The sequence below is a fragment of the Flavobacterium erigeronis genome, from assembly GCF_054075165.1.
In genome coordinates, this window is the sequence record NZ_JBSKGP010000002.1 from 346027 (window position 1) to 461369 (window position 115343).

The 115343-nt window shown below is 33.9% G+C and carries 108 protein-coding genes (2 of these 108 only partly in view); 73 read left to right on the top strand and 35 right to left on the bottom strand.

The genetic code is table 11. The features are described 5' to 3' along the window. The 9 genes from rlmH to ACWA1F_RS05560 all read right to left on the bottom strand — a co-directional run. Positions 1-182 carry the 5' portion of a 23S rRNA (pseudouridine(1915)-N(3))-methyltransferase RlmH gene (gene rlmH, locus ACWA1F_RS05520; protein ID WP_026729408.1) on the bottom strand. 292 nt of this gene lie to the left of the window's left edge, so only the first 182 of its 474 coding nucleotides appear in the window; its start codon is at positions 180-182; the stop codon falls past the left edge of the window. A gap of 260 nt (positions 183-442) precedes the next feature. After that, entirely contained in the window at positions 443-745 is a 303-nt protein-coding gene (locus tag ACWA1F_RS05525; protein WP_456892277.1) for an antibiotic biosynthesis monooxygenase family protein, read from the bottom strand. A 157-nt stretch (positions 746-902) separates the two neighbouring features. After that, positions 903-2318 (bottom strand): adenosine deaminase, encoded by a 1416-nt coding sequence (locus ACWA1F_RS05530; protein ID WP_456892279.1) that lies wholly within the window; start codon positions 2316-2318, stop codon positions 903-905. A gap of 240 nt (positions 2319-2558) precedes the next feature. After that, positions 2559-2840, bottom strand: coding sequence for a GNAT family N-acetyltransferase (locus ACWA1F_RS05535; protein WP_456892281.1), 282 nt, complete (start codon positions 2838-2840; stop codon positions 2559-2561). Between the two features lie 4 nt (positions 2841-2844). Then, positions 2845-3240 carry an OsmC family protein gene (locus tag ACWA1F_RS05540; RefSeq protein WP_456892282.1) on the bottom strand — a complete coding sequence of 132 codons (396 nt, stop codon included), beginning with the start codon at positions 3238-3240 and terminating at the stop codon, positions 2845-2847. A 2-nt stretch (positions 3241-3242) separates the two neighbouring features. After that, positions 3243-4124, bottom strand: a complete 882-nt coding sequence (locus ACWA1F_RS05545) for a pirin family protein (RefSeq protein WP_456892284.1) — start codon at positions 4122-4124, stop codon at positions 3243-3245. A 166-nt stretch (positions 4125-4290) separates the two neighbouring features. Beyond that, positions 4291-4647 carry a hypothetical protein gene (locus ACWA1F_RS05550; protein ID WP_456892285.1) on the bottom strand — a complete coding sequence of 119 codons (357 nt, stop codon included), beginning with the start codon at positions 4645-4647 and terminating at the stop codon, positions 4291-4293. A 21-nt stretch (positions 4648-4668) separates the two neighbouring features. Then, positions 4669-4851: a hypothetical protein gene (locus ACWA1F_RS05555; RefSeq protein WP_456892287.1), complete on the bottom strand. Its 183-nt coding sequence runs from the start codon at positions 4849-4851 to the stop codon at positions 4669-4671. A gap of 35 nt (positions 4852-4886) precedes the next feature. Beyond that, positions 4887-5768, bottom strand: coding sequence for a DNA alkylation repair protein (locus tag ACWA1F_RS05560; protein WP_456892288.1), 882 nt, complete (start codon positions 5766-5768; stop codon positions 4887-4889). A 351-nt stretch (positions 5769-6119) separates the two neighbouring features. On the opposite strand from ACWA1F_RS05560, the gene nadC reads away from it, so the two are divergent. The 7 genes from nadC to priA all read left to right on the top strand — a co-directional run bounded on the left by nadC (position 6120) and on the right by priA (position 12274). Then, positions 6120-6977, top strand: coding sequence for a carboxylating nicotinate-nucleotide diphosphorylase (nadC, locus tag ACWA1F_RS05565; protein WP_456892290.1), 858 nt, complete (start codon positions 6120-6122; stop codon positions 6975-6977). A 96-nt stretch (positions 6978-7073) separates the two neighbouring features. Further along, positions 7074-7997: a YihY/virulence factor BrkB family protein gene (locus tag ACWA1F_RS05570; protein ID WP_456892292.1), complete on the top strand. Its 924-nt coding sequence runs from the start codon at positions 7074-7076 to the stop codon at positions 7995-7997. Position 7998: 1 nt separating this feature from the next. Further along, a complete protein-coding gene (locus ACWA1F_RS05575; protein ID WP_306157650.1) occupies positions 7999-8427 on the top strand; it encodes a DUF2147 domain-containing protein in 429 nt (142 codons plus the stop codon). 10 nt (positions 8428-8437) lie between these two features. Beyond that, positions 8438-9181, top strand: coding sequence for a subclass B1 metallo-beta-lactamase (gene bla-B1-FLAV, locus ACWA1F_RS05580; protein ID WP_456892294.1), 744 nt, complete (start codon positions 8438-8440; stop codon positions 9179-9181). A 42-nt stretch (positions 9182-9223) separates the two neighbouring features. Beyond that, on the top strand, positions 9224-9460 hold the full coding sequence (locus tag ACWA1F_RS05585; RefSeq protein ID WP_306157654.1) for a hypothetical protein: 237 nt from the start codon (positions 9224-9226) through the stop codon (positions 9458-9460). After that, the gene (locus ACWA1F_RS05590; RefSeq protein WP_456892296.1) at positions 9460-9768 is read left to right on the top strand and encodes a PIN domain-containing protein; all 309 of its coding nucleotides are present in this window, start codon (positions 9460-9462) and stop codon (positions 9766-9768) included. The genes ACWA1F_RS05585 and ACWA1F_RS05590 overlap by 1 nt, the downstream gene beginning before the upstream one ends. A 55-nt stretch (positions 9769-9823) precedes the next feature. Then, positions 9824-12274 (top strand): replication restart helicase PriA, encoded by a 2451-nt coding sequence (priA, locus tag ACWA1F_RS05595; protein ID WP_456892298.1) that lies wholly within the window; start codon positions 9824-9826, stop codon positions 12272-12274. Between the two features lie 9 nt (positions 12275-12283). Here priA and ACWA1F_RS05600 read toward each other — a convergent pair whose 3' ends face one another. Next, a complete protein-coding gene (locus ACWA1F_RS05600) occupies positions 12284-12982 on the bottom strand; it encodes a LytR/AlgR family response regulator transcription factor (RefSeq protein WP_008463025.1) in 699 nt (232 codons plus the stop codon). A 179-nt stretch (positions 12983-13161) separates the two neighbouring features. Between ACWA1F_RS05600 and rpsF the strand changes: the two genes are divergently transcribed. The 9 genes from rpsF (at position 13162) to ACWA1F_RS05645 (ending at position 31618) form a co-directional block, all read left to right on the top strand. Next, positions 13162-13503 carry a 30S ribosomal protein S6 gene (gene rpsF, locus ACWA1F_RS05605; protein ID WP_026729424.1) on the top strand — a complete coding sequence of 114 codons (342 nt, stop codon included), beginning with the start codon at positions 13162-13164 and terminating at the stop codon, positions 13501-13503. A gap of 5 nt (positions 13504-13508) precedes the next feature. Further along, a complete protein-coding gene (rpsR, locus tag ACWA1F_RS05610) occupies positions 13509-13805 on the top strand; it encodes a 30S ribosomal protein S18 (protein ID WP_002987043.1) in 297 nt (98 codons plus the stop codon). Positions 13806-13875: 70 nt separating this feature from the next. Next, positions 13876-14316 carry a 50S ribosomal protein L9 gene (gene rplI / locus ACWA1F_RS05615; protein ID WP_306157689.1) on the top strand — a complete coding sequence of 147 codons (441 nt, stop codon included), beginning with the start codon at positions 13876-13878 and terminating at the stop codon, positions 14314-14316. A gap of 119 nt (positions 14317-14435) precedes the next feature. Continuing rightward, positions 14436-14909, top strand: coding sequence for a DUF6495 family protein (locus tag ACWA1F_RS05620; RefSeq protein ID WP_456892305.1), 474 nt, complete (start codon positions 14436-14438; stop codon positions 14907-14909). A 1172-nt stretch (positions 14910-16081) separates the two neighbouring features. Further along, a complete protein-coding gene (locus ACWA1F_RS05625; protein WP_456892307.1) occupies positions 16082-25762 on the top strand; it encodes an Ig-like domain-containing protein in 9681 nt (3226 codons plus the stop codon). A gap of 44 nt (positions 25763-25806) precedes the next feature. Then, positions 25807-26739, top strand: a complete 933-nt coding sequence (locus tag ACWA1F_RS05630) for a PorP/SprF family type IX secretion system membrane protein (protein ID WP_306157695.1) — start codon at positions 25807-25809, stop codon at positions 26737-26739. Between the two features lie 11 nt (positions 26740-26750). Then, positions 26751-28688, top strand: a complete 1938-nt coding sequence (locus ACWA1F_RS05635) for an OmpA family protein (RefSeq protein ID WP_456892309.1) — start codon at positions 26751-26753, stop codon at positions 28686-28688. Between the two features lie 244 nt (positions 28689-28932). After that, on the top strand, positions 28933-30936 hold the full coding sequence (gene ligA / locus ACWA1F_RS05640) for an NAD-dependent DNA ligase LigA (RefSeq protein ID WP_456892311.1): 2004 nt from the start codon (positions 28933-28935) through the stop codon (positions 30934-30936). Beyond that, entirely contained in the window at positions 30926-31618 is a 693-nt protein-coding gene (locus ACWA1F_RS05645; RefSeq protein ID WP_306157701.1) for a hypothetical protein, read from the top strand. Before ligA ends, ACWA1F_RS05645 begins: the two co-directional genes overlap by 11 nt. Here the strand turns inward: ACWA1F_RS05645 and ACWA1F_RS05650 are convergent. Together ACWA1F_RS05650 and ACWA1F_RS05655 are read right to left on the bottom strand one after the other, a co-directional pair. Then, entirely contained in the window at positions 31605-32516 is a 912-nt protein-coding gene (locus tag ACWA1F_RS05650) for a bifunctional metallophosphatase/5'-nucleotidase (protein WP_456892313.1), read from the bottom strand. The genes ACWA1F_RS05645 and ACWA1F_RS05650 overlap by 14 nt on opposite strands. 36 nt (positions 32517-32552) lie before the next feature. Continuing rightward, positions 32553-33332 (bottom strand): 5'-nucleotidase C-terminal domain-containing protein, encoded by a 780-nt coding sequence (locus tag ACWA1F_RS05655; protein WP_456892315.1) that lies wholly within the window; start codon positions 33330-33332, stop codon positions 32553-32555. A 47-nt stretch (positions 33333-33379) separates the two neighbouring features. Between ACWA1F_RS05655 and ACWA1F_RS05660 the strand changes: the two genes are divergently transcribed. From ACWA1F_RS05660 to ACWA1F_RS05745, 18 genes are all read left to right on the top strand, one after another. Continuing rightward, a complete protein-coding gene (locus ACWA1F_RS05660) occupies positions 33380-33892 on the top strand; it encodes a DUF6913 domain-containing protein (RefSeq protein ID WP_456892317.1) in 513 nt (170 codons plus the stop codon). A gap of 16 nt (positions 33893-33908) precedes the next feature. Then, positions 33909-34790 carry a 4-hydroxy-tetrahydrodipicolinate synthase gene (gene dapA, locus ACWA1F_RS05665; RefSeq protein WP_306157709.1) on the top strand — a complete coding sequence of 294 codons (882 nt, stop codon included), beginning with the start codon at positions 33909-33911 and terminating at the stop codon, positions 34788-34790. 137 nt (positions 34791-34927) lie between these two features. Further along, positions 34928-35722 carry an outer membrane protein assembly factor BamD gene (locus ACWA1F_RS05670; protein WP_306157711.1) on the top strand — a complete coding sequence of 265 codons (795 nt, stop codon included), beginning with the start codon at positions 34928-34930 and terminating at the stop codon, positions 35720-35722. Between the two features lie 8 nt (positions 35723-35730). Further along, positions 35731-36048 (top strand): DNA-directed RNA polymerase subunit omega, encoded by a 318-nt coding sequence (locus ACWA1F_RS05675; protein WP_008463064.1) that lies wholly within the window; start codon positions 35731-35733, stop codon positions 36046-36048. A 7-nt stretch (positions 36049-36055) separates the two neighbouring features. Next, positions 36056-37270 carry a bifunctional phosphopantothenoylcysteine decarboxylase/phosphopantothenate--cysteine ligase CoaBC gene (gene coaBC, locus ACWA1F_RS05680; protein WP_456892321.1) on the top strand — a complete coding sequence of 405 codons (1215 nt, stop codon included), beginning with the start codon at positions 36056-36058 and terminating at the stop codon, positions 37268-37270. Between the two features lie 69 nt (positions 37271-37339). Then, positions 37340-38224, top strand: a complete 885-nt coding sequence (porD, locus tag ACWA1F_RS05685; protein WP_306157721.1) for a type IX secretion system protein PorD — start codon at positions 37340-37342, stop codon at positions 38222-38224. A 53-nt stretch (positions 38225-38277) separates the two neighbouring features. Beyond that, on the top strand, positions 38278-39930 hold the full coding sequence (recN, locus tag ACWA1F_RS05690; RefSeq protein WP_456892323.1) for a DNA repair protein RecN: 1653 nt from the start codon (positions 38278-38280) through the stop codon (positions 39928-39930). A gap of 9 nt (positions 39931-39939) precedes the next feature. Continuing rightward, complete coding sequence (locus ACWA1F_RS05695) at positions 39940-40461, top strand: tetratricopeptide repeat protein (RefSeq protein ID WP_456892325.1); 522 nt, start codon at positions 39940-39942, stop codon at positions 40459-40461. Positions 40462-40484: 23 nt separating this feature from the next. Further along, complete coding sequence (fabV, locus tag ACWA1F_RS05700) at positions 40485-41675, top strand: enoyl-ACP reductase FabV (protein ID WP_456892327.1); 1191 nt, start codon at positions 40485-40487, stop codon at positions 41673-41675. Between the two features lie 127 nt (positions 41676-41802). Further along, a complete protein-coding gene (locus ACWA1F_RS05705; RefSeq protein WP_306157728.1) occupies positions 41803-42801 on the top strand; it encodes a glycosyltransferase family 2 protein in 999 nt (332 codons plus the stop codon). Positions 42802-42803: 2 nt separating this feature from the next. Continuing rightward, positions 42804-43400 (top strand): dephospho-CoA kinase, encoded by a 597-nt coding sequence (gene coaE / locus ACWA1F_RS05710; RefSeq protein WP_456892330.1) that lies wholly within the window; start codon positions 42804-42806, stop codon positions 43398-43400. 59 nt (positions 43401-43459) lie between these two features. Then, the gene (locus ACWA1F_RS05715) at positions 43460-45046 is read left to right on the top strand and encodes a sensor histidine kinase (RefSeq protein ID WP_456892332.1); all 1587 of its coding nucleotides are present in this window, start codon (positions 43460-43462) and stop codon (positions 45044-45046) included. Positions 45047-45049: 3 nt separating this feature from the next. Next, on the top strand, positions 45050-45766 hold the full coding sequence (locus ACWA1F_RS05720; protein ID WP_125722891.1) for a response regulator transcription factor: 717 nt from the start codon (positions 45050-45052) through the stop codon (positions 45764-45766). Between the two features lie 519 nt (positions 45767-46285). Further along, positions 46286-47047, top strand: a complete 762-nt coding sequence (locus ACWA1F_RS05725; RefSeq protein WP_456892334.1) for a hypothetical protein — start codon at positions 46286-46288, stop codon at positions 47045-47047. Next, positions 47037-48428, top strand: a complete 1392-nt coding sequence (locus ACWA1F_RS05730; RefSeq protein ID WP_456892336.1) for an RtcB family protein — start codon at positions 47037-47039, stop codon at positions 48426-48428. The genes ACWA1F_RS05725 and ACWA1F_RS05730 overlap by 11 nt, the downstream gene beginning before the upstream one ends. 13 nt (positions 48429-48441) lie before the next feature. After that, the gene (locus tag ACWA1F_RS05735; RefSeq protein WP_456892338.1) at positions 48442-49053 is read left to right on the top strand and encodes a hypothetical protein; all 612 of its coding nucleotides are present in this window, start codon (positions 48442-48444) and stop codon (positions 49051-49053) included. Beyond that, entirely contained in the window at positions 49041-49730 is a 690-nt protein-coding gene (prfH, locus tag ACWA1F_RS05740; protein WP_456892340.1) for a peptide chain release factor H, read from the top strand. The genes ACWA1F_RS05735 and prfH overlap by 13 nt, the downstream gene beginning before the upstream one ends. Then, positions 49717-50250 (top strand): hypothetical protein, encoded by a 534-nt coding sequence (locus tag ACWA1F_RS05745; protein ID WP_456892342.1) that lies wholly within the window; start codon positions 49717-49719, stop codon positions 50248-50250. The genes prfH and ACWA1F_RS05745 overlap by 14 nt, the downstream gene beginning before the upstream one ends. A 160-nt stretch (positions 50251-50410) precedes the next feature. On the opposite strand, the gene ACWA1F_RS05750 is transcribed toward ACWA1F_RS05745, so the two are convergent. The 8 genes from ACWA1F_RS05750 to ACWA1F_RS05785 all read right to left on the bottom strand — a co-directional run bounded on the left by ACWA1F_RS05750 (position 50411) and on the right by ACWA1F_RS05785 (position 57926). Continuing rightward, positions 50411-51157 (bottom strand): acyl-[acyl-carrier-protein] thioesterase, encoded by a 747-nt coding sequence (locus ACWA1F_RS05750; protein ID WP_456892344.1) that lies wholly within the window; start codon positions 51155-51157, stop codon positions 50411-50413. Between the two features lie 235 nt (positions 51158-51392). Beyond that, positions 51393-52313 (bottom strand): tRNA (adenosine(37)-N6)-dimethylallyltransferase MiaA, encoded by a 921-nt coding sequence (miaA, locus tag ACWA1F_RS05755; RefSeq protein ID WP_456892346.1) that lies wholly within the window; start codon positions 52311-52313, stop codon positions 51393-51395. Positions 52314-52466: 153 nt separating this feature from the next. Beyond that, on the bottom strand, positions 52467-53306 hold the full coding sequence (locus ACWA1F_RS05760) for an ion transporter (RefSeq protein WP_456892348.1): 840 nt from the start codon (positions 53304-53306) through the stop codon (positions 52467-52469). A gap of 28 nt (positions 53307-53334) precedes the next feature. Continuing rightward, positions 53335-54696 carry an exonuclease domain-containing protein gene (locus ACWA1F_RS05765; protein ID WP_306157748.1) on the bottom strand — a complete coding sequence of 454 codons (1362 nt, stop codon included), beginning with the start codon at positions 54694-54696 and terminating at the stop codon, positions 53335-53337. 72 nt (positions 54697-54768) lie between these two features. Then, positions 54769-55422: a YggS family pyridoxal phosphate-dependent enzyme gene (locus tag ACWA1F_RS05770; RefSeq protein WP_456892350.1), complete on the bottom strand. Its 654-nt coding sequence runs from the start codon at positions 55420-55422 to the stop codon at positions 54769-54771. Then, positions 55416-55943, bottom strand: a complete 528-nt coding sequence (locus tag ACWA1F_RS05775; protein WP_456892352.1) for a hypothetical protein — start codon at positions 55941-55943, stop codon at positions 55416-55418. Before ACWA1F_RS05775 ends, ACWA1F_RS05770 begins: the two co-directional genes overlap by 7 nt. Positions 55944-55984: 41 nt before the next feature. Further along, positions 55985-56872 (bottom strand): 3-hydroxyacyl-CoA dehydrogenase family protein, encoded by an 888-nt coding sequence (locus ACWA1F_RS05780; RefSeq protein ID WP_456892354.1) that lies wholly within the window; start codon positions 56870-56872, stop codon positions 55985-55987. An 88-nt stretch (positions 56873-56960) separates the two neighbouring features. After that, the gene (locus tag ACWA1F_RS05785; protein WP_306157754.1) at positions 56961-57926 is read right to left on the bottom strand and encodes a Gfo/Idh/MocA family protein; all 966 of its coding nucleotides are present in this window, start codon (positions 57924-57926) and stop codon (positions 56961-56963) included. A 307-nt stretch (positions 57927-58233) separates the two neighbouring features. Between ACWA1F_RS05785 and ACWA1F_RS05790 the strand changes: the two genes are divergently transcribed. Beyond that, positions 58234-58875, top strand: a complete 642-nt coding sequence (locus ACWA1F_RS05790) for a protein-L-isoaspartate(D-aspartate) O-methyltransferase (protein WP_306157756.1) — start codon at positions 58234-58236, stop codon at positions 58873-58875. A 27-nt stretch (positions 58876-58902) separates the two neighbouring features. Here the strand turns inward: ACWA1F_RS05790 and ACWA1F_RS05795 are convergent, their stop codons facing one another. From ACWA1F_RS05795 to smpB, 3 genes are all read right to left on the bottom strand, one after another. Beyond that, positions 58903-59952 carry a Fic family protein gene (locus ACWA1F_RS05795; protein WP_456892357.1) on the bottom strand — a complete coding sequence of 350 codons (1050 nt, stop codon included), beginning with the start codon at positions 59950-59952 and terminating at the stop codon, positions 58903-58905. An 83-nt stretch (positions 59953-60035) separates the two neighbouring features. Further along, a complete protein-coding gene (locus ACWA1F_RS05800; RefSeq protein ID WP_456892359.1) occupies positions 60036-60674 on the bottom strand; it encodes a hypothetical protein in 639 nt (212 codons plus the stop codon). An 81-nt stretch (positions 60675-60755) separates the two neighbouring features. Continuing rightward, complete coding sequence (smpB, locus tag ACWA1F_RS05805) at positions 60756-61211, bottom strand: SsrA-binding protein SmpB (RefSeq protein WP_111290250.1); 456 nt, start codon at positions 61209-61211, stop codon at positions 60756-60758. Between the two features lie 142 nt (positions 61212-61353). Between smpB and ACWA1F_RS05810 the strand changes: the two genes are divergently transcribed. Together ACWA1F_RS05810 and ACWA1F_RS05815 are read left to right on the top strand one after the other, a co-directional pair. Then, positions 61354-62010 (top strand): hypothetical protein, encoded by a 657-nt coding sequence (locus ACWA1F_RS05810; RefSeq protein WP_456892361.1) that lies wholly within the window; start codon positions 61354-61356, stop codon positions 62008-62010. 105 nt (positions 62011-62115) lie between these two features. Next, positions 62116-62340: a VF530 family protein gene (locus ACWA1F_RS05815; RefSeq protein WP_456892363.1), complete on the top strand. Its 225-nt coding sequence runs from the start codon at positions 62116-62118 to the stop codon at positions 62338-62340. Positions 62341-62342: 2 nt separating this feature from the next. On the opposite strand, the gene ACWA1F_RS05820 is transcribed toward ACWA1F_RS05815, so the two are convergent. From ACWA1F_RS05820 to ACWA1F_RS05830, 3 genes are all read right to left on the bottom strand, one after another. Then, on the bottom strand, positions 62343-62897 hold the full coding sequence (locus ACWA1F_RS05820) for a DUF3575 domain-containing protein (RefSeq protein WP_456892365.1): 555 nt from the start codon (positions 62895-62897) through the stop codon (positions 62343-62345). Positions 62898-63005: 108 nt separating this feature from the next. Continuing rightward, positions 63006-63554, bottom strand: coding sequence for a GNAT family N-acetyltransferase (locus ACWA1F_RS05825; protein ID WP_456892367.1), 549 nt, complete (start codon positions 63552-63554; stop codon positions 63006-63008). An 8-nt stretch (positions 63555-63562) separates the two neighbouring features. Beyond that, positions 63563-64414, bottom strand: coding sequence for an aldose 1-epimerase family protein (locus ACWA1F_RS05830; protein ID WP_456892369.1), 852 nt, complete (start codon positions 64412-64414; stop codon positions 63563-63565). Positions 64415-64596: 182 nt separating this feature from the next. Here ACWA1F_RS05830 and ACWA1F_RS05835 point away from each other — a divergent pair, with 182 nt between their 5' ends. Further along, positions 64597-66861 (top strand): M1 family metallopeptidase, encoded by a 2265-nt coding sequence (locus tag ACWA1F_RS05835; protein WP_456892371.1) that lies wholly within the window; start codon positions 64597-64599, stop codon positions 66859-66861. Between the two features lie 35 nt (positions 66862-66896). Here the strand turns inward: ACWA1F_RS05835 and ACWA1F_RS05840 are convergent, their stop codons facing one another. Further along, the gene (locus tag ACWA1F_RS05840) at positions 66897-67130 is read right to left on the bottom strand and encodes a hypothetical protein (protein ID WP_306157777.1); all 234 of its coding nucleotides are present in this window, start codon (positions 67128-67130) and stop codon (positions 66897-66899) included. A gap of 202 nt (positions 67131-67332) precedes the next feature. Here ACWA1F_RS05840 and ACWA1F_RS05845 point away from each other — a divergent pair, with 202 nt between their 5' ends. The 10 genes from ACWA1F_RS05845 to argH all read left to right on the top strand — a co-directional run bounded on the left by ACWA1F_RS05845 (position 67333) and on the right by argH (position 78507). Next, positions 67333-67968, top strand: a complete 636-nt coding sequence (locus tag ACWA1F_RS05845) for a GNAT family N-acetyltransferase (protein ID WP_125722911.1) — start codon at positions 67333-67335, stop codon at positions 67966-67968. 62 nt (positions 67969-68030) lie between these two features. Further along, positions 68031-69224, top strand: a complete 1194-nt coding sequence (locus ACWA1F_RS05850; RefSeq protein WP_456892374.1) for an argininosuccinate synthase — start codon at positions 68031-68033, stop codon at positions 69222-69224. Beyond that, a complete protein-coding gene (argC, locus tag ACWA1F_RS05855) occupies positions 69217-70194 on the top strand; it encodes an N-acetyl-gamma-glutamyl-phosphate reductase (RefSeq protein ID WP_456892376.1) in 978 nt (325 codons plus the stop codon). The genes ACWA1F_RS05850 and argC overlap by 8 nt, the downstream gene beginning before the upstream one ends. A gap of 160 nt (positions 70195-70354) precedes the next feature. After that, entirely contained in the window at positions 70355-71494 is a 1140-nt protein-coding gene (locus tag ACWA1F_RS05860) for an aspartate aminotransferase family protein (protein WP_456892378.1), read from the top strand. 139 nt (positions 71495-71633) lie between these two features. Further along, positions 71634-72827: a glutamate-5-semialdehyde dehydrogenase gene (locus ACWA1F_RS05865; RefSeq protein ID WP_456892380.1), complete on the top strand. Its 1194-nt coding sequence runs from the start codon at positions 71634-71636 to the stop codon at positions 72825-72827. Between the two features lie 213 nt (positions 72828-73040). Then, positions 73041-73802: a glutamate 5-kinase gene (gene proB, locus ACWA1F_RS05870; protein ID WP_456892382.1), complete on the top strand. Its 762-nt coding sequence runs from the start codon at positions 73041-73043 to the stop codon at positions 73800-73802. A 138-nt stretch (positions 73803-73940) separates the two neighbouring features. Then, positions 73941-74894: an N-acetylornithine carbamoyltransferase gene (locus ACWA1F_RS05875; protein ID WP_456892384.1), complete on the top strand. Its 954-nt coding sequence runs from the start codon at positions 73941-73943 to the stop codon at positions 74892-74894. 98 nt (positions 74895-74992) lie between these two features. Continuing rightward, entirely contained in the window at positions 74993-75766 is a 774-nt protein-coding gene (gene argB, locus ACWA1F_RS05880; RefSeq protein ID WP_456892386.1) for an acetylglutamate kinase, read from the top strand. 246 nt (positions 75767-76012) lie between these two features. Next, positions 76013-77083: a M20 family metallo-hydrolase gene (locus ACWA1F_RS05885; protein ID WP_456892388.1), complete on the top strand. Its 1071-nt coding sequence runs from the start codon at positions 76013-76015 to the stop codon at positions 77081-77083. A 137-nt stretch (positions 77084-77220) separates the two neighbouring features. Then, on the top strand, positions 77221-78507 hold the full coding sequence (gene argH, locus ACWA1F_RS05890; protein ID WP_456892390.1) for an argininosuccinate lyase: 1287 nt from the start codon (positions 77221-77223) through the stop codon (positions 78505-78507). 64 nt (positions 78508-78571) lie between these two features. On the opposite strand, the gene ACWA1F_RS05895 is transcribed toward argH, so the two are convergent. Further along, entirely contained in the window at positions 78572-79888 is a 1317-nt protein-coding gene (locus ACWA1F_RS05895) for a pectate lyase family protein (RefSeq protein ID WP_456892392.1), read from the bottom strand. A gap of 264 nt (positions 79889-80152) precedes the next feature. Here ACWA1F_RS05895 and ACWA1F_RS05900 point away from each other — a divergent pair, with 264 nt between their 5' ends. The 3 genes from ACWA1F_RS05900 to ACWA1F_RS05910 all read left to right on the top strand — a co-directional run bounded on the left by ACWA1F_RS05900 (position 80153) and on the right by ACWA1F_RS05910 (position 82696). Then, positions 80153-81151: a DUF2157 domain-containing protein gene (locus ACWA1F_RS05900; protein WP_456892394.1), complete on the top strand. Its 999-nt coding sequence runs from the start codon at positions 80153-80155 to the stop codon at positions 81149-81151. Further along, complete coding sequence (locus ACWA1F_RS05905) at positions 81148-82314, top strand: hypothetical protein (protein ID WP_456892396.1); 1167 nt, start codon at positions 81148-81150, stop codon at positions 82312-82314. The genes ACWA1F_RS05900 and ACWA1F_RS05905 overlap by 4 nt, the downstream gene beginning before the upstream one ends. Positions 82315-82387: 73 nt before the next feature. After that, positions 82388-82696 (top strand): hypothetical protein, encoded by a 309-nt coding sequence (locus tag ACWA1F_RS05910; RefSeq protein ID WP_456892398.1) that lies wholly within the window; start codon positions 82388-82390, stop codon positions 82694-82696. 2 nt (positions 82697-82698) lie between these two features. Here the strand turns inward: ACWA1F_RS05910 and ACWA1F_RS05915 are convergent, their stop codons facing one another. Beyond that, positions 82699-82986, bottom strand: coding sequence for a type II toxin-antitoxin system RelE/ParE family toxin (locus tag ACWA1F_RS05915; RefSeq protein ID WP_456892400.1), 288 nt, complete (start codon positions 82984-82986; stop codon positions 82699-82701). A gap of 114 nt (positions 82987-83100) precedes the next feature. Then, positions 83101-83493 carry a bacillithiol system redox-active protein YtxJ gene (gene ytxJ, locus ACWA1F_RS05920; protein ID WP_456892402.1) on the bottom strand — a complete coding sequence of 131 codons (393 nt, stop codon included), beginning with the start codon at positions 83491-83493 and terminating at the stop codon, positions 83101-83103. A gap of 206 nt (positions 83494-83699) precedes the next feature. Between ytxJ and clpB the strand changes: the two genes are divergently transcribed. From clpB to ACWA1F_RS05955, 7 genes are all read left to right on the top strand, one after another. Next, complete coding sequence (gene clpB / locus ACWA1F_RS05925; RefSeq protein WP_456892404.1) at positions 83700-86297, top strand: ATP-dependent chaperone ClpB; 2598 nt, start codon at positions 83700-83702, stop codon at positions 86295-86297. Positions 86298-86445: 148 nt separating this feature from the next. Beyond that, positions 86446-86937 (top strand): T9SS type A sorting domain-containing protein, encoded by a 492-nt coding sequence (locus ACWA1F_RS05930; RefSeq protein WP_456892406.1) that lies wholly within the window; start codon positions 86446-86448, stop codon positions 86935-86937. Positions 86938-86960: 23 nt separating this feature from the next. Further along, complete coding sequence (locus ACWA1F_RS05935) at positions 86961-88001, top strand: hypothetical protein (RefSeq protein WP_456892408.1); 1041 nt, start codon at positions 86961-86963, stop codon at positions 87999-88001. Positions 88002-88409: 408 nt separating this feature from the next. Then, positions 88410-89294: a DUF808 domain-containing protein gene (locus ACWA1F_RS05940; RefSeq protein ID WP_456892410.1), complete on the top strand. Its 885-nt coding sequence runs from the start codon at positions 88410-88412 to the stop codon at positions 89292-89294. Positions 89295-89635: 341 nt separating this feature from the next. Then, positions 89636-90046: a hypothetical protein gene (locus tag ACWA1F_RS05945; RefSeq protein ID WP_456892412.1), complete on the top strand. Its 411-nt coding sequence runs from the start codon at positions 89636-89638 to the stop codon at positions 90044-90046. Between the two features lie 292 nt (positions 90047-90338). After that, the gene (locus ACWA1F_RS05950; protein ID WP_456892414.1) at positions 90339-90812 is read left to right on the top strand and encodes a DUF6169 family protein; all 474 of its coding nucleotides are present in this window, start codon (positions 90339-90341) and stop codon (positions 90810-90812) included. An 80-nt stretch (positions 90813-90892) separates the two neighbouring features. After that, a complete protein-coding gene (locus ACWA1F_RS05955; RefSeq protein WP_306157815.1) occupies positions 90893-91783 on the top strand; it encodes a carbon-nitrogen hydrolase in 891 nt (296 codons plus the stop codon). 309 nt (positions 91784-92092) lie between these two features. On the opposite strand, the gene ACWA1F_RS05960 is transcribed toward ACWA1F_RS05955, so the two are convergent. Beyond that, on the bottom strand, positions 92093-93352 hold the full coding sequence (locus ACWA1F_RS05960; RefSeq protein WP_306157817.1) for an OmpA family protein: 1260 nt from the start codon (positions 93350-93352) through the stop codon (positions 92093-92095). A 202-nt stretch (positions 93353-93554) separates the two neighbouring features. Continuing rightward, complete coding sequence (locus tag ACWA1F_RS05965) at positions 93555-95072, bottom strand: choice-of-anchor I family protein (protein WP_456892417.1); 1518 nt, start codon at positions 95070-95072, stop codon at positions 93555-93557. Positions 95073-95256: 184 nt separating this feature from the next. Between ACWA1F_RS05965 and ACWA1F_RS05970 the strand changes: the two genes are divergently transcribed. Both ACWA1F_RS05970 and ACWA1F_RS05975 read left to right on the top strand, forming a co-directional pair. Further along, a complete protein-coding gene (locus tag ACWA1F_RS05970) occupies positions 95257-96297 on the top strand; it encodes an agmatine deiminase family protein (RefSeq protein WP_456892419.1) in 1041 nt (346 codons plus the stop codon). 397 nt (positions 96298-96694) lie between these two features. Continuing rightward, positions 96695-97879, top strand: coding sequence for an endonuclease/exonuclease/phosphatase family protein (locus tag ACWA1F_RS05975; protein WP_456892421.1), 1185 nt, complete (start codon positions 96695-96697; stop codon positions 97877-97879). Between the two features lie 109 nt (positions 97880-97988). Here ACWA1F_RS05975 and fahA read toward each other — a convergent pair whose 3' ends face one another. Next, complete coding sequence (gene fahA, locus ACWA1F_RS05980) at positions 97989-99272, bottom strand: fumarylacetoacetase (protein ID WP_306157825.1); 1284 nt, start codon at positions 99270-99272, stop codon at positions 97989-97991. Between the two features lie 109 nt (positions 99273-99381). Here fahA and glyA point away from each other — a divergent pair, with 109 nt between their 5' ends. From glyA to ACWA1F_RS06005, 5 genes are all read left to right on the top strand, one after another. Next, on the top strand, positions 99382-100656 hold the full coding sequence (glyA, locus tag ACWA1F_RS05985; RefSeq protein WP_306157827.1) for a serine hydroxymethyltransferase: 1275 nt from the start codon (positions 99382-99384) through the stop codon (positions 100654-100656). 118 nt (positions 100657-100774) lie between these two features. Continuing rightward, a complete protein-coding gene (locus tag ACWA1F_RS05990; protein WP_132079980.1) occupies positions 100775-101368 on the top strand; it encodes a MiaE family protein in 594 nt (197 codons plus the stop codon). Positions 101369-101630: 262 nt separating this feature from the next. After that, entirely contained in the window at positions 101631-102671 is a 1041-nt protein-coding gene (locus ACWA1F_RS05995) for a GMP reductase (RefSeq protein ID WP_456892424.1), read from the top strand. A gap of 1 nt (position 102672) precedes the next feature. Then, positions 102673-103170 (top strand): GNAT family N-acetyltransferase, encoded by a 498-nt coding sequence (locus ACWA1F_RS06000; protein WP_456892426.1) that lies wholly within the window; start codon positions 102673-102675, stop codon positions 103168-103170. Between the two features lie 66 nt (positions 103171-103236). After that, positions 103237-103758, top strand: coding sequence for a hypothetical protein (locus tag ACWA1F_RS06005; RefSeq protein ID WP_456892427.1), 522 nt, complete (start codon positions 103237-103239; stop codon positions 103756-103758). A gap of 155 nt (positions 103759-103913) precedes the next feature. Here ACWA1F_RS06005 and ACWA1F_RS06010 read toward each other — a convergent pair whose 3' ends face one another. Then, on the bottom strand, positions 103914-104492 hold the full coding sequence (locus ACWA1F_RS06010; RefSeq protein WP_456892429.1) for a pentapeptide repeat-containing protein: 579 nt from the start codon (positions 104490-104492) through the stop codon (positions 103914-103916). Between the two features lie 156 nt (positions 104493-104648). Here ACWA1F_RS06010 and aspA point away from each other — a divergent pair, with 156 nt between their 5' ends. From aspA to ACWA1F_RS06040, 6 genes are all read left to right on the top strand, one after another. Continuing rightward, positions 104649-106058 (top strand): aspartate ammonia-lyase, encoded by a 1410-nt coding sequence (gene aspA / locus ACWA1F_RS06015; RefSeq protein ID WP_456892431.1) that lies wholly within the window; start codon positions 104649-104651, stop codon positions 106056-106058. Positions 106059-106202: 144 nt separating this feature from the next. Then, positions 106203-107486, top strand: coding sequence for a BamA/TamA family outer membrane protein (locus ACWA1F_RS06020; protein WP_456892433.1), 1284 nt, complete (start codon positions 106203-106205; stop codon positions 107484-107486). 199 nt (positions 107487-107685) lie between these two features. Beyond that, positions 107686-108360, top strand: a complete 675-nt coding sequence (locus ACWA1F_RS06025) for a response regulator transcription factor (protein ID WP_306157844.1) — start codon at positions 107686-107688, stop codon at positions 108358-108360. Between the two features lies 1 nt (position 108361). Then, entirely contained in the window at positions 108362-109744 is a 1383-nt protein-coding gene (locus ACWA1F_RS06030; RefSeq protein ID WP_456892435.1) for a HAMP domain-containing sensor histidine kinase, read from the top strand. Positions 109745-109827: 83 nt separating this feature from the next. Beyond that, complete coding sequence (locus ACWA1F_RS06035; protein ID WP_456892437.1) at positions 109828-110550, top strand: hypothetical protein; 723 nt, start codon at positions 109828-109830, stop codon at positions 110548-110550. 111 nt (positions 110551-110661) lie between these two features. After that, positions 110662-111609 carry a bestrophin family protein gene (locus ACWA1F_RS06040; RefSeq protein ID WP_456892439.1) on the top strand — a complete coding sequence of 316 codons (948 nt, stop codon included), beginning with the start codon at positions 110662-110664 and terminating at the stop codon, positions 111607-111609. Between the two features lie 158 nt (positions 111610-111767). On the opposite strand, the gene ACWA1F_RS06045 is transcribed toward ACWA1F_RS06040, so the two are convergent. Further along, positions 111768-113192 carry an aminotransferase-like domain-containing protein gene (locus ACWA1F_RS06045; RefSeq protein ID WP_456892441.1) on the bottom strand — a complete coding sequence of 475 codons (1425 nt, stop codon included), beginning with the start codon at positions 113190-113192 and terminating at the stop codon, positions 111768-111770. A 109-nt stretch (positions 113193-113301) separates the two neighbouring features. Here ACWA1F_RS06045 and ACWA1F_RS06050 point away from each other — a divergent pair, with 109 nt between their 5' ends. Next, positions 113302-114216, top strand: coding sequence for an EamA family transporter (locus ACWA1F_RS06050; RefSeq protein WP_456892443.1), 915 nt, complete (start codon positions 113302-113304; stop codon positions 114214-114216). A gap of 218 nt (positions 114217-114434) precedes the next feature. After that, a protein-coding gene (locus ACWA1F_RS06055; protein WP_456892445.1) for an acyl-CoA dehydrogenase family protein crosses the window boundary here: on the top strand, positions 114435-115343 show its 5' end (the start). The gene runs 1356 nt beyond the window's last position; only the first 909 of its 2265 coding nucleotides appear in the window; it begins with the start codon at positions 114435-114437; its stop codon lies off the right edge, out of view.

Here is a 115343-nt window from a genome sequence, read left to right on the forward strand (position 1 = left end):
AAAATCAATTCGCCCTCTTTTTCTTTCTGCTGACTTTCCGACAAGTTTTTTACGTTTTTGATGTCCGGAATAATTTCCAGATCAAATTTGATATAAAAAGACAAACGCTTGGTATAATCGTCAATCAAAGTTTGAAGCGATTTATTGTCTGTTTTGCCTATAGCTATGAGTTTGATATTCATTGTGTTTTTTTTTAGCCACGGATTCACATTTTTTTTAGCCACAAATTTCACAAATTAACACAAATTAAATCTGCCTAATCTGCAAAATCTGCGGGAGACTTTTTTAGCCACAGATTAAAAGGGATTTAAAAGGATTTTTTTTGTCACGAATTCCGCAAATTAATTTACTCAAAAAGTGGAATAAAAATTAGTGCAAATTTGTGAAATTCGTGGCAACTTTTAAAAATCCTTTAATCTGTATAATCTGTGGCAAAAGAAAACTATTTTGTATTCTCAAAAATCGTTTCAAAATGTTCTACAATTGGAAATGGATCGTAATAATGATGTAAAATTTTCTTCCATTCCAAATACGCTTCAGATGTTCTAAAACCAACCGTATGATCTTCCAGCGTATTCCAATCGACTAACAAAAGATATTTGTTTTCTACTTCCAAACATTTTTCCAAACGATGTCCTAAATATCCATTAATTGAAGAAATATATTGGCTTGCTTTTGCAAAATCAACTTCAAATTGAGAAGCTAATTCTGGTTTAACGAAAAGAAATGCGGCTTCTAAAATCATATTTGTTGGTTAAATTTATCTGCTAAATCCGCTAAATCTGCGGGAGAATTTTTAAGTTCTCGCAGATTTAGCAGATCGAGCAGATTTTGTTTTTGTTTAAAAAAATCAGCGATTATCAGCTTAAATCTGTATAATCTGCGTGAAACATTTTTGCCCTTTAATTTTTAGAAAATTTAGCTTCAAAAGTTTTAAAACGATTATCCAAATCTTTAAGTAATTGCTTTTTAACAGAATCATCTTGAATAAAGCTGAAATTAATGCTGTTGTAAACATATTTTTTAATCGTTTCGTAATTTACATCAGGATATCTTTTGGCTAGCAAAACATATTGTTCGGTCATATTCGTTCTTAAAATTCCCGCATCGTCTGTACTGATTACAATAGGAACGTTGAACTCTTTGTAAAGCGTAAATGGATGTCTGTTTTCTTTTACTTTTAAAATGAATTCGTTGCTCGCTAAATTGATTTCAATCGGAATATTATTTTTAGACATATATTTTAGCAAATCGTATGAGTTTGCTTCGTAAGCGATATCAACTCCATGTCCAATTCGGTTTGCGCCTGCTACATAAATTGCATCGTTAATGTGCCACGTTAATTCTTCTGGCTGAACCAAACCTAAAGTCAACTCGCCTGCGTGCAAAGTATATTTTACCTCAGGAAATTTAGAATGGCAGTATTTAAACATGACCATGTGAAGCCAATAATCTTTCATTGAATTTTCTCCGTGTTCTGGAGAAACAATGTTTACACCCGCAGTTAGTTTGCTTTCGCTTGACGAAATAAAAGCAATTGTCAGATTTTTAAACAAATCGACTGGTTCCATAAAACGCAATACAAAGTTTTGATAACGCATGGTGAATTTTTCGTCATCCATTTTCAAATCTTTATGCAGTTTTGCTAAAAAATTGTTGTTGAAATCTTCAGCGTATTTTTTAGCTTCTTTTTTCTGAAGTGCTTTATACAAATCATCTAAAAGTTTTAGAACCGTTTTTTCATCCTTTTGATTGGCTGCTTCACGTAATTTTGCATTGAAATCGGCTAAATCAGAAACATTCATATCGCACGGAATTGTAGATAATTGTGTTTCTATGTAACTTACATTTTCGGCAATTGCGCGCTTTTTAAGTTCTAACATTCCTTCTGCAAAATGAGCTTGAATGGTAGGTTCAAATTTCATGAAAGAATCAAAAAACAAATCATCAGAAGGTACAGAACCATTATAATCCTTAATAGACCAAGTTTGCATGATTTGCTGTTGATAATAGTCTAATTTACCTTGATTTTTTAGAGAAGAAAATTTTTCCCAAGTTCCATTTGAAGGTTTTGTTTTAGAAACTCCCAACGTTTCCAGATTTAAATAAAAGTCTTCTGCAATAGCTCTTTCTAAAAGTGGTTCTGCATAGACGGATCCTGAAAAATGGTGGTGTAAATCGCCTCCTTTTGGCATTTGCTGAAAGAAAGCAGTAAGGAGCGCTTCATTATTTCTGATTTTTTCTAAATAACCCCCAGCCGATTGAGAAAAGCCGATTTGAGCTATAAAAATGCAGAAAAGTGTAATTATTCTTGTCATACTCTAAGATTAAATTACGCGCAAATATACGAGTTTCTAAGGAGATTTGAAAATTCAATTTCTTTGTGTGGATTTTTTAACCGCAAAGGGCGCAAGGTTTTGTTATCAACTAGACTTATTATAAACGCAAAGTTCGCAAAGCTTTGTCTAAAAACTTTGCGAACCTTGCGTAATTCTTTGTGTGCTTTGCGGTTAAAAAAAACTTAGAATCTTAGCATCTCAAAACCTTAGTGACTTAGATCAAGAAAGTACATCACGAATTTCTTCAACCTTATCAAAAACACTTTTTGCAAATGGACAAAGTGGAATAATTTTTATGTCATTTGCTCTGGCATAATCTACCGCTGCCATAACTAGTTTTTTGCCGACACCTTTGCCGTTAAATTCTGGGCTAACTTCGGTATGATCGATGATGAATTTGTCGTTTCCCGCCCAAGTGTAAGTCATTTGTCCAGCTTGTTGGCCGTCTTCAAGAGCTTCAAAATAGCCTTTTTTTGTATCGTTTATCTGTTGAATTTCCATGATTTTAAAATAATGTAGTTTTAATTTCGATTGAATGCGTTAATGTTTTATGAATCGGGCAGCTGTTAGCAATCGTTTCTAGCCTTTGTCTCTGAGTTTCGTCAACTTCTCCAATTACTTCTATTTTTCTGGTGAAAACCGATACACTTCGTTCTGAATCTCGTTCAAAATCAATTTTCACATTTATTTCCTCAACGTTCCATTGTTTACGGTTAATGTACATTCGCAACGTAATTACGGTACAAGAAGCTAAAGAAGCAGCCAAAAGTTCAGTCGGATTTAAACCTAAGTTTTTACCGCCCAGTTCTTGTGGTTCATCAGAAATTAAAACATTGTCAGATGCTGATTTTATTTCGGTGCGATACAAACGCGTATCTATTTTTGCTGATACTGTATCCATAATTATTTGATTCTTGGTTCAGGTAACGGAACAAACTCAGTTTCGCCTGGTACTTTTGGGAAAGTCTGTGCAGTCCAGTCTCTTTTTGCTTTTTCGATTAATTCTTTATCAGAAGAAACAAAGTTCCAAAAAATGAAATGTTCTTCAGGAAATGGCTGGCCTCCAAAAATATAAACCGTAGAATTTGCCGTAATTTCGAATTCACAAAGTGTGCTGTCGTTTGTAATTAGAATTTGTTTCGGATCGTAAACATGCTCACCGCTTTTGATACTTCCTTCCAAAATGTACAATCCGCTTTCGCCAAATAAATCTTTTCCGATATTGATTTTCTGTGTTGTTGGACTTTTGATTTCAATAAAATACAGCGGACTATAAACGGGAACTGGAGATTTTCTGCCAAATGCTTCACCTGCAATCAATTTATATGAAACGCCGTCATCTTCCCAAGCTGGAATATCCTCTGCTTCAACATGCGTAAAATTCGGATCCATTTGTTCTAATTCCTTCGGAAGTGCTACCCAAATCTGTAATCCGTGAAGCATTTTATCTGAATGTCTTAAATATTCAGGCGTTCTTTCAGAATGAACGATTCCTTTTCCGGCTGTCATCCAGTTTACGGCGCCAGGTTTTATTTCGAGTTCAGTTCCTAAACTGTCTCGGTGCATAATGCTTCCTTCAAACAAAAAAGTAAGCGTTGAAAGTCCGATATGCGGGTGTGGCGGAACATCCATGTTTTCGTGGTCACTTAAATGCGCCGGTCCCATGTGGTCGATAAAAACAAATGGCCCAACGGCTCTTTTTTCGCGGAAAGGCAATAATCTGCCTACCATAAAATTGCCAATATTGGCAGCACGTTCTTCGATAATTAAACTGATATTTGACATGTGGTATTATTTGATTTGAAAACAAAATTACAGCACCGATACTTGTCTGTAACTTAATTTAGATTAAGAAAAGTTGTTTTTGATTTATAAAAATAACGAAAATCGCTGACTATGTTTTAATTTAGAAAGACAAGATTTTTAAAATTAGGTATTTAAGGTGATTGAGTTACTTGATTTCTTCGATTTTAGTATATAAGAATACTTTTCCGGGTTTTGGATTTCCTTTAGTAGAAAAGTTTCTTGGAATTCCAAGATCCTTTTTGAAATATCCTTTTAGACGTAATTTTAGAGGCAAAGTTTTTCCATCCCAAATTTTATCGGCATCCAATATTTTGTTATTTGCCCTTTCCAAATAAATGTTTTTTGTGTTTTTTTGATTTTCTATCTTCCATTGAGCACAAGGACAGTCTATGGCGGAGTAAGAAAGAATTAAAACTTCTTCTTTTTTAGTCTGAAAACTAAGAATAGATGTTAGAAAAACTAAACAAAAACTAATATTGATAATTGATTTCTTTATTTCCATAAACAGATTCATTAAGAGATATTATTTAATCAATTCAAACTCCAAAACTTCACTTTCTGTTCCATTAATAATAATCGACAATTGATGGATTCCCGTATGAAAAACACGAGTTGTAATTAATTTAAAAGACTGGTTTCTTTCAATTTTGGTTAATTGGTTCGGATGATAGATTTTCTCACTGATTTTAAATACTTTTTTCGCCAAATGCCCTTTTGCTTTTTTGTAATGAACAGCATATTCTAAACGAACCGTTTTGCTTCTTCATTTTTATTATTTAAGTAAAAATGAAACTGCAGATAATCTCCAATTTTTACTTTAGGCGTTTTAATTTCGAAAGAAGAAAGTTCAATATTCGTGCTTTCCAGACCATAATGGCTTAAAATCTCCGGATGACCTTGTTTCAGTAAAGTTCGGCAGCCATGTTTGATAATTCCGTCGGTTTCTTTGGTATGACCTTTCCATCTTTTTGCGATTTCCAAAACAATTTCAGGATTATCTTTTACAATATCATTTAAATTGTTGGCAACGCTTCTGCGAACATATTCTGACGGATCATTTTTTAGATTTTCTAAAATAGGAAGAATTGAAGAAGGATCTTTTTTCAGAAAAGGAATCGCCATCGCCCAGGGTAATCTTGGTCGAGAACCTTCGCTTGCTAATCTGCGTACATGATGATTTTCGTGCAGAGACCATTTTATCATTTCCTCGATCATTTTTTCTTTATATTTTAAAATGAAAGGACGAACCGCAAATTCACAGCTTATAAATTGCGTTATAGAAACAAAGGCTTTGGCTGAGGTTTCAAAATCGTCTAATCCATACATTTCGATATAATCGGCAAAGAAAATGAATGCCAGATTGCTATCTGCAAAATTGTTTTTTCTGAGATTTTCAATGATTTTATCGATTAAAGCTGTAGCTTCAAAAAAGTTTTGTGGCATAAACTGATGAAAAACAACAGTCGTGTGTTTCATTCTTTCTTTCCATTCTTTTTGAGCAAAATCACCTTCATAAATCGTTTCAATAAATTTTTGTTTATCGAATGAAGGATGGACTTCGGCGACAGCCTGACCAAATTTTTCGTAAAAAGAAACCGAGTAAATATCTTTAATTAATCCCATAAATTTTGCTTGATTGAACCTCAAAGATATTTAATGTTTTGAATTGTTTTGGCAGATTTTGCTTGAAAAATTTAAACACATAGAAACATAGATTTTTTAATTGCCATATTGAGGATTTTAGAAAAAATCTAGATTTTCACACATAGACAATGCGTTACGCTATGTGAATTGATGCAAGTGAAACGCCTTTTTTAAAGTTTCAATAACTATGTTTCTATGCGTTTAGAAAAATATACGTTTTACTCACGGTTAAAAATCAAAAAAATAAGTTAATAAGAAACTTTTCGCAGAAAGGAAACTTTTAAATCGATAAAATATGTCCTAATTTAGCATATTATTAAAAATAGAAAAATGATAAGCGAAGCCCAATTTCAAGCAGAATTACAACTTTTAATAAGCAATGCCATTAGAGAAGATGTTGGCCCAGGCGATTATAGTTCGCTTGCCTGCATTCCTGATACAGCACACGGTCAGGCAAAATTATTGGTGAAAGACCAAGGAATAATTGCCGGCGTTGAGCTTGCTAAAATGATATTTGAACATGTAGATCCAAAACTAAAAGTGAAAACTTTTATTGAAGATGGAACGCACGTAGAATATGGCGAAGTTGTTTTTGAAGTTTCGGGAAGTTCGCAATCTATTTTGAAAGCTGAAAGAGTGGTTTTGAATACCATGCAGAGAATGTCTGCTATTGCTACAAAAACAAGCCATTTGATGCAACTTTTAGAAGGTACAAATGCTAAAATTTTAGATACACGTAAAACTACTCCAAATTTTAGAGTGGCAGAAAAATGGGCTGTAAAAATTGGAGGAGGAGAAAATCATCGTTATGCTTTGTACGATATGATTATGTTGAAAGACAATCATATTGATTTTGCTGGAGGTATTACGCGTGCGATTTCTAAAACTAAGGAATATTTAAAAGAAAATAATCTTGATCTTAAAATTATCGTTGAAGCCCGCAGTTTGGACGAAATCAGAGAGATTTTACAAAGCGATGGCGTTCACAGGATTTTAATTGATAACTTTAATTACGAAGATACCAAAACAGCTGTTGCGTTAATTGGTACAAAATGTCAAACCGAATCATCAGGAAATATCAACGAAAAAACAATCCGAGAATATGCTTTGTGTGGCGTAAATTATATTTCGTCTGGCGCTTTGACTCATTCTGTTTATAATATGGATTTGAGTTTGAAAGCTTTTTAATGAGGTATGAATTTTGAATTATAAGTTATGAGTTAAATTGAACTTAAAGAATGGTTTAATCTAAAATCATAACTCTAAAATCTAAAATCAAAAAATATGTCGAAAGAGATAGAGGTTCGGATTGAAAAATTGCCCGTTGTGCGCTCTTTAGCCCGACTTTTAAAGAAAGTAAAACTTCCGTGGTTGGAAGGTTTTTCGCTGTATGATTTACTTGAAATGTATACTTTAGGAATTCTTGAAGGTGCTTTTTCGTATCATGCGAGTGCAGTTTCTTTTAGTTTTTTCATGGCATTGTTTCCTTTTGCGCTTTTTATCTTAAACTTAATTCCGTTTATTCCGATAGACAATTTTCAAGACGATTTTTTACTATTTGTACAGCAAAGCGTTCCGCCAAATACGTATGATGCCATTAGTAAAATTATCAGCGATATTTTAAATAATAGTCACTCGGGTTTATTATCTTCTGGATTTTTGCTTTCGATTTTTTTAATGGCAAATGGAATTAACGGAATCTTGAGTGGTTTCGAATCCTCTAAACACGTATTTGATAAACGCGGATTTTTCAGCCAATATCTTGTTGCGCTCGCTATTTCTCTAGTAATGACCGTTATTTTGTTTGTTACGGTGGCGACAATTGTAGTTTTTGAGGTTTTTATTCAGAAAACAATTATTCAGGATGTGCTGAGTGATCGAATTCCGCTGATTATTTTGGGTCGATATTTGTTTGTTATTTTAATGATTTTGATAACATCTTCAATATTATTGCGTTATGGTACAAAACAGTATAATAAAGTGCCTTTTATAAGCATTGGTTCTGTTTTTACAACGATCTTAATTGTTATATCTTCGTTCTTTTTTGGGATTTGGGTTATAAAATTTTCAAAATATAACGAACTTTATGGTTCGATTGGGACATTATTAATTCTAATGTTTTATATTTGGATAAACTGTATGATTCTGCTTTTAGGGTTCGAATTGAACGCTTCTATCAGAAAATTAAAACAAAAAAAAGAAAAATAATATGAAAAATTTGATGCTAACTATCGGAGTGTTCTTCTTTGCCTTAACCATGCAAAGCCAAAGTGTAATTGGAAAATGGAAAACAATTGACGATGCTACAGGTGAAGCGAAATCAATCGTAGAGATTTACGAGAAATCAGGAAAAGTTTACGGCAAGGTGGTGGATATTCTTCGTGACAGTCATAAAAAAGACGTTTGTGCAAAATGTGACGGAGCTGAAAAAAACAAACCAATTTTAGGAATGGTGATTATAAATGGACTTAAAAAAGACGGTTCTGAATATAATGGAGGAACAATTTTAGATCCTACAAGCGGAAAAAAATACAAATGTTACATCACTTTAGAGTCTGCTGATAAATTAAAACTTCGTGGTTATGTTGGAGTTTCCATAATGGGAAGAACACAATATTGGACGAGAGTAAAAAACTAATTAAAACCTAATGCGAAAATTAGCTTCGATAATTTTATTCTTAGTTATAGTTTCAAACAGCTTTGGACAATCTAAGAATTCGCCATTACAAATAAGTCATCTTACGGGTGACTTTTATGTTTATAAGACTTTTAATGATTACAAAGGCGTAAAGATTTCTGCCAATGCCATGTATGTAGTTACAGATAAAGGTGCCGTACTGTTTGATGCTCCGTGGGATAAAACGCAGTTTCAGCCTTTATTGGATAGTATTAAGAAAAAACACAATAAAAATGTTGTAATGGTTTTTGCAACTCATTCGCATGATGATCGCGCTGGCGGATTGGATTTTTATAGAAAAAAAGGAATTAAAACTTATTCGGGTAAATTAACAGACGAAATTCTTAAAAATAAGAAAGAGCCAAGAGCTGAGTTTGTAATTCCTAATGATACCGTTTTTACGGTTGGACAATATAAATTTGAGATGTATTATCCTGGTAAAGGCCATGCGCCAGATAATATTGTGGCTTGGTTCGGAAAAGAGAAAATTCTTTATGGCGGATGTTTTATAAAAAGTGCAGAAGCTAAAGATTTGGGTTATTTAGGTGACGCCGATGTTAAAGAATGGGAGAAATCTATTATAAAAGTTCAATCGAAATTTAAAAATCCGAAATATGTAATTCCGGGACATGATGGCGGAACTACCAACAAGTCGATAAGCCAAACATTGAGGCTGGTTCAGGATTATCTCAGTAAAATACAAAAAGAAAAATAGCTTATTTTTGCGTATATTTGGAACAATATAAAGAGAGATAAAATGACTGTAACGGATAAACATATACTTGAATCGTATTCAAATTTGTTTGAAGGGCTTAGTTTTTCGAATAAAATTGAACTTATAGAACGACTTACAAAATCAATAAAAAGTAATAAAGGCAAAGAGAACAATTTTTATAAATCTTTTGGTGCATTTGCTTCAGAAAAAAATGCTGAAGATATTGTGTCTGAAATTAAAGCGAACAGGAGTTTTAAAGATAAGGAGATTGATTTTTAATGGCATATTTATTAGATACTAGTACGTGTGTTTTCTTTCTTAGAGGAAAACTTAATCTTGATAAAAAAATTCAAGAAGTTGGATTAGAGAATTGCTATATTTCTGAAATTCCAATTTTTGGATCTATAAAAAGGTACGCAATAGAGAAGGTTAGGCTTAGAAAAATTGGTAAGCCAATGAATGATGAATTTGATCTTTTGATTGGTGTAACAGCGATCGAAAATCAATTGATTTTAGTTACTGATAATACTAAAGATTTTAAGCTTTTAAATGGAATTCAAATGGAGAATTGGTTTGAAAGAAATTAAAAACTAAAGAAAAAGCTGTTCACATTTATCCTTCACCTCTCTTATAATTTCCTCCATGCATTTCATCGAAGTCATTTTACCGCTTTCTCTAGCGAAGACATTTACATACCGAGTTTCTGAGGCTGAATTTTATTTCATTAAAAAAGGAATGCGCGTAGCTGTGCCCTTTGGTAAAAGTAAAATTTATACAGGCCTTGTTTTGGATGTTCATGAAAATGCTCCAACTTTATATGAAGCCAAAGAAATTCATCAGATTTTAGATGAACAGCCAATTGCGACCGAGATTCAGATTCAACACTGGCTTTGGATAGCCAGTTATTATATGTGCGGTATTGGAGATGTTTATCGAGGTGCATTTCCAAGTGGATTGTTGTTGGAAAGCGAAACCATTATTTCGCATAAACCTGATGTTGTAGTAAATGACAGCGAACTTTCTGATGATGAATTTTTAATTTACGAGGCTTTGCATCATCAGAGTTCTTTAAAGGTTCAGGAAATTGCTTCGATTTTAAATAGAAAAAATATACTTCCGATTCTGCAAAAGCTGATTGCAAAGGATATCATTTTTTTGGATGAAGAAATAAAAGAAACTTACAAACCAAAACTGGTTCGATATGTAAAATTACATTCCAAATACGAATCTGATAGTGGTTTGGAAGAATTACTGACGGTATTGAAAAATGCTACTAAACAAAAAGAAATTGTTTTGTCTTATTTTCAAATTAGCGCCACAGAAAAAAAAACAATTACCGTAAAAAAACTTATAGAAGTCTCAAATGCAGGATCGGCAGCGGTAAAATCTTTAATAGAAAAAGAAATATTTGAGGAGTATTATCTGCAGCACGATCGTGTTACTTTTAATGGCGAAAAATCAGAAAAAGAACTTCAGTTAAGTGAAGCGCAACACAATGCTTTTTCTGCAATTAAAAATAGCTTTTTAGAAAAAGAAGTCTGTCTTCTTCATGGTGTAACTTCGAGTGGAAAAACAGAAATTTATATTAAACTTATTGAGGAACATCTGCAAACAGGAAAGCAGGTTTTGTATTTGCTTCCAGAAATTGCACTTACCACTCAATTGGTTTCGAGACTGCGTCTTCATTTTGGTGATAAAGTAGCTGTTTTTCATTCCAAATATAGCAATAACGAAAGAGTTGAGGTTTGGAGGCAAACACTCGAAAATTCGCCCAAAGCGCAAATTGTAATAGGAGCGAGATCGGCTTTGTTTTTGCCTTTTAACGATTTAGGATTATTGATTGTTGACGAAGAGCACGAACAGACTTTTAAACAGACAGATCCAGCACCTAGATACCATGCAAGAGACGCGGCAATTGTTTTGGCTAATTTTCATAAAGCTAAAGTGTTGTTGGGTTCGGCAACGCCAAGTATTGAAACTTATTTTAATACCCAAAATGATAAATACGGACTGGTTACGCTTACGGAACGTTATAAAAATGTCCGTTTGCCTGAAGTGATTTTGGTTGATATAAAAGACAAGCATTTCAGAAAAAGAATGACAGGACATTTTAGCGATCTTTTAATTGAAGAAATTGCTGAATCGCTGTTGTTGGGTGAGCAGGTTATTTTGTTTCAAAACAGAAGAGGATATTCGCCTGTAATTGAATGTATGACTTGTGGGCATGTTCCGCATTGTCAGCAGTGCGATGTGAGTTTGACTTATCACAAACATAAAAATCAGCTTAGATGCCATTATTGCGGGTATTCGATTGCGAAACCTACCAATTGCCATAACTGTTCTAGTATTGATTTAACGACCAAAGGATTTGGAACCGAGCAGATAGAGCAGGAGTTGTCAACACTTTTTCCGAAAGCAAAAACGGCTAGAATGGATCAGGATACTACCCGCGGAAAATTTGGTTTTGAAAAAATAATTGATACGTTTAAGAATCGTGAAATAGATATTCTGGTTGGTACACAAATGCTTGCGAAAGGGCTAGATTTTGATAATGTTGGTCTGGTCGGAATTATGAATGCTGATAATATGCTTCATCATCCAGATTTTAGAGCCTTTGAACGCAGTTTTCAAATGATGACGCAAGTTGCTGGAAGAGCGGGAAGATCAGAAAAACAAGGAAAAGTGGTTATTCAGACTTATAATCCTAATCATAATACTATTCAGCAGGTTACAGACCATAATTATATAGGTATGTATAAAGAACAGTTGTATGACAGGCAGATTTATAGATATCCGCCTTATTTCAGGATTATAAAGCTTACGCTAAAGCACAAAGATTTTGATAAATTGAAAGAAGGAGCTATGTGGCTGTATCAGGTTTTGAGCCAAAATTTAGGAATGCCAGTTTTGGGTCCCGAAGAGCCCGCTATAAGCAGAATACGAAATGAGTACATCAGAACGATTTTAATTAAGATTCCGCACAATCTTCATTTGGGCAATACAAAAAAAACTATTCAGAAAATGCTGAATAGTTTTGAAGCTGTGGCTCAATACAGAGCTATAAAAGTTGTGATTAATGTAGATTTTTATTAAAACAGCAAATTAAGAAGAAGTAGAAAGTGCTTTTACAAGATCTTCTTTTTTGTTGCGGCTTAAAGGTATTTTGGTGATGCCAATTTCAGCAAATTTGCTGTTAAAGCGCTCAACCTTATCTATATTAATAATGTATGATTTATGAACGCGGATAAATTTGTCTTTCGATAAATCATTTTCAAAAGATTTCATTGTAGAAAGAACCAGATTGCTGTCGTCTTCTGTAACTACTCTAACGTAATCTCCAAAAGCTTCAATCCATTTTATTTTTGAAGTGAAGATTTTAAGTTTTTTAAGATTACTTTTGATGAATATATGTTCGCCTTCTTCTTCTTTGATATCTTTTTTTAGCAAATGCATGTCGATTGCTCTTTTTACAGAAGCATTAAAACGGTCAACTGCAATTGGTTTTTGAAGATAGTCGGTAGCGTCGTAGTCGAAAGCCTTTAAAGCATATTCGGCTTTAGAGGTGATAAATATAATTTGTGGTTTTGATTTTAATCCGTCAAGAAAATCAAAGCCATTAATAACAGGCATTTCTATATCAAGAAATATTAAGTCAATATTATTTAATGAGATACAACTTTTTGCTTCAATAGCATTAGAAAAATCCCCTATTAAATGCAAGCCTGGGTGATTATTTACCAATTTGGCAATAATTGTCCTTTGTATAGAACTATCATCTACAACAACACAGTTTAGTTTCATAACATTTAAATTTAGAATAAATTCAGGATAGCAGTAGTAAATGTATTATTTTTTTGCAAAAAAAACTAAGGTTGGGGTATATTTTTTTGTATTATGACGAATAAAAGGAAAAAAATGTTGTGGATGTAAATTAAATGCTTACTTTTGCACCCAATTTTAACAAATAAAATTTATTATTTATGAATCATTATGAAACTGTTTTCATTTTAAATCCCGTTTTATCTGAGGTTCAGGTGAAGGAAACAGTAACGAAATTTGAAGAATTTCTTACTAGTAGAGGAGCTGAAATGGTATCGAAAGAGGATTGGGGTCTTAAAAAAATGGCTTACGAAATCCAAAACAAAAAAAGTGGTTTTTACCATTTATTCGAATTCAAAGTAGCTGGAGAAGTTCTTGTAGCTTTTGAAACTGAATTCAGACGTGACGAAAGAGTTATGCGTTTCTTAACTGTAAGTTTAGACAAACATGCTATTTCATGGGCGGAAAGAAGAAGAGCTAAATTAAAATCTACTAAAGCGTAATTATTATGTCTACAATCGAGCAATCTGCAAAAGGAAAAAAAGACGGAGATATCAGATATTTAACGCCTTTAAACATTGAAACTAACAAAACTAAAAAGTATTGCCGTTTCAAAAAATCAGGAATCAAATACATCGATTATAAAGATGCTGATTTCTTATTGAAATTCGTTAACGAGCAAGGAAAAATTCTTCCTCGTCGTTTAACTGGAACTTCATTAAAATACCAAAGAAAAGTTTCTGTAGCTGTAAAAAGAGCTCGTCACTTAGCTTTAATGCCATACGTGGCCGATTTATTAAAATAGTATATTAAAAAAATAGTTGTTGGTTTCCGGTTAAATGGAACCTAACTTCTGAAATATAAAGGACAACAACATGGAAATTATTTTAAAACAAGACGTACAGAACTTAGGATTTAAAGATGATGTAGTATCTGTAAAACCTGGTTACGGTCGTAACTTTTTAATTCCTCAAGGTTTTGCTACTTTAGCAACTCCTTCTGCTAAAAAAGTTTTAGCTGAAAACCTAAAACAAAGAGCACACAAAGAAGCTAAAGTTGTTGCTGATGCTAAAGCATTAGCTGAAACTTTAAAAGCTCTTGAAATTAAACTTACTGCAAAAGCTGGTGGAGAGAAACTTTTTGGTTCTATCACTAACATCGATATCGCTGAAGCTTTAGAGAAATCTGGTAATGCTATCGATAGAAAATTCATCACTAGCGGTGTTGTAAAACGTACTGGTAAATACAATGCTACAATTCGTTTACACAGAGATGTAATCGTTGACTTGCCATACGAAATTGTTGCTGAAAAGTAATAGTTTTAAAAACAATATAAAAATCCCGATGCAAATCGGGATTTTTTTTTATAATAAAAATAATTAGTCTTTGGGTTAAAGCGTATGGCTTATAACTTAAAGCGTAAAGCATAAAAAAGATGAAATACGCAAGATTAACAAAAGAACAGTTTGACGAATTGCATGCTGAATTTGCAAGTTTTTTGGCTACACAAGCAATAGATAGAAAAGAGTGGGAAGAACTAAAGATTAATAAACCGGAAGTTGCAGAACAGGAATTGGATGTTTTTTCAGATTTAATTTGGGAAGGCGTATTAACTAGAGCAGAGTATCTGGAGCATTTTTCTAAAAATCATATATTTTTATTTCATTGTTTTGATACTTACATTCAGTCGATTGTTTTAAAATCGTTTTCTCCAGAAGTTGATTTTTTAACCAAAGAAGGGCTTCAGTGGCTTAGTGATAATATGTTCACAGAAAATATAGAAATGAAAGTAGGGAAGAAAGTATTTACTGATGAACGAAATTCTTCAATTTTTGAATTGATTAAACAGGGCGCTTTTTTAAGTGATGGACAATTATTTAGTCAAATTAATCAAATTTTAGAATCTTAGAATAAATTATAATGTTTTAATGAAAGCGGGCAATTAGTTAAATAATTGCCCGCTTTTTTTTGTTTTTAACTTTTGTTTAATCTTTATTGAAATTTTGAACACGTATTTCTACTTGTTTTTTAAAAATTCGTCAAACTTTTAAGATTTTAAATTTTATAGGAAAAAAATAAGTGCTTTTGGTCTATATTACGGATAATTTTGTAGACTATTTTATTTAAAATGTAAGATTATACTTTATTTCAATCGATTTAACATATTTTGTTTAATATTTTGTTTAATTTAAAATTAGCAGGATAATTATGTTAAAAGTACCGTTTTTTCTGATGTTTTAGTGTACTGTTAATTTGCTAAATGAAGTTTTAAGAATAAATTATAAGAATTTTAGGCTTGTTTTATGTTTTTGTATTTCTTAATTTTAGATAACAAAAGTTAAACAAAGTTTTTCTTTTGGTTTTCAAAAACATATTGGTTAAGAAATATTCGCCATGTTGTTAAGATTGAAAATTGAAAAATTATACAATAACTTAATAAGTCTGCGTATGGAATTGACAATTACTTTCTTTATCAAAATTACTTTAATTGTACATTTTATTTTAGCTCTATTTTTTAACCTATTAGACTTCTTTTATCTGAACGATAATTTTAATCGTTTTAAGATATCTAATTTTATTTCAAAAGGTCCGCATTTTAGTTTGCTGTCTTATAGTTACCCCATTTGGCGAGTCGATTATAAGGAGCAATAATTTTATTGAATATAAATAGATTCAGAATCAGCCTTATCAGCATGATTATTTTAGGAAGACTAATCAACTTTCTTTAAAAAATGAATCAACCTATATAAAAAGAATCCCCAGTTCTACTTTCAACTAAAAATTTTCATTTATGAAAATTAGACCTGCAGCAAATCACTCCTCTAGGAAAACTGATCACAATCGTTTTTCCTCAAAAAAAGCGGAACTCATTTTATCTCTAGGAGATAAGATTTGTTCTCCGGTATGTTTCGGTATACCGAATTCAACATAATTTTTTTAAGAAAACAGAGTTTGCCAGCTTATTTATAAGTTGCTAGCTTATGTTTTAACTGTTTGATTTTTAATTGATTGTTTAATTGCGTAGGTGCTTGCACTTACTGCGAGAGGTGTTTTATTGTCCATTTTCTAATCTTCCAAATTATGAAAAAAAAATTTACTTTTTGTAATCTCAACCCTCAATTGAGATTATTAGGACTTTTAACTTTATTCCTGATATGCACTAATGCATTCTCTCAAACTATTTGTAGACCTGTGTCTCAGACAAATAGTACGGGAGGAGGGCTTGTGTGTTTAGGAGTAGGTGTTACTAGTCCTGCCAATGCTTACGATAGTGCTGGCTTATCCACTTATGCAACCTTGACAAATGGTATTGCAATTGCTGGATGTTTTGCAGAAGAAACAATGACTTTAAATCAAACGGCTCGAGCCGGTGACCAAGTTGCAATATACTTTGGTACGGGCAACGGTTTACTTGATTTAACGTTATTGTCAAATGCTACGGTTCAAGCTAAAAATTCTGGGGTCAATGTAGGTTCCAGCGTGGCTTTAAACAATCCGCTTTTGAATTTAAATTTGTTAAGCGGTAATACTGTAGCTGTTGCAAAATTTCCTATTACGGGTGATACCAACCAAATTCAAATTCAGGTTGGTGGTGGTCTGCTAAGTCTTTTGGCGACAGTTAGAATTTATGACATTAGGTTGGAGTTTGCTCAACCAACGGTATCTGGCGGTTTATCTCAAACAGTTTGTGCTGGAGTTCCAACCACTCTTACAGCAACACCAGCTGCAGGGACTTCGCTTGCGTGGTATAGTTCTGAATTTTCTACCACAGCTTTGGCGACAGGAAATACGTATACAACTCCTGCCTTAACAGCAAATACAACCTATTATATAGGAATAACTAGAGCAGCAGGGTGCGAAGGAAATGTTCGTGTGCCTGTTGTTTTAAATGTTTCAAACCCTGTTGCACCTGCTTATAGTAATGTAGGGACTGTAGTTTGTTCTACTGGGCCAACGCAACAGACTACATTATCTTTAGTAAATCCTGTTCCTGGGACAACATATACTTGGTATAATGGCGCTAATACTGCGGTAGCAACAGGAACTTCCTACTCTCCGACAGTAGCTTTAGGAACAACTCCTTTTTCTGTAGAGGCTTCTATCGGAAGCTGTATTAGTCCTACTAGAGCTCAAATTAATGTTGTTTCTACAGCAGTTCCTGCTAATCCGACAGTTCTTACTCAAAGTGTAACAATTCAATCGGGTCAGAATGCAACTTTAAATGCAAGTTCTGAAGCTGGCACACAATTAAACTGGTTCGAAGTTGCGACTGGCGGAACGGCCGTTGCAACGAATACAGCAACTTTTACTACACCAATATTAACAGCTACGAAAACCTATTACGTTGAAGCGCAAAGTGCGAACGGGAATTGTGTTAGTGCATCAAGAGTGCCTGTTACGGTAACGGTTCAGCCAGCAGCTTTAGGCGGATGTCTAGAAGCTAGCAGTCAGGTTACTTCTCAAGTTGGTATTTGTTTGTTGTGTAGTGTTACAAATCCAAACAATTCTGTAGATGGTAATCCTGCTACAGCAGCAAGACTTACTACTCCTGTTAATGTATTAGGTTCGGTACAACAAACTTTGCAATTTACTAATCCAGGAAAAGCTGGAGATGTTGTTGAAGTCGATTTAGAATTGCCAGGAGGTTTGGCAGATGTACAATTATTAAGCGTAGTTAGTTTAGCTACCTATAATGGTACAACTTATAATAATGATAGAGTTGCGATTAATAATCCTCTTATAACTTTACAGTTATTAAGTGGAACTAGATATAGAGCAACTGTTACAGCTGGAGCGAATTTTGACCGTGTTGAAGTTCGTTTAGGCGGTGTGGCAGGTCTTTTAACTAATTTAGATATTTATCAGGCAACTTATAGATATAAAATTCCAGATGTTACAGGCAATAAAACTATTTGCAGTGGAGCAACAACAACATTAACCGCTGTTCTTGCTGTGGGTGAAACAGTTAATTGGTATAGTGCTGCTACAGGCGGTTCACCTTTAGTATCTACAGCTGCATTTACAACACCAGCTTTAACAGCACCAACTACTTATTATATAGAGGTGACGAGAAATGGATGTGTAAACAGTGTACGATATCCGGTTGATATTTTAATTGATAACCCTGTTTTACCAACTATTACAGCAGTTCCTACCAATATTTGTAGCGGACAGTCAACAACCTTAACAGTTGATGCTCCAGTTGCTGGTACTGATTATAATTGGTATGATGCGGCTACAGGAGGAAATTTAGTATTTACAGGTAATTCTTTCACAACTCCTACATTAACTGTTAATACAAGTTATTTTGTAGAATCAGCTATAGGAAGCTGTGTAACGCCAACACGTCAAGCAGTAAATCTGATTGTAAATCCGATACCAGCTACTCCGACATTTACATCCTCTAATGTAATTATTCAGTCTGGTCAAAATGCTACTTTAACGGTTGCAAATCCAGTTGCTGGTGTACGATACAATTGGTATAGTGCAGCAACAGCAGGTACGCTTTTAGCAACGAATGTTACCTCATACACAACTCCAATATTATCAAGCAATCAAACTTATTATGTAGAAGCTTCTAATATAGGTACTGATTGCGCTAATACCACAAGAGGAGCGGTTTCGGTTACTGTAATAGCTAGTGCGAGTACATGTTTACAAGCTAATTCTCAGATACCATCGAATGATGGTGTGCTATGTGTTTTATGTACACCTACTAATCCAAATAATGCGGTTGATGGTAATATCAATACTTTTTCTCAGCTTAGTGTTCCAGTTGGTGTTGGAGCCTACCTACAACAGCAATTGATTTTCGCAAATCCAGGTTTGGCAGGAGATATCATCGATGTTGATTTAGAAGTTCCAGGAGGACTTTTAGATCTAGGGGCATTATCTAATGTTACTCTTGCAACTTATAATGGAGCGACCTATAATAATGACAGAACAGCAATAAATGGTGGTTTGCTGAACATTCAGTTATTATCTGGAAATAAATTTAAAGCTAGTTTTACTGCGACAGCAGCGTTTGATCGTATAGAAGTACGATTAGGAGGCGTTGCTACTTTATTGAGCAATTTATATATTTATCAGGCAGCTTATAGATATCCAAATGCTACAATTACTGGAGCTGCAGCACCAATCTGTGCAGGGCAAACAGCAACTTTGTCAGCTTCTTCAACTGGAGGAGAAACTTTTGCATGGTACGATTCTCCAACTGGGGGAGCCATTGCTAGTGTAGCTCCTACAGCTGCTTTAACAGCTACTACCACATATTATTTAGAAGCAACTCGTGCAGGCTGTATTAACAGTTTACGTCAGGCAGTGACAGTAAATGTTTTACCAATTCCAACTGCTGGAGACATTGCAATTACAAGTCCAGTAGAAGCTACTTGTGCGGGAACCGCTGTTTTAACTCCATCTTCTGCTATAGCGGGTGTAACATTTAAATATTATGAAAATCCAAATAGAACAGGAGAAATTGTAGATGGAAGTGTGATTGGTGGCGTAACATTTGCAAAAGATGCTAATGGTGTACTTACTATTTCTGGCTTAACTACTGGAACTTATAATTATTATATATCTGCTTTGAATGGAGGTACTTGTGAAAATGCAGCCGGAGATTTAAAGCAAGTAACGGTTAATTTCCCTTCAGTAACTCCTTTAACGGTTATTGCAACTCCATTACAAGCGTGTGGAAGTGCTAATTTAGTAAATGCAATCACCAATTTTGATTCATCAGGAGATACTACTTATACATTTTATAATTCGTCAAATGCGGTAATTACAGCAGATCAGGCGGCTAATATAACAGTAAGTGGCGTTTATTCTATAGAAGCGCAAAGTACAACAAGTACTTGTCCGTCAGCTAGACAGTCTGTAACAGTGTCGATTAATGCATTGCCAACTTTAGATGTGATTAATCCACAGGAATCTGTAAATGTTGGAACTAATGTCGTGTTAGATGCTACGTCTACAGGAACTGTAACATGGTTTAATTCTCAAGGTGTTGCAATTGCAGGACCTCCATTTACGACTGGTCCGTTGAATATTCCAGGAGTTTATACTTATACAGCAGTTGCAACTATTGGAACTTGTACTACTACAGCAACTAAGATAATCAACGTGATAGATCTTACAAGCTGCCAGAATTTAACACAACGAGTTTATGCAACAGCTCAAACGGAAGGTTCTATAATTACTGGAGGTGTTTCAGACGACGCAAATGCAGTTGATGGAAATCCTCAGACATTCTCAACAATTAATACAGGTATCGGACTTTTAGGTGTTGGTACAACATGGCAGAATTTAACTTGGCCTACTGTTATCGCCAAAGGTACTCCTGTAACCGTTAAATTAGGTTCTGAATATAGTTTATTGGCTGTTGGTCAGAATTTATCAGTAATTGGAACAAGAAATGGAGCTCTTATTGGCTCAGCGCAGCCTGTGTCTGGTTCATTGTTGAACTTAATTTCAGGTGATAATTCTTATGAGTTTACTTTTGTTCCTTCAGATGCTTCTGGACCACAAGATTATGATGGTATTCGCGTTGTATCGTCTTCATTGGTAAGTGTAGCACAAAATGTAAAAGTATTTGATGCTCATTATAATCAAGCAGTTACAACAGTAAATTGTACGCCAGGAGATATTCAGGATATTTTTTATGGCGCAACAGATTTAGGCTTGCCAATTGGTGCTGTAACTGCAGCTGTAGGGGTGAGTGACGCTTGGAATGTTGCAGATAATGATGTGACTACTTTTGCAACGATGTATAGCGGAGTAAGTGCTTTAGCATCTGCAGATTTAACAGTACAATTTAAAACACCTTCTGTTCTTAGTGATACATTAAGAATTGTAGTTTCTAAACCAGCTACTCTTTTAACTGTTAATTTGCTTACAGGATTTTCTGTTCAACGTTATTTAGGAAATGTAGCAGTTGGTGCTCCAATTGAAAATACAAGCCAATTATTAAGTATAAAATTATTGCCAGGAAATTCTTTGGCAATGGTATTGGTATCTTCTCCAACAGAAATTTATGATAGAGTTAGGATTCGTTTAGGAGGAGTGGTTGGAGTATTAGATTTCTTAAGAGTCCATACGGTAGAAAGAACTGCCAACACAACAGTAATTGGAGCTGATCCTCAGAACAAAATTACGGTCTGTCCGGGTACCGATATTACACTCCAAATTCCTGAAATCGCTTGTTCAACTTATATTTGGTACGATGCAGAAACAGGAGGAAATGCAGTTGCCACTGGACCTACTTTTACAGTGCCAGATAATTTAGCAGCAGGTATTTACAAATATTATGTACAGCCAGTACGTTATGGATGTCAAAATTACGCAAGAGGAGAAGTTACTGTCGAAGTACGAGCTTCTGCTCCAGTAAATGCTTTAGCAGATATTACTTTAAACGGAGGAACTGCAACTTCAGTTTGTTCAGCTTCTGGATCTGTAACTTTAGCAACAGGTTTAACAGGAACACCAGTTTTAACAAATCCTGTTTATCATTGGTATAGTTTTGATGGAACAACAGCTCAGTTAATTCCAGGTGAAACAACAAGTCAATTAATTGTAAACGGATTAGCTCCGGGTACTTATACTTATTTTGTTGGAGTGAGCTCTGATGAGCTTTGTGAAACTGCAGCAGCAGACAGAAAGCAAATTACATTCACTCTTTTGCCTCCTTCAGCAGTAAATGATATTTTAGTAGATGATGTTACGGTTTGCGATGGTGTGCCAGCATCATTAACTCCAACGGCACCTACATTAACAACTCCAGTATTTACTTGGTATTTAGATGCTAATAAAACACAGCCAATAACAAACGGAGCTGTAATAGCAGGAGTTACTTATGCGATAGATGCAGCTGGTGTTTTAACTGCTACAGGTTTAACTAAAGCCGTAAGTCCGATAACGTATTATGTTGCTGTTTCAAGCACTAATACTTGTGAAAATTTAGCAGGAACATTACAAGATGCAGTAATTATTGTTAGCGATCCAAATACGCCAACTACTACAGATACGACTCAAGATTTCTGTTTATCTGCTGCACCAACAGTTGCAAACATTCAAGTAAACGAAAGCAATGTAGTTTGGTATGATGCTCCTACAGGAGGAAATATAATTGCTTCAACGACGCCATTGGCTAACGGAATTTACTATGGATCTGCAACCGATGCAGTTACTAGCTGTGGAAGCTCAGTAAGATTGGCAGTTACAGTTACAGTAAACGATCCAGGAACTCCAACATTAGTAACAGCAGGAACACAAAACTTCTGTTTGGTTAACGCACCGACTTTTGCTAGTATTCAGTTTAATGAAGCTAATATTGTATGGTATACAGCTTTAACAGGAGGAACAGCAATTCCATCTACTACAGCTTTAACAACAGGACAATACTTTGCAGCAATCTCAGATCCAACAACAGGTTGCGAAAGCAATACAAGATTAACAGTTGATGTTATTGTAAACGATCCAGGAACTCCAACATTAGTGACGGCAGGAACGCAAAACTTCTGTTTGGAAGATGCGCCAACATTTGCAAGCATTCAAACAAATGAAGCAAACATTGTTTGGTATACAGCTTTAACAGGCGGAACAGCGATTCCATCAACAACAGCTTTAACATCAGGACAATATTTTGCAGCAATTTCAGATACAGCAACAGGCTGTGAAAGCGCTACAAGATTAACAGTTGACGTAATTGTCAATGACCCTGGAACACCAACTTTAGTAACAGCAGGAACACAAAACTTCTGTACGGTTAATGCTCCGACATTTGCTAGCATTCAGACAAATGAAACTAACATTGTATGGTATACAGCTTTAACTGGAGGAACAGTAATTGCGCCAACAACAGTTTTAACAACTGGGACATATTATGCTGCTATAGCTGATGCTGTGACAGGATGCGAAAGTGCTTCAAGATTAACAGTTGATGTAATTGTAAGTGATCCGGGAACTCCAACTTTAGTTACAGCAGGAACACAAAACTTCTGTACAGTTAATGCACCAACATTTGCAAGCATTCAGACAAATGAAGCAAACATTGTTTGGTATACAGCTTTAACAGGCGGAACAGCAATTCCATCTACTACAGCACTTACAACAGGACAATATTTTGCAGCAATTTCAGATCCGACGACAGGATGTGAAAGCAATACAAGATTAACAGTTGATGTAATTGTAAATGATCCTGGAACTCCAACATTGGTAACAGCAGGAACACAAACTTTCTGTAAAGAAGATTTGCCAACATTTGCAAGCATCCAGACTACTCCATCAGCTAATATTGTATGGTATACAGCTGCAACTGGCGGAACAGCAATTGATCCAACAACAGATTTAACGTCAGGCCAATATTTTGCGGCAATTTCAGATACAGCTACTGGATGTGAAAGCGCTACAAGATTAACAGTTGATGTAATTGTAAATGATCCGGGAGCTCCAACATTAGTGACAGCGGGAACACAAACTTTCTGTACGGTTAATGCTCCAACATTTGCAAGCATTCAGACAAATGAATCTAACATTGTATGGTATACAGCTGCAACAGGAGGAACAGTAATTGCTTCAACAACAGCTTTAACATCAGGCCAATATTTTGCAGCGATCTCAGATCCGGTAACAGGCTGTGAAAGTGCTACAAGACTGCCAGTCGATGTGATTGTAAATGATCCAGGAACACCAACTTTAGTAACAGCAGGAACACAAAACTTCTGTACAGTTAATGCGCCTACATTTGCAAGTGTTCAGTTTAATGAAGCTAATATTGTTTGGTACACAGCTTTAACAGGCGGAACTGCAATTCCATCTACTACAGCTTTAACTAGCGGTACATATTATGCAGCTATCAGTGATCCAGCAACAGGATGTGAAAGCGCAAATAGAGCAGAGGTGGTAATAAGCGTTACAGATCCAACGACTCCAACAACAACTGCAACAGCACAGACTTTCTGTTCAGGAACAAACCCAACAGTTGCTAATATTCAAGTGAATGAAAGTAATGTCGTTTGGTATACCGCACAAACAGGTGGAACGGCTTTAGCTGCGACAGCTGCATTAACAACAGCAACTTATTATGGAGCAATTCAAGATCCAGCAACGGGCTGTGAAAGCAGTGTAAGATTACAAGTAGCGGTTACAGTTGGTAATACTATAAACCCAACTACAAATAATGCAGCTCAAAGTTTCTGCTCTGCAAACGCACCAACATTTGCTAATATTCAAGTAAATGAAGGAAACGTAACCTGGTATACTGCTGCTACAGGCGGTACAGCAATTGCATCAACAACAGCATTAACTTCTGGAGTATATTTCGGAAATATAATTGATGCTGCAACAGGCTGTGAAAGTTCAACTCGTTTGCAAGTAACAGTTACAGTAGCAGATCCAGCTGCGACACCAACTACAAATAATGCAACTCAGAATTTCTGTACATTAAATTCACCAACGATTGCCAATATTCAAGTAAACGAAGCAAATGTGGTTTGGTACACTACAGCTACAGGAGGAACAGCTATTCCTTCAACAACAGCTCTTACAACAGGCACTTATTATGGTGCAGTTTCTAGTGCAGTTGGATGTGAGAATCCAGTGAGATTGGCTGTAGTTGTAAATGTAAATTCACCAAGTGTTATTACAACGACAAGAACTAACCAGACATTCTGTTTATCAGCTTTACCAACATTGGCTAGCATTTTGGTGAACGAAGCAAATGTAGTTTGGTATGCGTCTGCAACTGGCGGAACACCATTGGCAAATAATACTCCGCTTACTGCAACTACTTATTATGCTGCTGCTTTAGCAAATACTACAAATGGATGTGATAACGGACCGAGATTAGGAATTACAATTTCATTCGAAAATGATGCTGCAGTTCAATTAGCAACTACAGATGATACTCCTTGTGTATTCAAAGGTGTAACCTATTCAATTGCAAATGGTAAATCTAATTATGTATGGACGATTAACGGAGGAACAATTGTTTCTGGCGGTGGAACAAGCGACGGTTCTGTAACAGTTTCTTGGTCAGACATTGGACCAGGAACAGTAACTGTAGCTTATGTTAATAATTGTGACGAAAGAACAATTAAAACTCTAAATGTTACAGTAGCAAGCTGTTCAGATTTAACGATCACTCATGAGGTTGATAATCCAACTCCGAATTTTGGAGATCAGGTAACATTTACCATTACAGTAAACAATGTTGGTGAAGGAGATTTCATAAACACTATTGTCAGCGAATTGCTTCCTAGCGGTTTACAGTACGTAAGTTCTTCTGCAAATTCAGGAACATACGATCCAGCAACACAGCTTTGGACAATACCATCACTTCCTGCAGGTCAGAGTGTAGTATTAACAATTGTTGCAGAGGTGTTATCAGGTGGTACTTATACAAGTGTCGCAACTGTTGAAACTTCAACGCCTTTAGATGTTGATGCATCAAACAATTCAGCTTCAGTAACATTAGAACCAATTTGTCTAACGGTTTACAATGAGTTTACTCCAAACAATGACGGTAAAAACGATTTGTTCAGAATTGACTGTATTGAGTCTTATCCAAACAATGAACTGAAAGTGTTTAACAGATATGGAGCATTAGTATATAGTAAAGCAAACTATGAAAATGATTGGAACGGTACTGCAAATGTATCCGGAGTTGTTAATAGAGGAGATATGCTGCCAACAGGTACTTATTTTTATGTGATAACCATTGGAGATGGAACGGTTAAAAAAGGCTGGTTGTCTATTATGAGATAATCCACTTCTATTAATCTAATTAATTAAACTAAATAAGTATCGTTATGAAACTATATATAAAATCATTAGAAACGTATTTTATTCTAATATGTTCTTTTATTACGGTTTGTGCTTCGGCACAACAAGATCCGGGATATACGCAGTATATGTATAACACTATGGCGGTAAATCCAGCGTATGCTGGATCTACCGGAACCATAGAGGCAGCACTTTTATATCGTTCTCAATGGGTCGGAATGCCCGGCGCACCAGAAACACAATCTTTCTCTGTTCATTCTCCTCTTCGAAATGAGACATTAGGAATAGGGCTAAGTGTCGTAAACGATAAAATCGGACCTTCCAACGAACTGTATCTTGATGGAAACTTCTCTTATTCAGTGCCTCTTGGCTATGAAAAAAGACTGGCATTTGGTATAAAAGCCGGTACGAGAATGTTAAACATCGATTGGTCTAAAGGAAGATATTATGATGATGACGATGTTTTGTTAAACCAAAACATTAATAATCAGATGAAACTAGCAGTAGGAGCAGGAATTTACTACTATACAGAAAAATGGTATGTAGGACTTTCAGTTCCGAGTTTTATTCAGAATGATTACTATGATGACGTTCAAGAATCTATTGATTATGATCGTATGCATTACTACTTAATGGGAGGTTATGTTTTTGATTTGAATCCAAATTTGAAATTTAAACCAGCATTTTTAGTAAAAGCAGTAAGCGGAGCACCAATTACGGCAGACATATCGGCAAATTTCATGATTCAGGAAAAGTTTGTTATAGGGGGAGCCTACCGAACAGATGATTCGGTAAGTATATTGGCAGGTTTTCAAATATCGCCAAGTTTCTATCTTGGATACGCTTTTGATTACACTGTAAGCCAATTGAACAAATACAACGATGGTACTCACGAATTCATCTTGCGTTATCAATTTGTGAAAAACCAAAGTAAAATTAAGTCTCCTCGATTCTTCTAAAAATAAAACTTATGAGAAAACTATATATCCTATGTTTAATTTTGAGCGTTACGTTTAGTTTCGCTCAAAAAACAAATTTAAAGAAAGCCGATGCTTTGTTTCGAAACTTTTCTTATTTGGATGCTTCCAAAGCTTACGAAGAAATTTTACAAAACATAAAAGATCCATCAGCGCAGACTTTGAAGAACGCGGCAGATTCCTATTATTTCATTTCAGATTCTAGAAATGCACTTAAATGGTACAGAAAATTGTATGAAGTACAAGGAAATAACTTGACTGATATTTACTATTTGCGTTACATCCAATCTATGAAAGCAGTTATGGATTATGATGAAGCAGATAAAATCACAAAAGAATATCTAGATAAAAAAGGAGATAAAACAGAAATTAACCGATACGTTGCCCAGAAAAAATATATGGACAGCGTCTCAAAAGCAAAGCCTCTTTATACTATCAAAAATTTAGATATCAATACCAGTAAATCAGACTTTGGAGCTACATTTTTTAAAGATAATGTAGTATTTACATCGGCTCGTGACACGACTAAGTTTAGCGAAAAACTGTATACTTGGAACAATCAGCCATTTCTTAACTTGTACATTGCAGAAAGAAATCCGGCAGATGGAAGTTTATTCAACGAAACTGTTTTTCTTCCAAATGTAATGACTAAGTATCACGAAGCAACAGCAAGTTTTGACAGTCAGGGAAAAACAATTTATTATTCAACCAATATTGTAAAGAAAAACAAATTGGTTATCGATGAAGAAAGAGTTAATAACTTTCAGATTGTGAAAGGATCTATCATCAATAATAAATTAGAAAATCCACAGAAAGTGTTTTTTGACAGCGATGATTATTCTGTTGGACATCCATCATTAAGCGAAGACGGACAGTTGCTTTTCTTTGCTTCAGATATGCCAGGAGGTTATGGAGAAACCGATTTGTACATGGTAAAAATTGCGGCAGACGGAACCATGAGTTCGCCTCAGAATTTAGGGCCAAGCATTAATACTATTGGTAATGAAGTGTTTCCATTTTTCCAAAACGGAGTTTTATACTTTTCTTCTGATGGACACTACGGTTGGGGAGATTTAGATGTTTACGAAAGTAAGCTTTTGGCTAATGGAACTTTTTCAGCACCAAAAAATCTTGGAGCACCAGTCAACAGCAACAAAGATGATTTCTCTTTTATAATTGACAAGACAGATGCATACGGCTATTTTTCTTCAAATAGAGCAGGAGGAAAAGGAGATGATGATATTTATTCTTTTGTAAAAGGAAAACCAGTCTGCAATCAAAGTATTTCAGGAATGGCTATTGATCGTAAAACGAAAAAACCGCTGACAGATGTGACCATAATGGCATATAACTCTTTTAGTGAAGTTTTGGGCGAAACCAAAACCAATTTTGACGGAAAATATGCTATTGAAGTTCCTTGTAACAAAGTGGTTAAAATGATTGCCGCAAAACCAAATTACAGCAGTGATGATAAAACAGTTGAAACAACTGGCCAAAACGGTGGCGAAATCACAGATGTAAACTTTGAATTGAGCAATTACGATGACTTGGTAGTTAAAAAACAAGGAGTAGAAAAAGTCGATGTAAACCCGATTTATTTCGATTATGATAAATATGATATTACGCCAAAAGCAATTGAAGAGTTGTCTAAAGTCGTTTTCATTATGCAGAAATTTCCAAACATCAGAATCAAAATCGAATCTCACACCGATTCTCGCGGAAAAGACGCTTACAACCTAAAACTTTCAGACAATAGAGCAAAATCTACACGAGATTATATCCTTTCGCAAGGCATAGATGCTTCTAGAATTGAAAGCGCTATTGGTTACGGAGAAAGCCGACTAATTAACAAATGTAAAAATGGCGTAAAATGTTCTGAAGAAGAGCATTTGCTAAATAGACGTTCAGACTTCATCATTATTCAAAAATAGTTTTATATTTGCATTGTAATTAGTTGATTATCAGTGTAAAATATAAAACGTCAAAACCATTTGGAAGTTGGTTTTTTTTAATTCTTTTTTAAGAATAATGGACAAGGAGAAAATCAGACTGCATGAATTTGCAGTCTGATTTTTGATTTTCTAAAACTTTTATTTTTTCTCCATTTGAACAAAAATAAATTCTAATTTTGATATTCAGTTTTTCATTATTATAATCTGCAATATTTTACTATTTATGAGCATTCAAGAGACCATTCAAGCATTACGAAATGAACTTAATCAGCACAACTATAATTATTATGTGTTAGACAATGCCACAATTTCAGATTATGATTTTGATATTAAGCTCAAAGAACTTCAGGATTTAGAAAATAAGCATCCAGAATTTTTTGATGAGAACTCGCCAACTCAACGAGTAGGAGGGGCTGTTACTAAAAATTTCAAAACAATTGCACACCAGTACAGAATGTATTCTTTGGATAATTCTTATTCTAAAGAAGACCTTTTAGATTGGGAAAACCGTATTCAGCGAGTTTTAGGAAACGTTGACTTGCAATATACTTGCGAATTAAAATATGACGGAGCTTCAATAAGCATTACTTACGAAAACGGAAAAATAGCTCAAGCCTTAACACGCGGAGATGGTTTTCAAGGTGATGAGGTAACAAATAACATTAAAACCATAAAATCAGTTCCGCTGCATTTAAAGGGAAATTACCCTGATAAATTTGATATTCGCGGAGAAATCATTCTTCCGTATGCCGGTTTTGAAAAAATGAACCAAGAATTGATCGAAATTGGAGAAACACCTTATTCAAATCCAAGAAATACAGCATCGGGAAGTTTAAAATTGCAAGACAGTGCTGAGGTTGCCAAACGTCCGCTAGAGTGTCTGCTATATTTTGTTACAGGAAATAATCTGCCTTTCAAAACCCAATTTGAAGGTTTAGAAATGGCTAGAAGCTGGGGATTTAAAGTGCCTAAAGAAGCAAAATTGGCCAATAGCATGCAAGAAGTTTTTGACTTTATTGATTATTGGGATGTGCACCGCCATAATTTGCCTTACGAAACCGATGGTGTTGTTGTCAAAGTAAACAGCATTCAGCATCAGGAAGAATTAGGATATACAGCAAAATCGCCGCGTTGGGCAATGGCGTACAAATTCAAAGCCGAACAAGTTTCAACCAAATTAAAATCAATTTCATATCAAGTAGGAAGAACTGGAGCGATAACGCCAGTTGCCAATTTAGAGCCAGTTCAGCTTGCAGGAACTATTGTAAAAAGAGCTTCGCTTCATAACGCTGACCAGATTGAAAAATTAGATATCAGAATAAATGATACTGTTTTTGTAGAAAAAGGAGGAGAAATTATCCCAAAAATCATTGCAGTAGATTTAGATAAACGCCCAGAAAATTCAGAAAAAACACATTATATCGCGTATTGCCCAGAATGCCACACCGAATTGGTAAGAAATGTGGGAGAAGCCAATCATTACTGTCCTAATTTTTACGGATGCCCTCCACAGATTATTGGAAGAGTGCAGCATTTTATTTCAAGAAAAGCAATGGACATTGAAGGACTTGGCGGAGAAACGGTTGCTTTATTGTTCAAAAATGATTTGGTCCATAATTACGCCGATTTGTACGAACTGAAGGTAGAAGACATTTTGCATTTAGAAAGAATGGCACAAAAATCTGCTGAAAATCTGGTAAATGGAGTGCAGAAATCAAAAGAAATTCCGTTCGAAAGCGTATTATTTGCGCTTGGAATTCGATTTGTAGGAGAAACAGTGGCTAAAAAACTAGCCAAACATTATAAAAATATCGACGCTTTAAGCCAAGCTTCATTAATGGATTTGGTTCTGGTTGATGAAATTGGAGAAAGAATCGCTAAAAGTGTTATTGAATTCTTCGAAAATGAAGAAAACAGAAAAATTATTGAACGTTTAAAAAGTTATGGAATTCAATTTGAAATTGAAGAAAAAATAAACCCAAATGCTACTGATAAATTTGTTGGAAAAACTTTTGTGGTTTCTGGCGTTTTTAGTCAATTTTCTAGAGACGAACTAAAGAAAGCCATTGAAGATAACGGAGGAAAAGTAGGAAGCTCAATTTCTGCAAAAACAGATTTTGTAGTAGCGGGAGATAATATGGGACCAGCCAAACTGGAAAAAGCAACAAAGCTGAATATTACCATATTGTCAGAAGACGATTTTATAAACAAATTGAATGAAGCCTAATAAACCATCATTAATTTTGTTTTTTCTAGCCTTGCTCTGTACAATCATTTTTGATTGGACAGAACAAGAGTTTTTTGCGACGTATGCAAAAGCCATTGTTCTTCCTGCGATTTTTATTTATTATTTAATCAGCAGTGAGTTAAAAATTGGAAAAACAGAAGGTTTTATTTTCTTTTTCTGTTTTGTTGGACAAGTTTATGATCTGATGGATGTGGAAAGTTCCGAAATAGGAGGAGTATTTAGTTTTTTGATCGTTTATACTCTTATCGTTACCATATTTATTCGGGAACACGAAAGGATAAAACTAACCAGACGCGACATTCTGCCTATTTCTATTGTAGTGGTATTTATAGTCTATTTGTTAATCTCCGTTTTGAGTCTTCAGCTAGACAGTATGAGAAAATTTATTCTCGTTTACACCGTGTACGGAATCGTGCTGAGCTTATTGAGTTATTTCTGTTTTGTAAGCTACATTACAAAAGGGACACATATAGCGCTGCTGATGTCTCTTATGGCAATAAGCTACATCTTCTCTGATATCTTTTATATTTTTAATGAATATTTCTCGTATTCTGTTGTTTTAGTTTTAATACGAGATACAACTCAAATTCTAGCTTATTTCTTTATGGTAGAATACTTTTTAGAAAAAGCTAGAATTCAAAAAAAGGCTATACAACAATAGTTGCACTTTGGTTAGTATAAGCTTTGTCTTTATCAAAATAAAAATCGATACGGCCTAGATTAATTCCGTAACAACCCACTTGATTTACCAAAACTTCTTTACCAGCTTTATTTTTTACAATTGTTGGTTTGTCTAAGAAAGTATGCGTATGTCCTCCGATAATTAAATCGATATCTTGAGTTTGTTCAGCAAATTTCAAATCGCTTATTTTAGTCGGATCATCTTTGTATTTATAACCTAAATGCGAAAGGCAAATAACCAAATCACATTTTTGTTCTTTTTTCAAAAGCTGTGCCATGTCTTGAGCAACTTCAACCGGATTGTTGTAAACCGTTTCCAAGTACAATTTTTTATCTACTAAACCTTGCAATTCAATTCCAACACCAAAAACACCAACTTTAATTCCGTTTTTATTAAAGATTTTGTACGGCTTAACATGACCGTCCATAACCGTGTTTTTAAAATCATAATTAGAATTGATAAAATCAAAACTTGCGTGCGGAAGCTGAGCGTATAATCCGTCAAGACCATTATCAAAATCATGATTTCCAATTGTAGAAGCATCATATTTCATCATGCTCATCAATTTAAACTCTAATTCTCCTCCGTAATAATTAAAATAAGGAGTTCCTTGAAAAATATCTCCAGCATCCAACAAAAGCACATTCGGATTTTCTTTACGGATAGTTTCTATTAAAGTTGCACGTCGAGAAACGCCCCCTTTATTAGGATTACGCGGATCATTAGCAGGAAAAGGATCAATGTGGCTGTGCACATCGTTAGTATGTAGAATCGTTAAATGCTTATTATCGTTACTTTCAAAACTGCTCAAAGACAATCCTAAACTTAATAGGGCAGTACTTGCTGCTGTTTTTTCGATAAACTCTCTTCTTTTCATTTTTTATATTTTTTGCAGGAATGCTATACTTGTTTTTTATTCTTCTGTGATTCTGATATTTTTTGGAGCAACAACAGTGTCTACTTCTTTAAAATAATCAATCAATACATCTCTAAGTTTATAATTTAAGTCAAACTTTTGAGTATTTTTTGCAAAGAAAGTCATGCTGTCGCCTCCATTTGCTAGATAATCATTTGTGGCAACATAATACGTCTTGTTTAAATCAAGCGGTTTGCCTTGCACCATAATGTTTTTTGCTTTTTCGTCTTTTGTAATTGTAAACGTCATTCCAGACAATGGCTGAGGTTTTTTCTCCTTAATAATATAAGCAGCAATTTCTGAGATCTGCTCGCCTTTTAAAGCCAAAACAACCAAGCTGTTTTCAAAAGGCATAATTTCAAAAGCTGTCCTTGTTGTAACATTTCCTTTTGGAAGAATAGCACGAATACCGCCATGATTTAAAAGACAGACATCAATATCTTTATTTTCACGTTTGTTAAAAACAAGATTTCCTCTTTGTACGCACACGTCAGCCATTAAGCTTCCAATGCCAGTTTGCCATTTTCCAGTGCTTTTGTCAAGAGTTTCAGGGCAATATGCCAATACATTGTCCAAATCCTTATTAATGTGATCGCGATAAGGCTTAATAAAGTTTTCAATTTCAGGAGTTTCGCCAGTCTTTTCAGTAACAGGAAGTTGCTTTCCTTCAATTTTTGTTAAGTTGTAGTTTTTAGGGCTACAAGAAGAGATTAAAAAAAGTGTTAAGAATATAACAAAAAGTTTTAAAAATCCGTTATACTTTTTTAGTTTTACCATTTTAAATGCAATTGAAATAATTAATTTTGTAATCGAGTAAAAGTAGTATGTTTTTGAATTATATAAAGGAATTTTTTGTAAAAAAATCATTAAAATTTCATTTAAATAATGAAAAAAGCGAAGTATTTACCAAAAACGTTCAAACAATTGGTTTATTGATAGATGAGAGCAATTTTGAGCATTCAGAAGCACTAATAAAGGAGTTAACGCTCCAAGGAATCGCTTTAGAAAACATAAAAGTTGTTGCATACAGAGAAAAATTCAAGGAAAAAGAGACCTATTCGCGTCCAACTTTTGGTAAAAAACATATCAGTTGGAGAGGCGAAACAACAGAGGTTTTTTTGAATGAATTTGTAAACTCCAAATTTGATCTTTTACTAAGTTATTATAATGTTGAAGACGTTTTTTTAATGTTGATAACAAGTAAGTCAAAAGCTAAGTTCAAAGTCGGGTTCGCTACCGTAGATCAAAATTTGAACAGTTGGATGATTAGTACAGAATTAGGAAACTATAAACTCTTCGTTTCAGAATTGTTTAGGTATTTAAAAAATATAAAATAAAACTATAATTAATAATATGCAATCATTGATAGGAACTGGTGTTGCGCTTGTAACGCCATTTAAAAAAGATTTTTCAGTTGACATTGAAGCTTTACAACGTATTGTAAACTTTTCTATAGATGGCGGAGTGGAGTATCTTGTTGTGATGGGAACAACTGCAGAAAATGCAACCCTTACAGCAGAAGAGAAAGAATTGGTTATAAAGACTGTAATCGATGTGAATAAAGGAAGACTGCCTCTTGTTTTAGGAGTTGGAGGTAATAATACTATGCAGATTGTTGAGGAATTAAAGACAAGAGATTTTTCTGCTTTTGAAGCAATTTTGTCTGTTTCTCCATATTATAATAAACCGACTCAGGAAGGGATCTATCAGCATTTTAAAGCAATTGCTGAAGCATCTCCAATTCCAGTAATTTTATATAACGTTCCGGGAAGAACTTCAAGTAATATGCTTCCGTCAACAGTGGTTCGTTTGGCTAACGATTTTAAAAATGTCGTAGCCATTAAAGAAGCGGCTGGAGATATGGCTCAAGCTATGCAGATTATTAAAAATGCTCCAAAAGATTTCTTAGTAATTTCTGGAGATGATATGCTAGCATTGCCTATCGTTTTAGCAGGCGGAGCAGGAGTAATTTCTGTAATCGGGCAAGGTTTTCCTAAAGAATTTTCAGAAATGATTCGTTTAGGACTAAATAAAAAAGCTGCCGACGCGTTTAAAACACATTATTTTTTATCAGACAGTATTGATATGATTTTTGAGCAGGGAAATCCAGCAGGAATCAAACAAATCTTCCAAGCCCTTGGAATTGCTGAAAATACAGTTCGTCTTCCGCTAGTTTCTGTAGATGATTCGCTAGCAACGAGACTGAATGAGTTTGTAAAAAACAGCATTAAATAATTGTTAAAGTGTTAGTATTTTAAGATACTAAAAAATTATTTTGCAGTAGCTAAATTAATAACTAAATTTGCCACCGAAACTTCGGTGCGATTTCACTTTGGCATAATTGTCTGAGAGATTCTAATAACAGTAAGAAAATGAAAAAAATACTATCGCTATTAATTGTTGTAACTCTTTTTTATTCTTGTGGAGAATATCAAAAAGCGTTGAAAAATGAAGACGTTGCAGCAAAATTTGAGATGGCGACAAAAATGTATGATGCTGGTAAATACACAAAAGCGATTCGTCTTTTTGAGCAATTAGCAACTTCTTACAGAGGAAAACCTCAGGCAGAAAAACTGTTTTACATGTTTTCTCAGTCTTATTATAAAACAAAACAGTATTATCTAGCTGGTTATCAATTCGAAGCTTTTGTTTCAGGGTACCCAAGAAGTGAGAAAGTTCAGGAAGCTGCTTTTTTAGGTGCTTACAGCTATTCTAAATTATCGCCAGCTTATAGCTTAGATCAGGCAGATACGGTTAAAGCATTAGAGAAATTACAGGCTTTTATTGATAATTATCCAAACTCAGAATACATTCCTCAGGCAAATGAGGCTGTACAGAAGCTAAATGGTAAATTAGAGAAAAAAGCATACGAAAATGCTAAAGGATATAATACGATTTCAGATTACAAATCAGCTTTAATTGCGTTTGATAATTTTATCGCCGATTTTCCTGGAACGCCTTTTAAAGAAGATGCATTGTTTTATAAATACGATTCAGCATATCAATTGGCAATTAATAGTGTTCCTTCAAAAATGGAAGAGCGTTTAAAGGTTGCACAAACAGCTTATGCTAATTTGATCAAGTTTAAAAGCGATACAAAATATAAAGAAAAGGCAGAAGAAATGAATGCCAGAGTTGAAACAGATTTACAAAAATTTACTAAATAAATAAAGTGATGGATTTAAAAAAGACGAATGCTCCTGTAAACACAATAACTTACAATAAAACAGTTATTGAAGAGCCAACAGGAAATGTGTATGAGGCAATTACCATTATGGCTAAAAGAGCAAATCAAATTAATTCAGAGATTAAAAAAGAATTGACTGAAAAATTAGAAGAGTTTGCTACTTATAATGATAGTCTAGAGGAAGTTTTTGAAAATAAAGAACAAATCGAAGTTTCTAAATTTTACGAAAAATTACCAAAACCACACGCTTTAGCTGTTCAAGAATGGTTAGACGGTAAAACTTACCACAGAAGTTCAAACAAATAATAGTACAATGTCAGTTTTAAACGGGAAAAAGATTTTGCTGGGTGTTTCTGGCGGAATTGCAGCGTATAAAACAGCCACTTTAGTACGACTTTTTATAAAAGCAGGTGCACATGTCCAAGTGATCATGACACCTGCTTCTAAGGATTTTGTAACCCCACTTACATTATCTACTTTATCAAAAAATCCAGTACATTCCAGTTTCTTTAATCAGGATGATGAAGACGAAGTTTGGAACAATCACGTAGAACTAGCTCTTTGGGCAGATTTTATGCTGATTGCGCCTGCTACTGCCAATACATTATCTAAAATGGCAACCGGAAACTGCGATAATCTTTTAATTGCAACTTATTTATCGGCAAAATGTCCAGTTTATTTTGCTCCTGCAATGGACTTGGACATGTACAAACATCCTTCAACTTTATCGAGCTTTGCTGCATTAAAACAGTATGGAAATATAATGATTCCTGCTGAAAGTGGAGAATTGGCAAGTGGTTTATCTGGCGAAGGCCGAATGGCTGAACCTGAGAATATTGTCGCTTTCCTAGAAGCTGATTTAGAGAGTAAATTGCCTTTAAAAGGAAAAAAAATACTAGTTACAGCAGGCCCGACATACGAAGCGATAGACCCAGTACGTTTTATTGGAAATCATTCTTCTGGTAAAATGGGTTTTGATATTGCTAATGAAGCGGCAAGTTTAGGAGCTGAAGTTTTTTTAATTGCGGGACCAACTCATTTTAAAGCAAAAAATAGTCTGATAAAAGTGGTAGATGTGGTTTCTGCACAAGAAATGTATGAGGCTTGTCATTTGTATTTTAACGAAGTTGATGCGGCAATCGCTGCTGCAGCAGTTGCTGATTACAGGCCTAAATTTGTTGCAGATCAGAAGATTAAAAAGAATACAGAAGAATTTTCGATAGAACTGGAGAAAACAAAAGATATCTTGTCTTCTTTAGGAGCTATCAAAAAAAATCAGTTTTTAATTGGTTTTGCATTAGAAACAGAAAATGAAATTGAAAATGCTAAGTTGAAAATTCAGAAAAAAAACTTAGATTTGATTGTTTTAAATTCCTTACAAGATAAAGGGGCAGGTTTTAAAAAAGATACTAATAAAGTGACGTTTATTACTAAAGATTTTGAAATCGAACCGATGGAATTAAAATCGAAAGAATCTGTTGCGGCTGATATTTTGAATAAAGTTATTCTGCATTTTTCAAAATCATAAATTTAAAATATACGCCGAAAGCATAATTTGGAAGCAATTTATGTTTGTAAAATTTAATATTAGACGATTATGAATAAGATAGTTATACTATTTATGTTTTTAAGCTTTGGTTTTGTGCAAGGGCAACAGCTAAACTGTACCGTAACTATTAATACAGAACGTCTAACAAACCCCAATAATCAGGTTTTTAAAACGCTTCAGACTTCTTTGGCTGAGTTTGTCAATAAAACAGACTGGACGGGATCGGTTTTAAAACAAAACGAAAGAATAAACTGTTCAATGTACATTACTTTGTCATCAAATAGTTCGGATCAATTTACAGGAACAATTCAGGTTCAGTCTTCACGATTGATTTTTAATTCTACCTATTCTTCTCCGGTTTTAAATTACAACGATAAAGATTTCAACTTCAGATATACAGAATACGAACCTTTACTGTTCAATCCAAACACTTACGATTCTAATTTGGTATCTGTTATCTCTTTTTATGCTTATGTGATATTGGGCATGGATGCCGATACGTTTCAAATGGGCGCTGGGAATCCGTACCTTCAAACGGCACAGAATATTGCCAATGTGGCGCAGCAAGGTGGTTTTAAAGGCTGGAACCAATCTGACGGACTTCAGAACCGCTACTATTTGATTAATGATATGATTGCGCCAACATATAGCGATTTGCGCCAAACTACTTATGCGTATCATACTGGTTTAGACGGAATGACTTTGGATATAAAAGCTTCAAAAGAAAAAATAAAAAATGCGTTAATGCTTATTGGTAAATTAAATTCAGTTAAGCCAAATGCTTTTATAACTCGAGTTTTCTTTGATGCAAAATCAGATGAAATTGTTTCTATTTTTTCTGGAGGACCAAGTATTAACATTACCGATTTAACCGATGTTTTAAATAAAGTTTCGCCGTTAAACTCTACAAAATGGTCTCAGATTAAATATTAATCTCCGTTTTATTTTTATAATCTTCGTTAACTTACATTTTTACAAAACTCCCCATGATTACATCATTGTCTATTAAAAATTATGCTCTTATCGAAAAACTGGCTATAGATTTTTCTAAAGGTTTTTCTATAATTACAGGTGAGACAGGTGCAGGAAAATCAATTATTTTAGGAGCTATTGGTCTTGTTTTGGGTAAACGAGCAGATCTTACTTCGTTAAAAAATAAAGAAGAAAAATGTGTTATAGAAGCGCAATTTGAGATTGGAAAATACAATCTAAAAGATTTTTTTGAAGCGAATGATTTGGATTATGAAGATGAAACCATCATTAGAAGAGAAATTTTGCCTTCTGGTAAATCGCGCGCTTTTATAAACGACAGTCCTGTAAACCTTCAGGAACTGCAAGATTTGAGTTTGTTTTTGATCGATATCCATTCGCAACAGCAAACACAGGAATTATCAGATGAAAATGTTCAGTTTAAAATTATTGATGCTATTGCAAACAACACAGATGTAATTGCTGAATATCAAAAACTGCTCAAATCGTATAAATCAGATAAATCTAAATTGAATGCACTGCTTAAAAAACAAAGTGATGCAGGAAAAGAGCAGGAATACCATACTTTCTTATTGAATGAATTGGTGGCGGCTCAATTAAAATCTGGTGAGCAAGAAGAATTAGAAGCAGATTATGAAAAGCTGAATAATGTCGAGATTATTAAAGAATCTTTAGATAAATCTCTTGCAATTGCAAATGAAGAACAATTTGGTGTTTTCCATAATTTGAATGAAATTAAAAATGCATTGCAAAAAGTAGCTCCTTTTGCAGCTGAATATCAAAATTTGTTTGAAAGAATTACTAGTTTAACTATAGAATTTGATGATGTTTCGAAAGAATTAGAAAGTGCTTCAGAAAAATTATTGAATGATCCTACGCAGTTGGAACTAATCAATCAGAAACTGCAGTCGATTTATAATTTACAGAAAAAACATCAGGTAAGTTCTGTAGATGAACTGCTTCAGATTCAGGCAGATTTAGGAAATTCTTTATTGGAGTTGGATAATATGGACGAAGAAATTGCTTCTTTGACTAAAATTATAGAAGAAAAAGCAGTAGAATTGGATGATTTCGCATCCAAAATACATCAAAATAGAGTAAATGCAATTCCGAAATTATCAGAGCAGTTAGTTGCAATTTTAGAAACTTTAGGAATGCCGAATGCTCGTTTTAATATGGAATTATTGCCTTCTGAAAATTATTTCCAAAACGGAAAAGACGAATTGCAATTTTTGTTTTCTGCAAATAAAGGAACCGATTTTGGCTTATTGAAAAAAGTGGCATCAGGCGGAGAAATGTCCCGTATTATGCTGGCTGTAAAAGCAATTTTAGCTAAATATTCAAAACTGCCAACATTAATTTTTGATGAAATTGATACTGGAGTTTCTGGAGAAATCGCCATTAGAATGGGGGAGATTATGAAAGAAATGAGTACAACGATGCAGATATTCGCGATTACACATTTACCGCAGATTGCTGCAAAAGGAGATTCACACTTCAAAGTTTCTAAAGCTACAATTGGAGATGATACACAGTCTGAGCTGAAACTTTTATCTCAAGAAGACCGAATTATAGAAATTGCCCAGATGTTGTCTGGAGCAAATATTTCTGACTCAGCTTTAAATCACGCAAAAGAATTATTGAATTAAAATATAGAAATGGAGAGTTTGAGTTTTTACGAAAATCAGTTTATAAAAGCAGATTCATTAATTTCTGAAGGAAATTCAGCAGATGCAAAAGAACTGCTGGAAGAAATCTTGTCGCAATATCCAGATTTTGGAAAGGCACATAATCACTTAGGATGGATTTATTACAACAAACTGAATGATTATGATAAAGGAGTTTATCACTATAAATTGGCCATGAAATTTGATCCAAAATATTCTGCGCCGTATTTAAATTATACCTATTTATTGATAGATATTGGAAGATATGCGGAAGCAAAACAGCATATTGCTTTTACATTAGCCAATTTGGAAAATGCAGATAACTCTACATATAACAGTGAATTAGGAAGAATGGCTGAGTATGAGAGTGAATATACGATTGCTCATAACTATTATAAAGAGGCTACGAAAAACGCATTGAACCCAAATTTTATTGACAATATGAAGGCTAATATGAAAAGGGTTAAAGATAAAATGTCTATTTTTGAAAAATTAAAACTGAAATTGAAATAATACAAAAAAAATAAATTGCAAAGATGATTATAGAACCTAGAATGAGAGGATTTATTTGCTTGACTGCCCACCCAACGGGAGCTGAGCAAAATGTAAAAAATCAAATCGAATACGTAAAATCTAAAGGAGAAATCGCTGGAGCTAAAAAAGTTTTAGTTATTGGTGCTTCTACAGGTTTCGGGTTAGCTTCAAGAATTACTAGTGCTTTTGGTTCTGGTGCATCAACAATTGGAGTGTTTTTTGAAAAACCTCCAGTTGAAGGAAAAACAGCTTCTCCAGGATGGTATAACTCTGCAGCATTCGAAAAAGAAGCTCATAAAGCAGGTTTATATGCAAAAAGTATTAATGGCGATGCATTCTCAAATGAAATTAAAAGAGAAACTTTAGATTTGATTAAAGCAGATTTAGGACAAGTAGATCTTATCATTTACAGTTTAGCATCTCCAGTACGTACAAATCCAAATACAGGTGTTACGCATCGTTCAGTTTTAAAACCAATTGGACAAACTTTTACAAATAAAACAGTTGATTTCCACACAGGAAAAGTTTCAGATGTTTCTATCGCTCCTGCAAATGAGGAAGATATTGAAAACACTGTAGCGGTTATGGGTGGTGAAGACTGGGCAATGTGGATAGAAGCTCTAAAAAGTGAAAACTTATTAGCAGAAGGTGCTACAACAGTTGCATATTCTTATATCGGGCCAGCTTTAACTGAAGCAGTTTACCGTAAAGGAACTATCGGACGTGCAAAAGATCATTTAGAGGCTACAGCATTTACAATTTCAGATAGTTTAGAATCTTTAGGCGGAAAAGCGTATGTTTCTGTAAATAAAGCTTTGGTAACTCAGGCAAGTTCTGCAATTCCTGTAATTCCATTATATATTTCTCTTCTTTATAAAATCATGAAAGAAGAAGGAATTCACGAAGGATGTATCGAGCAGATTCAGCGTTTATTCCAAGACAGATTATACAATGGTTCTGAAGTTCCTGTTGATGAAAAAGGAAGAATCAGAATTGATGACTGGGAAATGCGTGAAGATGTTCAGGCTAAAGTAGCTAAACTTTGGGAAGAAGCTACAACTGAATCATTGCCAGAAATTGGTGATTTAGCAGGTTATAGAAGCGATTTCTTAAATTTATTCGGATTTGAAGTTCCTGGTGTTGATTACAACGCAGATACTAACGAAGTTGTTAATATAGAAAGCATCAAATAATACTATTTTTACTAAGTAAAACGAAAAACCATCAGCCAAAAGTTGATGGTTTTTTTGTTAATAAACCATATCTTTGTTAAAATTTTGACACAATAAAAATATACCCTTTAATAACGCATATTCTGCTATGATTTTTTCTTTAATTATACCCGTGTATAATCGTCCAGATGAAGTTGATGAGCTTTTAGAAAGTCTCTCAAAATCTGATTATAATGAAGCTTTTGAAATTGTTCTTGTCGAAGATGGATCTTCTATTCCATGTCGAGATGTGGTGATGAATTATCAAGGAAAATTAAATATATCATATTATTTTAAAGAAAATTCAGGGCCTGGAGATTCTAGAAATTACGGAATGCAGCGCGCTAGGGGCGATTATTTCATCATTTTTGACTCAGATTGTATTATTCCGTCGCAATATTTAACTGAAGTTCGTAAAGAGCTAGATGCTAATTATGTAGATTGTTTTGGAGGGCCAGACAAAGCTTTAGACAGCTTTTCTGATATTCAGAAAGCCATCAATTTTGCTATGACGTCTTTCTTGACTACAGGCGGAATTAGAGGTGGTTCTGAGAAGATAAATAAGTTTCAGCCTCGTAGTTTTAATATGGGGATTTCTAGAAAAGCTTTTGAAGCTTCAAAAGGTTTTGGAAATATTCACCCAGGCGAAGACCCAGATTTATCCATCCGTTTATGGAATTTAGGTTTTGAAACAAGGCTGTTTAAAGAGGCTTATGTATACCATAAAAGAAGAATTGATTGGGAAAAATTCTCTATTCAGGTAAATAAATTTGGTATTGCCCGTCCTATTTTAAATAGCTGGTATCCAGAACATAATAAGCTGACTTTTTTCTTCCCGACTCTCTTTATATTGGGATTATTATTAGCTTTTTTATTGTTAATTTTCAATATCGATATTTTATTACAATTATATTTCGTATATTTCGTTATAATTTTTCTTACAGCCAGTATTCAAAACAAAAGTATTAAGATTGGATACCTATCTGTAATAGCGGTGTGGAAACAGTTTTATGGTTATGGAACAGGATTTTTAAAATCATATTTTAAAGTGATTTTATTAAAGAAAAAACCACAGGAAGCTTTTCCGCGTATGTTTTTTAAATTATAAGAATGACAAAAGTTATTGGTCTTACAGGAGGAATTGGCAGCGGTAAAACGACTGTTGCGAACTATTTTGAAGAAATGGGCGTTCCTGTTTACATAGCTGATGACGGCGCTAAAAGAGTGATGCAGTCAAAAAATATTCTCGAAGAAGTAAAATCTGCTTTTGGTGGCAATGTTTTTGATGATGAAGTTTTAAATCGTGCCAAGTTAGCGCAGGTTGTTTTTAATGATAAAGAACAGTTGGCAAAATTAAATGGAATTGTGCATCCAGCTGTAAAATTAGATTTTGAAGATTGGGTAAAAAAGCATGAAAATTACGATTATGTAATGTATGAAGCCGCCATTTTATTTGAAAGCGGTAGATATAAAGATTGTGATGTTATAATAACTGTTACAGCTCCAGAAGAAGTGAGAATTGAAAGGGTTATAAAAAGAGATAATACCACCCGCGAACAGGTTTTAAGCAGAATGAAAATGCAGTGGAATGACGAAAAACGAATTTCTAAGAGCAATTTCGTGATTAATAACAATAATCTTAAAAAAGCCAAAGAAGAAGTTGTGGAAATTCTTAAAATTTTAAAGATAAAACAAAAACAGTCTTAAATGTTAATATTTGGTTAATGTATTATTTAGTATATTGTTAAAATATTAATTTTGTTTCGATGAATAAATTATTTTTTAGAATACTTGTTTTACTGATGAGTCTGTCCTTAATAGGGATAATTCTGGTTCAAGTATTTTGGTTCAATTCTTCGTTCAAAAATAATGAAGAGCAGTTTAAATACCACGTTACTCAAGTAATTGGAAATGTTGCAGATAAACTGGAACAGCAAGAAGAGTACAGTTTCTACGACAAATACAACCGTATTAAAGACAGCACGGGGAAAATTCCAAAAAAAGAAGATTTACTAGAAGTGCTTTATGTACAGCGTAACACTAAAACGAATAAAACCATTGTTTATTCCAGTACACTGACATCTGAAGATTACGATATCAATGGATCTATTTTTAATAAAAAGTTCAGCAGTGAACGTTTTAAAAGTTTTAGTTCAAAGAGGGTAACAGAAGTTTATAATAACAATGGCGGAATTGACAATAATAATTTAGGACAAAGTATTATTCCGGATCAGAGATTTGAAAAATCAGGAAGTCTGGATATTTTAAATAAAGTTCAGCAGCAGATTCAATATAAAGACATTGCCTCTTTGACTCCAATTGAAGGGAGAATTACAAAAGACAAACTTTATAAATTGTTAAAGAAAGAGTTGGAAGAATATGGTGTTAAGACCAAATTTGAATTCGGAATATACAGCAGTGGCGTTCCGACAAAAATAAAATCTGACGGATTTCATTTTGATAAAGAAGCTACTTATAATATTCCGATTTATACTGATAATGAAGGGAATAGTAAATACGAATTGTCGGTAACGTTCCCACATAAAAAGAAATTCTTATTATCTGAATTATTAAGTATAACTATTTTGTCAATAGTTTTTACATTAATTATAATAGTTGCATACACGAGTGCGTTAAATCAATTATTGCGTCAGAAGCATATTTCTGAAATCAAAACCGATTTTATTAATAATATGACGCATGAGTTTAAAACTCCAATTGCAACCATAAATTTAGCACTTGATGCTATAAGAAGTCCGAAAGTTATTGAAGATAAAGAAAAGGTTTACCGTTATCTTCAGATGATTAGAGACGAAAATAAAAGAATGCACGCTCAGGTTGAAAACGTATTGCGTATTTCAAAATTAGAAAAACGAGAGCTTGATATTACGAAAGAGCCAACTGTAGTTACAGATATAATTGACGATGCTATTGAGCATGTGAATCTTATTTTAGAAGACAGAAAAGGTACTGTAGTAAGACATTACAATGCAGCAAGAACAACCTGTTTGATTAATGAAGTTCACTTTACGAACGTGCTGGTTAATATTTTGGAAAATGCCATTAAATATTCTCCAGATGCGCCAGAGATCGAAATCTTTACTGAAAACATTAAAGATATGATTTTGATTAAAGTGAGAGACCATGGATTGGGAATGAGTAAGATAGCTCAAAAACGAGTATTTGAGAAATTTTACAGAGAGCACACAGGTGATCTTCATAATGTAAAAGGACATGGTTTAGGGCTTGCATACGTAAAAAGAATAGTAGAGGATCACAATGGTCAAGTATATGTAGAAAGCGAAAAAGGGAAGGGTAGCACCTTTATAATAAAAATACCATTAATAAATTAAAATATGGAAAATAATAACAAAAGAATACTTTTAGTAGAAGATGACCTAAATTTTGGGGCAGTTCTTAAAGATTATCTAATGTTAAATGACTTTGAAGTTACTTTAGCTAAAAACGGTATGGAAGGTTTCGAAAAATTCAAGAAAGATGTATATGATTTATGTATTCTTGATGTCATGATGCCTTATAAAGATGGTTACACTTTAGCCAAAGAAATTAGAGAGAAGAACAGTGAAGTGCCAATTATCTTTTTAACAGCAAAATCTATGAAAGAAGATGTGTTAAAAGGTTATAAAGCTGGTGCAGATGACTATTTAAATAAACCTTTTGATTCTGAAGTTCTTTTAATGAAAATTAAAGCAATCATTCAAAGAAAATCAGCTGATACAAAAGCAGAGCAAGTGCAGTTTGAGTTTAACATTGGTAAATTCCACTTAAATTCAAAACTAAGATTCTTGACTTTCCAAGATGAAGAGCCAATTAAATTGTCTCCAAAAGAAAATGAATTGCTTAAAATGCTTATTCTTCATGAAAATGATTTAATGCCAAGAGAATTAGCGTTAACTAAAATCTGGAGAGACGACAACTACTTTACATCAAGAAGTATGGACGTTTACATCGCTAAATTGAGAAAATATCTAAAAGCAGACGAGGATGTTGAAATCTTAAATATCCACGGAGAAGGTTTCAGATTAGTGATTAAAAGCAAAGTTTCTGAATAATAATTCACCAAAAAAATATAAGCTCTGAGAAATCAGGGCTTTTTTTATGCTTGTTTTTTAGCCACAAAGTCGCAAAGACACAAAGTTTTTTAAACTCTCTTTGTGTCTTTGCGACTTTGTGGCATATAATTTTTTGTTCCTTTATGTTGTTGATTTTTAGGTGTATGTGTTTTTTATAATGATTTTTCTTAAAATAAATTTGGAAAATCAAAAAAGTATTATGAATATTTGCAGACGAAAAAATTAATAACCCTTTAAAACGAAGAAATAGTGTTTGTACTTACATCGACATCTCAGAGCTTTACATCAAACAAATTTGGTGAAGCAATTCTTCGTGGCTTATTTCAATCTTAGAAATATACTTTTTAGATATATAAAAAAGCCCGAAGATAATAAGTTTCGGGCTTTTTTTTATTCTAGACTCTTCAAAATTTTCCCGAAAATCGATTTTTAGAATTTATCCGTCAGGATAAAAGGTAAGCCTTTTTGGCTGTTAATTTAATGCACGATAATTTTTTTATGGAAAATTATACGGTAGATGAGTATGTGTTATATACTCGTTTTAAAAGTAAAAGAAGAAAACAAAGATTAGTAAAAGAAGATTTTGAAAAACAATTAATTCAGTTAAGAAAGCTTGAAGTTGAACTTTGGAAAAAACGTAGAGATTTACCATTGGTTCCTTTAGAAATTCCTTATCAAAAAGGCTGGCAGCGTAATTTTAAATTAAGAGACGATGTTGCGAGATCAAGTGAAGCCTCGTTTTACAGCGAATTATTGGAAAAAATAAATACATGGCAGTTCTCTCCAGAAAAATCTTTTAAAAGAAAAAAGAAAAGAAAGAGTAGACACGTGTATGTTGAAAAAATCCAAACTGTAAAAGAGTTTTCAGAGTGGGAATGGAGAAGTTCAAAACTTGAATTGACCGAAAAAGAAAAAGCGCATTTTTATAAAAGAGAACGCTGGTGCAGCAATTTTAAACGCTACAAAGTTCATTATGTGTTTAACGAACCGTGGCGTTATGTGCTCCGTGTGAGTCCGTACATGATTACTCATACAAAAATGGTCGATTCAGTTTTAGAAAGTCAGATTCAGCTACTTGATAATTATGTTGATAATCATAATCTGAGACATAAAATCAACAGATTAATACACGGCAGTTCTCATAAATGGAGTTACTATGAAAAGGAAAATCCAAAAGAGACAAGTCCAATTAAAAATAAAAGTTTGCAAGAATTGTATCAGCAATATGCAGACGAAATGATAGAAAATCATGGGAAATAAATTATCTGGAAAAGACCTGATTAAGTTGGGTTTTCCAAAAAACAATTCAATAAATATAGCCTTAGGGCAAATAAACAGATATAGAAAAAGAGAGAAAAAAGAAGCCATTCTAACAGAAGCAAAAGACGTTCTGCTAAATCCTGAAAAGTATGAAGGCAACGGAACTTGGGGAAAAGTAGCTGAAGGTTTAATCAATCCTGTTCAGGTAAGAATGCATCAGTTGAATAACACAAGAGCACCTTTTACGATTTTTGGTGAAAACGAAATCGATCAGCAGGCAAAATTTCAATTGTACGATTCTTTAAAATTGCCCATTTCAGTCGCGGGAGCTTTAATGCCAGATGCGCATTCAGGTTATGGATTGCCAATTGGGGGTGTGTTAGCGACTGATAATGCGGTGATTCCGTATGGGGTTGGTGTTGATATAGGATGCCGAATGAGTCTTTCTATTTTCGATTTGCCAGCGTCACATTTTAAAGGAAGAGAACATCAGTTGGAAGCAATTTTGAAAGACAATACCAAATTTGGAATGTATGAAACCCATGCATCAAGAGTAGATCATGAGGTTTTTCATAAAAGTGAATTTCAAGATATTCCGCTGTTAAGGAATCTTTTACCAAAAGCTTATAAGCAGTTGGGAACTTCTGGTGGAGGAAACCATTTTGTAGAATTTGGGATTGCAAAAATTGATAATCCGGAGAATGAGTGGAAGCTGGAAAAAGGCGAATATTTTGCTGTTCTGTCACACAGCGGTTCACGCGGATTGGGCGCAAACATTGCAAAGCATTATACTTATTTAGCGACTAAACAATGTCCGTTGCCGAAAAATGTACAGCATTTAGCTTGGCTAGATTTGAATACACACGATGGTCAGGAATATTGGCTGGCAATGAATTTAGCAGGTGAATATGCAAAAGCATGTCACGACGATATTCACAGACGAATTGCCAAAGCGATTGGAAAAAGAGTGGTAGTGACAATTGAAAACCATCACAATTTTGCTTGGAAGGAAATGGTTAACGGACAAGAATGTATTGTGCATAGAAAAGGAGCAACACCAGCCAGCAAAGGGCAGTTGGGGATTATTCCGGGTTCGATGACAGCGCCTGGTTTTATTGTAAAAGGAAAAGGAAACGCAGAGAGTTTGAATTCAGCTTCGCACGGTGCAGGACGTTTGTTTTCGAGAGCAAAATGTAAAAGTACTTTCACGCAGAGTTTGATTAATAAAGAGCTGAAGAAACACGAGGTGACTTTAATTGGCGGTAATATTGATGAAGCGCCAATGGCTTATAAAGACATTACAAAAGTGATGGAAAATCAGACGGAACTGGTTGAAGTGCTTGGAACTTTTACTCCGAAAATTGTTAGAATGGATCGTTAAAACTAAAAAGATTATGGAAAGATTTCAAGATGAAAATAAATTCTTAGGCAATTTTTACAGTGAGATTTTAGTAAAATGTCCAAAATGCGAATCAAAAGAAACTGTAAAAACAGAATTAAAAGAAAATTGTGAATGCGGGAAATGCCATAATATGGTTTTTGAATGCAAAAATTGCTTTCATAAATTAAAAGAACCCGTGTATCTATACATTGCTTATGGAAAAGAATACTGTAATAATTGTTTTGAAAAATTCGAATATCAGTCGCAGCCGCTAAAAGAAAAGCCTTTAACGTATAAAACAAAATGTCCTCATTGTGATTTTCAGGAGGAATGGAAAACGAAAACGTATAGGGTTAAAGAAGAATCGAAGCTAGATACAGGCTTAGTAAAAGATGTGTGGTACAATTTGCAGCTTTGGTTTCAGAAAGAGTTTGATGGTTCTATTTTCTGGGCTTATAATCAGGATCATATCGATTATTTGGAAAGGTATATTGGTGCCGATTTGAGAGAACGAAATTCAAAAGCAAATTACACATCAAGTTTAGTGGCTCGTTTGCCACAATTTGTAAAAGCAGCAAAAAATAGAGAAAAGCTTCTTAAAATTTTAAAGAAATGGAAAGAATAATTCAGATAACAGCGGGTCGAGGACCTGCGGAATGCACTTGGGTGGTTGCCCAAGTGCTTAAAAAAGTTTTGGATGAAGCACGTGAGCAGGGACTTGAAACAGTTTTACTGCAAAGAGAAGCTGGCGAAGAAAATGGAACTATAGAAACGGCTACTGTTGCTGTAAAAGGCAAGAATACAGATCAGTTTGTAAATTCTTGGATTGGAACTATTCAGTGGATTGGCCAGAGTCAGTTTAGGAAAATGCATAAACGCAAAAACTGGTTTATCGGCATTTTTGAAATTGAACAGCAGAAAAATGCAGGATTTTCAGAAAATGATATTCAATATCAGGCTATGAGAAGCTCTGGAGCAGGAGGACAGCACGTAAATAAAGTAAGTTCGGCAATTCGGGCAACTCATATTCCGACGGGAATTGCAGTTGTTTCTATGGATAGTAGGTCGCAACATCAAAACAAAAAACTGGCAACAGAAAGATTAATTAAAAAACTGGAAGACGAGAAACTTATTCAGCTTAAAAATCATGTGGGCAAGCAATGGGAAAACCAATTGAATGTACAACGCGGAAATCCAGTGAGGGTTTTTGCAGGAAGTGATTTTAAAAAGAATAAAGTGGAGAAAAGTTACAAAGGAACTCGTCAGAAATTAAAAAACGATTTACGAAATGAAAACAATTGATAAATACCTTTTTCAGGCTTTGGATAATTACCCATATTGGTTGGAAGGAACAATCGAATCTTTGGATTATGCTTTTTCTTATGATTCAAAAAACACGATGATTTTATGTTTGTACGGACGTATTCAGGCCGAACAGCTTATGAATTATGAAGAAGCTAAATCTTATTTTCAAGAAGCTTTATCGATTAATATTCATGCGCTTGAAGTGTATCCGTATTATTTGCAGACGCTGATTTTGAATGAAGATTATGAAGAAGCTGAGAAATTGATTGACTTTGCTTTGACTGTTAAAGGAATAAATAAAGCCGAAATTTTTATTAAGAAAGCAATGTTACTTGAAGTGCAGCAAAAATTCAAAGAAGCTTTGAAAGAAATTAAACAGGCAAAATTATTCTCTATGCAGCACGATTACGATTCTGGAATAAGCGAAGTAGAAAAACGAATTAAAAGTAAAATAGATTTATTGGAAAACAAGAAATCTAAAAAAGATAAGAAAGGCTCTAAAAAGAAATCGAAATGATTCTAATACAACAAAAAACGATGCAACTTGCATCGTTTTTTGTTGTTTGGATTTTGCTATTTGATTTCCTGCAAGGTTTCCAAAACCTTGTAGGTTTGTGGCGTACAATTGCACACCTACAAGGTTTTGGAAACCTTGCAGGAGCAGTGAATAAATTTAATTATTTCCAGTGCAACTCTAAAGCAAAACAAGTCTTTTCGCCTTTTGTAATTGTAAAAGTAGTTTCGGTTTGCTCTTCATTATCACTTTCGTGAATAATAACTTTATCGTTTAAAGAAAGCTCTTTAAGAAAGTTCATTTCAAAACTTTTCACTTCTTGGTTTAAGATTCTTTTTGGGTCCACATGATCGAGGCACCACTCCAAATACTTTACATTATTGGCGTGATTTACAATGTCTAAATCTGATAAATAAACGGTTTTTTCAAAAACGGATTCTTTCTCAGAATTAATATTTATTTTAGAAAAGCCTTCAATTGTTGCTCTATTGTCAGGATATAATTCGAAATGTGCAAAAGTTAATGCCAGAGCTTCTGGACGGCGTGCTTTTGTGTTGAAAACGGCCCAAAATGTTTCGCTTCCAACTATTTTTTTTCCGTTTACATACATTTCCAGTGCACGGACAGAACGTGAATTTTCTAAACTATTAATCCATGTTTTTACGGTGACCACATCTTGCCATTTTGGCAAAGCAGTTATTTCTACACGCATACGGCTTAAAACCCAAGCTTGATCAAATTCTTGCATATCACTAAAACTGATACCTCCAACTTCTGAATGTGCTGCAGCGGTAAGCTGTAAAAGGTTGCACAAATCGGTGTATTTTAAGTAACCAGTTGGCGTGCATTGTGTGAAATTGATTTCCCAGTCTTTGGTTAAAACTGATGTGAAATTGGGAGATATTGGCATTTTTTAATTTTAGATTGTTGATTTTAGATTTTAGATTTTTTGAAATATGACGATACTATTTTATAACTTATGTAAATAAAGCCAAATAATAATACTCCAAAAATTATAAATTCTTTAATGTTTAGATTTTTAAAATGAGGTCTTTCAATCTTTTCTTTTAGAGCTATAGCAAATACGATAGTTAAAACTACTGTACAAAAAAGAAAGAAAACATTTCCTATTAGTTTTAAAAATTTCATTTTATTACACCTCCGATATAATCAATTATCTCATTTCTATCTGTTGAGTAATCAAACCATTTGGTATTTTCATTTCGTTTGAACCACGTCAATTGCCTTTTTGAAAACCTTCTTGTATTTTTTTTGATTTCCTCAATTGCAAATGGCAAAGTGAATTCTCCGTCAAAATAACTAAATAATTCTCTATAACCGACCGTTTGTAAAGCATTTAACTCTTTGTTAGGATAAAGTGCTTTTGCTTCTTCCAGCAACCCCATGTTCATCATGATGTCGACGCGCTGGTTGATTCTGCTGTAAATTATTTCACGATCTGCGTCTAAACCAATTAAAATAGGGGTGAAGTTTCTGTTGTTTTTCTTTAGATTTAAAAAGGAAGAATATGGTTTTTGAGATCCGATGCAAACTTCTACAAAACGCATCATACGCTGTGGGTTTTGTAAGGTCTGCGGGTTTTCGATTGTTATTTTTTGGTAATAATCGGGATCTAGATTTTTCAATTGTTCCTGAAGATATTCGATTCCGAATTTTTCGTAGTTTGAATTGACTTCGGTACGAACTTCTGGAGCGATTTCAGGAAATTCGTCGAAACCTTTTAAAATGGCATCGACATATAGTCCTGATCCGCCAATTAGAATGGCAAAATCGTTATTTTGATATAATTCTTCTAGTTTTAAAAGTGCTTCTTTTTCGTAATCGCCTACGGTATAATTTTCAAAAATGGATTTGTTTTGAATGAAATGATGTTTGGCAGCATTTAATTCTTCTTCGCTTGGAACGGCTGTTCCGATGGTCATTTCTTTAAAAAACTGACGGCTGTCACAAGAAACAATTTCGCAGTTAAAGTGTTGTGCCAAAGCAATGCTCAAGGCTGTTTTGCCTATAGCTGTTGGTCCGACGATTGTTATTAGGTATTTCATATTTTTTAGCCCAGATGGAAATGGAAACCCCGGACTTATATTTGTGTGTTTTTTTTGGAATAAAAAAGCGACCAGAGGAAGCTCTTTTTATGACTTAAAAAAACAGCAAATATAAGGAGGAGTTGCAATGTACAGCTGGATTAGCTTCTTAAATTAATTATTTGGCAATTCTGTTCCGCATTCATAACAATATTTTGCGTTGTCAAAATGAACTTGAGACTGGCATTTTGTGCATGTTTTTTTACTGTTTACCGTATTGTTTTTTAAGCTCTTTTTGGCAAATTCAGCGGTTACAATTCCTGTGGGAACGGCGATTATTCCGTAACCTAAAATCATAACAAAGGCTGCAATAAATTGTCCTAAAGGAGTTTGCGGAGAAATGTCTCCATAACCAACGGTTGTCAAGGTAACAATTGTCCAATAAATTCCCATTGGGATGCTTGTAAAACCAGATTCTTTTCCTTCGACCAAATACATTATGGAGCCAATAATAATGGTGCTGATTAAGACGAAATAAATGAAAACAAGAATTTTTTCTTTACTCGCATCAATGGCTTCTTTTAGCTGTAAAGATTGATGGTTGATTTGCGGAATGTGCAAAATTTTGAACAATCGAAGAAAACGTAGCGCTCTCACGATGGACAAAATACTTGCGCCAGGAAAAAAGATGGACAAGTACATTGGCAAAACGGCGAGCAAATCGATGATTCCGTAAAAGCTAAAAATGTATTTTATTGGTTTTTGAATGGAAATAATTCTCAGAATATATTCGATGGTGAAGAATATTGTAATGACCCATTCGCAAATAATTAATTGCTCGTGATATTTAGAACTGATTCCTTCAACGGTATCGAGCATGATTAAAAGAACGCTCAGTAAGATTAAACCTAAAAGAACCAAATCGAACATTCTACCTGCTAAAGTGTTGGTTCCGTAGAGAATGATTTTTATTCTTTCTCTAAAAAGTTCGTATTTAGATTTGTGTTTTACCATACTATGAAGATACAAAAAGTTTATTGCACTAAAAATGAAGGACTTTTAACGATTTACTTTTGCGGATATAGTTCTGAATAATATTTTTTACATCTCGATTGTGCTGCATTGGAATCAGAATATTTTTAAGAATATCAATATTGGTAATCTGATAATTTAGATCGTAATAAGCATAACCTTGATACGTGCCGTTTTCGATTAAAATCGCACTTCTTTCGTTTATATTTCGGCCTCTGTCAATTAAAATCATGCTTTTGTTTTCGAAGCTATTTTCTGAAATGAATTGCTGTACTCTTAAATTGTAAACTTCGGGAGTAACTTCGCCAATGCAAGCGCCGTCGCATTCTTTGATTTTATATTGAAAACATTCGTTTTTGGTTTGGTATAAACCTGTCAGTTTCTGGCACAAATGGTATTTTGCCGTAAATCTAAACAGCGCATTTTTACCATCTTGTAAAGATGCAAAAGAGGTAATTTCTTTTTTTCTTCCATCTGCTTTTTCAAGTTTTAGATTCATATAACCGTTTGCATCTTTTTCGGCATATAATGCGAAAGGAAAAACAGTTTTCTTTTGTGAACGATTGTATCTCGGACGATTGGTTTTTACTTCTTGGCTTTCTTTTAAAAGCGCTACTAATTCGCTTCCAGTTTCTTCGTAAGTGATGGTAAAAACTTCTGCTTGAATCCTTTTGCTTTTGGTGGTAACTCCAGTAAAATGCTGATTGACTCTTTTTTTTATGTTTTGGCTTTTGCCGATATAAATTAGCGTACCACCTTCATTATAAATATAATAAACGCCAGTTTTGGTTGGCATTTGATTTAAAATATCTAAAAATTTTGGAGAAATTCCTTTTTCGACTTCGAGTTTTATAAAATCTTTTACGATTGTCTTCTCAGTGTCTTTTTCCAAAAGCATTTTAAACAGCTTTGTGGTCGCCATAGCGTCTCCGCTGGCGCGATGTCTGTCTGCCATCGGAATTCCGAGTGCGCGAACTAGTTTTCCTAAACTATAAGAAGGCTGTTCTGGGATTAATTTTTTTGCTAATTCAACCGTACAAAGTGTTTTGGCTTCAAAATCGTAGCCTAAACGTCTAAATTCGGTTCTTAGAATTCTATAGTCAAAAGAAGCGTTATGAGCTACAATTACGCAGTCTGAAGTGATTTCAATAATGCGTTTGGCAATTTCGTAAAATTTTGGAGCAGAACGCAACATAGCGTTATTAATCCCTGTCAGTTTTACAACAAAAGGCTGAATCGGAATTTCAGGATTGACAAGGCTTATGAATTGATCAACTACTTCATGCCCATCAAATTTGTAGATAGCGATTTCGGTAATTCCCTCTTCATTAAATTGTCCCCCAGTGGTTTCTATGTCAAGTATTGCGTACAAATTAGGTGCTCAGTGTTTAGTTTTTTGTAGAGGTGCATCGTTGTGCGTCTCACGTTGGGTAGTTTTCGATAATTAACGGCCGCCAAAAATGCTGCTTCCAATTCTAACCATTGTGCTTCCGCATTCAATAGCCAATTGATAATCTCCAGACATTCCCATTGAAATTGTTTTTAAATCAACAATCTGCAGTTTTTGGATGGAATCAAAAATCGATTTTAAATGTGTAAATTCTTTTTTTATCTGGTTTTGGTTTTCGGTGAAAGTGGCCATTCCCATTAAACCTAAGATACGAATATTTTTCAACTCTTTGAACTCAGAAGATGTTAAAAGTTGGTTTAATTCGCTTTCGTCCAAACCAAATTTAGATTCTTCTTCGGCAATATAAATTTGAAGAAGACAATCTATAATTCTGTTATTTTTTAAAGCTTGCTTGTTGATTTCCTGCAATAATTTCAAACTGTCAACGCCGTGAATCAAAGTCACATACGGCGCCATAAATTTGACTTTATTCGACTGAACATGACCAATCATATGCCATTGGATATCTTTAGGCATTTGTTCCCATTTTTCAGTCATTTCCTGAATTTTGTTTTCTCCAAAAATGCGCTGACCCGCTTCATAAGCCTGCATCAAATCTGAAACAGGTTTTGTTTTTGAAACGGCAACTAGAGTTACATGTTCAGGTAAGGTTGCTTTAATTGTATTTAAATTTGATGCTATTAACATTTTTCTATTTTCTGTTGTATTCGCATTATATATAACTTTTCATCAAGTATAATTTTCTCTCCTTTGTACTTTTTAAATTCATTAAATATTTCGACTATTTGTTCATCTGAAAATGTCTGGAATGGATTTATAGTATATTTATTTTTTCCATTTTTTAAATTTATGTAAAAGGTCACAGAACATAATCCTGATCGTGAGGGATTTCCTTTAACCTCAATTTTTGTTCCTTTTAGCGGAATAGATTTTTCCCAGTTTGCATTGAAAACTTCACCCTTTAAAGTTATCTTATTTTCATCAATAGTAACTAAATTGATAATTCTTTTAAATGAATTTTTAATCAATATGATGCATAATACTAAAAGAACTAATTCAAGAAAATATGCATAATATTTTAGATTTTTGTCTTCAAAAAAAATAGAAAGTACAAATGAGTAAATTATAAATACAAATAAGTAACCAATAGGTCTTTTACTAAAAATCCTAGCTTTTAAATTTTTATAATTTCCTTCAAATGTAATCATATATTAAGCAAGAGGGAATCTTAATTCAGAAAATGTAAATACTACAAAAACTGTTTAGAGACTTTCTCCGCTTTTTTACTTTCGCTGTAATCGTAAAAACCTTCACCAGATTTTACTCCCAGTTTTCCAGCTCTAACCATATTTACAAGAAGTGGGCAAGGAGCATATTTCGGGTTTTTGAATCCGTCGTACATTACATTAAGAATGGCAAGACAAACATCAAGTCCAATAAAATCAGCCAATTGAAGAGGTCCCATTGGATGTCCCATTCCTAATTTCATTACTGTATCAATTTCATAAACACCCGCAACGCCATTGTATAACGTTTCAATTGCTTCGTTTAACATTGGCATTAAAATTCGGTTCGCCACAAAACCAGGATAATCGTTTACTTCAACTGGTACTTTGCCTAATTTTTCAGATAAAGACATGATAATTTTAGTGACTTCATCGCTTGTATTGTACCCGCGGATGATTTCGACCAATTTCATAATCGGCACCGGATTCATAAAGTGCATTCCGATAACGCGCTCAGGATGTGCTACAACAGCTCCAATTTGTGTGATAGAAATAGAAGAAGTATTGGTTGCTAAAATCGTATTGTGTGAGCAATATTCGTTTAATTGTTTGAAGATGTTTAGTTTTAATTCTACATTTTCAGTTGCAGCTTCTACGACTAAATCAACGCCTACAACACCGTCTTTTAGATCGGTATAAGTGATAATATTAGTGATTGTTTTTGCAACATCTTCCTGCGTAATGGTTCCTTTAGACAGCATACGGTCTAAGTTAGCCGCAATAGTTGCCATTCCTTTATCTAATGATTTTTCAGAAACGTCAATTAGTTTTACAGTAAATCCGCTTTGCGCAAAAGTATGTGCAATTCCGTTCCCCATTGTTCCTGCTCCAATTACAGCTATTGTTTTCATAGTATACCGTGAAATTATATTTTATGATTTAGCCACGAATTCAGCAAATAATTCGTGAATTCGTGGCTAACTTATTTTTTTAAATTTATTATTTATTGAAACAATCAATAATTTGATACGCCACTCTTAAAGCATCTGTAGCTTGTTCAAGTGTTACTACAGGAGTTGTATCGGTATTAATTGCATTGGCAAAAGATTCTAATTCGTCCAAAATCGCATTATTTGCTTCAACATCTGGATTGGTGAAATAGATTTGTTTTTTTACACCTTCAGCATTTTGAAGAATCATATCGAAATCTCCAGGAACTTCTGGCGCATCTTTCATTCGAACTACTTCGCATTTCTTTTCTAAAAAATCTACTGAAATGTAAGCGTCTTTTTGAAAGAAACGTGATTTGCGCATATTTTTTAATGAAATTCTGCTTGCCGTTAAGTTAGCAACGCATCCATTTTCAAATTCGATTCTAGCATTGGCAATATCTGGTGTATCACTAATTACAGATACACCACTCGCGTGAATATCTTTTACTTTCGATTTAACAACACTTAAAATAGCATCGATATCATGAATCATTAAATCTAAAACCACGGGAACGTCTGTACCGCGCGGATTAAATTCTGCCAAACGATGCGTTTCTATAAACATCGGATTTTCGATCATGTTTTTGGTAGCGATAAAAGCGGGATTAAAACGCTCTACGTGACCAACTTGACCTTTTACATTGTATTCTTTAGCAAGAGCAATAATTTCTTCTGCTTCTTCTACAGTGTTGGCAATTGGTTTTTCTATAAAGATGTGTTTTCCTGATTTGATGGCAACTTTAGCACATTTATAGTGCGAAAGTGTTGGAGTAACAATATCAATCACGTCGACAGCGTGAATGAGTTTTGCAATTGTGCTGAAGTTTTTATAGCCAAACTCTTTTGAGATTCTTTCGGCATTTTCTTGATTTTCGTCGTAAAATCCAACTAATTCGTATTTGTCAGATTGTTGTAATAAGCGTAAATGTATTTTACCAAGATGACCAGCACCTAAAACTCCTACTTTTAACATGAGAATGTATTTTAAACAAAAATATAATTTATTTGTTTAACGTGAAAGTGAATTTAAAGTAATTGTGAGTCGATAGTTAATTAGTCCTTAGTTTATAGTCCTTAGTTGTGAGTTGCGTTTTCTGGCTTGTCACCCTAAAGCGTAGTCAAAGGACGTACAGTTAACGAACAAAGGGATTCGACTATGCTCAGCCTGACAAATGGAGACATTAAAATTCAAGTTTCAGCTTTATAAATTTATTATTTAAAAATCAATATTTGAAATCCTGTTTTGTTTCTTATTTTTGCGAAAATAAAACCTACCCATTTTGAAAGATACTGCCAAACATCAAGGACTTCGTAATCAATTAGTAAGTACTTTAGAACAAAAAGGAATTACTGATAGAGCTGTTCTAGAAGCGATAAAAAAAATCCCAAGACACCTATTTTTAAATTCAAGTTTTGAAGATTTCGCTTATCAGGACAAAGCTTTCCCAATTGGGGCGGGGCAGACTATTTCACAGCCTTATACAGTGGCTTTTCAGTCGCAACTGCTTGAAGTTAAGAAAGATCATAAGATTTTAGAAATCGGAACAGGCTCTGGTTACCAGACAGCTGTTTTATTTATGCTTGGAGCAAAAGTGTATACGATTGAAAGACAAAATGAATTGTTTAAAACGACTTCCAATCTTTTTCCAAAATTAAATATCCGTCCAAAGCATGTTACTTTTGGAGACGGTTACAAAGGATTGCCAAATTTTGCACCTTTTGACAGCATTATAGTTACAGCAGGTGCGCCGTTTATTCCGCAGCCTTTAATGGCACAGTTGAAAATAGGAGGAAGACTTGTTATTCCGCTAGGAGAAGATGTTCAGATTATGACTTTATTAATCAGAAAAAATGAAACTCAATTTGAAAAACATGAGTTTGGAGAATTTAGATTTGTTCCTTTATTAGAAGATAAAAATTAAAAGAAAAGCCCGTTTATACGGGCTTTTTTATTGAGTGAGAATTGAAATGTATCTTTCCAAACTTTCTTTTTCTCTTTGAGCTATAAAAAGAAAAAAATCTTCTTTGTCTTTTTTGGTTTGCGCTATTTCTAAAGATTGATAATATTGCATTCGATTTTCATAATCTCCTTTAATATTAGCAATTGGATATCCTTTTTGCATCAAAATTAAATTCATAATCAATCTTGAAGTTCTGCCATTTCCATCAATAAAAGGATAGATTGTAGCTAATCGTTCGTGCATTTCAGCTGCTAAAATAACAGGATGCAATTTGTTTTTATTGATTTCATACCAAATAAAATATTCTTCCATTTCTTGCTGAACCATTAAAGGCTGAGGAGGCATGTGTGTGCTGCCTTGTATCATGACTTGAATTTTTCTATAGCGACCTGCATCTTCAGGAATAATTCCTCTTAAAATTAAATTATGGATAGATAAAAGATCGCGTTCGTTTAGCGAATTGCTTTTATTCATTAAATCTTTTATAAAACCAATGGCTTCCTGATGATTTATTGCTTCCAGATGTTCCCGCATACTTTTTCCTGAAATAGTCAAACCCTCATTAATGACCATATCTGTTTCGCGAAGAGTCATTGTATTTCCTTCAATTCTATTACTTTCAAAAGTATATTCTAATTCAAGAGCCTGTTTAATCTTAAAACTATCATACTGACGGTGAGAATCTAGTTTTTCTTTTAAAGCATCAATTTCGTTTAAAATTTTTTCTAATGAAGTAGATAATTTAAGATTGGAAACTGTTTTATTGTATTTGATTTCATCTTCGGCAATTTTCAAAGCCTTCAAAGCAAACTCTTCATCGCCAATTTCGTAAAGAATTTTTTCTTTAAGCCAGGCAATCATTAAAGTTTCATAATCAATTTCTAAGAGCTGAGACAATTTTACAATTTGATCTTTAGTTGGCTTTCTAGTTCCCGATTCAAATTTGCTAATTAAAGCCTGATCTATATTGGCAAGCTGTGCCAGTTCACGGGTTTTAAAACCTTTTTGCTCTCGAGCATTTTTTAAAAGAGATTTCATTTGATGAAAAATTAAGTCTTGACAAAAATAGTCAATTTTTTATATAAAAGAAAAGCAGTGTTTTAAGTACTGCTTTCTAAATTTTATTTTGGAGGAAGAGAACCGTCTTTTTTCATTTCTTTTACAACAGATTGCATTATGGCATCTACAGTTTGTCCTAAGTCGGTAACATACTGTGATTCTGTTGTTCCGGTCCAGATTAGTTTATTTTGCTTTAGCGAAAATACATTGGTTTCTACCATATAAGATGTCGTTTCTTGATAATATCCAGGGTCATAGAAGTTTGGAGAATACATTCCGTACCAATTCCCAAAACCGTAACCGTACATTCCGGTATATAATCCGTCAAAACCTCCATAATACATTCCAGTGTAAGTTCCGGGAACGTAGGTAGTTTCTTTTTCTTTACTGACTAAACGCATGCTGACAACTCCGTCAAAATTTTCGTCTTGTAAAACCTTTAGTTTTTCTTCTTTCGATAATTGTGAGGTTGCGTTTAAGTATTGATACGAAGTTTTGAATACAGGATTACTTGCAGCAATTCTGTTTTCTATAATTCGTCTCGAAGCTTCGTCTTTGACCAAAGCTACAACCAAAACTTTTTTAAAATGTTCCTGAGTAATCGTCACATCGGGATCTCTCCAGCTGTTTACAATAGAAGTATTACTGCCGCAACTTGAAAACGCTGCAATAGCGAAAAACAAAACTAAGTACTTTTTCATATTTTACAGTTAAATTGGTTATAAGTAAAAATAACTATAAAATATTAATAAATAGAGGTTTATGTAAAATTAAAAAAGCTTTTAGTTAAAAGCTTTTTTAATACGGTCCAAATCACGTTTGGTATCTTGTTCTTTTAGAGATTCACGTTTGTCATAGTTCTTTTTCCCTTTGCACAACCCGATTTGCAGTTTGGCTAAACCTTTTTCGTTTGTGAATAATTTTAAAGGAATGATTGTTAAACCTTTTGCCTGAACACTTTTATGAAGTGTTTTTAATTCTTTTTTATTTAAAAGTAATTTTCTCTCGCTTCTTGATTTATGATTGAACTGATTTCCAAAAGAATACTCTTCAATATAAGTATTAATGGCAAAAAGTTCCATGCCGCTAAACTCGCAGAAGCTTTCGGTAATATTTGCTTTCCCTAAACGTATAGATTTAATTTCTGTTCCCGCCAAAACAATTCCAGCAGTATAAGTGTCGATTATTTCATAATCGAATCTGGCTCTTTTGTTAAGTATGTTGACTGATTTTATCATGATTGCAAATGTAAGACAAAATTGAAAAAAAATGTAACAGATAAAGATAATTAAAGATTTTTTTTCAATCTATGATTTTAATCATTCTTAAGGAAAAAACTTACCTATAAGTTTGTCTTATAATTTTAAAAACCAAAATAAAATGAAAAAAATTGTAACGTTAATGAGTATAGTGTTAATCGGTTTTGCCGCTAAAGCTCAAGATTCATCTCAAGGATTAAAAGGCGCTTGGTTTGCTACTTCTCAGTTTGGTTACCAGCAGACAAAAACTGGTGATGTAAAAGCAACGAATATTTCTGTATTGCCAATTGTTGGAACATTTGTAACTCCTTCTGTAGCAGTTGGTGCTGCCGTAGGATTTATTAATATTAAAGCAGATGGATACCCAGAGGGAAGTACAGATCTTAAAACACTTGCTAAGACAGATTTATTTGTTTTTCAGCCTTTGGTTAGAAAATATTGGAATGTAGCGGGTTCATTATATTTCTTTGGACAGGCAGCAATACCAGTCATCACAGGAAAAGAAAAAGAAAGCGATTTAAAAGTCAATCAAGTTGGTTTGTCTGTGTCTGGAGGGTTTGACTATTTTGTAACTAAAAACTTCTCTGTTGAGTTTTCTTATGATTTAGCAAACTTTACTTCTACAACATTGGATCCTAAGGTAGGAGAAAAAACTACAGTTACTAATTTTGGTTTAGCACATGTTGCAAATGTTGAGCCATTGTACAATGGGGCTTTAGGCGGAAGTAATCCAACTTTAACTTCTCCAATTTCTGTAGGATTTAAATTCATATTCTAATTTTATTCTTTATTTGATTAACGTAAAATTCTATTTTAGTAATTTTACAAAAAAAAAGACCGTGCTTTAAAGTACGGTCTTTTGATATTATTTAAAAAGTTTAAAATGCAAAACCAGTATAAAGATCCTTTACACGGAATTACACTTCAAAAAATTGTAGAAACATTAGTCGATTATTATGGTTTTGATACTCTAGGAGAATTAATCCCTATCAAATGCTTTACTTCGAATCCGAGTGTAAAATCAAGTCTTACTTTTTTAAGAAAAACAGATTGGGCTCGTAAGAAAGTAGAAGAGCTTTATGTTAAAACGCTTCCTAAGTTAGGTTGATCTTATAATTTATAAGAAATCATAACTCCTCCACGATACGGAAGCCATTCGCCACTTTTATTCCAGTGAACTGCTTTTTCATATCTCCCAGGAGTGCCGTCATTATAGTATCCGTGATAAAATCCTTGGTGCCATCCGCCACCAACAAAAAAGTCAAGCAAAAATTTGTCATTTAATTTCAGATTGTAACCAACTGTAGCTCCAAGTCTGTATCCAAAACCATCTTCATAATGATTACTGTTCCAGTAATTCCATTTTTGTAATTCATATTTATCGGCTCCGATATGAGCTCCTGCATAAAAACCGTTGTATTTTTCTTTAAAATGGTAACGAACTTCAGGAGTAAAAGTGACAAGTTTCATAGGAGAATGTCCATTAAACGATTTCCAGAAAGAAGCCATAACATCTGCACTAAATGTAGTTTTTTCTCCAATACTGGTTTCTATTCCAATATTTGGAACTAATAATAGAGCAGTTGCTCCGTTAAATTTTACAAATGTCTGACTATGTAATTGAATACAAAATAAAAGAACAAGGAGGGCGGGTATTTTTTTCATAAATTTTGGAATTCAAAAACAGCTGTTTTTCGCTGATTTCGAGCGCAAATATAACTTATAACAAGAAACAATAATTCTTTATAAGATTATTTTAACAAGAATAAAAAGTTACTTTTCTAGTAATGAATAGATTACCTTGTCAAGAAATTTTCCTTCCCAAAACTCTGATTCTTTTAGATGCGCTTCTTTAACAAATCCGCATTTTTGTAATACCTTTTCTGAGGCATAATTTTCAGGGTCAATTACCGCCTCAATAGAGTGGAGTTTTAATTCTTTGAAGCCATAGTTTGTCAATGCATTTACTGCTTCTGGAACGATTCCTTTGCCATGAGAATCAGAATTTAGAATATAGCCAATTTCTGACCGGTAATTTTCAAATTGTGTTCTGTAGAATCCAATTATTCCTAATAGTCTTGGGTCTCCTTTAAGTCTAATCGCCCAATTTATGCCAATGTTCTTGTCGATGTTTTCGTTAATGGTATTGATGTGAACCAATGCATCTTCATGATTTTTAGCCAAAGGACGCGGAATATATTTCATAATCTCTGGATTAGAACGTATTTCGAAAACTTCTTTTACATCAGTTTCATTAAGTCTGTCCAAGATCAAACGCTCTGTTTCTATTACTGGAAATGGATTAAAATTAAATTCTAACATTTTGTATATTATAATATAGTAATACTAAATTTCGCACTGAAATCTTTATTTTCATCCAACGTCAAAATTCCTTCTTTTTTATATAAATCGCCTGTATTTTCGTCAGTGTCCGAATAACCTAGCCAAGGTTCAATACAGATAAAAGGCGCATTTTCTTTGGTCCAGATTCCTAAGCTCGGAAAATCATTATACTCAACTTTTACATAAGGTTTTGAATTGTTGAGGATAGTTAAAGATTTTGATTCTAATGTTTTAAAAATTAAAGCATCATTTTTAAACAGTTCATAATTTAAAGGAACAATGCCATTCTTTGTTTCTAAAATTTTAGTTTGAGATGAAATCAAATCATTTTCAAGAAGATAATATTTTAAGTTTTCTTCTTTTTCGAATTGAAAAGCATAATTTTCAAAATGATTAGGAAGAGCAATTGCAGGATGTGCACCAATTGAAAAAGGCATTTTTTCTTTTCCGTTGTTGATTACTTTGTATTCAAGTCCTAATGAATTACCATCAAGCGTATAAATAAGCTGCAATTCAAATTCAAAAGGATATTTCTGTACTGTTTCTTCGGAAGATTTAAGAGAGAAAATAGCTTTATTTTCGTTTTTTTCAATCAAATCAAATTCCATATCACGAGCAAAACCGTGACGAGGCAAGTGATATTCTTTTTCGTTGATTTTGTAAGTGTTATTTTTTAAAGTTCCTACAATAGGAAAAAGAACAGGAGAATGTTTGCCCCAAAAATCGGGATTGCCTTCCCAGATATATTCGTTGTTTTGGTTGTTTTTTATCGAAAATAATTCGGCTCCTGCATGTTTGATTGAAGCCGTTAATATTGAATTTGAAATAGTTGTAGTCACGATGCTAGAATGTATAATGAATGTTTTTTATAGATGTAAATATATTTTATAAAATTTAGTTTTTTAAGAAAAAGGCTAAATTATTTTATTAATAAAATTTTGCTAAAATTAAATTTATGTTTTAAAACTTCTCTGTAAATAGCTTTTTTTTTCATTAATTTGCTACATAAACAGCTAAAAATATGAAAAAGCAATCTGCGAAAGCCATTTTAACCGCGGCTTTATTTTTTGGGATTTCTTCAGTATGGGCGCAGGAAACTCCGTCAGCAACAAATCCAGTAAACAATTATAATTATCATGATGCCTTTGGACCTCATTTTTACACCAAAAATGCTACAAGTACTCGTACTGCAAGCGGAGAACCAGGAGTAGAATACTGGCAAAATAGAGCCGATTATCAGATTACGGCAAAATTAAATGGAAATACAAACGAAATTGTAGGGACAGACGAAATTACCTATACGAATAATAGTCCTCAAAAATTATCATTTCTTTGGCTGAATTTAGACCAAAACTTATTTAAAGAAGACTCTAGAGGAAATGCTCTTGTGCCTTTAACGGGAAGCCGTAACGGAGCCCAAGGACAAGTTTTTGACGGAGGAAATAAAATTAAATCGGTAAAAGTAATTTCTGGCGGTAAAACTAAAACGGAAACAGTTGCTAAATATATAGTTACAGATACGAGAATGCAGATTTTCCTTCCTCAGGAATTGGCTGCAAAAGGAGGTTCTGTAAAGATTAAAATCGAATTCTCTTTCATTGCACCTTTTGAAGGATCGGATAGAATGGGGGTTTTAGAAACTAAAAATGGAAAAATCTTCACTATTGCTCAATGGTATCCACGTATGTGTGTATACGATGATGTGAGAGGCTGGAATACAGCTCCATATTTAGGTGCTTCAGAGTTTTATTTAGAATATGGAGATTTTGATGTAAAACTTACAGTTCCTGGAAATCATTATGTTGTGGCTTCTGGAGAATTGTTAAACGGTCAGGAAGTCTTTTCTGCTGAGCAATTAAAAAGATACAAAGACGCTTCTAACAGCGACAAAACAGTTATGATTCGTACTGCAGATGAAGTAAATTCTACTGCAAATGCAAATGCTGGGACTGAAAAAACTTGGCATTATAAAATCAAAAATGCTCGTGATTTCTCTTGGGCATCATCTCCAGCTTTCATTTTAGATGGAGCAAAAATTAATCTTCCGAGCGGTAAAAAATCTTTAGCATTATCTGCTTATCCTGTTGAAAGTGATGGGCGAGATGGTTACGGACGTTCTACAGAATATGTAAAAGCCTCTATCGAGCATTATTCTAAGCAATGGTTTGAATATCCTTATCCAGCGGCGACAAACGTTGCAGGAAACGAAGGAGGAATGGAATATCCTGGAATTGTTTTCTGCGGATGGAAATCTAAAGAAGCTGATTTATGGGGAGTTACAGATCATGAATTTGGACATATCTGGTTTCCAATGATTGTAGGTTCAAACGAAAGATTATTTGCATGGATGGATGAAGGATTTAATACTTTTATTAATTCATTAAGTACGGCTGCTTTTAATAATGGCGAATACAAAGAACAGCCAACAGATTTGCATGAAATGGCAGAACCATTTACAAGACCTGATTTAGAAACGATTATGAGTTCTCCAGATAATATGAAGGAGGCAAATATTGGTATGTTATGTTACTTTAAACCAAGTGCAGGTTTAGTAATTTTGAGAGAGCAAATTTTAGGAAAAGAGCGTTTTGATACTGCTTTTAGAACCTATATTCAGCGTTGGGCTTACAAACATCCGCAACCAGATGATTTCTTTAGAAGTATGGAAAATGTGGCTGGAGAAGATTTAAGCTGGTTCTGGAGAAGCTGGTATGTAAACAATTGGCGTTTTGACCAAGGAGTTAACTCGGTTAAATATGTAAAAAATGATCCGGCTAAAGGCGCTGTAATTACAGTTGAAAACTTTGATAAAATGCCAATGCCGATTGTTTTGGATGTAAAATCAAAAAGCGGAAAAGTATCAAGAGTTAATATTCCAGTAGAAATCTGGCAAAGAAACAATTCTTGGTCTTTCAAACACAATTCTACAGAAGAAATTGAAAGCATCACGTTAGATCCAGACCATGCTTTTCCAGATAACAATACGTCTAATAATGTTTGGAAAGCGGGAAGCGGAAAAATTGAAAAAGACATTATTCTGGACGGATACTTAGGTAATTATGTTACCACTAAGTCTCCTTTGACAATTGAATTGACAGAGAAGAATAGTGTTTTATATGCTGAGCTTCCAAATTATCCTAAATTTACTTTAAACCCTGTTACAAATGAAAAAGACACATTTGAATCAAAAAGAGCAGGATTGAAATTTAAATTTAACGAAGCTAAAACAGGTTTCGATATGACGCTTATAGATAATGGACAAGTAATTCCATTTACGAAAAAGTAAAATTTTAAAAATATAAAATATTCAGAACCCGATAATTAGAAATAATTATCGGGTTTTGTTTTATGAGTATATTCACAAAACGTCAAAAAAATGTTAGAATTTAATTTTTTTGTTTTGTAAATAAAAAAATAATGTACTTTTGCACCGATGAATAAAATAAGTTTACATATAACTTCTTTGTCACGGACAAACTCACCGATTACTTCTCCCGAAGTACGGACACTATCTCTATAGTATCCACTGAGTTTTATAGCCGTATATTTATTCATATCCTTTTTTCATTTTGAAATCACATAATTTGTCCATTGGACAAACATATCCTAAAACTATATATAATTTTGTAAATTTTCTTGATCAAGTTTTTGATTTAGAGAGTGTTACTTCTTTTTTGTCTATTTTTATCGGATTCAATTCTGGATTTCAATCTAAACAATACATTTTAATTTTTAACGCTAAACTTCAATTATTGAAATGAAGATCTCTATTGTTGTTACCCAGGAAGAACACTTCAAATTCGCACAAGAAATCTGCGATACGATAGAATCATCTGCTTTGTTAAGAGGCACGGGGATTGCTAAAAGAACTCCTGAGTACATTCAGAAAAAAATGGCAAACGGTGATGCGATGATTGCACTGGCTGATGGAAAGTTTGCAGGTTTTTGCTACATAGAAAGCTGGCAGCACGGAAAATTTGTGGCGCATTCGGGATTAATCGTTCATCCAGATTACAGAAGCCATGGATTGGCTAAAAAGATAAAATCTAAAGTATTTGATTATTCTTTAAAGAGATTTCCAGATGCTAAAATCTTTGGAATTACTACTGGTTTGGCGGTTATGAAAATTAACTCTGAATTAGGATACAAACCAGTTCCTTTCTCAGAATTAACAACCGACCCGAGTTTTTGGGCTGGCTGTAAAACCTGTACCAATTTCCCAATTTTACAAAGCAAAGAAAACAAAATGTGCCTTTGTACAGGAATGTTGTATGACCCGAAAGAAAAACAAAAAACACCGCCTAGACATCCTTTTAATGAGGCTGTTTTGAGCAGACTTAAAAAAATTAAACAAGCTTTATTTTTAAATAAAATTATAGCATTTTTTGTTTAACCAATTAATTAGAAAAAATCTCAAACTGCTACATACGAAAGTATTAGCCTAAATTATAAAAAATGAAAAAAGTAGTATTAGCTTATAGCGGAGGATTAGATACCTCGTATTGTTTGAAATATTTAAAAAATGAAAAAGGATACGAAGTTCACACTGTACTTGTAGACACAGGAGGATTTTCTGCTGAAGAATTAACAGCTATTGAAAAAAGAGCTTACGAGTTAGGTAGTGCGCAACACGCTAACCTGACAATCGTTGACAAATATTATGATAAAGCAATAAAATATTTGATTTTCGGAAACGTATTAAAAAACAATACTTATCCGTTATCAGTAAGTGCAGAGCGTGTTTTTCAAGCAATTGAAGCAATTAAATACGCTAAAAAAGTAGGAGCAAGTGCCATTGCACACGGAAGTACAGGTGCAGGAAACGACCAAATCCGTTTCGATTTGATTTTCCAAACTATTGCTCCAGAAATCGAAATCATCACGCCAATTAGAGATTTAAAACTTTCTAGACAAGAAGAAGTAGATTATTTAGCTCAAAACGGAGTTCACTATTCTTGGGAAAAAGCACAATATTCTATTAATAAAGGTCTTTGGGGAACAAGTGTTGGAGGAAAAGAAACTTTAACTTCAGGACAGCCATTGCCAAGCGAAGCTTATCCTTCACAATTGCAAAAAGATGGTGAAGAAAAAGTAACGCTTCATTTTGAACAAGGTGAATTAGTTGGACTTAACGGAAAAACAGATAAGCCTTCAAATAATATTGTTGAGCTTGAAAAATTAGCAAACGCTTACGCAATTGGAAGAGATATTCACGTAGGAGATACGATTATCGGAATTAAAGGAAGAGTTGGTTTTGAAGCTGCGGCACCTTTAATTATCATCAAAGCGCACCATTTATTAGAGAAACATACTCTTGGAAAATGGCAACAATACTGGAAAGAACAACTAGGAAACTGGTACGGAATGTTATTTCACGAAGGTCAATTTCTTGATCCAGTGATGAGAAACATCGAAACTTTCCTTCAGGATACTCAAAAAACAGTAAACGGAACAGTAACTGTTTCGTTAAAACCATATCATTTCTCACTTGACGGAATCGAATCAGAAAATGATTTAATGAACACAGGTTTCGGTCAGTACGGCGAAATGAACAATGCCTGGACATCTGAAGATGCGAAAGGATTTATTAAGATTTTAGGAAATGCTCAAAATATTTTCTCATCTGTAAACAAATTAGATCATGATTAATGTCGGAATTATTGGTGGTTCGGGCTACACAGCCGGAGAACTCATCAGAATTTTAATGTATCACCCCAAAGTAAACATTGATTTTGTTTACAGTACAACAAACGCTGGAAAACCACTTTCTGTGGCGCACCACGATTTAATGGGCGATATCGAAATGAACTTTACTGATGAAATCAATCCAAATGTGAATGTGGTATTCTTGTGTTTAGGACACGGAAAATCGATTTCATTTTTGAAAGAAAATCAGTTTGCTGGCCATACTAAAATCATTGATTTAGGAAATGATTTCAGATTGAACAAAGATGCTCATTTTGAAGGAAAAGATTTTGTTTACGGTCTTCCGGAAATAAATAAAGCCGAAATCAAAAAAGCAGATTATATTGCCAATCCAGGTTGTTTTGCAACTGCCATTCAGTTGGCATTATTACCTTTAGCCAAAGACGGATTGCTGAATAATGATGTTCATATTAATGCAACAACGGGTTCGACAGGAGCGGGAGTTGGTCTTGCTGAAACTTCTCATTTTAGCTGGAGAAATAACAATTTTTCTCATTACAAAGCTTTTGAGCATCAACATTTAGGTGAAATCACTGAAAGTCTGGTGCAATTGCAGGATGATTTTGAAAGTGAATTGCTTTTTATTCCGAATAGAGGAGATTTTCCAAGAGGAATTTTTGCAACTCTTTACACGAAATCGGACGATAGTTTAGAAACTTTAGTAGCAAAATATCAAGAGTTCTATAAAAATGAGCCTTTTGTAACGGTTACAACGACAAACATCAATATGAAACAAGTTGTACAAACCAACAAATGCATTATTAGTTTATTGAAAAAAGGAAACCGGGTTCTCATAACATCAATTATCGATAACTTAACCAAAGGTGCTTCAGGACAGGCAATTCAAAACATGAATTTAATGTTCGGATTAGAAGAAACCACAGGGTTACATTTGAAACCAAGCGGATTTTAATTTTTTAGTTTCAAGTTTAAAGTTTCAGGTTTCACGTTCGGTACGTGACTTGAAATGAATAAAAAGAAACATAACTAGTTTTAGTTTTAAAGCTCTCAGTTTTCACATTCAGTGAGCAACTTGAAACTTTAAACCTGAAACAAAATAAACAAAACACAAAATGAACTTATTCAACGTTTACCCATTATACGACATTACTCCAGTAAAAGCAGTTGACTGCACAATTATTGACGACAAAGGAGTAGAATATTTAGATTTATACAGCGGACATGGAGTAATTTCCATCGGACATACACAGCCGGATTATGTGGCGAAACTAAAAAACCAAATTGATAATTTAGGATTTTATTCAAATGCGATTCAGAATCCTTTACAGGTTGAATTGGCACAGAAATTAGGAAAGCTTTCAGGTTTAGAAGATTATGAATTATTTTTATGTAGTTCTGGAGCTGAAGCAAACGAAAATGCTTTAAAATTAGCTTCTTTCCATAACGGAAGATCTAGAGTTGTGGCTTTTGATAATTCTTTCCACGGAAGAACTTCTGCGGCAGTTGCTGTTACCGATAACAAAAAAATAGTTGCGCCAATAAATGCACAACAAGAAGTAACGTTTTTACCTCTAAACCAAATTGAATTAGTTGAAGCTGAACTAGCAAAAGGCGATGTTACGGCTGTAATTATCGAAGGAATTCAAGGAGTTGGAGGTTTAGATCAAGGAACAACTGAGTTTTTCCAGGCTTTAGAAAAAGCATGTAAAAAACATGATGTTGTTTTAATTTTAGACGAAGTACAATCAGGATACGGAAGAAGCGGTAAATTCTTCGCTTTCCAACACCACGGAATTAACGCTGATATTATTTCAGTTGCAAAAGGAATGGGGAACGGTTTCCCGGTTGGAGCGATTTTAATTTCTCCAAAATTTGAAGCAAGTTTCGGATTATTAGGAACTACTTTTGGCGGAAGCCACTTGTCTTGTGCAGCAGGAATTGCAGTTTTAGATGTAATTGAAAAGCTTGATTTGCAGAAAAATGTAAATGAGGTTTACGAGTATTTCTTAGAAAAAATCAAAGAAGTTGAAGGCATCAAACAAGTAAAAGGAAAAGGATTAATGCTTGGAGTGGAGTTTGATTTTGATGTTGCGGCTTTGAGAAAGAAATTAATTATCGAAAAACATATTTTTACAGGAAGCGCCAATAATAAAAATCTATTGAGAATTTTACCGCCATTAACTGTGAAAAAAGCGGATATCGATACGTTTGTAAAAGCGTTGAAAGAAAGTTTAGAAGAATTAAAAAATTAATTCGCATTAAACCTTACGGGTTTTTAAAACCCGTAAGGTTTAGAAACGCAAAGTATAGTTTTCTAAAAGGTTTTCAAACCTTTTAGAATACAATAGTTTCGAAAGAAACAACCAAAAAACAACCAACCCACTTGAAATTATGAAACCATTATCAATTGAAACGCGCAATGCAGTTTTGCGGACCATGGCAAAACTGGTCGAACAAGAGCGGAATCAGATTATTTTGACCAATCAGGAAGATCTGGCCGACTACGACGGTTCTGATCTTGCGATGGAAGAACGACTGAAAGTAGATGATAAAAAAGTAGATGAAATGATTTTGTCATTAAATCAATTAGCATCTCAGGAAGATCCTGTTGGAGTAGAGCGCTTTCATTTTACACACGATAATGGAATCAAAGTCATCAATAAAACCGCAGCTTTTGGAACGATTTTAATTATTTATGAATCACGTCCCGATGTCACAATTGAAGCTGGTGGAATTGCTTTTAAATCCGGAAATAAAATTTTATTAAAAGGAGGAAAAGAGTCTTTAAAATCCAATTTGAAAATCGTAAGTCTTTGGTATCAAGCCTTAGAAGAAAATAAAGTTTCGAAAGACTGGGTTGAATATCTGAATTATAACAGAACTGAAACTCAGGCTTTTTTAGAAAAACCAACACAAAAAGTAGATTTAATTGTTCCGAGAGGAGGAGAAAAATTAATCGAATTTGTAAAAGCGCACGCGACTTGCCCAGTAATCGTAAGCGGACGCGGAAATAATTTTGTTTACGTTCATAAAGATGCTGATACGGATTTGGCTTTAAAAGTAATTTTAAACGCAAAAACGGCTAAAATCTCGGCTTGTAATGCAGTTGATAAAGTTTTAATTGATCCAAAACTTCCGAATTTTGAAGGTTTTACATCGATGCTAATCGAAACATTAAAAGAAAAAAATGTTGAAATTATCGTTGATAAATCGCTTGAAAATTTCGAAGATACCGAAACACTTCAAAACGAAGATATTTGGTATGAAGAGTTTTTGGATTATAAAATCGTAATTGGAACTATTGATTCTGACGAACATGCAATCGACATGATTAATAAATACTGCGGAGGACATTCAGCAGCAATTATTACAAGAGATAATGAAATTGCCAAACAGTTTATGGAATCTATAGATGCCGCGGCTGTTTACCAAAATGCGTCAACCCGATTCACAGACGGCGGACAATTTGGACTTGGCGGTGAACTAGCAATCAGCACTGATAAATTACATCAAAGAGGACCAATTGGACTTCAGCATTTGGTTACCAATAAATGGTACGTTTACGGAGAAGGGCAGATCCGGTAATTGAGATAATTAGATAATTTGTCAATTAGATAATTTGTCAATTAGATAATTAGGAAATTTTAGATTGCAGATTTTAGACTTTAGATTGTGAATTATTAATTCTTAGATTTTTAAATTTTTTATTGAGATTCAATTGGAATTTGGAATTTAAAATATTGGAATTTAATTATAAAAACTTTGTGCCTTAGCGCCTTCGTGGCAAAAACAAAAAACATGGCAAAAAAACGGATTTTATTAAAAATAGGAAGTAACACCTTAACAAAGGAAACCAATCATATTTCGCGGGGAAAGATTGAAGACCTTGGAATTCAGGTTGCGGCTTTGAACGACGAATATGAGTTTATCATAGTAAGTTCAGGAGCGATTGCGGCGGCAAAGCAGTTTGTAAAACTGGATAATCAAGATAAAGATGTTTTTGTAAAACAGGCTTTAGCTTCAATTGGACAGCCTCATTTAATGCGGATTTACAATGAGAATTTTAAGGATTTAGGATTAAATACCTCGCAGTGTTTGCTATCTTATTCTGATTTTGAAAAGGAGCAGACCAAAAAGAATATTGTAAATACGATTAATGTATTAGTTAAAAACAATTACATTCCGATTATCAATGAAAATGATACGGTGGCGACAGATGAGATTCGGTTTGGAGATAATGACAAATTAGCTGCTTTAACGGCGGTTCTTTTAAATGTTGATATCCTGATAATTGCAACCAATACAAATGGAATTTACACGAAAGAATCAATTCATAATGAAAATCCAGAAACCATAAAATTGGTAGAAGATTTAAAATCTCTGGAAAAAGAAATAGGAGATTCAAAATCTTCACACGGAACAGGAGGAATGCAGTCGAAAATCGAAGCTGCAGGTATTGCAAAAGCTGCTAATATAGAAACTTGGATCGTCAACGGATTAAATGATAATTTTATTTTAAACGCATTAGAAGATAAAATTCCATTTACAAAAATTTTATAGCCACGAATTCACGAATTGTTTCTTAGTATCTAAACGAAATATTAATTCGAATTAATTCGAAAAAATAATCGCAAAGATTTGGAAAAAAATAATTCGTGAATTCGTGGCGAAAAAAAAACTAAAAAACAAAGAAAACAAATGAACTACATCTCAATAAAAGAAATCAACTCATTATCAAAATGGGTAAACCAAGCGATAAAAATCAAAAAAAATCCGCTTAAAAACCAAAGTTTAGGGAAGAATAAAACATTAGGAATGTTATTTTTTAACCCCAGTTTAAGAACGCGTTTGAGTACTCAAAAAGCGGCTATGAACTTGGGAATGAATGTTATGGTAATGAACTTTACCAACGAAGGTTGGACTTTAGAATTTGAAGACGGAGCCGTTATGAATTCTGGTGCTTCAGAACATATTAAAGAAGCGGCAGAAGTAGTTTCTCAATACTGTGATATCATCGCAATTCGTGCATTTGCAGGTTTAGTTGATAAAGAAAAAGATTATGCTGAAACTGTAATTTCAGGATTTTTGAAATACGCTACAGTGCCAATCGTAAACATGGAAAGTGCTATTCGTCACCCGTTGCAGTCATTAGCAGATGCGATTACGATGGAAGAATTCAAACCTAGACATAAAAACAAACAAAAAGTAGTTTTGTCTTGGGCACCGCATCCAAAAGCGCTTCCACAAGCAGTTGCGAATTCATTCGTAGAAATGATGCAAATGCAGAAAGATATGGATTTTGTAATCACACATCCAGAAGGTTACGAATTAAGCCCAGAAATTACAAAAGACTGTAAAATCGAATACGATCAAGATAAAGCTTTCGAAAATGCTGATTTCGTTTACGTAAAAAATTGGAGTAATTTCAACGATTACGGAAAAGTAACCAACTCAGATCCAAACTGGACGGTTACAGCTGAGAAAATGGCTTTAACCAACAATGGAAAATTCATGCACTGTCTTCCTGTTCGTCGTAACGTAATTGTAAGCGATGAAGTTTTAGATGGAGAAAATTCTATCGTAATTGAGCAGGCGAATAATAGAACGTATTCGGCACAATTAGTTTTACAGAAGATCCTTAAAAAGCTATAGCTTTTTAAAGCTTCTAAGGTTTCTAAGCTACTAAGCTGCTAAGAGCCTTTGTCAAGAAAAAAGCTTAGAATCTTAGAACCTTAGCATCTTAGCACCTTATGAAGGTATCAGTAATAAAAATTGGTGGAAACATCATCGACAATCCCGTAGAATTAGAGCAGTTTTTAACTGATTTTTCTAAAATTGAAGGGCATAAAGTATTAGTTCACGGCGGTGGAAAATCGGCTACAAAAATGGCGCAGAGTATTGGTTTAGTACCGCAAATGATTGATGGACGCCGAATTACCGATGCTCCGATGTTGGATATTGTTGTAATGATTTACGCAGGGCAAATCAACAAACATATTGTAGCGCAATTGCAGGCAAAAGACAATAATGCAATCGGGTTTTCTGGTGCTGACGGGAATTTGATTCAATCAGCAAAAAGAAATCATCCAACAATCGATTACGGATTTGTAGGTGATGTAAAGCAGGTTAATACTAAATTATTAGCCACTTTATTAGAAACTGGAATTGTTCCTGTTTTCTGTGCGATTACACACGACAAAAACGGACAATTATTAAACACAAACGCTGATACTATTGCAAGCGAATTATCAATTGCATTATCTGAAGTTTTTGATGTAACGCTGACGTATTGTTTTGAAAAACAAGGCGTTTTGCAAGATTCAGAAGACGATTCATCTGTAATTACAGAAATCAACGAAACATTATACAACAAACTAAAAGAAGAAAAAGTAATCCATTCTGGAATGATTCCAAAACTGGATAATTGCTTCAATAGTTTATCAAGAGGCGTGCAGAAAATCAAAATTGGGCATCACAGAATGCTTCAAAATGCAGATGTTCCGCATACCACAATTACGTTATAAAAAAGTTGCCACAAATTGACGTTAATTCTCTCTGTTGAAAGAGAAAATAATTTTAGGTTTACATTAAAAAAATCATTTTGATTTTAAATCTGTAACAAAAAAACAATTTGCGAAAAGTCGTGTAATTAGTGGCAAAAAAATAGAGCGCACAAGGTATTTTAAATAAATTTGCGCAAGTAAAAATGGTCATAGGAAAGCTCAAAAACTTTGCTGCTTTGTTCCTTTGAACCTTTGAATCTTATTAAAATGAAAAATATAGATACGCTTACCAAAGAAGCCATTCAATTATTAAGAAATCTGATTGAAACGCCTTCATTCTCAAGTGAAGAAGACCAAACAGCTCTTTTAATAGAAAATTGGTTCAATCAAAATGAAATTCCGTTCAAGAGAGAAAATAACAATGTGTGGGCTTTCAATAAATATTTCGACGAAAATAAACCAACACTTTTATTAAATTCCCATCACGATACCGTAAGACCTAATCAAGCTTATACCAACGATCCGTTTAAAGCAATCGAAAAAGACGGTAAATTATTTGGATTAGGAAGTAATGATGCTGGAGGATGTCTGGTTTCGCTTTTAGCTACATTCGTTCATTTTTATGAAAACCAAAATTTATCGCACAATATTGTAATTGTAGCTTCTGCAGAGGAAGAAAGCAGCGGAAAAAATGGTTTAAACAGCGTTTTAAAACATTTACCAGAATTAGATTGTGCAATTGTGGGCGAACCGACTTTAATGCAATTGGCTGTGGCCGAAAAAGGACTTTTAGTTTTAGATGTAAAAGTAAAAGGAACTGCAAGCCATGCTGCGCATCAAAACGATGATAACGCTTTATACAAATCAATTCCGGTAATGGAATGGTTTAAAAATTATAAATTTGACAAAATCTCAGACGTTTTAGGTCCCGTAAAAATGACCGTAACACAGATCAATGCTGGAAAACAACACAATGTTGTTCCGTCAGAATGTGATTTAGTTGTAGACATTCGCGTTACGGATCGCTATACCAATGCGGAAATTCTGGAGGTTGTAAAAGCCAACGTAAATGCCGAAGTAACACCAAGATCAATGCATTTAAATGCTTCGTCAATTCCAATTGCACACGGTTTGGTTCAATCCGGAATTGCTTTAGGAAGAACAACTTATGGTTCGCCAACTCTTTCAGATCAGTCGGTTTTAAGCTGTCAGTCTTTAAAATTAGGGCCTGGAGAAACATTACGTTCGCATTCAGCAGACGAATTTATTTTTGTAAACGAAATAGAAGAAGGAGTCGATCTTTATATTAAAATATTGACAGGGTTCTTTAAATTATAAGAAAAGAAAACTGCCACGAATTCACGAATTGTTTTTTTACTATCTAGAAGAAGTATTAATTCGAATTAATTCGAAAAAAATAATCACAAAGATTTGAAAAAATAATTCGTGAATTCGTGGCGAAAAAAATAAAGCCTATGAAACTTTGGGAAAAAGGAATACCAACAGATAAACAAATCGAGCAATTTACCGTTGGAAACGATCGTGAACTTGATTTAGTTTTAGCAAAATATGATGCTTTAGGTTCAATTGCCCATGCAAAAATGCTTGGACAAATCGGATTATTAACCGAAGAAGAAACAACTTCTCTAGTTGATGCTTTAAACGAAATTATTGCCGATATCGTAGTTGGAAATTTTGAAATCGAAGACAGTTTTGAAGACGTTCATTCTAAAATCGAATATCTGTTAACAAAAAAACTAGGCGATGCTGGAAAGAAAATCCACACTGCGCGTTCTCGTAATGATCAGGTTTTAGTTGACGTTCATTTATATTTAAAAGATGAATTAAAAGCAATCAAAGAACAGGTAAAAACGCTTTTTGATCTTTTGATGGAATCGGCAGAAAAATACCAGCATGTTTTATTGCCAGGTTATACACATTTGCAAATTGCAATGCCTTCATCATTCGGAATGTGGTTTTCGGCTTACGCTGAAAGTTTGATTGACGATATCACAATGCTGAATGCAGCTTCTAAAATTGTAGATCAGAATCCGTTAGGATCTGCAGCAGGTTACGGAAGTTCATTCCCAATCGATAGAACATTAACAACAAAAGAACTAGGTTTCGAAACTTTAAAATACAATGCCGTTGCTGCGCAAATGAGTCGTGGAAAAGCAGAAAAAACAGTTGCTTTTGCGATGACAAGCGTTGCAGGAACATTGTCAAAATTTGCTATGGACGTTTGTCTGTATATGAGCCAGAATTTTGATTTTATCGGACTTCCAGCGCATCTTACAACAGGATCGAGCATTATGCCTCACAAGAAAAATCCAGATGTTTTCGAATTGATCAGAGGAAAATGCAATAAGATTCAGGCGCTTCCTTACGAGATTACTTTAATTACAAATAATCTCCCAAGTGGTTATCACAGAGATTTGCAGCTTTTAAAAGAAGGTTTATTTCCAGCGATTCAAACATTGAAATCATGTTTAGATATTGCGATTTTTTCAATAAAAGATATCACGGTAAAAGAAGGTATTTTGGAAGATAAAAAATACGATTATCTGTTTACTGTAGATACCTTAAATGAAATGGTTGTTGACGGAATGCCGTTTAGAGATGCTTACAAAGCCGTTGCAGAACAATTGGAAGAAGGAACTTATAAATCTCCAAAAGCAACCAAACACACACACGAGGGAAGTATCAATAATTTATGCCTTAGCGATATAAAGGATAAAATGGATAACAGCTTTTTAATGTAAATAAAAGCACTATAAAAAAGTAAAAGGTCATTGATTTTCAATGACCTTTTGTTTTATAGTAAGTTTAGTTTTTTACCAGTTTAAAAGTTTTGCTCCTGTTTTCGATCTGAACTTTACAGATGTATATGCCTTTAGAAAGATTTCCAACATTCAACTCTAATTTTTCATCAGGAGACACATTTTTTTGGTGCGAATATACTTTTGATCCATTTGAAGAAAACAAATCTACTTCGGCTAAACCATTGTCAGCACTTGAAAAATCAATATTCAAAAGTTTATTAATAACAGAAGGATAATATTTTAGATCTAAGTTATTGGCTTTGTTATTTAAACCTAAATTATTGCAACTTGTAGACAAAACACGTTGAGACGTAACTTGAAGTGTTGCTCCAGCACCACAAGTAGGGTTTGAAACATAACCCGCAACATTAGCAATAGGTAAAGCAGAATAAGTGTAAGCAGGTTTAGTTACTGCGGTTCCAGAATTTGCAGGAGCATTTAAGCAATCGTTAAAAGATATTCCAATTGTACCACCGTCTGTACTTATATAATTTTTAAAAGCAGTTCCAATTTTTGCAAAATCGGTGCCTTCAACATAGCAAGTAGAATTGTTGTTTCCGCCACCTAAACCAATGGCTAATGAACCTGAAACAGAGGTGTTGTAATAGCAGTTTAAAATATGAAGTTCGGCATTTCTAGCTCTTGGCATTCTTTCTTTACAGCCTTCAGCCCAATAGCAATTTTTAAATGTAATGCTATAATGACCATCTGCTGGAGCATCAGTTTTAGAAGAACCAATTAAATCAGAAAAACGGTGATCATCAGCTCCTCCTGGACCACCAGCTTTTGGAGCTTTTAGATAAATAAATTTGCACCAAGAAACCGTAACATTATCTGCAGCGCCTTTATTATCAAAATTGCCATCTGTTCCATCTTGAAATTCACAATGATCAACCCATAGATTTGTAGCTTCAGAAGTTAGATTATCGCGTCCATCTGTATCATAGGCACCAGGACCTTCAAAAATTAAATTTCTGATGATTATATTATTAGATCCTGCTTTTAAATTTAAAATTCCAGAACCAGAAGCCGTTTGATCAAGATTGATTAATCGCGCTCCGGGAAGTCCAATAATGGTTTTGTCATTTACCTGTACGCTCGTATACGTACAGTTTATTGTTCCCGAAACTAGAATAACTTGTGGAGTGGCCAATTTTAATTTGGCAGTTAAATCAGTTAAAGTAGTCACTATTACAGGAGTTGCGTTTCCTCCTCCAGTTGCTGCAGCTCCAAATCCTTCTGGAGAACTCATATAGTAGTTTTGAGCAAACAGAAAGGAGCAAGGGAGAAGCAAGGCTAATAAAATAAGTTTTGTTTTCATTTAAGTGTGGTTTTTTGTGGTTTCAATAGTAATGTAATCGATTGCACAAATGTAAAAGAATAAAAATAATTTCAAATTAATTTGATGAATATTTTGTGCTTTAATGATTGAAAACAAGAGAGTTGTAAGTGTTGTTTTTACACTAATTTATGCTCTATTATTTAAAGCTTTTACAGCAGTAATTGTATAAAATTTAGAAAAATTAAAAAACAAGTATTTTCATCCTAAAATACTTATATTTGAAAACCACAACCCAATTAACTAATGAAAAAATTTGACAGCCAGCTGACTCAAAATCTTTTTGATAAAGGCTTGATTACCGAAAATCAGTTTGATGAAATTAAAACGTATCGAAATCTGAATATCTTTTCGCTTAATGCAGAATTAAAACTTTTTTTATACCTGTCTGTATTGTTATTTACCTCAGGAATTGGAATTTTAATATATGAGAATATTGATTCAATAGGGCATATTGCTATTCTATCGTTGCTTTTGATTGTTATAGCAGTTTGCTTTTTTTATTGTGTTAAATATTCAAAAGGCTTTCAGAAAGAGGAAACCACTTTTGAGCATCCTGTTTTAGAATATCTAGTTCTCGCGGGCAATATTCTGACTTGTATTTTTATCGGATATCTTCAATTTCAATACAAACCTTTTGGAGAACATTACGGATTAGCGACGTTGGTTCCCACAATAGTGAGTTTCTTTTGTGCTTATTATTTTGACAATAGAAGTGTTTTAACGATCGCCATTACCGGCTTGGCGGCTTATGTTGGGCTTTCTGTAACGCCTCAGACTTTATTAGATAATAATGATTTTTACGCCAGCCAGAGTTTGAGCTATTCTGCTGTAATGCTTGGTGTTTTATTGATTTTATGGACGATTTACAGTCAGCGAATTTCACTCAAAACACATTTCGGTTTAATTTTTCTCACTTTTGCACTTCATATTATAAGCATTGCCTCAATTAGCAATTTAACCAATTACGATATTCTTACCTGGATGGTTTTTGGAGTTATTTTAGCAGGTTCAACTTATTATTTTTATAAAGCTAGTTACAATCAGAAAGCAATGTCTCTCTATGTATTTATGATTTTATACGCTTATATAGGCGGAAATATTTTTGTGTTTAGAATCTTTGAAAATGTTGATTTCTCAGACTTTTGGGAAATATTTATTTTACTATTGCCAGCTTATTTCGTCGCTTCAATTGTAATTTTTATAAAACTAATTAAAAACTTTCATAAAGAAATTTCAGAATGATAGCATACGATAAAAAAGTATTAGATAATGAAGCTTTAATTGATGAAGCAGCTTCTTTGTATAATGGAGGTTTTATTAGTAAAGACCAAAAGAAATTTATAGAAAAAGAGTTGGAAGCTCTTAAAGACCAGAAAAATATTCTGGTTAGAATTGGTTTCTTTTTGCTAGGAGCATTATTGTTCGGATCGATTTGTGGTGCGATTACTATATTCGGGGTGAGTTCCGAGCGCATATTTTTTCAAATCTGCTGTTATATTTTTGCGATAGTTGGATTTGCAGGAGCTGAATTGCTTGCTTCAAAAAATTTTCATAATCACGGTTTAGATGATGCCTTTATTCTGGGGGCGCTTTTAAATGTCGGGTTTGCAATAGGAATTACAACAGAAGGCTACGAAATAATCATAGCGATTTTTGTTGCTATTGCAGCATTGTTTATGTTTTTAAGGTATTTGCATGTATTGTCAATGCTAGTTTTTTGTATTGCTATAACTGCTTTTTTGTTTTTTGGAATGTTTGAATTCGGAGAAATAGGAAAAGCTATTTTACCATTTACAGCGGCGATTTTTGCTGGAGGTTTTTATTTTTTTACAAAAAAAATAATCGACCGTTTGACTCAAAATTATTACTATAACGGACTTTTATTAGCAAATAGTTTTTGTCTCGTTTTATTTTATCTTTCTTGTAATTATTTGATTGTAAGAGAGCTTTCTGTAGAGCTTTTAGGGACAGATGTAAAACCGGGAACCGATATTCCGTTTGCATTTTTCTTTTATGCCTTTACTTTTATAGTTCCAATGATTTATTTGGTTCAAGCTTTGAGAACAAAAGACCGATTAATGCTTTGGATTAGCTTTTTGGCTATTGCATTTTCAATTTATACGATTAGATTTTATTATTCGGTTTTACCGATAGAAGTGGCGCTAACAATTGGAGGCGCAGTTTTATTTGCAATCGCTTATTTTTCAATTAAAAAATTAAAAGAAAAAGAAAACGGATTAACTTTTAAACCCGATAGAATCAATCATACAGATTCGTTGCTAAATGCTGAAGCTTTAGTTGTAGCTTCAACTTTCGGAATGAAACCAGAAGTAAAACCGCAAGCTTCTCCAATGGAATTTGGAGGTGGAGGTTTTAGCGGAGGCGGTTCAGATGGAAGCTATTAATTAAGCCTGTGTGAATTTCGATTCATTTATTTTATTATATTTGTAAAATAAATGTAACTAAAAAGTTTCATAAATGATACAAGAAATTCTCGCTTTTAAAAAAGTTGCTAGCCAATTAGACGAACTTATAAATAATTCTCCCTTTAAAAAGAAATATATTATTGAACAGGTTGGGTTATCTGGGCCAACGTATTACAGAAAATTGCAAAATCAATCTTTTACTGCTGATGAAATGCTGGCAATTGCAAAAATTATTTCTCCCGAAGAATATTATAAAATGGAATTATTAGCGGAGATCGAAGAGGCTAGGGAAAATATTAAAGAAGGAAAAACTATCCCGCATAGCGAAATGATTAAGAGAATCAAAAATAAAAACAAGTGATTTTAGAATAAATCTTTGATTTGTTTTTGTCTATTATCGTGAAAAATTAAAAGCATAATTTTATCCTCTATTATACTGTAAATTAAAGAAATTTGTTTGACTACCAATATAGTACTGAAATCAAAATCTTTGTTATAGTGACCTATCTGAGGATTTTTTGATATTATATCAATTACATTTAAGACTTCTTCGTCAAATTTTTCAGCAACTTTAATAGACCAATTTTCTACTAGATATTCATAATTTTTTAAATATGTTTTCTCGGCTTTTTCAGTCCAAATCACTTCCATATATTCCACTTTTTTCGTGTAAATATACTTTTATTGAATAGAAAAAGCACAAAATAAATAAGAAAAAACTTTCTTTTTTATTTTGTGCTTTAGTGGTTTATTAGTAGATTTAAATTACGAAACCTTACTTTTTAATGCCTCAGCATCAATATCGCTGTGTGAAACATCGTAAACTGCTTTTCCGTTTTTGATTAAAATCAATTGAGGCGATTCGTGATAAACGCCAAATCGGCTTGCAATTTCGTTGGAAATATCTCTATGCGCAATTAAGTCTAAAAAATACGCATCAACAACACCTACTAGATCGTATTCTCTTTCAAATTGTTTTAAAGCCATACGGCTGATGCTGCATCGTGTACTATGCTTAAAAATCACAACTGGTTTTTCGTTTGAAATGGCTTCGATCTCCATTAATTGACGAATATCTGTTAATTCTGTCCAGTTGACTTTGCTTTTTGCTGCTTCTGAGTTCTCTGAACTTCCGAAGATTGAATTAAAAAAACTCATATTTGGCTTAATTTATGACTTTTTGACGTGTTTAAACCGCGAAAAACTGATTTTAACCGTCATTTTGTCTGTTTTTTTTACTATGGAATATAATTTGTCTATTTCAATGCAAAGTTAAATTATTTGAGCTAAAGATTTACCTCAATAAAGCGTAACTTTAATCTTATAAAATTCAAACAAATAAAAAATCATCAAATCGTAAAAATATGAATATTAACAAGTTTACTATTAAATCGCAAGAAGCCATTCAGTTGTCGCAACAATTAGCACAGCGAAATGGCCAGCAGCAAATTGAAAATGAACACATTTTCAAAGCAATTTTTGAAGTTGATGAAAACGTGGCGCCATTTATATTGAAAAAATTAAATGTAAATGTTCCATTGTTTCTACAGCTTTTAGATGCTACAATTCAAAACTTTCCAAAAGTTTCTGGAGGCGAAATTATGCTTTCTAGAGATGCGAATAAATCTTTGAATGAAGCTGAAATAATCGCACAAAAAATGAACGACGAATACGTTTCGATCGAACATTTAATTTTAGCCATTTTTGACTCAAAAAGCAAAGTTTCTCAGATTTTAAAAGATCAAGGAGTTACAGGAAAAGGCTTGAAAGCGGCAATCGAGGAATTACGTAAAGGAGAAAGAGTAACTTCGGCTTCAGCTGAAGAAACGTATAATTCGTTGAATAAATATGCTAAAAACTTAAACGAATTAGCCCGAACAGGAAAACTGGATCCGGTTATTGGCCGTGATGAAGAAATTCGTCGTGTACTGCAAATTCTAACCCGTAGAACCAAAAACAACCCGATGCTTATTGGAGAACCTGGAGTTGGTAAAACGGCAATTGCAGAAGGTTTAGCGCATAGAATTGTAGATGGTGACGTTCCAGAAAACTTAAAAGAAAAAATCGTTTTTTCTCTAGATATGGGGGCTCTGATTGCTGGGGCGAAATACAAAGGAGAATTTGAAGAACGTTTAAAATCGGTTGTAAAAGAAGTTACAGCTGCAGAAGGAGATATTGTTCTTTTTATTGATGAGATTCATACGCTTGTAGGAGCGGGTGGAGGTGAAGGCGCAATGGATGCTGCCAACATCTTGAAACCAGCTTTGGCGCGTGGAGAATTGAGAGCAATTGGTGCTACGACTTTAGATGAATATCAAAAATATTTTGAAAAAGATAAAGCCTTAGAAAGACGTTTCCAAAAAGTGCTAATCGATGAACCAGATACAGAAAGTGCGGTTTCGATTCTTCGTGGAATTAAAGAAAAGTACGAAACGCATCATAAAGTTCAGATTAAAGACGAGGCAATTATTGCTGCGGTTGAACTTTCGCAAAGATATATTACCAATCGTTTCTTGCCAGATAAAGCGATTGACTTAATGGACGAAGCAGCTTCTAAACTGCGTATGGAAATCAATTCAAAACCAGAAGAACTGGATGTTTTGGATCGTAAAATCATGCAGCTTGAAATTGAGATTGAAGCCATTAAACGTGAGAAAGAAGAAAGTAAGCTTAAAATTTTAGGTTTGGAATTGGCCAACTTGAAAGAAGAGCGAAACGAAATCTTTGCAAAATGGAAATCAGAGAAAGATATTGTTGACGGAATTCAAGCTGTAAAACACGAAATTGAGGACTTTAAGTATGAAGCGGAACGTGCAGAACGTGACGGTGATTATGGAAAAGTAGCAGAAATTCGTTACGGAAAAATAAAAGAAGCGCAAGAACGTCAGGAAACGTTGCAAAAACAATTGCAGGAGTTTCAATCTGGAACTTCTTTAATTAAAGAAGAAGTTACCAGAGAAGACATTGCAGAAGTGGTAGCAAAATGGACTGGAATTCCGGTAACTAAAATGCTTCAGACAGAAAGAGAAAAACTTTTGCATCTGGAAGATGAATTGCACAGACGTGTAGTTGGACAGGAAGAAGCGATAGAAGCGGTGAGTGACGCTGTGAGAAGAAGTCGCGCTGGTTTACAGGATATGAAAAAACCTGTTGGAACATTCCTTTTCTTAGGAACAACTGGAGTTGGTAAAACCGAATTAGCAAAAGCTTTGGCTGAATATCTTTTTGATGATGAAAATGCTATGACCCGTATCGATATGAGTGAGTATCAAGAACGTCACAGTGTGAGCCGTTTGGTTGGTGCACCTCCAGGATATGTAGGTTATGATGAAGGCGGACAATTGACAGAAGCTGTTCGAAGAAAACCGTATTCTGTTATTTTGTTAGACGAGATCGAAAAAGCGCATCCAGATACTTTCAATATCTTATTGCAGGTTTTAGATGAAGGCCGTTTGACAGACAATAAAGGTCGTTTGGCCGATTTCAAAAACACGATTATCATCATGACTTCTAATATGGGAAGCCAGATTATTCAGGAGAAATTCGAAAATCTAAAAGGTGGAGTTGAAGCAGCTACAGAAGCGGCGAAAAACGAAGTTTTAGGGTTGTTGAAACAAACTGTTCGTCCAGAGTTTATAAATCGTATCGATGAGATCGTAATGTTTACGCCACTTACAGTAGATAATATTTCGAGAATTGTAGGTTTACAGCTGAAAGGAGTTACTAAAATGCTGGCACAGCAAGGCATTACAATGGATGCGACTCCAGAAGCGATTGCTTACTTGTCAGACAAAGGATATGATCCTCAGTTTGGAGCAAGACCCGTAAAACGTGTCGTGCAGAGAGAAGTTTTAAATCAATTGTCAAAAGAAATTTTGGCAGGAAACATAACAACAGACAGCATCATTTTATTAGATGCTTTTGATGGCAAATTGGTATTTAGAAACCAGACCGCTAATTAATTATTTTTTTTACATGTTAATCTTGAAAAGCATCAGTCTTGTACTGATGCTTTTTTTTTGTTAATAATTTCTGTCAATAACATTTTTAATAGATATGTTAAAGTTGTAAGAAAGAGGGTATATTTGATTCAAACTATAAATCATTTATATGAAAAGAAACCAAACAACATTTTTGATTTTATTTGTCATGAGCGTTTTCTTTGGAACCAAAACTTATTCGCAAGAAAGCATAGTCGTTGCGGGCGGAAAAGGCGCTGGAGCTGGAGGAACTGCAAGCTATTCAGTAGGGCAAGTTTCTGACTTAAGCCTGAAAGGAAGTGGCGGCTCTGCTCATGAAGGAGTTCAGCAGGCCTATGAAATTGCTACGTTAGGGGCGGATGAGTTTAAGGAAATTAATCTTGTGATTACTGCTTATCCTAATCCTACGATTGATGTTTTAAATCTAATTGTTTCTGATAATCAATACGATGATTTATCATTTACTCTTTTTGATATTAACGGAAAAATTGTTGCAAATACGTCAAAGGTCATTTCTTCAGAAACAAAAGTCTCCATGCAAGGATTAGCGAAAGGAGTTTATTTTCTTGCAGTAAACAGAAGCTCTAAAGCAATTAAAACTTTTAAAATTATTAAAAAATAGAAATTTAAACCGTAGAAAAATATATGAAAAAAATTACTTTGGCATTACTATTACTAAGTTCTTTTACTATTTTATTTGCTCAAGCACCACAAAAAATGAATTATCAGTCTGTTATTCGTAAGGCAGATGGGACTTTGTTAGCAAATACTCTAGTTGGCATCAAAACTAGTATCTTATTAGGTTCCGTAACTGGAACAGCTTCTTATGTAGAAACACAAACTACCACAACAAACGCTAACGGATTAGCCACAATTGAGATAGGCGGAGGAACACCTGTTACAGGAACTTTTGCCTCTGTAGACTGGGGTGCAGGATCTCATTTTATTAAAACAGAAATAGATCCAGACGGAGGAGCTAATTATACCATTAGCGGTACAAGTCAGCTTTTGAGCGTGCCTTATGCATTATATGCAGGAAGCAGTAAAACGAATGGAAAAACGAGTATTATAATTACGGGAGATATTACAGATGCACAGGCGGCGGCGCAAATAGAAGCACAGTTGGGAGCTTACACGGAAAATATTTATGTAACATCCACAACAAATTTGACAACTATTGATTTAAGTGCAGTAAAGCAACTAGTATACTTAAAAATTCAAAACAACTTAAAATTAGCAAACGTTAATTTAAGTAATCTTATTGAGGTTTATAATGATTTAGATATAGGTAATAACGATATATTAGGCTCAATTACATTTCCTGTTTTGAAAACATTACATGGATACGACACTGGAATTTTAAATAATCCATCTCTAACTTCTATTTCTTTTCCTGTTTTAACCTCTAGTAAGGGACTTTATTTTCAAAATAATTCCATTCTTACCTCTATTGACTTGCCATTATTAACAAAAGTTACAGATGAAAATTTATCGCTTAATTTTAATAAAAATGCGCTTTCGAGCTCACAAGTAAATTTAATTTTGCATCGATTGCTTAATCTTCCTGCTAATGTAGGAAGCTATGTTCAGTTACAAGATCAGAATCCTCCAGCTCCTCCGACTGGACAAGGAATTCTAGATAAGGCAACTTTAATTAGTAGAGGAATGAATGTTTCTACCGATTAATTTGAAAGGTGACGAGTTCTAAATAATTCATAAAAGCATCAGTTTAAACTGATGCTTTTTTTTATCTCTAAATTTTGAAACTTTTTATCCAATTCATATAACAAGATATCATCAAAAAAGAACCAATTTTAAATTCATAAAAATCAGCAAATTATTAATTAAAAATTAAAAATCATGAACAATATATTTAGAGGTTTATTGGCAGGATATGGAGCTAAAAAGTTAGGTGGAGGCTGTTTCGGAACAATTATAGTTTTCATTATTTTATGGGTTCTTTTAGGGCAATGCAGTTAAGAAACCATTACAGAAAATTAGGAATAAAAATCATAAATTTTTGATGTGATATTTTTGGGAAGATTCAAACAAAATGTATAGATTCGCGTCACTAAAAAAATAACAAATTAAAAGATGGCTTCAGGTTTTTTCGTTCTATTAGATGATATCGCAGCAATTATGGATGATGTTGCAGTAATGAGTAAAATTGCAGCAAAAAAAACAGCTGGAATCCTAGGCGATGATTTAGCTGTAAATGCTGAAAAAGCTTCAGGATTCGCATCATCAAGAGAGCTTCCTGTTCTTTGGGCAATTAGTAAAGGCTCTTTGCTTAACAAAATTATAATTCTTCCTATTGCATTTCTATTAAGTGCTTTTCTTCCGGTTGCAATTATTGTGATCTTGGTTCTTGGCGGATTATTTTTAGCATACGAAGGAGCAGAAAAAGTGTATGAGTTTATTGTTCCTCACAAACATGAAGAATCAGAAGGTATTACAGAAGAAACTCTAACTGAAGAACAAATTTTAGCAGTTGAAAAAACAAAGATAAAATCTGCTATCATAACCGATTTTATCCTTTCTGTCGAAATTGTAATTATCGCTTTAGGAACCGTTATAGAAGAGCCTCTAACACAGCAAATCATTGTAACATCTATTATTGCTTTAATAGCTACAATTGGTGTTTACGGTATTGTTGCTCTTATTGTGAGAATGGATGAAGCAGGTTACAAGCTTATTAAATTCAGCAAGAATGAAAAAAGCTTTTCTGCTATGATAGGTAGTGTTTTGGTAAAGGCGCTTCCTTTGGTAATTAAAGGTTTGACTGTAATTGGGACAATTGCTTTACTTTTGGTTGCAGGAGGGATTTTTGTACACTACATACCATATTTCCATCATTTGTCAGAAGAAATCAAAATGCCTGCGATTATTAAAGAATTTGTAGTAGGATTGGTTTTAGGATTTGCGGTTCTTTTGGTTGTTAACTTAGTAAAAAAGATTTTCAAAAAGAAAACGGTTTAATCTAATCCACATAAAATATACAAGAACATCAGTCGAAAGGCTGGTGTTTTTTTTTGGAGCAAAAATAACATTTTCAGTTCAAGTGCAGTCCCGCTATCCGCTATATCTTTTTTGGTTCCGATAGTTATCGGAATCAAAAAAGGATGCCGTTTCTATCGGGGCTAGACATGAAATTTCTATTTTTTCAAGAAATAAAGGTTGAAATGTATATTTTTTTTAATGAATAAAAACTTGATTTTTAGTTATTTAATTCCTTGCTGAAATTTTTAACATTTTGTTTAAAGCAACCATTGCAACTAATAGACATCTTCATAGTAATTAACAATTAATTATTATTTTATATGAAAAGTTTTAGCTTAAAATCAAGTTTAGTAGTATTATTTTTATCAATTTCATTTGCATCATGCAGTAACGACGATGAAGTTCAAGCACCAGCTCCAACTTCTAAAGCTGCTTTAGTAACCGAAATTAAAGGACCAGCAACAGGAAAAGTAAATGAAGAATTAAGCTACGATGTAACGTATGTGGTAGATAACGCTTGTGCAGAATTTGATAAAATCTCAGAAGTTACAATTGGAGACGTAAAAGGATTAGAAGTACTTGCAAAATACCCATCTGAAGTTTGCACACAACAAGTGCCAGAACCACAAAAAACAGTTTACAAATTTAAATCTGCAACAAAAGGAACTTTTGAAATCAAATTCAAAAAATCAGAAAAAGAATTCCTTACTCAAAAAGTAGTGATTGAATAATAAAAAATTTGGTTGAGTTTATTTAGGTTGAAAAGCCATTTTGCTGAGACTTACTATTTAAGTTGATGTGAAATGGTTTTTTTCTAAAAGCAAAAAATGTTATTTAATTACTATTTTGGAAACAGGTTTGTTTTTTCTTACATTTGCATACAATTCGAAAACAATCATGGAAAAAACAATAATCATAAAACCAAATTCTAAGACAGTTTCTGTTTTGAAGAAATTGGTTGATTTAAAAGAAGAACATCGAAAAGAAGTTTTAGAAAGATTAAAGAAAAAATAGAATTTCTTTATGTATACATATATTTCAGAAGAGGGTTTACACCCTCTTTTTTATTTTACAACAAAATACGGTTTACAGTATGTTGTAAGTTTTAGGAAAATGGATTTAGATAATTTTTTCTTTGAAAAATTATATTCTATTGACTTTTATGAGTCCAACAATCAAAAGTTTTTTACAGATTCTTTTGTCGAAATTACAATAGCCGCAATCATAGATGATTACTTTCAAAATAATCCCGATATCATTTTAAACTATGTTTGTGATAGTGTAGATTTTAGACAGGATTTTAGAAAAAAACTTTTTGATAAATGGTATAAAAATGCCTCAAATCTAACGTATTCTAAAGTTAATTTCGAATATTCTGTGGAAGAAGAAAATACAAAATATCACTTGAGTTTTATTTTTAAACGGCAGTTTTATGAAATTGAAAATGTTATAGAAAAAGTTAATATTCAATTGGAAGAGTTTTCAAATTTAAAATGATCTTTAATTAATATTGGTGAGATCTGTAAACTTTGTCGTTCCTCTAAAATTTACTATTTTTGCACTCTAAATTTTATGTCATGGCGAAAAGAAAGTATAAAGTATCGGTTATTCAGTTAAATCTGAATGATGTTGCCGAAAATAATCTTAAAAAATGTATCAGCTGGGTAAGAGATGCTGCAAGTCAAGGTGCTGAAGTTATCTTATTGCCTGAATTATATAGCAGTCATTATTTCTGCCAAAGCGAAGATGTAGATAATTTTGCATTAGCAGAACCGCTTTACAGCACTTCATTTATCGCATTCAGCGAATTGGCAAAAGAATTAGGAGTAGTAATTATTGTTCCTTTCTTCGAGAAAAGAATGGCTGGAATCTACCATAACAGTGCTTACATTATTGACACTGATGGAACTGAGGCTGGTTTATACCGTAAAATGCATATTCCAGACGATCCGCATTTCTATGAGAAATTCTATTTTACTCCAGGTGATTTAGGTTTTCAAGCAATCGAAACTAAAAAAGGAACTGTTGGAACTTTGATCTGCTGGGATCAGTGGTACCCAGAAGCAGCTCGTATTACAGCGCTTAAAGGTGCTGAGGTTTTATTCTATCCAACAGCAATTGGTTGGCATCCTAAAGAAAAAGAGCAATACGGAGAAAATCAGTATGGGGCTTGGATGAACGTAATGAAAGGTCACGCAGTAGCAAACGGAGTTTTTGTAGCAGCAGCAAACAGAATCGGTCTTGAAAAATATATCGACGGAACAGAAGGTATTCAATTCTGGGGTGCCTCTTTCATCGCTGGACCACAAGGAGAAATCTTAGCTCAAGCTTCTCATGATAAAGAAGAAATCTTAATTGCTGAAGTTGATTTAGATTTACAAGAAAATGTTCGTCAAAACTGGCCGTTCTTCAGAGACAGAAGAATTGATGCTTTTGGAGATATTACAAAAAGAGCAATCGATAAATAATTAGATTTATTTGAAACATAAAAAAGGACAAAATGCAAATTTTGTCCTTTTTAATTTTGTGCATCTTTTGTAAGCTTCGGAGAAGCGAAATATTTATAGCAAATAATAAAGTTTGCAAGAAAGCTCCAGCGGAGCGAAATGTCTTTTTTCAATCTAATACATGTCGCTCCGCTGGAGCTTTTTTCATTTTTTTCTATTTAAATTCTATAAATATTTTGCTCCGCTGGAGCTTTTGTATATTTTTTATAACAAAAAAGAGCTGTCTCAAATGAAACAGCTCCCTTTCTTGTTTTTAGCTTTATATGTCAATTACTTCACTTGGAAAGTAACTCTTCTCACGATCTGACGTGCCTCTTTAGAATTTTTGTTAACAGAAGTATCTTCTCCGTTAGCAATTACATTCAATCTTGATGCATCAATTCCTGCATTTACAGCTACTTTTTTCACAGCTTCAGCTCTTTTTCTAGATAACTCAGTGTTGTAGTTTGTGTTTCCAATTTCGTCAGCATAACCAATAATGTCAGCAGATTTTCCTGGATTGTTTTTCAAGTATTTCACTAAGAAATCTACTCCTGATAAAGATGCGTTTGTAGGTTTAGACGAATTGAAGTCGAAGTAAACATTTACATAACCTCCGTTGATTAATTCCTCAACAGTATTGTTTGTAGCTGTTCCAGCACCTTTCTTTTCGTAAGTTTTGTCTAAGTAGCTTTCTAACTCATCTGGCACACCATTTTGATTCGTGTCAATAGATTGTCCTTTTGTGTTAACCGCAACACCTGCAATAGAATTTGGTTCTAAATCGTACAAATCAGCAACTCCATCTTTGTCTGTATCCAAAAGACCAGTTTCGATTAAGTCCACTCTTTGTTCCAATTCGCTAATTCTATCTTCTTCGCCAACCCAGTCAGCATGTTTTTCATTTTTACCTAAGTAGAATGTTAAACCAACAGAAGCATTTAAAAGAACACCGTCAAAAGCACCTGTACTAGTGTTACCCATTCCGTCAAAGTTCCAGTTTTGTCTTCCGTTAACAATTCCGGTAAGATCTCCTGTTAAAGCAACTCTATTGCTTAATCTGATTTGTCCAGTTAAACCAGCAATACCGTGTGCCATGTAATCCTGTCCTCCAAATCCTGTTTCAGTACTAATTTGCGAAACCCCAAAACCACCATGCGCCAAAAGACCAATTGTGTTTGTCCAAGTTTCAAAATTTAAAGCACGTCCAACATTGATGACCCCTTGTAAACTTGCTCTCACATAACGGCTTTCAAAATCTGGAGTGTCTTTTTTCTCTTTAAATTGGTCGTAACCAACATCTAATTTCACCCCAAACTTTGGACTAAACATATATCGTACACCCAAATCTCCGTGGAAAAAGTTTAATGATTCTGTTGTATAACCTGGAGTCATTGTTCTGGTTGGTTTGTTAACACCACCATTAAGTTCGATCGACCATTTGTTGAATTCTTGATCTACACTTGGTTTGGTAGAAGTGGTAGCCATATTTTGAGCGCCTGCCGCAAATGATAGTAATAATAAGGATACTGATACTAATTTCTTTTTCATGATATCAAAAATTAAATTGTTTTTATTTTAAACTCTGAAACAAAATTAGCCGTCGAATTTTAGAAAGTGTTGTATATACTCTTACATAATTTCCATCTTTTGGCTTTTAATTATGTAAATCCGTTAAAATAAGTCTAATAGAAAGCATAAAAAAAGGACAAAATTCACATTTTGTCCTTTTTGCTATCCTAAAAAAAATATATTATTTCAAATCTGGCTGATAAATTTTAACAGATCCGTCTCCTTCGCTGCTCACTACAAGCAGGCTTCTTTTTGTTGGACTTTTTGAAGCTGGAATAAAAAGAATCCCTTCTGGAGCATCTCCTGTTTTTACAGTTTGTAAATATTGTGGCGAAGTTGGATTTGTTGCATCATATACCATAAATGCATCAGATCTTTCTAAACCAACAAACAAAATGTTTTGATTCCCCATTTTAGCTGCAACTACAGCTTCTGGCTCAGAACCTTTATCATCACTTCTCTTATCGTCGTAAGTTCCTAATTCATACGTTTTTTTATCAACATCATTTTTACTGTCGTAAACAATTTTTCCTGTATTTCCATTCCAGATTGAGAAAGAACGAGCTCCAAAACTTACCATTTCGTCCAAATCTCCATCTCCGTCAGTATCCCCCATATCGGCAACAAGATTCAATCTTCCTAAGTTTGCATCTAATTTTAAAGTAGCGGCATCAGGGAAAACTGTAGCATCAAGTTTTAAGCTTTTCATACGCTTAATATCAGTATTAGCAGTATACTCTCTAGCATCGCCTTCATTAGCAGTTACAAAATATGGAGTGTTATTTACTGTAAAATGGCTAATTGCATCTGGCATGTAAAGACCTTTTACTTTCCATGGATTAAAAGCAACTTTATCGTCGCTATCACTTACATCAATTGCATTTTCTGCAGTATTGTAGTCTTTTAAACCTAAAGGATAAATTGCAGTAATCGTTTTAGAAGTTAAATCAACTTTTGCAACACCATTATTTTCCTGTAAAGTTACCCAAGCAGTTTTAGAATCGTCAGAAATAGTAATGTATTCTGGTTCAATATCCTGAGCAAAGCTTTTAGCAACTTTAGAAACTCTGAATCCGTCTTTTATTAATGTAGCAGCTTGTCCGCTGAAAGAAGCGAAGTCTAAGGTAGTTACAGTATAAGAACCAGTTTCTATAATAGATACAGTTCCGTTTGGATCTTGAGAGTAATCCGTGTTTGGTTCGCCTTCATTAGCAGTCATGATAAATTTTCCGTCTGGAGAATAAGTAATCATATCAGGAAGCGCACCAACTGTAACTTGTTTGATTAAGCTGTAATCTGAAGTATTGAAAACAACAACTTTACCGTTTGCTTGTTTGTTTGTAGTCGATTCTAAAGCAACAGCCAATTTTCCGTCAAAAACAGAAACACTGTTTGCAGCACCTTCGTATGTAGCTAAATTGATTTGTCCTATTTTTAGAGGTTTTGTCGGATCAGCAATATCAATAACGTCGATTTGATTTACACCGCTGTTGTTAACTGTAAACAGTCTTTTTGTTTTTTCGCAGTAAGCAGAAATTTCAGCCGCAGCTTCTCCGCCAATTGTAATAGAACCAATTTCTTTAAAAGTTCCAGGATTTTCATTTACAAGAACTTCAGGTTCGTTGTTAGAATTTTCATCATTGTTACAGCTTGCCAATATAGAAAGAGCAGCTAATAATGAGATCGATAATTTTTTCATGTGTTAGTTTTTAGTTTTGGCAAAAGTAATTCTGAGCTTTCTGTTAAATATTAAGGATGTATTATTTAATCTTTAACTTAATTTTTGCAGGATATTTTTTGTGAAATTATTATCGAATTTGATATAAATGTTTTAAAATCCTAACGAATGCTTATCTTTGCACTTTCTAAATTAGAACCTATTTATGTCAACAAATAATAGAAGATTTCCAGCAGAATGGGAAAAACAGCAAGGAATTGTATTGTGTTTTCCGCATAATGGCAACGATTGGCCAGGAAAATACGAAGCTGTTCAATGGGCTTTTGTAGAATTTATAAAAAAAGTAGCCACTTTTGAAACTGTTTTTTTGGTCGTTGCCGATGAAAAACTGAAAGAGAAAGTAGCCGATATGTTTGAAAGAGCTCGAGTAAACATTAAAAACGTTTCTTACATTATACATAAAACCAATAGAAGCTGGATGCGTGATTCTGGACCTATTATTGTAAAAAATGGTTCTAAAAGAGAAGCTTTAAATTTCAATTTCAACGGATGGGCAAAATATAAAAACTATCAGTTGGATAAATTCGTTCCGGGTAAAGTTGCAGATTTTATTGATGTGCCACTAACTCAAGTTATGTACAAAGGAAAACCAGTAATTGTAGAAGGTGGAGCGATTGATGTAAACGGAAAAGGAACTTTGCTTACTTCTGAAGAATGTTTGATGCATCCGACAATTCAAGTTAGAAATGCTGGTTTTACGAAAGAAGATTACGAAGCTGTTTTTAAAGAATATCTTGGAGTTACAAACGTAATTTGGCTCGGAGACGGAATTGAAGGTGACGATACGCACGGTCATATCGACGATTTATGCCGATTTGTAAATGAAGATACAATTGTAACGATTGTAGAAACAGACAAAAACGATTCGAACTACAAACCGTTGCAAGATAATTTGAAACGTCTGCAAAATGCAAAATTAGAAAACGGTAAATCTCCTGTAATTGTAGCGTTGCCAATGCCAAAACGTGTTGATTTTGAAGATTTACGTTTGCCGGCGAGTTATGCTAATTTCTTGATTTTAAATAATTGTGTTTTAGTGCCAACTTTCAATGATAGTAACGACAGAGTTGCATTAAATATCTTAGCAGAATGTTTCCCTGACCGCGAAGTAATCGGTATTAGCTGTATCGATTTCATCTGGGGATTCGGGACTTTACATTGTTTAAGTCAGCAGATTCCTGCTTAGTTTTTTTGCTGCAAAGGCACAAAGGCACAAAGTTGCAAAGTTTCGGTAGCCTATGCGGTAGTTTTTCTGCCACGAATTACACGAATTGCACAAATTTTTCTTGGATGGTTTTTACCACAAATTACACAAATTAGCGCAAATTTTATTGGATAGTTTTTTTGCGTCTGTAAGGCTGAGCGAAGTCGGAGCCCGCAAAGTGTAGTCTAGCAAATTTAAATTTTAAATATATATAGCAATTAAACCCGACAAGTTTTTAAAAACCTGTCGGGTTTCGTGTGATATTAAAGTATGGCAGCTTTTTTTTGTTGTATATTTAACAGTGGGATTTGTCGTGTTTCTCTACAACCTCCTTATATTCGTATGTTCAATAATGCAGAAATGCAGATTTAAATTTTATATGAAGAAAATATTTTTTATCCTTTCCGTGCTTTCTTCCGGAGTTCTTTTTTCACAATCTGATTCGCAAGAAAAAGTTGAACTTACATTTGCAACCTACAATGTAAGTATGGAATCTGATAACTATTCTCCCAAAGGCGCAATGGGAAAATCGGAGCTGATATTGATTGATCAGCTTAAATCAGGGCACAATGCTCAAATCAGAAATATTGCCCAGATTATTCAGACTGTTCGGCCAGACGTTATTCTGCTAAATGAATTTGATTACATTAAAGATCCTGAACAAGGTGTAAAGGCATTTATTAAAAATTATTTGAACGTTAGTCAGGGTGGAGCAGAAGCCATCGATTATCCATATTACTATTATTCAACAGTGAATACTGGCCAGCCGAGTCCTTACGATTTGAATAATGATGGAAAGTTGAGTAATTTTGGAAATGATGCATGGGGATTTGGTATGTATCCTGGACAATATGGAATGATGCTTTTATCTAAATATCCGATTGATGTTAACTCGGTCCGTACTTTTCAGCATTTTAAATGGAAAGATATGCCAGGCGCATTGCTTACCAAAAAAGCAGAAGGATCAGATTGGTATAGCAAGAAAGCCTGGAAAGAATTTCCATTGTCTTCAAAATCTCATTGGGATGTTCCTGTACAGATTGGTAACAAAACAGTTCATGTTTTAGCCAGTCATCCGACTCCTCCTACTTTTGATGGTGCTGAAGATCGCCACGGAAAAAGAAATCATGATGAAATCAGATTCTGGAAAGATTATATTTCAGATAATTCGGCTTCATATATTTACGATGATAAAAGCTCAAAAGGTGGTTTGTCTCCAAATTCTCAATTTGTTATTTTGGGAGATCAAAACGCATCACCAGTTGAAGGAGACGCTATTAGAGAAGGAATAAAGTCTTTAATAGAAAATCCGAAAATCAATAACGATTTTATGCCTGCTAGTAAAGGTGGTGCCGAATTTAGTCCCGAAAACCCTTTTGGAATTAATCATACGGCTTTTTGGAAAATGCGAGCTGATTATGTATTACCATCTAGACTTGGTTTTAAATTTGTCAGTAGTGGTGTATTCTGGCCCGCAAAAGGCGAGCCAATGTCGCAATTAGTTGAAAAACGGGAATCAAGTTCAGATCATCGTTTAGTTTGGGTAAAGGTAGTTTTGGAATAAATAACTTTTCCTTTAAATTTTGATAGATTTAAAAATATAGCATAAAAAAACCTTGGTGATCGCCAAGGTTTTATTTTTTTTATATTTCTTCAGATTTATTATCTGCTCTTCATTGTCTGGTAAAAGGAGGTAAAAGTTGGCTAGCAACTTCACCAAAACCAATTCTAACTTCTGCATTTTCGCAGAAACCGCGAATAATAACCGTATCATTATCTTCAATAAATTTACGTTCTTCTCCGCTATTTAACTTTAATGGGTTTTTTCCGCCCCAAGTTAATTCTAGCATAGAACCAAAACTATCAGGAGTTGGACCAGAAATAGTTCCAGAACCCATCATGTCACCAGAATTTACACGGCATCCGTTTGAAGTATGGTGTGCCAATTGCTGACTCATTGACCAGTATAGATACTTGAAATTTGATCTTGAAATAACTGTTTCTTCTTGATCTTCAGGCTTAAGAGAAACTTCCAGATGAATATCAAAAGCTTTTTTCCCTTTTGTCTGCAAATATGGAAGTGGAGTCGGATCTTGTTTAGGACCTTTAGTTCTAAAAGGTTCCAAAGCATCCATCGTAACAATCCACGGTGAAATTGAAGTGGCAAAGTTTTTAGCTAAGAATGGTCCAAGCGGCACATATTCCCATTTCTGAATATCACGCGCGCTCCAGTCATTTAGCAAAACCATTCCGAAAATATAATCTTCAGCTTCGTAAGTAGAAATATTTTCGCCCATTACATTTACATCTGTAGTAATAAAAGCAGTTTCCAATTCGAAATCAACTAATCGAGAAGCTCCAAAAACAGGTGTGTCATGTCCAGCAGGCAAAGTTTGTCCCATTGGTCGGTGCACCGGAATTCCAGAAGGTACAATCGTTGAGCTTCTTCCGTGGTATCCAACCGGAATGTGTAACCAGTTTGGTAATAAGGCATTATCTGGATCGCGGAACATTTTGCCTACGTTTGTAGCGTGCTCTCTGCTCGAATAAAAGTCGGTATAATCGCCAATTAAAACAGGAAGTTGCATCTCTACATCTTCAATTTTAAATATAACAATATCTCGGTGTTTTGTTGAATCTCTTAACTGCGGGTTAGTCTCGTCGAAAATCTCAGCGATACGATTTCGAACCAAACGCCATGTTTTTTTTCCGTCAGAAATAAAATCATTTAGCGTATCCTGCATAAACATATCATCGGTTAATTCTATCCCTTCAAAATAGTTTAATTGCTGTAAAGCCCCTAAATCTATGGCATAATCGCCAATACGCGTTCCTACTGTAACGACATTTTCTTTGGTAAGAAACACGCCGAAAGGAATATTCTGAATAGGGAAGTCGCTATTTTCTGGCACTTCTAACCATGATTTTCTACTGGTATCGTTGGCGGTTATTGGCATGTTTAATGTTAATTATTTGTTGAAAAATTACATGTCAAATATATCATAATCTAGCAGTTTGACAAACGTTTTTTTGTATTTTTGCGTGAAATTAACGAAAAACAAAAAAATGCAACGCGACGAACAAATTTTTGATCTTATCCAAGAGGAGAAAGAAAGACAAATTCACGGACTAGAGCTTATCGCTTCAGAGAATTTTGTAAGTGATGAAGTAATGGCAGCAGCAGGGTCTGTTTTAACGAATAAATATGCTGAGGGTTATCCAGGCAAAAGATATTACGGAGGCTGCGAAGTAGTTGACGTTATTGAGCAGATTGCTATTGACAGAGCTAAAGAATTGTTTGGCGCTGAATATGCAAACGTACAGCCTCACTCAGGTTCTCAAGCAAACACTTCTGTGTACCACGCTTGTTTAAACCCTGGTGATACGATTTTAGGTTTCGATTTATCTCACGGTGGTCACTTGACTCACGGTTCCCCTGTAAACTTTTCAGGCCGTTTATACCGTCCAGTTTTCTACGGTGTAGATGCTGAAACTGGTCGTTTAGATTATGATAAAATTCAAGAAATTGCAACAAAAGAACAGCCAAAATTAATTATCGCTGGAGCTTCGGCTTATTCTCGAGATATGGATTTTGCTCGTTTCAGACAAATTGCAGATAGTGTAGGAGCAATCTTATTTGCTGATATTTCTCACCCAGCTGGTCTTATCGCAAAAGGATTAATGAATGACCCAATTCCACATTGTCATATCGTTTCTACAACAACGCATAAAACATTAAGAGGACCACGTGGAGGTTTGATCTTAATGGGGAAAGATTTCCCAAATCCACAAGGATTAACAACTCCAAAAGGAGAAATCAGAATGATGTCTTCTTTATTGGATTTAGCTGTTTTCCCTGGAAATCAAGGTGGACCTTTAATGCACATTATTGCTGCTAAAGCAGTTGCTTTTGGTGAAGCATTAAAAGACGAATTCTTTACATACGCTATGCAATTGCAGAAAAATGCAAACGCAATGGCAGATGCTTTCGTAAAAAGAGGATATAAAATCATTTCTGGTGGAACTGATAACCACATGATGCTTATTGACTTAAGAAATAAAAATATTTCTGGTAAAGAAGCTGAAAATGCATTAGTAAAAGCAGAAATCACAGTAAATAAAAACATGGTTCCATTTGACGATAAATCACCATTTATCACATCTGGTATTCGTGTAGGGACAGCTGCAATCACAACTCGTGGTTTAGTTGAAGCAGATATGGAAACTATCGTTGCTTTAATTGATAAAGTGCTGTCTGATCACACAAACGAAGACCTTATCGAAGAAGTTGCTGCTGAAGTAAACGAAATGATGAGCGAAAGACCGATTTTCAAATACTAAAAAAATAAGTCTTAAAGTTTTTAAAGTCGAAAGTCAAAAGTCTTATTTTGGCTTTCGACTTTTGCTTTTAAGGCTTTCAAACTTATAATTTTTAATTCATAACTCATAATTTTTAGAAATGGGCGTATTAAGATTACAACTGCCAACCGACCCAAGATGGGTAAATATTGTGGAGAAAAACATCGAAGAAATCCTGACAGATCACGCTTGGTGTGAACAAAAAGCAGCAACAAACGCGATTACAATTATCACAAACAACTCTGAGCATCAGGATTTGGTAAAAGATTTATTGGCTTTAGCCAAAGAAGAAATCGACCATTTTGAGCAGGTTCATAATATCATCATCAAAAGAGGATTAAAATTAGGACGTGAGCGTAAAGACGATTACGTAAACGAACTATATCAATACATGAAAAAAAGCGGAGACGGAAGCCGTGTTTCTGGTCTTGTAGAAAGACTTTTATTTTCTGCGATGATTGAAGCCAGAAGCTGCGAACGTTTTAAAGTGCTTTCAGAAAACATTAAAGACGAAGAATTAGCTCTTTTCTACAGAGAATTAATGGAAAGCGAAGCAGGACATTATACCACTTTTATAACCTACGCAAGAAAATACGGAACAGGAATCGATGTAGAAAAACGTTGGAGAGAATGGTTAGCATTTGAAGAATCTATCATTACCAACTACGGAAAAGGAGAGACGATACACGGATAGTTTTTTAGTGGTCAGTGTTCAGGTTTTTAGTGGTCAGTTGTTCTTGAATGAATTGCAGTTTTATTTTTGTCAGGCTGAGCGTCCCGAAGCTTCGGGAGAAGCCCCGTTGCTATTAAAAACTTTGCGTATCTCTGAGAAATCTCTGTGCATCTCTGTGAAATAAATTAGATGCATTGTTCAAAAGTTCAGCTTTTTGTTAATCTAATATCTGAAATCTAAAATCATAAATTCCTAAATTTGAGAGTAACCAAAATCTCGAATTATGAGAATAGAAATGGATTTAAAATTAGGGTTTAAAGATGTCATGTTTAGGCCAAAAAGATCGACTCTTAAAAGCAGATCGGAAGTTTCATTAGAACAAAATTTCAAATTTTTGCACAGCACTTCAAATTGGACAGGAATTCCGATTATGGCAGCCAATATGGATACGGTTGGAACTTTTGAAATAGCGAAGGTTTTGGCGAAAGAAAAGCTTTTTACCGCCATTCATAAACATTACTCTTTAGAAGAATGGAATCATTTTCTAAAAGATGCAAGCCCTGATTTTTACGATCATATCGCCGTAAGCACAGGAACAGGAAAAGAAGATTTTGATAAGATTGGAACAATCATTACTGCAAATCCGCTACTGAAATTTATTTGTATTGATGTGGCAAACGGCTATTCGGAGCATTTTGTCCAATTTTTAAAGAAAACCCGTAAACAATATCCAGACAAAATTATTATTGCCGGAAATGTCGTTACTGGCGAAATGACCGAGGAATTACTTTTGGCTGGAGCCGATATTGTAAAAGTCGGAATTGGTCCAGGTTCTGTTTGTACAACTCGCGTTAAAACAGGCGTTGGTTATCCTCAATTATCGGCTATAATTGAATGTGCTGATGCCGCACACGGTTTGGGCGGACACATCATAAGCGATGGCGGCTGTACAACACCAGGTGACGTTGCCAAAGCTTTTGGAGCTGGAGCCGATTTTGTTATGTTGGGAGGAATGCTTGCTGGACATTCAGAAAGCGGTGGTGAACTAATTGAAGTAAAAGGTGAAAAATTCAAACAATTTTACGGAATGAGTTCTAAAACTGCCATGGACAAACATGCAGGCGGTGTTGCAGAATATAGAGCGAGCGAAGGCAAAACCGTTCAGGTTCCGTTTAAAGGAGATGTCATTCACACTGTTTTAGACATTTTAGGCGGAATAAGAAGTACTTGTACTTATGTTGGAGCTTCAAGATTAAAAGAACTCACTAAACGAACAACTTTCATCCGCGTAAGCGAACAAGAAAATCAAGTTTTTACAAAATAATATGATTCAAATTACCGAAGCATCTCTTAATGATATTGCTAAAATTCAAGAGATTGCACATATAACTTGGCCAATTACATATGGCGAAATTTTAACTGCTGAACAATTAGAATATATGTTAGATCTCATTTATTCTGACGAAGCTTTATCAAAACAAATACAGGAGAAAGAGCAATTATTCTATTTAATTTCAGACACTCATTCCGTAATTGGTTTTATAGGAATTGAACACAATTATAAAAGTGAAGCGATAACCAAAATCCATAAAATCTATCTTTTGCCAGAAACGCAAGGAAAAGGTTATGGCAAAATAGTTTTTGAAGAAATTGGAAAAATGGCTTTAGAAAATAATTCTTCAGAACTTTTATTAAATGTAAATCGATTTAATACCGCTTTGAATTTCTATAAAAAACTAGGTTTTGAAATTAAAGAAACTATAGATATAGAAATTGGAAATGGGTATTTGATGGAGGATTATGTGATGGGGAAAAAAATATAATCGTATTGTAGGTTTTATCTTTCTTTTTTGCTTGTTAATTCGTAAGTTTGCTTTTTAATTTTTATTATGATAGAATTATTTTTAGGAGTATTGATTAGCATTGTTACAGGAATTATTTCCTCCTATATATTTTTAATGTACTTTTTAAATAGAAAAAGGGTTAATATCGAAATTTCTTCCTATATCAGTAAAGTTACATTTGAAGGGCAAACGAATTGCTTTTTTAAATTCATTAATAAAACAAACTCTGAAATTTTTGATGTACGAATTGAACCTACATTTTATAAGCAGGTTGGTGGTGTCGGTGGAATGAATATTCAAGGGAAGGATATTAAACTTAAAGATAATTTCGTTTCTTATATTCCAGCTAAGAAAAAGGATGATCCTACTAGTCTTCATGCTATGAGAGTTCATACGGTAGAAGATATAGAAACCTATTGGAATGATGAGTCGTCTTATATTAGATTGACAGTAATTGCGAAACATTCTTTATCTGGCTTTACAAATATATTTGTTAAAGATTTTTATTCAAGAGATGTAATTACAACCAAAAAGTTTAAATCAGGAGATGATTTAGATGTTGTATGATATTTAACAATTTGGATTTGGTTATTGTTTAAATTGATTGTAATATTGTAAGTATAATTTTAAATTATTTGTGATGAAAAGAGATGTAATAGTAGGATAAACTACAAAAAAAATATAAAAAAAGCCAGTTTTAATACTGGCTTTTTTTATTGATATTAACTCACAATCACATCATGCGTAAACAACAACCCTTTCACCTCCTTTAAAGAAAAAATCGCTTTCTTCAATTTTGTTTTTGATGGATCGATGGTATAATTGAAGCTCGTTCTGAAATTGGCTTTATTAGCAATTGCTTTAGAAAATTCTGCACGATACAAATCGCAATTGTCGAAAAGAACATTAGTTAAATCTACCGCCATAAAATCTACGGCAATAAGACTGCAGCTGTTGAAAGTAGTTCCTTTTAGTTTTAAAGTATAAAACTTCGAAAAGTCTAAAATACAATCGTAAAAGTGAACCTCGAAAATCAATTTGTCGCACATGGCAAAATTTACTTCTTTGATCTCACAGTTATAGAAAGTGACACTTCTAAAAGCAACATAATTAATTTTGGCTTCACTGAAAATACAATCATTAAAAGTGCAGTCGATAAAAGTTACAGCGAGAAAAGTGCAGGCAGAAAAATTACAATTATTAAAAACGCAGCATTCGAAGTCCTTAAAATTAAGATCATCTTTGCCGTAAATAATCGTATTGTATTCTTTATCAAGAAAATATTCGCTTTCTTTTTTCAACTCTTTTTGATAATTATTTGAGGCTGAAAAGGTACTAATTTGCTGTAAAATTTTCATTGAAAATCCAAAATCATTTTAAAAATAGTAGTGACTTTAGCATAAATTTAATGTAGCTTTACGCTTATTTTTTAAGCTAAAATTTATCAATTTCACGATATGGAATCAACAAGAAAAGAACATGATTTTCTGGGAGAATTAGACATTCCGAATCATTTATATTACGGAATCCAAACTTTTAGAGCCGTTGAAAACTTTAATATTACAGGAATCCCGATTTCAAAAGAACCTTTGTTTATCAAAGCTTTGGGTTATGTAAAAAAGGCAGCAGCCTTGGCAAACAAAGATTGCAAGGCGATTGATGCTAAAATTGCAGAAGCAATCTGTTACGGAAGCGATCAGGTTATTGCAGGAAAATTTGATAAAGAATTTGTGAGCGATTTAATTCAGGGCGGAGCTGGAACTTCTGTAAACATGAATGCCAATGAAGTAATCGCCAACATCGGATTGGAATATTTAGGCCACAAAAAAGGAGAATATCAATTCCTTCATCCAAACAACCATGTAAACTGTTCTCAGTCAACAAACGATGCTTATCCGTCGGCTTTTAGAATTGCTTTATATTTAAAGATGGAAAGCTTTATTAAAACTTTAGCCGGTTTAGAAATTGCATTTGCTAAAAAAGGAGAAGAGTTTAAAGATGTCTTAAAAATGGGAAGAACGCAATTGCAAGATGCGGTTCCTATGACTTTAGGACAGGAATTTAAAGCTTATGCGACCACAATTGGCGAGGATATTCAGCGTTTGAAAAATGCTCAGGAATTATTGCTTGAAATCAATATGGGAGCAACAGCGATTGGAACCAAAGTTAATGCTCCAGAAGGTTATCCAGAAATCTGCGTAAAATACTTGGCAGATGAGGTTGGAATTCCGTTGACGCTTTCGCCAGATTTAATTGAAGCAACGGTCGATACAGGAGCTTACGTTCAAATTATGGGAACTTTGAAACGTTCTGCGGTTAAGATTTCTAAAATCTGCAACGATTTAAGATTGCTGAGTTCTGGACCAAGAACTGGCTTAAATGAAATCAATCTTCCTCCGCGCCAGCCTGGATCTTCTATTATGCCAGGAAAAGTAAATCCAGTAATTCCAGAAGTCGTAAACCAAACTTGTTTTTATGTAATTGGTCAAGATTTAACGGTTACAATGGCGGCAGAAGCGGGACAATTGCAATTAAATGTAATGGAGCCAGTTATTGCTTTTGCGATGTTTACTTCGTTAGATTATCTTTCAAATGCCATTCAGACTTTAATAGACAAATGCATTGTTGGCATCACAGCAAACGTGGATCATTGTTATAATATGGTCATGAATAGTATCGGAATTGTAACGCAACTGAATCCGATTATTGGTTATGAAGAAAGTGCCAGTATTGCGGGCGAAGCTTTAAAAACAAACAAAAGCGTGCATCAGATCGCGGTTTTAGAGCGTAAATTAATCACACAAGAAAAATGGGATGAAATTTATTCTTTAGAAAATCTAATCCATCCAAAATTCATTACCAAATAGTAAAAACACATTTTAAACGAAATCCGTCAAATAATTTTGACGGATTTTTTTGTTAAATTATTTGAGTTTTGTTTTTAAGGTGTTGAAAATAAGGTTTATATTTACAATGAGTTGAATCTTATTTCTAAAAACAAAACTTTGCAAATGGTGATTTTTCCAGAAAATAATGCCGTTCCGTACAAGTATAAAATCTTAGGATTAGTATTTCTTATTTCCTTTACTTTATTTTCTCAAGAAAGTAGAAATTCAGAAATTGATTCTTCAAAAATTTGCCCTACCAAAACAGTATTTGATCTTTTTAAAAAAGAAGATGATGCTTTAGTTGTAAAACCTACAAAAAACAATTTCTTTTTATTAATTCCTGCAATTGGTTCTCAGCCAGCAACCGGTTTCTTTTTTGGTGCGGTGGCACAGTATACTTTTAAAGGAAAAGAAGAAAAAGACAAATATTCAATAGCCAACATAGGAATTACTTACACTGTAAAAAATCAATGGCTGGTAAATGTCAAAAACAATATTCTGCTTAACAATAATAAAATCTTTTTAAGCGGTGATTATAGATTGTATCTATTCTCGCAGCCTAATTATGGACTCGGAACTGATATAATTCCGCCAAGACGCGATCGCCCGCCTAGTTTTAGCATAGATTCGCTTGCTCAGGATATGGATTATAATTATTTCAAATTTCATCAGACGGTTTCTTTCGAAGTTAAGGAGAATTATTATGTTGGCGGAGGTGTAAATATAGATTGGTATTCGAGTATAAAGGACAAAGAATTGGATGTCGCAAACGGAAATTACACGTATCATTACAATTACAGCCAAAAATATGGATTTGATAATCTAGAATATTATTTGACAGGAGTGAGTTTGAATCTGGTTCACGATTCTAGAGACAATCAGGTTAATGCTTCTAAGGGCTGGTATGCCAATATAAATTATAGATTTAATCCCGTTTTGTTTAAAAATCAGAATTATAGCAATGTGCTGTTTGCAGAATACCGCAACTTTATTCCTGTTTCTCCTAAAAATCCCCGTTATATTTTGGCCATTTGGACTTACGGACAATTTGTGACGAGAGGAAAAGTACCTTATTTAAATCTTCCCGCAATTGGCTGGGACCAGCGCAGCAGGAGTGGAGAAGGGTATACGCAAGGATTGTTTAGAGGAAATGGTTTAATTTATTTGTCTACAGAATTTCGTTTCCCAATTACCTGCAATCAATTGCTGAGCGGTACGGTTTTTACCAATTTTGTTACGGCAAGCAATTCTGATACTGATTTAAAACTTTTCAAATCCATACAGCCTGCCGCTGGAATTGGTTTAAGGCTTTTGATTGATAAAGCTTCCAAAACCAATCTGATTTTCGATTATGCGTGGGGAAATAACTCCAAAGGATTCTATCTGAATGCTGGTGAAACTTTCTAATTTTTTATCTTTTCGATTTCTTTTTGAAATTAGAAGATTTTAAATTGAAGAATCTAAAATTTTAACCCTAAAAAAATAGCAAAAGCATACGCAAGGAGTCATTTTTTCTTATTTGGTTCAATTTGCGGATAATTTTTTAAGTTGTGCTTATTATGTGAATTTCAATTCCTATTTTTGTTGTATATACAAACTTCTTAAGATGAAATTACTGATAGTTGAAGACGAACCAAATCTGTTGTCGATATTGCGTAAAGGATTTGCAGAAAATAATAATGAAGTAAGCGTAGCAATGGACGGTAAAACGGCCATGGAGATGATTCATAATTATACTTTCGATGTCGTAATTTTAGATGTAATGCTTCCTGATGTTAACGGAATTGAAATTTGCAGAAGACTTCGCGCAGCAAAAAACTTCGTGCCTATTTTGCTTTTAACGGCTTTAGGAACCTCAGAAAATATTGTGACAGGACTTAATGCCGGCGCCGATGATTATTTGGTTAAGCCTTTTAAATTTGGCGAATTAGATGCGAGAGTTAATGCGCTGTACAGAAGATCGCAGCAGGAAACAGAAAAAATCGATACGATTACAATTGGTGATTTAGAAATAAACGGACGCGCCAAAACCGTTAAGAGAAACGGTGAAAACATTATACTAACAGCTAAAGAATTTAAACTTTTATACTATTTGGCCAAAAATACAGGCCGCATCGTTTCTCGCGATCAAATTTTGGATAATGTTTGGGATATTAATTTTGATATGAATACCAATGTTGTCGACGTATATATTACCTACTTAAGAAGAAAAATAGATAAGCCTTATTCGACCAAACTTATTCATACTATGAAGGGGTTGGGGTATGTTATAAAACCATAATATGGATATTAGAAAAAAGATTACTTTTAATTACGTTGCCCTTTCTACCTTTAGTACATCGCTATTGTGCATCATTGTTTTCTTCTTGTTTAGAGAAAACAATCGATATCACTTTTTAAAGCGTCTAGATGATAGGGCAAAAATTGTGTCTTCTATTCATTTTCAAAAAGATCCAGAAAAGATCAAATATTATAAAAACCTTAAAAAGAACGGTCTTGAAGAATTGATCGAAGAAGAGGAATATGTATTAAAAATCAACAGTCATAATAGTTTTGATTATAACACAAACCTCAATCTTCCGAATACGTTTTATACCAATATTTTAAAAACAGGAAAAGACTCTTTCGAGAGAGATAATAAATATTATTTAGGACAGATTTTCCAAGAAAATAATCAGAAATATATTGTCATTGTTGGCGCTAGAGACCGTAAAGGAAAAGATACAACCGTTTATATTGTCAAAATTATGCTTTTTGGTGGAATCGGTTTTGTGATTCTCGCTTTCCTTTTAGGACGGTTTTTAGCCAAACGTGTCATAAATCCTGTAGCTAGAATTACAAAAGAAGTAAAAAGAATCAGCGCTTCTAATCTTCATAATCGATTGCCCGAAGTTAAAAATTCAGATGAAATATCCGATTTGACCAATACTTTCAACAATATGTTAGATCGTTTGGAAACTTCTTTCGAAATACAAGCAAACTTTATTAATAATGCTTCTCACGAATTAAAAACGCCAATAACCACCATTATTGCCGAAGCAGAAATTATGCTGCTTAAAGAGAGAGAAAAAGAAGAATATGTAGAATCGTTACAAAATATCTACAGTCAGGCTTCAAAATTAGGAAATCTTACAGAAAGCCTTCTGAAACTAACACAGACGGGTTATGATGGACAAAAACAAGTGTCTGATGTTGCCCGAATGGACGAATTATTATTAGATGTAAAATCGGATCTGGACAAGATTTATCCAGACAACCGAGTAAGCGTTCGACTTAATTTTGCTCCAGAAGATTCCAATTTGCTATTGCTACCGTGCAATAAACCGCTTTTAGAATTGGCGATCAATAATATTATTACCAATGGCGTAAAATATTCAGATAATAATGAGGTTTTTGTGAGCCTTTCGGCTAATAAAGAAATGATTAAAATAACGATTAACGATATCGGAATCGGAATTCCGCCAGAAGATATCCCGCATTTATACGAACCTTTCTTTAGAGGAAAAATTGCGGCTAAATATATTGGATATGGTTTAGGGCTTCCTCTGGCTTCAAAAATCATTCGAATGCATGACGGTGAACTTCAAGTGCAGTCGGAACAGAATAAAGGTACCATCGTTACGATTACCTTTCAAAAATCCAACATTAAAAAATCTAATGTTTAATTTTAGAAAATTCTAATTTTAGATTAATAAAGGTCTAATTTGCGGATAGTTGTTTTGTAAGTATAAACTAAAAGAATATACTTATGAAAAATTTTCTTATACCTACAACTTTAAAAGATGATACAATCTCGGCTGTTAAATCTGCTGTAAATCAGTCTAAAAATGCGGAATCAGAAATTATTTTAGTACTAGTTTCAGAAGCTCCCGATACTTTTTCTTCTTCAGGATTTTTAAGAGAAATGAAATCTGGGCTTACCAAAAGTCAGGAAGAAGTTCTAGAAACCTGCCGATATATTGTTGACCACACTTCAAATATTAAATTAAAAGTTCACACCCAATACGGACTTTCAGCTCCAATTTTTAAAAGATTGATAGAGGTTTTTGCTGTAAAATTGGTCATTCTTACTCATTCTTATAAACAAGAAACCAAAAGAATTCATCAATATCTGGTGCAATTGGCAGGAAATCAGAAATGTCCGATTCTGCATTTAAGCACAGAAATTAATAAAGAGGTTTTCCATAAAGCACTTTATGTAGAAAATTCGAGTATGAACATTCATGTAAAAGACGTACAAGAATTTTTAAGCGCCAATTTCTCTTTCGAAATTGTAAGTCAGACAGCCAGTTTTGAAGATAACTACGAAAATGTCGCTCCATTATTATCAGAAGCCATTTCAAAACACAACATAGATATGTTGGTTGAAACTAGAAAAGGCGAAAAAATCAAATTTAAAAAATCGAAAAAAGAAAACGTCAATGAAAAATTAGGACTTCCTGTTCTTTCATTGTACGAAGAGATGGTTTGATTTCTAAGGTTCTAAGTTTCTGAGGCTCTAAGCTTTTAATTTTTAGCCTTAGAAGCTTAGAAGCTCAGTCCCTTAGCCCCTTTAAAAAAAAATTAATTTAAATCCGAAAATATGTTATTAAAGAAAAGAATACCAATGAAGTACGTTCTCGGGAAAATTAAAGTAGAAATTGCTCTGGTACTGGCTTATACCGTACTGTTTGAAATATTTCATCATTATTTTGTTACACTTCCCGTAGATATTCCGATAGCGATTCCGACCATGATCGGAACTATTATTTCGCTACTATTAGCTTTTAAGTCGAATCAGGCCTACGACAGATGGTGGGAAGCCAGAATTGTTTGGGGAGCAGTTGTAAACGACTCTCGAACCTTGATCCGTCAGGTTTTAACGTTTTACGAAGATCCAGATTATTCTATTGAAGCGAGCGAGTTTAAAGAAAAATTTGCCAAAAGACAGATTGCATGGTGTTATAGTTTAGGAGAATCTCTTCGAAAAAGAGATGCCATAAAACCACTCGAAGGTTTGATGAGTGAAGAGGAAATTAATTATATAAAAAACCATCAAAATGTTCCTAATGCCATTTTAATGTTGCATGCGAGAGATTTGAAAAATGCAAAAAATGATAAACGATTCAACATGTATCAGCAAGTTGAAATTGACAATACTTTATCAAGACTTTGTGACGAAATGGGGAAGTGTGAGCGAATTAAAAACACCATTTTTCCAACTACTTATAGCATGTATACTAGATTAACGCTGTGTTTGTTCATTCTGTTATTGCCATTTGGTTTAACAAGCGTATTAAGTTGGTTTGCCATTCCGTTGATTACGGCAATTGGAGGAGCTTTCTTTTTGATCGAGAGAATGGCGATTCATTTGCAGGATCCGTTTGAGAACAGGCCAAGCGATACGCCAGTTACGGCAATTGCAAATACGATTGAGAAAAATATCAAACAAATGCTGAATGAATATCAAAGCGAATTTGATATTCTAAACGAATTTCACTTAAACGACGAACCTAAGAAAGTCGAAAAAGACGCTTATTTTGTCTTGTAAGGAATTAATTTTGGTCTTCTTTTAATTGTTGGCTGGACAGTGAGTAGTTGCACTGTCCAGTTTTTTTATGTCATTGCGAGGAACGAAGCAATCACGCTAACAATAATACGCAAAGTTTGATTTAGCAAATGAGCTTCGTTCCTCACAATGATAAATCGCTATAACTGCTTCTTAGCTAGCATTCCCAACGTCTGAATCGCAGTTCTCAATTCATTAGACCACGGCAAACCAAAACTCAATCGCATACAGTTTGAAAACTGATTTTGGAATGAAAAAATCCTTCCCGGAGCTATACTGATGTTATGTTTTAAAGCCAGATGATAAAAAGCCGCTGTATCAATTTTTTTATCCAATTCTACCCAAAGAAAAAAACCGCCTTGTGGCTGGCTCACTTTGGTTCCTGCAGGAAAAGATTCTAAAACGGTATTGATGTAATTGGTACAGTTTCGATTCAGAATTTGGCGAATTTTTCTCAAATGATTTTCATAACGGCCATTTTTTAAGAAATCCCCAACTACTTCATGGGTAATTGTCGTTGAAGAAATAGTATGGTACAATTTGGTTCTTAAAATCTCCTTTTTAAATTTTCCTGGCGAAACCCAGCCTACGCGATAACCTGGCGCCAGCGTTTTAGAAACCGAACTGCAGCACAAGACAATCCCACTTTCATCATAAGTTTTGCAATTTGTCGGTCGGCTTGAGCCAAAGTACAAATCGCCATGAATATCATCTTCAATTAAAGGTACATTATAAAAATCCATTAAACGGACAATTTCCTTTTTATGCTCATTAGGCAGCATACTTCCCGACGGATTACTGAAATTAGGCATCAAAACACAAGCCTTTACTTTATTAGAAGAAAGTGTTTTTTTAACGGCTTCCAATTCAATTCCAGTAGTCATATTGGTTGGAAGTTCCATTACATACAAGCCTAAAGATCTTGCCAGTTGCAGGATTCCAAAATAAACTGGACTTTCTGTAATAATGGTATCTCCTGGTTTTGTCAATGTTAGTAAACAGTCAGAAATAGCCGAAATACAGCCTGGAGTTGTAATAATATCTTCTTCGGTAATAGAACCGCCCCAAGTAAAAGACCAGCGCGCAATTTCTTTTCGTAAATTACTATTTCCTTCAATTTCCTCGTAACTCGTACCGCTGTTGGGCAATTGGCGCATGGCCTGAACCATTCCTTTATTGAGTTTCGCAATTGGAAGCAATTCATTAGACGGAAAACCAAGTGAAAGCATCGTAACATCTTTCGTTCGCATATCGCCGTAAACCAAATCGATTAAATCTTCTCGTTCAATATTTTCAAGGCTTAAACGAGGTTTGCTCGCAGAAGGTTCTGCAATTATTCTGGCTGAAATATTACTCACATAATAACCTGATTGTGGACGAGATTCTATCAGCGAACGGCTTTCAACTTCGTAATACGCTTTGCTAACCGTACTCATGCTGTAGCCAGTTTCGGCGCAAACTTCGCGTATAGACGGTAGTTTGTCGCCTACATTTAGAACGCCCGATTTAATCTGCTTTTCGATTCGATCGGCAAATTGAAGATATAAGTAGCTGGAATTTTTCATTAGAAAATAAAACTGTTATGCTGCAATTTACAAAAACTGTATCTGTATTGCTGTTTTATTTTTAAGAAATTTGCTTTTTCAAAAGCAAAATACTTCAAAAACAATTTTTGTGAAAACAACAAAGTACTATATCGCGGCAATTTCGGCCTTTATTACGTGGGGACTTTTCAGTTTGGTTTTAAAACCAATTCATGAATATCCATCATTAGATATTTTGTTTTTCCGTGTTTTTAGCTGTGCTGTTTTAATGCTTCTAATTGCTTTTCTATTCAAAAGAAAACAAATAAAAGAAACAATTGAAATCTTCAAAGCTTTACCAAAAGCAGAAAAAAGAAAATCGATTCTGCTGAATATTGGCGGAAGCGCCTTTTTGATGGCAAACTGGTTCACTTTTATTTATGTTGTCAATCACGTTAGCGTAAAAGCGGCTTCGCTGGCGTATCTTGTTTGTCCAATTCTGACTACTTTATTGGCTTATTTTATATTACACGAAAAATTGCTCAAAACACAATGGCTTTCTGTTGGATTAAGTATTTCGGGCTGTTTGTTGCTTTCTTACAGTGATATTATGGATATGTTTTTCAGTATCATTATTGGTCTGACTTATGCAGCTTATTTAGTAAGCCAGCGTGCCAATAAAGGGTTTGATAAGTTTATAGTTCTTACTTTCCATATCACATTAGCAGCAATAGTTTTATTGCCTTTTTATCCAGCTTATTCAGGACCGGTTCCAACAGAATTCAAATTTTATTTCTGTATCGAAACGATTGCAATCGTATTTACAATAGTGCCGCTTTTCTTAAACCTGTACGCGCTTTCAGGAATTAATTCGTCAACGGTGGGGATGTTGCTGAATATAAATCCGATGATCGCTTTTGGATTGGCGGCCTTTGTTTTTAAAGAAAATATTACCCCTTTGCAAATCACAGCATACGGTATCATTTTTACCGCAGTGTTAGTTTTTAATTCGCATCATATTTTTGCGATAAAGCAAAAAATGACCTCAATATCCAAGGGTTCTTAATTCTTAGTTTTCATATTTTTTATTGGTTTAAAATCGAAAATTATCAGAATCTTAACAGGATGTTTAAACAGGAATGAGTATTTTTCATTCCTGTTTTTTTATGCAAAAAAGCGTAAAAAGAATAGCCACGAATTCACGAATTATTTTAGAAAAAGTAAATAAATAAAAATTAGTGAATTCGTGGCGGAAAAAAAAACTAAAACCGAACCCCTATTGATATGAAAAATACCAAACTTCAAGCCTTTACTCCGTTATTTTATTTAGTGTGGTCAGACGATTTGCTGACGCAGAAAGAATTTTCGACTTTAAAAGATTTTATTCATTCGCTAAGCGTTTTATCAGAAGAAGACAAAGAATATTTGCTTTCTAAAGTCGATATTTCAAATCCGCCTTCGCGAAATGAACTCACACAATGGAAATCGGATATTGAAAAAAGTATTCAGGATACATCAACTATAAAATCGATTTTTGACATTGCAAAAGCACTTTCAGCTGGAGAATTGGATTTAACTCCGATAGAAAAAGATTTTGTAAAACTCGAAAATGATTTAGGGATTTTAGGAGAAGAAGCACTTCAAAACTTCAAAACCAAAGCAGGTTCTTTTACAGCCAATTCACAAACCAATGCCAGTTTTGATATTCAGAAAATCACACAGATTTTAGACGGAAAAGAAGCGGCCATTATTGAAAAAGTAAAATCCGTTATTTCGAGACCTGAATTTGCTTATGAAACTTCTACCGATATTAATGTTTTTAGAGAAACCGTTTACAAATGGTGTAAGATTCTAGCCGATGAAAATCTCGGAAGCATGGCGTATCCGAAAGAATATGGCGGAGGAGGAAATATTGAAGATTATTTCGCCATTATGGAAACGCTAAGTTACCACGATTTAAGTTTGGTAATTAAATTTGGTGTTCAGTTTGGACTTTGGGGAATGAGCGTTCAATCTTTAGGAACCGAAAAACATTATGCTAAATATTTAAAAGATATTGGTTCTCTGAAACTTCCAGGCTGTTTTGCCATGACCGAAACCCATCACGGATCGAACGTTAAAGGTTTGGAAACAACTGCAACTTACAATCACGCAAATCAAACTTTTACCATTCATACGCCAAATAAAAATGCG

What these genes read in the sequence shown, in the direction of transcription:
- ACWA1F_RS05525 (WP_456892277.1), bottom strand. Translation starts at nt 745, where the DNA reads ATGATTTTAGAAGCCGCATTTCTTTTCGTTAAACCAGAATTAGCTTCT.
- ACWA1F_RS05530 (WP_456892279.1), bottom strand. Translation starts at nt 2,318, where the DNA reads ATGACAAGAATAATTACACTTTTCTGCATTTTTATAGCTCAAATCGGC.
- ACWA1F_RS05535 (WP_456892281.1), bottom strand. Translation starts at nt 2,840, where the DNA reads ATGGAAATTCAACAGATAAACGATACAAAAAAAGGCTATTTTGAAGCT.
- ACWA1F_RS05540 (WP_456892282.1), bottom strand. Translation starts at nt 3,240, where the DNA reads ATGGATACAGTATCAGCAAAAATAGATACGCGTTTGTATCGCACCGAA.
- ACWA1F_RS05545 (WP_456892284.1), bottom strand. Translation starts at nt 4,124, where the DNA reads ATGTCAAATATCAGTTTAATTATCGAAGAACGTGCTGCCAATATTGGC.
- ACWA1F_RS05550 (WP_456892285.1), bottom strand. Translation starts at nt 4,647, where the DNA reads ATGGAAATAAAGAAATCAATTATCAATATTAGTTTTTGTTTAGTTTTT.
- ACWA1F_RS05560 (WP_456892288.1), bottom strand. Translation starts at nt 5,768, where the DNA reads ATGGGATTAATTAAAGATATTTACTCGGTTTCTTTTTACGAAAAATTT.
- nadC (WP_456892290.1), top strand. Translation starts at nt 6,120, where the DNA reads ATGATAAGCGAAGCCCAATTTCAAGCAGAATTACAACTTTTAATAAGC.
- ACWA1F_RS05570 (WP_456892292.1), top strand. Translation starts at nt 7,074, where the DNA reads ATGTCGAAAGAGATAGAGGTTCGGATTGAAAAATTGCCCGTTGTGCGC.
- ACWA1F_RS05575 (WP_306157650.1), top strand. Translation starts at nt 7,999, where the DNA reads ATGAAAAATTTGATGCTAACTATCGGAGTGTTCTTCTTTGCCTTAACC.
- bla-B1-FLAV (WP_456892294.1), top strand. Translation starts at nt 8,438, where the DNA reads ATGCGAAAATTAGCTTCGATAATTTTATTCTTAGTTATAGTTTCAAAC.
- ACWA1F_RS05585 (WP_306157654.1), top strand. Translation starts at nt 9,224, where the DNA reads ATGACTGTAACGGATAAACATATACTTGAATCGTATTCAAATTTGTTT.
- ACWA1F_RS05590 (WP_456892296.1), top strand. Translation starts at nt 9,460, where the DNA reads ATGGCATATTTATTAGATACTAGTACGTGTGTTTTCTTTCTTAGAGGA.
- priA (WP_456892298.1), top strand. Translation starts at nt 9,824, where the DNA reads ATGCATTTCATCGAAGTCATTTTACCGCTTTCTCTAGCGAAGACATTT.
- ACWA1F_RS05600 (WP_008463025.1), bottom strand. Translation starts at nt 12,982, where the DNA reads ATGAAACTAAACTGTGTTGTTGTAGATGATAGTTCTATACAAAGGACA.
- rpsF (WP_026729424.1), top strand. Translation starts at nt 13,162, where the DNA reads ATGAATCATTATGAAACTGTTTTCATTTTAAATCCCGTTTTATCTGAG.
- rpsR (WP_002987043.1), top strand. Translation starts at nt 13,509, where the DNA reads ATGTCTACAATCGAGCAATCTGCAAAAGGAAAAAAAGACGGAGATATC.
- rplI (WP_306157689.1), top strand. Translation starts at nt 13,876, where the DNA reads ATGGAAATTATTTTAAAACAAGACGTACAGAACTTAGGATTTAAAGAT.
- ACWA1F_RS05620 (WP_456892305.1), top strand. Translation starts at nt 14,436, where the DNA reads ATGAAATACGCAAGATTAACAAAAGAACAGTTTGACGAATTGCATGCT.
- ACWA1F_RS05625 (WP_456892307.1), top strand. Translation starts at nt 16,082, where the DNA reads ATGAAAAAAAAATTTACTTTTTGTAATCTCAACCCTCAATTGAGATTA.
- ACWA1F_RS05630 (WP_306157695.1), top strand. Translation starts at nt 25,807, where the DNA reads ATGAAACTATATATAAAATCATTAGAAACGTATTTTATTCTAATATGT.
- ACWA1F_RS05635 (WP_456892309.1), top strand. Translation starts at nt 26,751, where the DNA reads ATGAGAAAACTATATATCCTATGTTTAATTTTGAGCGTTACGTTTAGT.
- ligA (WP_456892311.1), top strand. Translation starts at nt 28,933, where the DNA reads ATGAGCATTCAAGAGACCATTCAAGCATTACGAAATGAACTTAATCAG.
- ACWA1F_RS05645 (WP_306157701.1), top strand. Translation starts at nt 30,926, where the DNA reads ATGAAGCCTAATAAACCATCATTAATTTTGTTTTTTCTAGCCTTGCTC.
- ACWA1F_RS05650 (WP_456892313.1), bottom strand. Translation starts at nt 32,516, where the DNA reads ATGAAAAGAAGAGAGTTTATCGAAAAAACAGCAGCAAGTACTGCCCTA.
- ACWA1F_RS05655 (WP_456892315.1), bottom strand. Translation starts at nt 33,332, where the DNA reads ATGGTAAAACTAAAAAAGTATAACGGATTTTTAAAACTTTTTGTTATA.
- ACWA1F_RS05660 (WP_456892317.1), top strand. Translation starts at nt 33,380, where the DNA reads ATGTTTTTGAATTATATAAAGGAATTTTTTGTAAAAAAATCATTAAAA.
- dapA (WP_306157709.1), top strand. Translation starts at nt 33,909, where the DNA reads ATGCAATCATTGATAGGAACTGGTGTTGCGCTTGTAACGCCATTTAAA.
- ACWA1F_RS05670 (WP_306157711.1), top strand. Translation starts at nt 34,928, where the DNA reads ATGAAAAAAATACTATCGCTATTAATTGTTGTAACTCTTTTTTATTCT.
- ACWA1F_RS05675 (WP_008463064.1), top strand. Translation starts at nt 35,731, where the DNA reads ATGGATTTAAAAAAGACGAATGCTCCTGTAAACACAATAACTTACAAT.
- coaBC (WP_456892321.1), top strand. Translation starts at nt 36,056, where the DNA reads ATGTCAGTTTTAAACGGGAAAAAGATTTTGCTGGGTGTTTCTGGCGGA.
- porD (WP_306157721.1), top strand. Translation starts at nt 37,340, where the DNA reads ATGAATAAGATAGTTATACTATTTATGTTTTTAAGCTTTGGTTTTGTG.
- recN (WP_456892323.1), top strand. Translation starts at nt 38,278, where the DNA reads ATGATTACATCATTGTCTATTAAAAATTATGCTCTTATCGAAAAACTG.
- ACWA1F_RS05695 (WP_456892325.1), top strand. Translation starts at nt 39,940, where the DNA reads ATGGAGAGTTTGAGTTTTTACGAAAATCAGTTTATAAAAGCAGATTCA.
- fabV (WP_456892327.1), top strand. Translation starts at nt 40,485, where the DNA reads ATGATTATAGAACCTAGAATGAGAGGATTTATTTGCTTGACTGCCCAC.
- ACWA1F_RS05705 (WP_306157728.1), top strand. Translation starts at nt 41,803, where the DNA reads ATGATTTTTTCTTTAATTATACCCGTGTATAATCGTCCAGATGAAGTT.
- coaE (WP_456892330.1), top strand. Translation starts at nt 42,804, where the DNA reads ATGACAAAAGTTATTGGTCTTACAGGAGGAATTGGCAGCGGTAAAACG.
- ACWA1F_RS05715 (WP_456892332.1), top strand. Translation starts at nt 43,460, where the DNA reads ATGAATAAATTATTTTTTAGAATACTTGTTTTACTGATGAGTCTGTCC.
- ACWA1F_RS05720 (WP_125722891.1), top strand. Translation starts at nt 45,050, where the DNA reads ATGGAAAATAATAACAAAAGAATACTTTTAGTAGAAGATGACCTAAAT.
- ACWA1F_RS05725 (WP_456892334.1), top strand. Translation starts at nt 46,286, where the DNA reads ATGGAAAATTATACGGTAGATGAGTATGTGTTATATACTCGTTTTAAA.
- ACWA1F_RS05730 (WP_456892336.1), top strand. Translation starts at nt 47,037, where the DNA reads ATGGGAAATAAATTATCTGGAAAAGACCTGATTAAGTTGGGTTTTCCA.
- ACWA1F_RS05735 (WP_456892338.1), top strand. Translation starts at nt 48,442, where the DNA reads ATGGAAAGATTTCAAGATGAAAATAAATTCTTAGGCAATTTTTACAGT.
- prfH (WP_456892340.1), top strand. Translation starts at nt 49,041, where the DNA reads ATGGAAAGAATAATTCAGATAACAGCGGGTCGAGGACCTGCGGAATGC.
- ACWA1F_RS05745 (WP_456892342.1), top strand. Translation starts at nt 49,717, where the DNA reads ATGAAAACAATTGATAAATACCTTTTTCAGGCTTTGGATAATTACCCA.
- ACWA1F_RS05750 (WP_456892344.1), bottom strand. Translation starts at nt 51,157, where the DNA reads ATGCCAATATCTCCCAATTTCACATCAGTTTTAACCAAAGACTGGGAA.
- miaA (WP_456892346.1), bottom strand. Translation starts at nt 52,313, where the DNA reads ATGAAATACCTAATAACAATCGTCGGACCAACAGCTATAGGCAAAACA.
- ACWA1F_RS05760 (WP_456892348.1), bottom strand. Translation starts at nt 53,306, where the DNA reads ATGGTAAAACACAAATCTAAATACGAACTTTTTAGAGAAAGAATAAAA.
- ACWA1F_RS05770 (WP_456892350.1), bottom strand. Translation starts at nt 55,422, where the DNA reads ATGTTAATAGCATCAAATTTAAATACAATTAAAGCAACCTTACCTGAA.
- ACWA1F_RS05775 (WP_456892352.1), bottom strand. Translation starts at nt 55,943, where the DNA reads ATGATTACATTTGAAGGAAATTATAAAAATTTAAAAGCTAGGATTTTT.
- ACWA1F_RS05780 (WP_456892354.1), bottom strand. Translation starts at nt 56,872, where the DNA reads ATGAAAACAATAGCTGTAATTGGAGCAGGAACAATGGGGAACGGAATT.
- ACWA1F_RS05785 (WP_306157754.1), bottom strand. Translation starts at nt 57,926, where the DNA reads ATGTTAAAAGTAGGAGTTTTAGGTGCTGGTCATCTTGGTAAAATACAT.
- ACWA1F_RS05795 (WP_456892357.1), bottom strand. Translation starts at nt 59,952, where the DNA reads ATGAAATCTCTTTTAAAAAATGCTCGAGAGCAAAAAGGTTTTAAAACC.
- ACWA1F_RS05800 (WP_456892359.1), bottom strand. Translation starts at nt 60,674, where the DNA reads ATGAAAAAGTACTTAGTTTTGTTTTTCGCTATTGCAGCGTTTTCAAGT.
- smpB (WP_111290250.1), bottom strand. Translation starts at nt 61,211, where the DNA reads ATGATAAAATCAGTCAACATACTTAACAAAAGAGCCAGATTCGATTAT.
- ACWA1F_RS05810 (WP_456892361.1), top strand. Translation starts at nt 61,354, where the DNA reads ATGAAAAAAATTGTAACGTTAATGAGTATAGTGTTAATCGGTTTTGCC.
- ACWA1F_RS05815 (WP_456892363.1), top strand. Translation starts at nt 62,116, where the DNA reads ATGCAAAACCAGTATAAAGATCCTTTACACGGAATTACACTTCAAAAA.
- ACWA1F_RS05820 (WP_456892365.1), bottom strand. Translation starts at nt 62,897, where the DNA reads ATGAAAAAAATACCCGCCCTCCTTGTTCTTTTATTTTGTATTCAATTA.
- ACWA1F_RS05825 (WP_456892367.1), bottom strand. Translation starts at nt 63,554, where the DNA reads ATGTTAGAATTTAATTTTAATCCATTTCCAGTAATAGAAACAGAGCGT.
- ACWA1F_RS05835 (WP_456892371.1), top strand. Translation starts at nt 64,597, where the DNA reads ATGAAAAAGCAATCTGCGAAAGCCATTTTAACCGCGGCTTTATTTTTT.
- ACWA1F_RS05840 (WP_306157777.1), bottom strand. Translation starts at nt 67,130, where the DNA reads ATGAATAAATATACGGCTATAAAACTCAGTGGATACTATAGAGATAGT.
- ACWA1F_RS05845 (WP_125722911.1), top strand. Translation starts at nt 67,333, where the DNA reads ATGAAGATCTCTATTGTTGTTACCCAGGAAGAACACTTCAAATTCGCA.
- ACWA1F_RS05850 (WP_456892374.1), top strand. Translation starts at nt 68,031, where the DNA reads ATGAAAAAAGTAGTATTAGCTTATAGCGGAGGATTAGATACCTCGTAT.
- argC (WP_456892376.1), top strand. Translation starts at nt 69,217, where the DNA reads ATGATTAATGTCGGAATTATTGGTGGTTCGGGCTACACAGCCGGAGAA.
- ACWA1F_RS05860 (WP_456892378.1), top strand. Translation starts at nt 70,355, where the DNA reads ATGAACTTATTCAACGTTTACCCATTATACGACATTACTCCAGTAAAA.
- ACWA1F_RS05865 (WP_456892380.1), top strand. Translation starts at nt 71,634, where the DNA reads ATGAAACCATTATCAATTGAAACGCGCAATGCAGTTTTGCGGACCATG.
- proB (WP_456892382.1), top strand. Translation starts at nt 73,041, where the DNA reads ATGGCAAAAAAACGGATTTTATTAAAAATAGGAAGTAACACCTTAACA.
- ACWA1F_RS05875 (WP_456892384.1), top strand. Translation starts at nt 73,941, where the DNA reads ATGAACTACATCTCAATAAAAGAAATCAACTCATTATCAAAATGGGTA.
- argB (WP_456892386.1), top strand. Translation starts at nt 74,993, where the DNA reads ATGAAGGTATCAGTAATAAAAATTGGTGGAAACATCATCGACAATCCC.
- ACWA1F_RS05885 (WP_456892388.1), top strand. Translation starts at nt 76,013, where the DNA reads ATGAAAAATATAGATACGCTTACCAAAGAAGCCATTCAATTATTAAGA.
- argH (WP_456892390.1), top strand. Translation starts at nt 77,221, where the DNA reads ATGAAACTTTGGGAAAAAGGAATACCAACAGATAAACAAATCGAGCAA.
- ACWA1F_RS05895 (WP_456892392.1), bottom strand. Translation starts at nt 79,888, where the DNA reads ATGAAAACAAAACTTATTTTATTAGCCTTGCTTCTCCCTTGCTCCTTT.
- ACWA1F_RS05900 (WP_456892394.1), top strand. Translation starts at nt 80,153, where the DNA reads ATGAAAAAATTTGACAGCCAGCTGACTCAAAATCTTTTTGATAAAGGC.
- ACWA1F_RS05905 (WP_456892396.1), top strand. Translation starts at nt 81,148, where the DNA reads ATGATAGCATACGATAAAAAAGTATTAGATAATGAAGCTTTAATTGAT.
- ACWA1F_RS05910 (WP_456892398.1), top strand. Translation starts at nt 82,388, where the DNA reads ATGATACAAGAAATTCTCGCTTTTAAAAAAGTTGCTAGCCAATTAGAC.
- ACWA1F_RS05915 (WP_456892400.1), bottom strand. Translation starts at nt 82,986, where the DNA reads ATGGAAGTGATTTGGACTGAAAAAGCCGAGAAAACATATTTAAAAAAT.
- ytxJ (WP_456892402.1), bottom strand. Translation starts at nt 83,493, where the DNA reads ATGAGTTTTTTTAATTCAATCTTCGGAAGTTCAGAGAACTCAGAAGCA.
- clpB (WP_456892404.1), top strand. Translation starts at nt 83,700, where the DNA reads ATGAATATTAACAAGTTTACTATTAAATCGCAAGAAGCCATTCAGTTG.
- ACWA1F_RS05930 (WP_456892406.1), top strand. Translation starts at nt 86,446, where the DNA reads ATGAAAAGAAACCAAACAACATTTTTGATTTTATTTGTCATGAGCGTT.
- ACWA1F_RS05935 (WP_456892408.1), top strand. Translation starts at nt 86,961, where the DNA reads ATGAAAAAAATTACTTTGGCATTACTATTACTAAGTTCTTTTACTATT.
- ACWA1F_RS05940 (WP_456892410.1), top strand. Translation starts at nt 88,410, where the DNA reads ATGGCTTCAGGTTTTTTCGTTCTATTAGATGATATCGCAGCAATTATG.
- ACWA1F_RS05945 (WP_456892412.1), top strand. Translation starts at nt 89,636, where the DNA reads ATGAAAAGTTTTAGCTTAAAATCAAGTTTAGTAGTATTATTTTTATCA.
- ACWA1F_RS05950 (WP_456892414.1), top strand. Translation starts at nt 90,339, where the DNA reads ATGTATACATATATTTCAGAAGAGGGTTTACACCCTCTTTTTTATTTT.
- ACWA1F_RS05955 (WP_306157815.1), top strand. Translation starts at nt 90,893, where the DNA reads ATGGCGAAAAGAAAGTATAAAGTATCGGTTATTCAGTTAAATCTGAAT.
- ACWA1F_RS05960 (WP_306157817.1), bottom strand. Translation starts at nt 93,352, where the DNA reads ATGAAAAAGAAATTAGTATCAGTATCCTTATTATTACTATCATTTGCG.
- ACWA1F_RS05965 (WP_456892417.1), bottom strand. Translation starts at nt 95,072, where the DNA reads ATGAAAAAATTATCGATCTCATTATTAGCTGCTCTTTCTATATTGGCA.
- ACWA1F_RS05970 (WP_456892419.1), top strand. Translation starts at nt 95,257, where the DNA reads ATGTCAACAAATAATAGAAGATTTCCAGCAGAATGGGAAAAACAGCAA.
- ACWA1F_RS05975 (WP_456892421.1), top strand. Translation starts at nt 96,695, where the DNA reads ATGAAGAAAATATTTTTTATCCTTTCCGTGCTTTCTTCCGGAGTTCTT.
- fahA (WP_306157825.1), bottom strand. Translation starts at nt 99,272, where the DNA reads ATGCCAATAACCGCCAACGATACCAGTAGAAAATCATGGTTAGAAGTG.
- glyA (WP_306157827.1), top strand. Translation starts at nt 99,382, where the DNA reads ATGCAACGCGACGAACAAATTTTTGATCTTATCCAAGAGGAGAAAGAA.
- ACWA1F_RS05990 (WP_132079980.1), top strand. Translation starts at nt 100,775, where the DNA reads ATGGGCGTATTAAGATTACAACTGCCAACCGACCCAAGATGGGTAAAT.
- ACWA1F_RS05995 (WP_456892424.1), top strand. Translation starts at nt 101,631, where the DNA reads ATGAGAATAGAAATGGATTTAAAATTAGGGTTTAAAGATGTCATGTTT.
- ACWA1F_RS06000 (WP_456892426.1), top strand. Translation starts at nt 102,673, where the DNA reads ATGATTCAAATTACCGAAGCATCTCTTAATGATATTGCTAAAATTCAA.
- ACWA1F_RS06005 (WP_456892427.1), top strand. Translation starts at nt 103,237, where the DNA reads ATGATAGAATTATTTTTAGGAGTATTGATTAGCATTGTTACAGGAATT.
- aspA (WP_456892431.1), top strand. Translation starts at nt 104,649, where the DNA reads ATGGAATCAACAAGAAAAGAACATGATTTTCTGGGAGAATTAGACATT.
- ACWA1F_RS06020 (WP_456892433.1), top strand. Translation starts at nt 106,203, where the DNA reads ATGGTGATTTTTCCAGAAAATAATGCCGTTCCGTACAAGTATAAAATC.
- ACWA1F_RS06025 (WP_306157844.1), top strand. Translation starts at nt 107,686, where the DNA reads ATGAAATTACTGATAGTTGAAGACGAACCAAATCTGTTGTCGATATTG.
- ACWA1F_RS06030 (WP_456892435.1), top strand. Translation starts at nt 108,362, where the DNA reads ATGGATATTAGAAAAAAGATTACTTTTAATTACGTTGCCCTTTCTACC.
- ACWA1F_RS06035 (WP_456892437.1), top strand. Translation starts at nt 109,828, where the DNA reads ATGAAAAATTTTCTTATACCTACAACTTTAAAAGATGATACAATCTCG.
- ACWA1F_RS06040 (WP_456892439.1), top strand. Translation starts at nt 110,662, where the DNA reads ATGTTATTAAAGAAAAGAATACCAATGAAGTACGTTCTCGGGAAAATT.
- ACWA1F_RS06045 (WP_456892441.1), bottom strand. Translation starts at nt 113,192, where the DNA reads ATGAAAAATTCCAGCTACTTATATCTTCAATTTGCCGATCGAATCGAA.